Origin of the sequence: Streptomyces sp. HNM0575, assembly GCF_012726265.1 — a bacterium.
GTDB lineage: Bacteria > Actinomycetota > Actinomycetes > Streptomycetales > Streptomycetaceae > Streptomyces.
In genome coordinates this window covers 172,297-287,639 of sequence record NZ_JAASAG010000005.1, presented here as the reverse complement: position 1 = coordinate 287,639, position 115,343 = coordinate 172,297, and the positions used below count along the sequence as shown (strand labels likewise).

Below are 115,343 nucleotides of genomic sequence, written 5' to 3'. Positions count from 1 at the left end.
AGAGCCACACGGCCCGGGTGCTCGCCGGCGGGGACGCGCGCGACGACCTGCTCATGGAGGCGTACGTTCCCGGCCGCATGTGCCACGTCGACGGTCTCGTGGTCGACGGCCGTACGGTGCTGGCCTGGCCGTCGCAGTACCAGTACGACCTGGCGTCGTACGGCACCGACGCCGGTGCCCGCGTCGACCTGACCCTGGACCCGGACGACCCGCTCACCGGCCGGCTCCTCGACGTGACCGAGCGGGCCCTGGCCGCGCTGCGACGGCCGGACGGCAGGATGCGGGAGCACGCCTTCCACGCGGAGATCTTCCACACGCCCGACGACCGCCTCGTGCTGTGCGAGATCGCATGCCGGTCGGGAGGCGCCAAGACCCGCGAGGTGCTGCAAGCCGTCTTCGGCCTCAACATCGGCGAGTACGCGACCCGGGCCGAACTCGGCCTTCCGCTGCCGCTCCTGGAGGAGGCACGGCGCGGCGGCAGCCGCCCGCAGCCGCGGGCCATGGCCGGCCAGGTCCTGATGATGAAGCGGCCCGGGCACGTGCGGGCACTGGCCGCCGTTCCCGACGACCCCTGGGTGGAGCGCTTCTGGCTGTACGGCCGTGTGGGGCAGGTGATCTCGCCCGCCGCGGGCTCGGCGGACTTCCTCACCTGCGCCGTCGCATCGGCGCCTACGCGTACGGAGTGCGAGCGCAGGCTGCGCGCGCTCGGCGCGCGCTTCGAAGCGCAGACGGAGATCGTCCCGGCCGGGAGCACGGGCGCGGACGCCTCGGGCGACGGGAGCACGGGCGCGGACGCCGCGGGCGAGAGGACGGAGACAGCCTGATGGGCCTTTCCCTTCAGACCCGGTACATGCTCGGCATGATCGTCGACGCGACCGGCGCCGGCATGTTCCTGCCGCTGTCGCTGCTGTACTTCCACCACGTCACCGGGATGCCGGTCGCACAGGTCGGCGCGATCATGACGACCGCGGCGCTGCTCGCCCTGGTCGGCAACCCCGTCACGGGCCTGCTCATCGACCGTTACGGCGCCCGTACGGTCGTGGTCGGCGGATACGTGCTGCGCGCGGCGGGGTTCGCGACGTACTCGCTCGTGGACTCGGCCGTGCCCATGGTCCTCGTCGTCACGGTGGTCTCGTTCGGCGACGTGTCGTTCCAGCCCTCGATCCAGTCGTTCATCGCGGAGATCGTGCAGGGCACCGCCAGGGACAAACTCCTCGCGGCACAGCGCAGCCTGCGCAACGCCGGCCTCGGCGGCGGCGGCCTGATCGCCGGCGGCGCGCTCGCCCTCGACTCCGACGTCGCCTACCAGGCGATCGTCCTCGGCACGGCCGCCACATATCTCGGCGCGGCCGCGCTCATCCGCTCGATCCCGGTGCGGCAGGACCCGGAAGCCCCGGCACCCGTCCGGCCCAAGCGCGGATACCGGCTGGTCGCGGCGAACCGCCCGTTCATGTGGCTGACGCTCCTGAACGTGCCCACCGCGTTCGGCTACATGGTGCTCTCGGTGAGCCTCCCGGTGTATCTCACCCAGGAGTTGCACTCGCCCAGCTCTCTGGTCGGCGTCCTGTACGCCACCAACACCGTGGGCATCGCGCTGCTCCAGATCCCCGTGACGAGGGTCCTCACCCGGTACCGGCGCACCCGCGTCGCAGCGCTCGGCGGCGGGGTGTTCTGTCTGGCGTTCCTGTCCTTCGCCGCCCTGGGCCTGGTTTCGGCGGGCACACCCGTACTCGTCGGCGTCTTCTCGGCGACGCTGCTGTTCACGCTGGGCGAGCTGATGCACGGGGCGACCGCGTCGGCGCTGGTGGCCAGCACCGCGCCGGAGGCCACGCGCGGCCGTCACCTCGCGGTCTACCAGCTGTCCTGGGCGGTGCCGACGGCCCTCGCCCCGGCGGTGCTCACCGCACTGCTCACGCTGAGCCCGGCCGGCATGTGGCTGCTGCTCGCGGCGGGCGTCGCGGTCTCGGCGCTCTCCCTCGTCCGACTCGAGCCGAGGCTCCCGGCCCAGGCCGTACGGGCGGACGCCGTACCGGCCACGGACACGGAGACGCAGACGGAGACGGAGACGGAAGAGTCCACGACGGCGCGGGAGGAGCCGGACCTCAGCACCCCGCAGTCCCGTCAGGCGTGAGAGGAGCACCGGCTGTGGGGGCGAGAATGGAACCCATGGGAGAGTTCATCGAAGCGGAGATCTACGCTCAGCTCGCCCGCATCGGCAAGGCCCTGGCCAGCCCGGTGCGGCTGCGGCTCCTCGACCTGCTCGAGAAGGGCGAGAGCGATGTGGATGGACTCGTCCACGCCTCCGGAATCAACCTCAAGAACACCTCGGCCCAGCTTCAGCAGCTGCGCAGCGCCAACCTGGTCGCCACCCGGCGCCAAGGCAACCGCGTCTTCTACCGGTTGGCAGGGCCCGAGGTCTCCCGGCTCCTGGGGTCGATGCAGTACTGCGCGGAGCTCAGGCTCGCTGACCTGCGGCTGGCCGTCGGGGAACTGCTCGGCAGCGCCGACGAGTTGCGGCCGGTCACCGCCGACGAGCTGCGCGCGCACATGGACGATCCGCACACCATGATCATCGACGTGCGTTCGGAGGCCGACTACGCCAACGGCCATGTGCCGGGGGCCATCTCGCTGCCCGCGGCGGAGCTCAGGGAGAAGATCGACAGCATCCCGCGGGACGTGGAGGTCATCGCCTACTGCCAGGGCCCCTACTGCGTCCTCTCCCCCGACCTGGTCCGGCTGCTTCGCCGGCACGAGATCCCGGCGCGTCCGTTGCAGGGCGGGATCACTCAGTGGCAGCGCGAGGGCGGCCCGCTCCACTCCGACTCCGGCACCGAATACTCGGATTCGGGCACGGAATGAAGGGAGAATCCTCCGGGTCGCCGAACGGCTTCTTCACCGGCTACCGCCGTGGGATCCGCGGGACCGCGAAGTGCCCCTGCATTGTGGCTCGTTCTCGTTCTCGTACTCGACTCGTCGACCGGCCGTCGTGGTGCGCCGGGTGTCGTAGGCGGCCACCGGAAAACCGCATCCCCGGCCGGTTTCAGTGACCGAGTCCGGCCTGTCTGGCGCGCACCGCGGCTTCGGCTCGGTCGACCAGGTGCAGCTTGGCGAATATGCGGGATAAGTAGTTGCGCACGGTCTTGACGGACAGGCCGAGCTGTTTGGCCATCGCGGCCGTGCCGAGACCGTCGGCGACGAGTTCGAGCACCTCCAGCTCCCGGTCCGTCAACTCGGGGAAAGGCTTGGCCACTCCGACCGGCTGGGCCAGGTGATCGGTGACCCAGCCCGAGGTGCTGGAGTCGAAGACCAGGCCGCCGGACCGTACGATCCCGATGGCCAGCAGGAGATCCTCCGAGGGCGCGCCCCGGGAGAGATAGCCGCGGGCACCTGCGCGCATGGCCGCGAGAAAAGCCTCCCGGTCGTCGGCGATGCTGACGATCAGGACGGCCGTATCCGGACAGCGTTGGGTGATGGGGGTGATCACCTCGACGAGGGGGACGCTCGGCGGATTGACGTGCAGCAGCACCACGTCCGGACGCAGCCGCTGGACCACGGTCACGGCATCCGGTCCGGTGCAGACGTCCCCGACCACTTCCAGTGCGTCCACATCGTCGAGGAGAATCCTCAAACTCGACCTGTACACCGGACGGTCTCCTGCGATCAGCACGGTGACCGAATCCGCTCTTGCAGAATTCATAGCCACTTGTTCGAGCACGTTGTTCCTCCCCCGGAAGCCCGAGCACAGCTCATTCGGCAGTCAGTCATATTACCAAAAACGGCATGTCCGGCACGTCTTTTAAGAGGAACCTCGGATACCGCTTACCCCGTGCCATATGTGTCCGCAGCGCACTCCGACGGAACTCCACATCAGGGGATTCCCAGCGCCTTGTCCAGGCACTTCACTTCGAACTCAAGATGAACTGTCGGTACCGGATATTCATTCGCGAATGCCCGCGGAATCCATACACATGCGGCATATGCACCGTTTAGGGTGCTGCCGTAAAGATTCCCCGAGTTCGCTACGCGATGGACCTTTTCCACCCCTCCCGATACCGTCCGCCGCCGTTCCGGATCACCAGGGCCGGCGTCCCGCGGGTGCGCGGCGAACTCATTTCAGCCGCTGCCCGGCGGCGGCCGGTCAGGCGTCCCCCAGCTCGGCCACCAGCGTCCTGGGGGCGATCAACCGGTAGGCGTCGACGACCAGTTCGCGGACCTCCGTCCAGTCGACCGGCACGTCCACGTAGACACCGACCCAGTTGCGCCCGCCGTAGGGCGGGGAGAAGAAGCGCTCGGGCTCGGTGGCGATCATCGCTTCCTTGGCGCCCGCGGGGGCCGGGACCCAGAAGCTGCGACGGCCCGACGGATGGCGCTCCGAGATCTGGACCAGCGTCCGCCGCCGGATCCGCCATGACGGCTCACCGTGATGGTTGGTCCCCTCGACCACCTCGGGCAGGCTCAGGCACAGTTCGCGCAGTCGCGGCACCACGTCGTCCTCGGTCATGGCCCGATCGTCTCATCCCGGCCGGCGGGACGGGCCGCCGTCGGGGACCGTCCGGCCGGCCCGCGCCTCACATCGGCTCCTCCCAACTCACACGCACGGAAAGGTCGTTGTCGAGGGTGTAGTACGGCCTGACCGAGCAGCGGGACCCGTCGGGCGCGGTCACGTGCTGGGGCGGATAGGTGAAGATCCGCTTCTTGTCCGGGACGTCGTCGAGTATGCGCGCGAGGCGGACCGGTTCCTCGTCCGCGGACGGGCGCAGCCACAGGTTCCAGGTCCGCTGCCCGGGCAGCAGGGCCTCCAGGGGCAGCCGGGCCGTGAAGCCGTGGGCGGGGCGCCGCGCGGTGGTCTCGTCGCCGGTGCCGCCGGTGCCGCCCGTGCCTCCCGCAGGCGAGGCGGAAGGGACCTCCCGTCCGGCGGCCGATTCCCCGTCCGGGCACGCGGGCACGCGCACCGGCGCCACCGCCGCGCCTCGTGGGTGCGCCTCCAGGGACGCGGTGGCCGAGAGCCGCGCGCCGTAGAGCCTGCCCCGCAGGGACATGACCCCGCCGGCGACGCACAGCGGTCCTGCCTCCGCGTGCGGCCGGCGCAGCCACGAACGGACCGTGAGATTCCCGTACTTGGTGGCGTAGGGGATGCGGACGCCGAGCCACTCGCATGCTCCGGCGGGCTCACGGTGTACGAGGGAGCGCAGGTCGTGGATGCCGGGCAGCAGCCGCCGCGGCTCCTCACCGTCCACGGCCAGACAGGCGTCCCAGCGCCCCTCCGGAAGCCACAGCGTGCTCGGCAGAACGGCCCGCAGGGTTCCCGGCCCCTCCACCGGGACGAGCGGCAGCCGCACGTTGTCCGCCGGGCCGCTTCCGCCCCGCAGGCGCAGCAGCATGGCCGCCCCGGCCGGAGGTCCGTGCGTCCCGTGCCGTTCGGCCGTGCCGCCGCCCGTGCGCACGTCGAAGGTGAGCCCTCCGGCGCTGTCGGCCGTGCAGTCGGCACGCGGGCGCTCGGTGCCGGTGCCGGTGCCTGTACCGGAGCCGGTGCCGGTGCCGGTGCCGGTGCCGGTGCGGGGAGAGGAACCGTCACGCGGGGCGTGCGCCACCACCGTGGGGTGCGGCGACACGTCCCGCGGCGGCGTGCCGATGGTGGGCCCGGTCATCTCCGCGCTCCCCCGAGGACGTGCGCCATGCCCAGCCGCACGGTCTCCTTGGCCGCGTAGGCTCCGCCGAGCAGGGTTCCGCGTGCCCGGTGCAGCGTGCCGCCGCGGCGCTTCGTCAGCGACGTCATCAAGTCCTCGTACCGGGCGGCCACATCGGCCGGATCGAAGCGGGCCGACGCCGTGAGCGCGGCACTTCCCATCCGCAGCCGCAGCGCGTCGTCGTCGATGAGGCGGAGCAGCGCGCCGGAGATCGCGCCCACGTCGCCCGTGGGCACCAGCAGTCCGTCCTCGCCGTCGCGGATGATCTCCTTGGGTCCGTGCGGGCAGTCGGTGGCGACCACCGGCAGACCGCACCGCATGGCCTCGACGATGGTCATCCCGAAGGACTCCAGGCTCGAAGTGACCGCGCAGATCGCTCCCTTGGCCCACTCGGCCTCGATGGGGTTCGCGGGGCCCATCAGGAACACGTGGTTGTAGAGGCCGAGTTCGTCGATGAGCGACCGCAACTTCTCCCGCTCGCGGCCGTGGCCGTAGATCCGCAGGCCCCAGTCGGGACGCTCGGCGACGACCCGGGCGAAGGCGCGTATCAGCACGTCGTAGCGCTTGGCCGGGGCGAGCCTGCCCGCGGCGACGACCCACCTGCCGGTACCGTCCGACGGCCTTACGGCGGGCGCGGGCACGCTGTTGGGAAGGGCCTGCACCCGCACGCCCGGCAGGCGCATGATCCTGCGGTAGTCGCGGGCGTCGGCCTCGGTGACCGTGGTGACCGCGTCCAGGCGTGGATAGGTGCGTCGCAGCAGGAGCTTCAGCCGCGGGGAGTGGGTGGCGAGGGTGAGGTGCTCCTGCCCCAGCCGGGCGGGGCCGCGGCGGGTCTGCCGGGCCACGTGCACGTTGAGCCCGGGGCGTGTGCCCACGACGACGTCCGCCCCGGTGCTGCCGAGGTGGTCGCCGATACGGCGGTCGGTGAGGGCGCTGTACTGGCGGTACTGGCCGTCGGCCACCGGGAAGACCCGTGCGGCGTCCGCCCGTCGGGGATCGTCGCCGTCGTAGGAGGGGCTGTGCCGGCGCATGTCGACCAGCCCTCTCAGCAGTACGCCCTCACCGGGGTCGAAGAACGGCGTGTCCCGGTAGCGGAATACGGAGACGACCTCCACGTCGTGCTGTTCGGCGAGCGTGCGCGCCAGGTTGAAGGTCGTACGGATGGTTCCCCCCATGCCGTACGCGCTGTTGATGAGAAACGAGATGTGCATTTCCCCCATCCCCCCTGAGTCTCGGTCCAGTTCGGAGCTTTCCGGTGGCGCCCCCGCGCCGCGGTCTGACCGCCCGCCCGCCGCGGGCCCGCGCTAACAGGCCCTCGGGCTCGGGGAACCGCACGCTGACCGTGGTGCCTCCGTACGGCTGCTCCCGGGTCTCCGTCACGGCACCGTGGGCCCGCGCGATCGACACGACGGAGGCGAGATCCGGGGCCCGGCCTGCCTCGCCGGGCTCCGCTCCGTGCCGCCGGCCCGGCGCCAGCAGCGACGCGACGACGCTGTGCGGCGGAGGCGACCCGGTGTGGCTCACCCGCAGGGTCCGCTCGTGGACGTGGATCGTGATGCGGCCTTCTTCGCGGTCGTGGAGCACGGCGTGCTCGATGAGGCCGGACACCAGGCGCCCCAGCAGTACGGGGTCGCCCTCGACCGTCGTCGCGCGGGTGCGGACGGCCAGGGTGCATCCGCGGCGCCACACCTCGTCGGCACGCTCCGCCGCCACGGCGGCCGTGAGCCGGTCGAGTCCGACGGGCTCGCGGCGCGTCAGCGCCTCCCCGTACGGGCCCCCGGATCCGCTCGCCGCATGCGGCGGGAGCGCCGGGCCCTCCCCCGGTCCGTGCCCCGTTGTGGCGGAGCGGCCCGGGAAGGCGGCCATACCTCCGTGCACGGCCGATCCCCCCTCTTCTCCGATTCCTGTGCGGGCAGCGCGGCGTGCTTCCCCGAGTGCGGACGGCCGTGGGTCACGCGGCGTCCACGGATGGCCGGGGGCGGAAAACCGGTCCTTGTGGGAGCCCCGGGAGATGTCCGGGACCGGCGGTGGGTGGCCGGCCTCGGCCGCCGGTCCGGGTGTCCGTGCTGCGCAGGGCGCTCGAGCGCCTTCCTCGTCAGCCTGGATCAGGTGAAGAACAGGGACATGAGTATCGGACGCTCAATTCCGCCGTATTCGACTTATTCGGCTGATCGCCGGTTTCGTCATGGGATCGCGTCCGACATCGGATTCCGTCGTTGCGCCGCTTTCGCTCAGGATCCTGCGGGCGGGCCGTGCCCGTGCCTCATCCGCGGGGCGGCCGGGAGGGTGCGGAGGACGCGGAGGGTCCGGAGGACGCGGACGGCCCGGCGACGGCCCAGTCCGAGCACTTCTCCTTCAGGGTGCGCCTGCTGCGCACCCCCAACTTCCGGTAGATGTTCTGGAGATGGTTGTCGACGGTGCGCTTGGAGACGGTGAGCGCGTCGGCGGCCTCGGCGTTGCTGAGCCCGGCGCACACGAGCCCGGCGATCTCCGCTTCCCTCCGCGTCAGGTGCTTGGCCGCCCCCAGTACGGCCAGACCGGGGCTCGAAGCGCCCTGGCACCGCTGTTGCAGCGAGAAGGACAGGGTCTCGGCCGCCGCGGCCTCCCGGCGGTCGCCACGGTTGCTCCAGTGCATGGCCGCCGACGCGGCGGCCTCGGCCGCCACCAGCAGGCAGCCCGCGTCCTCAAGTGACCTCGCGCTCTCCAGCAGTCGGGCCGGGTCCGCATCGGCGAGGGCGCTCACATAGGAGAGCCGCGCTGCGAACAGGGCACCGTCCATCTCCCCGGCCATGTCCCGCAGACCGGGCAGCGCCTCCTTGGCGTAGCCGATCCGTGCGAGGTCGGTGAGGAGCCTGGACTCGCCCGCCCGGTGACCGGCGGACCGCGCGGAGCGGGCCGCCTCCCAGAGCACGTCGCGGCCCTCGTGGACCTTGCCCTGCGCGACGGCCGACCACGCCCGCCCGGTGGGGAGTTCACAGCGGAACGCACCCCACTGCGGAAGTCCGCGGCATTCGCCCAGCGCCCGCCGCGCGGTCTCGTGGTCCCCTCTCAGCGCGGCGGCCTCGGCCTTGCGTGCCAGGGCCATGTGGAGCGTGCCCGGCAGCGAGTTCCGTCCGGCGACGGAGACCGCCTGCGAGGCCCAGCGTCCGGCGTCGGCGGGGCGGCCGGCCATGAGCGAACAGCGCGCCAGCGCCGCGGCGATCCACGCCTCGGCCCCCGCCGCGTCGTCGGCCAGCGCCTCGCCCCATCCCCGGTGGCCGACGCGGTAGGCCTCTTCGAGCCTGCCGGCCTCCTCCAGCGCGAACATCAGCGTGTTGAGGTACTGCACGGGATGCGGGACAGCCGAGGGGTCGTCCTCCAGCCGTACGCGGTCCTCGTACGCCGCACGGGCCAGCTCCAGACCGTCGCCCACGCGTCCCGTGGCCACCAGCGCGGCGGCCTTCGGCCCCTTGCCGATGATGCCGGTCCGCGGATCCTCGGTGAAGCCGATGCCGCGCAGCGCCTCCAGGGCCGCCGCCGGACGCCCGAAGGCCATGAGCACGGCTCCGCGCGCCGCCTTCAGCACGGCCCGGCCGCGCGGTTCGCCGATCTCGCGCATCGCCGACGCCACGACCTCCAGCGCCCGTTCGCAGTCGATGACCGCCCACGCCTGGAGGCGGCACCTGCCGAGGGCGACGAGCAGCCGGTCGCGGTCGTCCGCGGTCCTCTTCGCCGCCTCGTCGAACGCCTCGCCGGCTGCGGCGTGGTCGCCGATCTCCAGCAGCGCCTCCGCGAGCAGCAGGCGCGGCCGGAAGTCCTCGCCGAGCCGGCACGCGGCTTCCGCGAACTCGGCAACGTCCTGGAACTTCTGGTCCCGGCGGGCCAGTTCGGCGGCGCGCAGGAGCGTCTCCGGGTCCGCCGATCCCGTCGCCGCCAGCTGCCACGAGGCGATGCGCATCTTGTCGGTGATGCGTCTGGCTCCGCGGGCCCGCACCTGGGCGGCCTCTTCCTGGAGGATCCGCCGCCGCTCCGACGACGTGATCGCCAGCCGCAGCACGACCTCATGTGCCGGGTGCAGCAGGCTCACCGTCTCGCGCCGTCCGTCCCTGCTCGTACGGATCAGGCCCAGGGACTCCAGTTCGTCCGTGGCCTCGGCGGGGAGGCCGGAGGCGTCCACGGGCTGGCAGAGCGCGATCCGGTTCAAGGCGCCGCGCGCCGCGGGGGTGATGCCGTGCAGGCGTCTCTCCAGCAGGGCCAGCAGGAACGGCGACGAGCCCACGCGGGAGACGAGGGCCCACGACTCCCCGTCGTCCACCAGGGCGCCCGTCGAGAGAGAGCACACGACGAACTCACGGAGAAAGCGCGGATTCCCCCCGCTGACCCGGTGCATCATGCTGACCGTGCGGGGCTCCACGGGCCCGTCGAGCGCGGCGCGCATCGCCTCGCCCACCTCGGCCTCGCTCAGCCCGCCCAGGTCGACGCGGCGTGCCGTCTGCGCCGACTGGAGCGCGAAGGCGACCGGTCCCACCTCCCGCAGGCAGCCGGCCACCGCGACGAGGAAGACCGCTCCGGCTTCCATCAGCTGGCCCGCCAGGCCCGCCGAGGCTTCGTCCAGCCCGTCGAGATCGTCGGCCAGGAGCACGAACCTCCCGCCCCCGCCCTGACGTTCGCCCCTCCCTTGACGCCCGCCGCTGCCCTCACGCCCGCCGCCCCGTGGTTCCGCGCTGGAGGCGCACTCCCGAAGGGCGTCGCGCGTCCTGCGGAACAGGGCCACCGGGTCGTCGGCGCTCACGTCCTCCGGAAGGAGATGCGCGAGCGAGGCCAGGCGGGCGGAAGTCCCGGACGTCCCGGACACCGCGACCGCCCTGCCCGTCGCGTGGCCGGCCCGCTCGGCCCTGCGCCTGCACGCGTGCGCGAGACGGGACTTGCCGGCACCGGCCGGGCCGTGGAGGACGAACGCGTGGCACCCCTCGTCGGCGAGCGCCGCGTCGAACGCCGAGAGCTCGCTCTCCCGCCCGATGAACGGCCAGCTCATAGGGTCACTCATGCTTCCCCCTCCACGGAGCCGGTCCGCCGCCACGCCCCGCGCGTGACGGCCGGTCCCGCCGGCTCCGACTGTTCCCGGCCCCCTGTGTGGCTTGTTTCCTACGGTCGGCCCCGTGCCAGCGTACGCATCCCGCGGGACGGGTTCAGCCGGTGCGTCGCCGCAGCCGCCAGAACGCGGCTGCCGCGACGAGCACCACGAGGAGCAGCACGAAGCCCGTCTCGGTCAGCTGAACCGGCCAGTAGTGCGAGGCGGGCCGGGCGCCGAGGCACGCGTCGACCGAGTACTTGAACTCGGACTGGTCGTACTGGCAGCGCGTCACCCCGTGGCCGAAGGGCCCCTCGCCACGGGCCGTACGGGAGACCGTGGGCCACAGCTGGGTGCGCCAGGGGCCGATGACCCACGCGGCGGCCCAGGTGGCGAGCGCCCCGGCGGGGAGCGCCAGCAGCGGGGCCCGCAGGAGGAGCGCCGCCAGGAAGCCGAAGGCCAGGCCGAGCAGGGCGTAGATCACGACGGCGGGTCCCATGGCGAAGAAGACGTCATTGGTCTCGTATCCCGCCGTCAGCAGGCGCCGGGCGCCGGCCGAGTCGAGCAGATTGCGGCACAGGACCACGAGGACTCCGGTGCCCGCGGCGAGGAAGACCGCCAGCAGGAGAAGCTTCTCCGCGAGCCACCTGGCGGGAGTGACGGACTGCGTCCACGCCAACTCCGCGGTGCCGTTGGCCAGTTCACGCGCCACCACCGCGGCGCCGGCGAGGGCGGCCGTGATCGGCAGCACGTCGCGCAGCGCCCACACCATGTCGGATATCTGGCTCTCGTACTGGTAGTGCGCCTCCTGGGCCATCCACATGCAGGCGGGCTCGCCCGAGGTGTCGCACTGGGCCTCGAGTTGCGCGACGGCCGAGGCCTCGGGACCGAAGCGGAGCCAGAGCAGCCAGGCGACGGCGAGGATCACGAGGAGCACCCAGGCCGCCAGGCCGGCGCGGTGCATGAGCAGGTTCACCCGCAGCCGGCGCCGGGCGGAGCCGGTGCGGTGCTGCGAGGCCCGGCCGGGACGGGCGGCGGTGCCGCTGGTCGTGGTGCCGGTGGTCGTGACGGCGGGGGTCATGCGGCGTCCTCCTGCGCTCGAGCGTGTGACGGGCGCCCGGGCGCCTCGGGTACGGCGCTCGCCGTGAGCAGCGGCGGAGCCTGGGAGTTGCGGATGTGGGCGAGCACGACCTCCTCGGTCGTGGGCCTCTCGGCGAACCGGTCGCCCGCGGGCCGTCCGTACGTACGCACCAGGGCGGTGCTGCCGCGCCCGGAGGAATAGCGCTCGATCACGGTGTGCCCGTCCGCCTCCGGGTCCTGGGTGCCGGTGAGCAGGGTGTGCGCCGCGACGAGGTCCTCGGTCTCGCCGCCGAGCCTGAGCCGGCCGCCGGCGAGCAGGAACAGGAAGTCGCACGATTCCTCCAGCTCGGAGAGGATGTGCGAGGCCATCACGATCGTCGTCCCGTACTCGGCGGAGGCGGCCAGCAGCGCACCCGTCAGCTGCCGTCTGGCAAGGGCGTCGATGTCCGCCATCGGCTCGTCCAGCAGCATCAGTTCGGGGCGCTTGCCGAAGGCGAGGGCGAGGGCCACGCGGGAGCGCTGTCCCCCGGAGAGCGACCGGACCTTCGCGCCCGGTTCGAGCGCCCCGTCGCCGTAGGCGATCCGTTCCGCGGCCTCCTGGTCCCAGCGCCCGGGGCCGTTGAACTCCGCCCCGTAGCGCAGCGTGCCGGCGACGGTGAAGTGCGAGTGCAGCGGCTTGCGTTGGGCGAGATAGGCGATGCCGGGGCGGGCTTCGGCGGGCGTACGCCCCAGCACGCTCAGGTTGCCCGACGCGGGCCGGAGCAGACCGGCCGCGAGCCTGAGCAGCGTGGACTTGCCGGCACCGTTCGGGCCGATCAGGCCGCACACACGGCCCCTGGGAAGCCGGAACGAGCAGTCGGTGAAGACGGGCGGTCTCCGGCGCGAGTGCGAAAAGCTCACTCCGGTCGCCTCCAGCGCCGCGTCGGCGTTCTTCATGTCGTCTCCTGCGGGAGGTGTTCGTCGAGTACGGAGTCGAAGAGCGCCGCCATGTCCTCGCGGTCCAGGCCCGCCGCGTGTGCGCGGGCCACCCAGTCCTTCAACTCGCCCCGGTACGGGGTGTCGAGGGCGTCGGCGGCGCCCAGCGACTGGCGGATGAAGGTGCCGAGGCCACGGTGTGCCTCGACCAGGCCCTCCCGCTCCAGTTCGCGGTAGGCCTTCAGGACGGTGTTCGGATTGACGGCCGTCTCCTCGACGACTTCACGGGCGGTGGGCAGTTTGTCCCCGGGCTGGAGCAGACCGAGCCGCAGCGCCTGCTTCACCTGCCGGGCGATCTGCCAGTAGGTGGCGAGTCCGCTGCCGCGGTCGATACGGAACTTGATCCCTCCAGCCGTGGACACCCATACATCCTTTCACTAATCGATTAGTGAAAGGATGTATGGGTGGGGCGAGGGTGTCAACCTCCGTGTCTTCTCCGGGGGTTCGCCGGGTTCGCCACCGCCGCGCGGACGTCGTCGGGAGACGAGCGCCGGATCGGCGGGCCGGGCGTCAGCCGCAGTCGACCGGCTCCGCCTTCTCGCGGATGCGGCCCGCGTCGGTCGGGCCGACGGCGCTGTAGTCGTCGACGCGCTGCACGACCCCGAAAGGCGTGTCGTCGTCGTTCATCACGTAGAACGCCCTGAGCGTCCCGACCTGCTCGACCAGCTGCTGCTTCAAGGAGAACGAGCCGGCCGTCCCGGGCTTGAGCCTGATGACGCTCTCCTCCAGGTCCTCACGGGAGTAGCTCTTCTCCGTGACGGTGGTGTGCTCGTCCTTCCGCTCGGTCGAGGCGCCGACGCCGAAGAGCGAACCTCCGCCTCCGGCCCCGTCGGGCCCGGTGACGGAGATGTCCGGGGCCAGGGACCATTCGCTGCGCTCGGTCTTCCCCCAGGTGTGGCCCGTGCTGTCCTTCGTGCCGACCACGATCTTCTTGCTGATCTTCTCCTCCGAGACGCCGTCGGTGCAGTTCTCCTTCCGCGTACCGAGCTTGAACCTCTCGGTGAACGTCTCGGGCTCTCGGGTGGGAGTGAACTCGCAGACCGCCCGGCCCGTACGGCAGTCCTCCAGGACCGCGTCCACGGGGCGCTGATTCGCGAAGTTCTCCGGTGCGTACTCCTCCCCCTGGTATTCGGTGCACGCGTGGGAGTCCTCGAACGAGTTCTCCTTGATCCGGTTCCTGGCGGTCTTCGGATCGGTCACGCCGGCGTCCTCGCCGAACTCGCCGCATGTCTCAGCCACGGCTTCCCCGTTGACCCCGGACGGCTCCAACTCGGCCCTGGGCAGCAGCCCTCCCTCGGAGGAGGCCTCACCGCCCGCGGCGGTCCAGCCGAACACCCCCGCTCCCGCGAGCAGTGCCGCGGTGAAGGCCGCCACGACGCCTCTTCGGATCCTCCTGCTCGGTCTGGTCTCCATTCCAGCCTCCGTTCTTCCCGGTCGAGGAGCTCCCCGGGGCGCGCGAACCGCGCCGCCCACAGCGGGACCGGCTCGTCTCGCGCGCCTCCGCGGGAGGTCTGCGTCGGTGGTCGAAGGCTGCCGGAACGCGTTCCCCCCTCCGCCAGCCGGGCCGAGCAGACATCGCCCAAGATCTCCCCGCGGCGGGGTCCGGAACAGAGCATCCGATGCTCAAAGCGGCGCCGGCCGGGCTCCACGAAGCGCCGCGGGCCGGGCCGCGGCGTGCCGGGCGCTGTGGGCCGGGCGCTGCGTGCCGCGCACGGGGCCCGCCGTGCGCGAAGTCCCTTATCGTCCAAGGCCGTTTCGTACACACCGGCCGTGCCCGTACTCCACACCGGCGGGTGCCGGGATGCCGGGGCGGGGCGACAGCCTGCTGCGGGTACAGACAGTCCCCGCGCGAGGAACACCCATGTCCGACACGCCCCGCCGCCCGGGCGTCACCGAGGTCGAGCACCACGGCGTCGCACCCATCCCCGTCGAGGAGCAGATCTCGACGCCCCTCGATCTCTTCCGGCTCGCCTTCGGCGGCGCCAACACCTTCGCCACGATCATCCTGGGCACGCTGCCCGTCGCGTACGGGCTGAGCTTCTGGGCCGCGGCGACCGCCACGGTCACCGGCGTGCTCGCCGGTGCGCTGATCCTGATGCCGATGGCGCTGTTCGGTCCCCGCAACCGTACGAACAACGCGGTCTCCTCCGGCGCGCACTTCGGCGTCGTGGGCAGGTGCGTGGGGTCTTTCCTGTCGCTGCTGACCGCGATCGCCTTCTTCTCGATCTCGGTCTGGGTCAGCGGAGACGCGATCGTGGGGGCGGCGAACCGGCTCTTCGGGTTCGACGGCGGCGACGCGCTGCGGGCCGTCTCCTACGGGCTGATCGCGACGGCGGTCGTCGTGGTGTGCGTCTACGGCTTCCAGTTCATGCTGCTCATCAACAAGATCGCGGTGATCGCCGGTTCGCTGATCATGCTGCTGGGGATCCTCGCCTTCGCGGGCGACTTCGACGCCTCGTACCCGGGCACGGGCCACTACGCGCTCGGCGGCTTCTGGCCCACGTGGACGCTGGCGCTGCTGGCGGCGCTCGCCAACCCGGTCTCCTTCGGCGCCTTCCTCGGCGACTGGTCGCGCTACATACCCGACCGCCACCGCGCCCGGCGGCTGCTGGCGGCGCCGTTCCTGGCGCAGGCGGCGAGCCTGCTGCCGTTCCTCTTCGGGGTCGCGACGGCGACCCTCGTGGCCGACCCGAACGACTACGTCGCCGGGCTCTCCCGCGTCGCGCCGCTCTGGTACGCGCTGCCGCTGATCGCCATCGCCCTGGTGGGCGGGCTGTCCACGGGCACGACCGCCCTGTACGGGACGGGCCTGGACTTCTCCTCGATCTTCACGAGCCTCAGCCGGGTCCAGTCCACCGTGCTCATCGGGACGCTCTCCGTGGCTTTCATCTTCATCGGCAACTTCGTCTTCGACATCGTCTCCAGCATCAACGCCTTCGCGACCCTGATCGTGCTGTGCACCTCGCCCTGGATGGCGATCATGATGATCGGCTACTTCGTGCGGCGCGGTCATTACCTCCCGGACCACATCCAGGTCTTCAACAGGGGCGAGCAGGGCGGTGCGTACTGGTTCACGCGCGGCGTCAACTGGCGCGGCATGGGCGCGTGGCTGCCGGCCACCGTGACGGGCCTGATGTTCGCCAACACACCGCTGATCGCCGGGCCTTGGCGCAACACGGCAGGCGGCGTGGACATCAGCCTGGTCGTGACGCTGGCCGTCGCCGCGGTGCTGTACGTGGTGCTGCTCTTCGTCTTCCCGGAGCCGCGCGCCGTCTTCGGACCGGGCGGTCCACGGCTGGTGCCCTCGAAGGACGCGCCCACGGCGCCGGTCACGGCGGCACGGACGGGCCGGGCGACCCGGGGAACGGGAACGGCGCCCGCAGCGGACGGAACCCGCTCCCGGGCCGGTGCGCAAGCCGCCCCCGGCACCGGGACGGAGACCGGTGCCGTGCATCCCGGTGGATCCGGGGTACACGGCCCGCATGAGTCGAATACGACATAACAGACTTCTCAGGCCGGCCCTCGTTCTCGTGGCCGCCTTCCTTCTGCCGATGTCCGTCATGGCTCCCGGCGCCGCCGCGGCGGACACCGCGGACAGGGCCGACAGCGTCGGCGAGGTGGCGGCCGCGCTGCGCGAGGGCCCCGTCTACGTCGACCCGCGCGCCTCGGGCCGGCTCTCGGGCGCCGACGCCAGGGACCTCACCCGGAAGATCAAGAAGGCGGACAAGCCGGTCTTCGTGGCCGTGCTGCCGAAGGCGAAGGAGTTCCCGCCGTCGACGCTGCTGCGGGACCTGCGCGCCCAGGTCGGCGAGAGGGGCGTCTACGGGGTCACGCTCGGCGGCGGCTTCGCCGCGGGAGCCGACCGATCCGTGATGTCCCGCAGCGCAGTGAACGGCCTGCGCCACTCCTCCGAGGCGCCGGGCGGCGACACCGAGGCGAAACTCGACCGCTTCGTGGACGGCGCGACGGCCAACGCCCGCGGCGACGCACCGGCTTCCTGGGACGGCGGCCAGGGACGCGGCACGGGCGGCGGCTTCGTACTGCTGGTGCTGCTCGCGCTGCTGATCCTGGGCCTGGGCGGCGGTCTCCTCGTACGCAACCGGGCGCGCAGGCGCGAGGCCGAGCGGCAGCGGGAGCAGCTGGAGAAGCTGCGTCCCGTGGTGGACGAGGACATCACGGCCTTCGGCGAGGAGCTGGACCGGATCGGCTTCGATCCGCAGGACCGCGGTTCGGACGACGCCATGCGCGGTGACTACACCCGTGCCATCGACTCCTACGACGAGGCCAAGCGGAAGATGGACGCCGCCCGCGGGCCCGGCGACGTACGCCCCGTCACGGAGTCCCTGGAGGACGGGCGCTTCGCGCTGGCCACCCTGGAGGCCAGACGGAACGGCGAGGCGCTTCCGGAACGCCGCGTGCCGTGCTTCTTCGACCCGCGCCACGGGCCGTCCGTCGAGGACGTGCGCTGGGCGCCGCCCGGCGGCACCGAGCGGACCGTGCCGGTCTGCGCGGCGGACGCGGCACGGCTGCGGGACGGCGCGGAGCCCATGGCCCGCAACGTGGACACCCCGGAGGGCCGGCGTCCGTACTGGGAGGCCGGCGGCGTCTACGGACCGTGGGCGGGCGGCTACTTCGGCGGCGGCATACTGCCGGGTCTGCTGGTCGGAACGCTGCTCGGCAACGCGATGGGGCCCTGGGGGTACGGCGACGGCTTCGGGGACTACGGCGGCGATTACGGCGGGGACTTCGGAGACGGTTTCGGGGACGGCGGAGGATTCGGCGACGGGGGCGGCTTCGACGGCGGCGGGTTCGGCGGCGGTGACTTCGGCGGAGGCGGCTTCTGACGCCGCGGGCGGCCCGTCCTCCTTCGTTTGGCACACGGAAGCCGCCCTGCTGTTGCCGGTTGTCCCCCGCCCCCTTTGACTCGGTTGTGCGGACGCCGTACGGAGGTGGCACTGATGCTCTCGTCCCGAAATCTGCTCCGGGAGATTCTGGAGAACGACCGCTCCTTCCAGCTCTTCTGCTCCATCGCCGCCAGCGGGGAGGCGCAGGGCGGCTGGGAGAACGCACGGATCGCCGCGCTGGTCCCGGAGAGCATGCAGGACCTGGCGCCGAAGATCACCAGGCATGGGACGGACGAGGACAAGCACGGCCGGATCTTCAACGCGCTGCTGAAGAAGCGCGGACTGGAACCCGTCCCGGTGCCGCTGGAGACCGACTACACGATGCTGCTGGAGCGCCGCGGCATCGGGCTGATGCACGAGAAGCTGCGCCGCGACGAGCCGCTCACCGAGCACGACATCATCGTCTATCTGACGCACAGCCGGGTCACCGAGCAGCGTGCCTCGGACCAGATGGCCATGCTGCTGGCCTGCTGCGAGGACGACTCCGAGACCGCCCGCGCAGTGCGGATGATCAGCCACGACGAGGACGCCCATCTCGCGTACTGCCACGAGGAGTTGCTGCGGCTGGCCGCGCGCGGGCACGAGCCGGCGATCCGGCGCAGTCTGCGGCGCACCGCCCTGGCCGAGATCGTCGTGCACCGTGAGGTCTCCCTCTCGGTGATGTCCCACATGGGGCGGCTGCTGGACTGGCCCGCGGTGCGGACCGTGCCGATCGCCGCGGGCATCCATGTGATGTACGCGTACGAACGCTTCGGCGCCTGGCGCCGGATGGTGAACCTGACGATGCCGGAGCAGCTGAACGCCCTCGGGCAGCCGGCGCGCAGCACCGCCCCCGTGGTGTGAGTCAGGCCCGGCCGGCGCGCACGACCCGCACCGGCAGGGAACTCAGGGCACGCAGCGTGTTGTTGTGGTGGCGTACGACGGGGCCGGCGATCTCGATGCGCTCCACGCGCTCGGCCAGCGCCGTCAGCAGCGCCTCGGACTCCAGGCGTGCCACATGCTGTCCCACGCACTGATGGATGCCCATGCCGAAGCCCACGTGCCCCGAGGGGTCACGCGACAGGTCGAATTCGCCGGGACGCTCCCACCTGCGCGGGTCGCGGTTGGCGGCGCCGAGGAACATCAGGATCTTCCGGCCGCCCGGGATCACGGCGCCACCGATCCGCACATCGGTGACGGCCGTACGGAAGAACGTCTGCACGGGTGACTCCAGGCGCACCGCCTCGTCGAAGGCGACGCGCGCCAGGCCCGGGTTCCGCCTGAAGCGGCGCCACTGGCCGGGGTGGGTCGCGAACGCGTGCAGCACGGCGGCGAGTCCGTGCACGGTCGTGTCGACTCCCGCGGACAGCAGCGAGCGTACGACCAGGGGCGCCTGCTCCGGTGTGATGTCGCCGCGCCCGGCCGCCTCCCAGATCCGGGCGCCGAAGCCGTCCTCGTCCAGCACGGCGGGACGGCACTGGGCGTCGACCCACTCGGAGAGCTCCGCGATGCGCGAAGTCCCCTTCTCCACCAGGTCGTTGGGCGGTCCGAACGCGTTGAACAAGTGGTCGCCGTAGGGCAGGAGGTTCTCGCGGCCCTCCTTCGGGATTCCGACGGCGTCCGGGAAGACCCGGAGGGGGAACTCCTCGGCCAGCGCGGTGACCGCGTCGAACTCCGGTGTGCGCAGCACCCGTTCGACCAGTGCCGCGGCGTCGGCGAACCAGGCGTCGCGGAGCCTGCGCAGGGCACGCGGCCCGAGGATCCGCGTGAGCACGGCACGCGGGGCGTCGTGCCGTGGAGGGTCCGCCTCCAGCAGCAGGCTCGGCGGGCGCCAGGGCTTCGCGTGCCGGAAGTTGCTCAGTCCCACCCCTGCCCCGGATTCGAGGCTCTGCCAGTCGCTGAGCGCCGCGTGCACCTGCTCGTGACGGCCGAGCGCGTAGACGTCCTGCGCGGTGAGGTGGACGACGGGGCCCGCGTCGCGCAGCTCCGCGTGGAACTGGTGCGGATCTTCGAGGACTTCATGGCCGAACGGGTCGACGTGGCTCACCGGCACCACGGTGTGTGTAGCGGAGGTCGTCATGGCGGCTCCTTGCCGTGTGGCGTCACAGGTCGAGGATGAGAGTGGGGCCGCACGAGCGGGACACGCAGATGAACATGCAGTCACCGGCGGCCCGTTCGCCGTCGTCGAGGATGGAGTCGCGCTGGTCGGGACGTCCGGCGAGCACTCCGGTCTCGCAGGTGCCGCACGTGCCCTGCTCGCAGGACGACAGCACGTTCACCCCCGCGGTGCGCACGGCTTCGAGCACGGTGACCCCGGGCTCGACGGTGACCGAGGTCGCCTGCCGCGCGAGTTCCACCTCGAAGGCCTCGTCGCGCACGGGGGCGCGCGGGACGCTCGGCACGAACCGCTCCGTGCGCAGCAGGCCCGCGGGCCAGTGGGCGCAGCGCGCCCCGACCGCTTCGAGGAGGCGGCCGGGCCCGCATGCGTACACCTTCGTGCGCGGCCGGGGCGGCCCGTCGAGCCACGCCGGGAGGGCGAGCAGACCGCACTCGTCCTGCGGGGCGAGGGTGACGCGGCCTTCGTGCGCGCCGAGTTCGTCCGTGAACGCCATCGAGTCGCGGGTGCGCCCTCCGTAGAGCAACGTCCAGTCGACACCGAGCAGTTCGGCCTGGCGGATCATCGGCAGCAGCGGCGTGACGCCGATGCCGCCCGCGATGAACAGGTACTCCTCGGACGGTACGAGCGGGAAGTTGTTGCGCGGCCCGCCCACGTCCACCAGGTCCCCCTGCTCCAACTCGTCGTGGACGTAAGCGGAGCCGCCGCGCCCGCCCGGCTCGCGCAGCACGGCGATGCGGTACGAGTACGCGTCCCAGCGGTCCCCGCACAGCGAGTACTGGCGCGTGACGCCGGACGGCAGGATCAGGTCGATGTGCGCGCCGGGCGCCCAGTCGGGCAGCCGTCTGCCGCCCGGGTGCACCAGCGTGAGGCCGACGACGCCGTCGGCGGCTTTGCTCTTGCGCTCGACGCGGAGCGTGTTGCGCGAGCTGCCGCCCGGTTCCGGCGGTGGGTCTGGAGAGGCGGTGAGAGACATCCTCGGCTCCTCGTGCTCCGGCAGCAGCCCGAGGATGTGGCACAAGGAGGCCCCGCCACCATGGTGTTCTCACTCAGTGAGAGGGAACCTCCGCGCGTTCAGGTCCCGTTGGCCTCGCGACCGGCCATGGCCCGGGAGATGCCGCGCGCTGCCGCCCGCAGAGCGGGGATCTGCGCGCGTGCGTTCTCGTCGTTGGGCACGATCGCCGCGAGCGCCGCCACCACCCGGCGTCGCGCGTCGTGCAGCGGTACGGCGATGCCGGCGGCGTCGGGGTGGATGTGGCCCTGGCAGAACGCGTAGCCCTGGCGCCGTACTTGGGCCAGGAAGCTGCGCAACCGCCGCGGCGTGCCGATGGTGTGCTCCGTGTAGGTCCGCAGCGGTCCCGCGATGACGCGCTCCTGGACGTCCGCCGGGGCGTGTGCGCACAGGACCAGGCCGGAGGAGGAGGCGTGCAGCGGCAGCCGCCCGGCGACGCGGGTGTAGTTGATCACGGCCCCCGGCGCCGCCAGGCGCTCGACGAACAGCACCTCGTCGCCCTCACGGACCCCCAGCTGGATGTGGTGCCCGACGACCGCGTGCAGATCCTCCATGAACGGCATGGCGGCCTCCCGCAGGCCGACGGTCGGCGAGGCGCGCGAGCCGAGCTCCCACATCCGTACACCGATGCGGACGCTGCGGCCGTCGCGCTGGAGCAGCCCCAGGCGCGTCATCTGCTCTACGAGCCGGGAGACCGTGGCCACGTGCAGGCCGGAGCGGCGGGCGATCTGCGAGACCGACAGGACGGTGACATCGCTGCCGAACGTCTCGAGGATCCGTATCACCCGCGACAGCACCGATTCGCCCGCGGCGGCCCGCAATTCCGGTCGTCTCAGATCCTGCTGCCCGACGCCGTGTCGGACGACATCCGCTGCGCCAGATAGATCGGGATGACGGAGAGCAGCACGAGCACCGCGGCGACGACGTTGACCACCGGGGCCTGCTGGGGCCGCGCCATGTTGGAGAAGATCCAGATGGGGAGCGTCTGGGTGTCGGGGCCCGCGGTGAAGGTCGTCACGATGATCTCGTCGAAGGAGAGCGCGAACGCCAGCAGACCGCCCGCCACCAGCGCCGAACGCACCAGCGGGAACGTGATGTCGGCGAAGGACCGGAAGGTGTCCGCGCCCAGGTCCATCGCCGCCTCCTCGTAGCTGCCGGGCATCCGCCGCAGCCGCGCGATGACGTTGTTGTAGACGACCACGACGCAGAAGGTCGCGTGGCCCACGACGACCGTGAACAGGCCGAGCCCGACGCCGAGGGGTTCGAGCACCGTGCGGAAGGCGGTGTTGAGAGCGACGCCGGTGACGATGCCGGGCAGGGCGATGGGCAGTACGACGGCGAAGGACAGCGCCTCCCGGCCGAAGAACCGGAAGCGCTGGATGGCGAAGGCGATCAGCGTGCCGAGCACGAGCGCGGCGGCGGTCGCGCCCACGCCCGCCTGGAGCGAGGTGACCAGGGCGTGCCGTGCGCCCGCGCTGCCCCAGGCGTCCGCCCACCAGTGGAAGGTGACGCCCGGCGGCGGCCAGCTCGAACTCCGGTCGGGATTGAGGGAGTTGATGAGGACGAGGAAGAGCGGTATGTAGATCACCGCGAAGCCGAGCGCTGCGGCGGTGCCCATTGCGATGCGTGCGGGCCGGGAGAGTTTCATCGTCGTATGCCTCGTGGTGTGTCCGGTCGGGTGCCGTCGTCGCCCCTCGTCACTTCGTCCCCTCTCCCCCCGTCAGAGGCTGCTCAGGGCGCCGGTGCGCCGCACCGCGAGCAGGTAGATCACGATGACCACCACGGGAACGGTGCCGAGCGCGGCCGCCAGCGGCAGATCCAGGGTGATGTTGGAGTAGATGAGGTTGCCGATCAGCTGTGTCTTGCCGCCGACGATCTGCACGGCGATGTAGTCGCCGAGGCTGAGGGAGAAGGTGAAGACGGACCCGGCGGCGATGGACGGCAGCAGCATCGGCAGCACCACGGAGCGGAAGGTGCGTCCCGTACGGGCGCCGAGGTCGGATGACGCGTCGAGGAGGCTGTCCGGTATCTGCTCCAGCCCGGTGTGTATCGGAAGGATCATGTACGGCAGCCACAGGTACGCCAGTGCGAGCACGGTCGCGGTCAGCCCGTATCCCGGGCCGTCGAGGCCGAAGGGCGACAGCAGCCACTCCAGCAGCCCGCCCTCGGCGAGGATGAGCCGCCACGCGTACGCCTTGACCAGGTAACTCGCCCACAGCGGCGTGAGGATGGCGACCACGAGCAGGGGCCGCCAGCGCCGCGGTGCGATGCGCGCGGTGAAGAAGGCCACGGGGAAGGCGATCACCACGCAGATCGCGGTGACCGCGAGGGCGACGCCGACGCTGCGCAGCGCGACCTGCTGATAGGCGCCGCCGGTGAGGATGGTCGTGAAGTTGTCCAGCGACCAGACCTTCACGACGTTCGAGGTGAAGGTGTCCGTCGTCCAGAACGCGGACATGAACAGCGCGGTGAGCGAGCCGAGATAGGCCAGTATCAGCCACGTCAGCGGCGCGGAGAGCAGCAGGGAGAGTTGCAGCCGGGGGCGGCGGTGCAGCAGGCCCGCCAGGGTCCCGGCCGGCCGCCGGGCGCTGTGCCCGGCGGCCCGCTCGGTATTGCTCATCGGTGTACGTCCCGTCCTAGCTCTTGATCTCGGTCCAGGCCTGGACCCACTTCGCGTACGGAACGCACTTGGCGTCCTTGCGCCCGTCGAGGCACTGCTGAGTGGGCGTGGTCCAGTAGTGGACCTTCTTCCAGTAGGGCTCGTCGTCCGCGTGGTAGGTGCGGCAGTGGTTCTTGTCGGCGGTCAGCTTGCAGGCCTTGGAGTTGGCCGGCGCCTCGCCGAAGTACTCGGCGACCTGGGCGTTCGCCTTCGGCGAGACGATGTGGTTCAGCCACTTGTAGGCGCAGTTGGGGTGCTTGGCCTTGGAGGAGACCATCCAGGTGTCGGACCAGCCCGTCGAACCCTCCTTGGGCAGCACGGCCTTGACCTTGGCGCCCTCGTCCTGCGCGGTGTTGAGGATGACCTGCCAGGAGGTGCCGACCACGGAGTCGCCGCTCTTGAACGCGGAGATCTCCTTGAGGTAGTCGCTCCAGTACTCGCCGATGTCGGCGTTCTGCTTCTTCAGCAGGTCGACGGAGGCGTCGAACTGCTTCTGGTCCAGGGCGTAGGGGTTCTTGATGCCCAGCGACGGCTTGTGCTTCATCAGGTACAGGGCGGCGTCCGCGATGTAGATCGGCGAGTCGTACGCCGTGACCTTGCCCTTGTGCTTGCCGGCGTCGTCGAAGACGGCCTTCCAGGAGTCGGGGGCGGGCTTGACCTTCTCGGTGTTGTACATGAGGAGGTTGGCGCCGCGGCCGTGCGGAATGCCGTACGGCTTGCCGTCGACGGAGTTCCAGTCCCGGTTCTTCAGCCCCTTGAAGATGTCCTTGTAGTTGGGGACGAGCTTGGTGTTGACGGGCTCGGCGTCACCGGAGGCGATCAGCCGCAGCGAGGCGTCGCCGGACGCCGAGACGGCGTCGTACTGGCCCGTCTTCATCAGGCTGACCATCTCGTCGGAGGAGGCGGCGGTCTTCGTGTTGACCTTGCAGCCCGTCTGCTTCTCGAACGGCGTGACCCAGTCGGCCTTCGGGTCGTTGCTGCCGTCCTCGGCGTAGCCGGCCCACGCGATGAGGTTCACCGACTTCTCGCTCTTGCCGAGCTTCTTCTGCGGCTTGAGGTCGGGCGGGTCGACGGCGCCGGTCGAGGACGACGAGGAGCCGGAGGAGCCGCATGCGGCGGCCAGGAGCATGGCGCCGGATGCGGCGAGCACTTTGAGGGTTCGGGACATGCGCACGGAGATCTCCACGGGATGAAGGGGCGGCGAGTCGTGGGTGCGGCCGGTGGGTCGGTGCGGACGTGGTCGGTCGGTGCGGACGAGGTCGGTCGGTGTCGCTGCGGGCGCGGTCGTGGGTCGGAGCGGTACGGGACGTGGTGGTGGGTCGGTGTCGGTACGGGCCGTCTCGGCGCTCAACGCGCCTCGGCGACGGGGAAGTTGTGCCGGTGGTGCCACTGGAGCCTCACCCGCGAGCCGCGGTACGCGGCGACGTCCTCGGAGGAGGTCTCCAGGTTCTGCTGGACGGCGGTGAGCCGTCCCCCGGCGTCGAGGTCGACGAGGAAACGGGTGGCGTCTCCCAGATAGACGACCTCGGCGACGGTGCCTGTGGCGGCGGTGTGCTCCGGCTCGTCGGCGCCGGCCGCCGGCTCCCTGACCACCCGGATCTTCTCCGGGCGGACGCTGAACGTGCCTGGTTTGCCGACGACTTGCTCGGCGGTCTCGCCGGTGAGCAGGTTGGAGGTGCCGACGAAGCCCGCGACGAAGGGTGTCGCCGGGCGCTCGTATATCTCGGCGGGCGTGCCGGTCTGCTCGATGCGGCCGTCCTGGAAGACGGCCATCCGGTCGCTCAGGGTGAGCGCCTCGTCCTGGTCGTGGGTGACGAAGACGAAGGTGATGCCCACCTCGCGCTGGATCTCCTTGAGTTCGATCTGCATCTGCTCGCGCAGCTTGAGATCGAGCGCGCCGAGCGGCTCGTCGAGCAGCAGCACGCGGGGGCGGCTGACGAGCGCGCGGGCAAGGGCCACCCGCTGCCGCTGGCCTCCGGAGAGCTGGGTGGGCCGCCGCTTGCCGAAGCCTTCGAGGCGTACGCTCTCCAGCGCCTCGGCGGCCCGGCGCAGCCGTTCGTCCTTGGGCACCTTGCGCACCTTCAGGCCGTAGGCGACGTTCTGCTCGACCGTCATGTGCGGGAAGAGCGCGTAGTCCTGGAAGACGGTGTGCACGTCGCGCTCGAAGGGCGCGAGCCGTGTGACGTCCTTGCCGTCCAGTTCGACGGTGCCGCTCGTGGGCGTCTCGAAGCCGGCGATCATGCGGAGCACCGTGGTCTTGCCCGAGCCCGACGGTCCGAGCATGGAGAAGAACTCGCCGTCGGATATGCCCAGGTCGATGCCCGCGACGGCCTCGGTCCTGCCGAACACCTTGCGCAGGCTCCGCAGCCGGACGGCTTTCCCCTCGATCCCCTCCATGTTCCGGGAACCTTTCTGATGCTGTGGACGTTGGGCGGCGGTAAATATATGAAGTCATAGTTCAACCTTCAAGACCGTCCAAGGCCCTCTTCAGGTAAAGCCTGAGCCAAGTGACAAGGTGGTGGCCGTGAGGAGAGATCACGACGGCGCCCGAAGAACCGTCTTCACGCCCATCGGCGCGCAGGCCCGCGTCGAAGCGGTCGTACGGCGGCTCGGCGACGCCATCGAGCTCGGACTGCTCAGCGACGGCGAGCAGTTGCCCGGCGAACCCGAACTCGCCGCCCAGCTCGGGGTCTCGACGGTCACCTTGCGCGAGGCGCTCATGGCGCTGCGCCAGCGCGGTCTGGTCACCACCCGAAGGGGGCGCGGCGGCGGCAGCTTCGTCACCGTGCCCGAAGGGCCCGTGGAGGAGCGGCTGCTGAGCCATCTCGGCGGCTGGAGCCTTGAGGAGCTGCGCGACCTCGGCGACCACTGGACCGCCGTCTCCGGCGCGGCGGCCCGGCTCGCCGCACAGCGCACCGAGCCCGGCGATCTGCATCAGCTGCACCGTTCCGTCGAGGAGTTGACCGACGCGGCGGACCCTCCCGGGCGCAGCCGGCTGCACGGACGCTTCCATGTGGAGCTGGCCGCGGCGGCGCAGTCGGCACGGTTGACGCGCGAGCTGGTAGGTATCCACGCGGAGGCCGGCGCGCTCGTATGTCTCGTACTCGGGGACGAGAGGCATCTCAAAGACGTCTGCGATCGTCACCGCGCCGTGATCTGTGCGGTGCACGATGGTGCGGCGGAGCATGCAAGAGCCCTTGCCGAGCAGTGCGTCCAGGTCTCCATGGAGCGCCTGGTCGACCTCCGCCTCGGCATCCCCGGTCAGTCCGGCGGTCCGCACACCAAGGAGGGCACCCGTGGGCAGCAGTCCTCGTCCCGCAGGAGGCGGAACACACGTACTTGACGGCGCGGCCTGCGCGGACGCGCGTGAAGCGCGAGCGCGCGGCGCGGCGGCGTCCGCGAACGCGAACGCGAACGAAACGTCCGCGCAACACGCGTCCGCTGCGTCCGCGGCCGGCGCGGCGGCATACGGTCCGCCCGAGGCGGCGGCCGGCGTCCGCGACGCCCTGGAGTGCGTCTTCGACGCCGTGGCCGAGACCCGTACGGACTGCGCACGGCTCCTGGCCGGCGTCGCCGCCGAGGGCAGACGCCCCACCACCGCCGACCTCGCCGACCTCCGGCCCGGACTGCACGAGCGGCTGGCGCAACTCGACTTGATGTCCGGGGCGGGTTTCGTGGCCGCGCCCGGGCTGCTCGACGACGCAGAGGCGTGGCTGGAGTGGTGGCAGACGGGCCCGGGCGGCGACGTACGGCCGCTGCTGCTGGACCTCGACCCGGAGCACTCGGCGTACTCGGACTACACGCACTGGGAGTGGTACGCGCTGGCGCGGGACACGGGGCGGCGTGCCGTCGCCGGGCCCTACGTGGACTACCTGTGCTCCGACGAGTACAGCCTGACGCTGTCCGCGCCGGTGAACGTCGACGGGCGCTTCACGGGCGTCGCCGCGGCCGACGTGTATCTGCCGGACTTCGAGGCCGCCGTGATGCCGGTGCTGCAACGGCTCCCGGGACCCGCGTGCCTGGTCAACTCCCGTGGGCGCGTGGCGGTTTCGACGTACGCCCGGCATCTTGCGGGCTCGCTGCTGAAGGGGCCGGACTTCGCGTCGGCGGCCGGGGCGGCGGGGGCCGGGGACGCGGACCGGACCGGAACGGATGCGCGGGGCGCACAGGGTGCGCAGGACGCACGGGATTTGCAGGGTGCGCAGGACGCGCGACCGCAGGACGCCGGGTTGGCCGGGGCCGGGGCCGGGGCCGGGGCCGCCGATGCGACCGCCGAAGTGGCGGAGGTCGCGGGGGACACGGGGGTCGCGGAGGTCCCGGAGGTCGCGGCGGGCGCCGAGTACGACGGTCTGAGTCTGTGGCCCTGCGGTGACATCCCGCTGATCCTGGTGACGGCCGCCGGCGGAGGCGCCTCGGCCGAGGACTGACCGGGCCCGCCCGGCCCCCGCGTCACTTCGGCGCCCGTCGAAGTGTCACGGGCGCACCATGTCCGTATGGAGCGACCACGACGTACGGGACGATCACGAGAGCCCGAGCGCAGCGGGCAGCGGCTGGCGGAGCTGGCCGGGCTGCTCGCCGATCCCACGCGCGCCTCGGTCTGCCTCGCGTTGCAGGACGGCCGCGCCTGGACCGCGGGCGAGCTGGCGCGTGCGGCCGGAGTGACTGCGGCGACCGTGAGCACCCACCTGGACAAGCTCGTGGCGGGCGGGCTGCTCGCCGAGGCACGGCAGGGCCGGCACCGGTACGTACATATCGCGGGGCCGCAGATCTCCCAGCTCATCGAGGATCTCGCCGCACACGCCGGGCCTCCGCCCGCACCCCGGGGGCTGCGCGCCGCCTCGGCGGGCGCGGCCATGGCGCGGGCGCGTACCTGCTACGACCACCTCGCGGGCTCCCTCGGCGTCGGCGTCACCGATGCGCTGCTGCGGCGCGGCCTGCTCCAGCAGTCCACTGGCTTCTCGGTGACGGACGAGGGCATGGAGTGGTTCGCGCGGCTGGGCATCGATCTGGCGCAGCGCCCGGGGAGCCGCCGCCCGATGGCCCGCTCCTGCGTGGACTGGACGGAACGCCGCCCGCACCTGGCGGGACGCGCCGGCGCGGCTCTGTGTACGTACGCACTCGACGAGCGCTGGTGTGAACGCATCGGCAGCGCAAGGGCGTTGAGGGTCACGGCCAAGGGCCGGGACGCGCTGGCGGAGCTGCTGGACCTGCGGACGGAGGCACCCGCGTGAGCAGGTACGAGGACGGCACGGACACGGCGACGGACCACGGAACGCGTGCGGGAACGCGTGCCGGAACACGCGAGGGAACGCACGGAGGAAAGTGCGGGGCGACGCACGAGGGAACGCACGAAGAGGCCCCCGGCGGTGATGCCCGGTTCGAGGCGTTCAGGGCGCTGCATCACGGCGAGCGCCCGCTGCTGCTGCCCAACGCGTGGGACCACGCCTCGGCGGCGGCCCTGCACCGGCGGGGCTTCCCCGCGATCGGCACGACGAGTCTCGGTGTCGCGGCCGCGGCGGGGCTGCCGGACGGCACGGGCGACACGCGCGAGGAGACGCTCGCGCTGGGGCGCGGACTGGCACGGCTGCCGGTGCCGGTGAGCGTCGACATCGAGGACGGCTTCAGCGACGATCCGGCCGAAGTGGGCGCGCTGGGCGCGGAGTTGGCACGGGCGGGTGTCACGGGCGTCAATATCGAGGACGGGCGTGCCGACGGCGTACTCACAGATCCGGGACTGCACAGGGCGAAGATCGCCGCCCTGAAGGAGGCGGCGCCGGGCCGCCTCTTCGTCAACGCCCGCACCGACACGCACTGGCTCGGCACCGACGCCACGGTCACCGCGGCGCTGCGGCGATGCACCGCGTACGCGGAGGCGGGCGCGGACTGCGTCTTCGTGCCCGGTCTGGTGGACGGTGCGGAAATCGCCGCGCTCGCCGACGGGTTGGGGCCGACGCCGCTGAACGTCCTGTACTCGCCCGCACACCTGTCACGCGACGAACTGGCGGAGCGCGGCGCCGCCCGCATCAGCCTGGGATCACTGCTCTTCCGCGCGGCACTGCAACGAGCCGTCGACCTGGCCTGCTCCATCGCGGAGCCGTCCGGGCACCCCGCCGCCCCCTCGCCGGTACCGGGCTACGGCGAAGTGCAGGGACTGCACGGGGAGTTCGGGCACTCCGCCGGTGTCTGACCGTTCGACTCGTCTCAGGCCGCCCCGCCCCGCCCCGCGCCCGGCCGCCGTCGGGTGGCACAGGCTCACTCGTCACGCCTCACCCGTGACGCGTCACCCGTCGCTCGCCAGCGTCACGCGAGCGCCCGGGCGAGCAGCCGGGCCGTCTTCGCGATCAGCGGATAGTCCGGCTCGGCGTCCGCGGACCTCTTGGTGGTGAAGACCGCGAGCACGACCGGCGTACGGTCGCGCGGGGTCCAGGCGATGCCCACGTCGTTGTTGGTGCCGAACGCGCCGGAGCCGGTCTTCTCCGCCGCCGTCCAGCCGTCGGGGAGCCCCGCGCGCAGACTCTTGCCGCCGGTCGTGTTGTGCTTCAGCCAGTCCGTCAACTGCCGCCGCCCGGACCGGTCGAGGGCGTCGCCGAGCGTGAGCCGCATGTACGTCCTCGCGAGGGCCCGGGGCGAGGTCGTGTCCGTCTTCCGCCACGGCTCCGCGGAGTTCAGCTCGGTCTCCGTCCGGTCGAGGCGTGTGACCTCGTCGCCGAGGGAGCGGCAGAACCGGGTGATCGCGCCGGGGCCGCCGAGTTCGCGCAGCAGCAGATTCGCGGCGGCGTTGTCGCTGTACCGCACGGCGGCGTCGCACAGCTGCCGGACGGTCATGCCGTGGTCGAGGTGTTCGCGGGTGCCGGTGACCGGCGAATACTCCTCCAGGTCGGACTTCGAGTAGTGCACGCGCTTCGCGAGGACGTCGCCGCCGCCGTCGTGGTGCCGGTCGTGGTGCCGGCCGCTCAGCAGCGCCGCCGCGGCGAGCGGCTTCCAGGTGGAGCAGAGCGGGAAGCGCTCGTCCGCGCGGTGCAGCAGGGTCCTGCCGCTGCCCGTGTGGTACGCGAACGCCCCTACGCGTGCCGCGTGTTCACGCTCCAGCCTCCGCACCGGACCGGTGACGTCCACGCCGTGCACCGCGTCACCGTGGGACTCCCCCGCTGTGCCGGGACCTGACGTACAAGCGGACGTGCAGAGGCCCGTCAGCACGCTCCCCGCTCCGGCGGCCAGCAGCGAACGGCGCGACGGGCTGTCCATGGGCACGCTCAAGTCGCCGCCTCTCTCGGGTCGTTGGCTCTCCGTACAGTGGATCAGATCACGAAGTACACCGGACACGGACGGTTTCGGCCAACCGGCACGGGCCCCGAAGGGAACGGCGGCAGCCGCTCCATGGGCGGCCGGGACGACGTCGAGTGGGCCGAGTCCCCCAGCGCCCGGCGAGCAAGGTGCCGACGGCTGGGGAACAGCCCGGCGGCTGGTCCGGCATCATGCCGGGCGGTCACCACGGTGGAGCCCCGCATCCCGGCCTGCGCCGATGTTCGGACCGCCCTCCCAGGGACGAAACCCGGTGACAGTCGGAGCCCGGGAGGCCATGCGGTCGCGAGGCGCAGCAACCATGCGTGGTCAGGTGGAATCAGATACTCTGACTCCATGAAGACGATGACGGCGACCGAGGTGTCACGAAACTTCGCCTCAGTCCTCGACCGTGCCGAGCACGGAGAGACCATTGTGATCACGAGAGGTGGGCGGCGGCTCGCCACACTCGCCCCGACCACGACGGGGAACGGCGGCGCGCTCATGGATTTCCTCGCCGCACACCCAGTCGACGAGGACTTCGAAAGGGACGTCGCCTCTGCGCGCGACAGTGTTACGGACGAAATGAACGCGACATGGCCCGACGACTGATTCTGGACACCGGGATCATCATCCGGGCAGAGCGGGAACGTACAGGCCTGGCGGATCTGCTGGAGCCCGACGACGACGTCACCATCTCGGCCATGACACTGGCCGAGTTGCAACTGGGAGTCGAACTCAGCGACGGTGACCGCCGCATCCGGCGCCAGGAATACGTCGACGGTGTACACGCACTCGTGCCTGTGGAGGACTACACCTCCGACGTCGCACGCGTACACGCCCGGCTTCTGGCACACGTGCGGCGGACAGGGAAGCCCAGGGGCGCCCATGATCTCATCATCGCCGCCACGGCCGCCGCTACCGCTCGCACTCTGGTCACTCTCGACGAGAAGGCGGGGTTCGGGGATCTTCCCGGAGTCCACGTGATCACCGGGTCCTGATAAGCGCGTCACCCCCGGGGGTCTGCGGCACCCGGACCGCTCACTTCAGGACCGCGATGCCGTCGAGTTCGACCAGTGCCTCCTCGTCCCACAGGCGGGTCACGCCGATGACCGCCATCGCCGGGTAGTCGCGGCCCGCGTGGCGGCGCCATGCGGCGCCCAGGGCGCGGGCCTCGGCACGGTAGGCGGCGACGTCGGTGGCGTAGACGGTGACGCGGGTGAGGTCCGCCGGGGTGCCGCCCGAAGCGGCAAGCGCCGTCAGCAAGTTGGTGAGCGCCTGCTCGAACTGTGCGGTGAGCGTGGCGCCGACGACCTTGCCCTCGGCGTCCAGAGCCGTCTGGCCCGCGAGGAAGACGATGCGCGAGCCGGTGGCGGTCACGGCGTGCGAGAAGCCGGTGGGCGGCGAGAGTCCGGGCGGGTTGGTGCGCCGCAGTGCGGGCTCCTGCCCGCCGGGGTGTGCGTCGGTCACTTGTAGAGCTCCTTCGCGATGATCGAGCGCTGCACTTCGCTCGCTCCCTCGTAGATGCGGGGCGCGCGGACCTCCCGGTAGAGGTGTTCGAGGAGGTGGCCGCGCTGTAGGGCGGCGGCGCCGTGGATCTGCACCGCGGTGTCCACGGCCTGCTGTGCGGTCTCCGTGGCAAGCAGCTTCGCCATGGCCGCACGGCGCGCGATGTCCGGCTCGCCGCGGTCGTACGCCGCTGCCGCCGCGTGTACGAGGAGCCGCGCCGCCTCGATCCGGGTCGCCGTCTCCGCCAACTGGTGGGAGACCGCCTGGAGATCGCGCAGCACACCGCCGAACGCGCCGCGCGTGCCCGCGTGTTGTACGGCCGCGTCCAGCGCGGCCTGTGCCATGCCCGTCGCGAACGCGCCGACGCTGGGCCGGAAGAGGTTCAGCGTGCGCATCGCGACGCCGAATCCGCCGTCGACCTCGCCGAGCACGTCGTCCCGCGAGACGTGGACGCCGTCGAAGGTGACCGTGCCGATCGGATGCGGGGAGAGCATCTCCAGCGGCTCGCCGCCGAGTCCGGGCCGCCCGGCCGGCACGAGGAAGGCCGTCACGCCACGCGGGCCCGCGTCCTGAGTCGTACGGGCGAAGACGGTGAAGACGTCGGCATGCGGGGCGTTGGAGATCCACGTCTTGGTGCCGGTCAGCCGCCAGCCGTCGCCGTCTCCCTCGGGGTCGGCGCGCAGGGCGAGGGCCGCAGCGTCGCTGCCGGCGCCCGGCTCGCTCAGCGCGAACGCGGCCGCGGCGCGGCCCGAGGTGACCTCGCCGAGCCAGCGTGCGCGCTGGGCGTCCGTACCGGCGAGGGCGACGGGGCCGGCGCCGAGACCCTGGAGGGCGAGCGCTGTCTCGGCCTCGGTGCAGGAGTACGCGAGGGATTCGCGCAGCAGGCACAGGTCGAGGGCGCTCGCGGGGCGCCCGTCAGGTGCGAACAGCCGCCCGAGCAGGCCGTGTCGGCCGAGGGCGGCCAGGAGGGGGCGGTTGATGCGGCCCTCCTCGCCGGCCTCGGCGAGCGGACGCAGCTCACGGGCCCCCAACTCCCGTAGCTCCTCGCACCACTTGTACTGCTCGGGTTCGAGTGCGAACGCGGGCATCGACGGGCCTCCTCCTGGTGCTGATCCGGCTGGTCCTGCCGGTCCTGCCGGTCCTGCCGGTTCTGCCGGTCCTGCTGGTTCTGCCGGTCGCTTCTGGTCCTGCTGGTCGCTTCTGCCGGCCGCCCGGCCGTGCTGCCGCTCGTGGCGGCGGCCTACGGCGGTCGCGCACCTCCGCCCGCTGCTGAGCAGCCGCCTCCTCTATCGCGGACCGTTGACTGTCGTCACCAACACGTTACGCTCAACGGCACACCGGCGACACCGGCACGACACCGGCCCACGGCACATCCCCGAGGGGGCCCGCGATGCAACTGAGCCCGTCCGCACACGTCGACACCTTCGCCCGGGACCGTCTGCCCCCGCCCGAGGAGTGGCCGCGGCTCGTCTTCGACCGCCCGGAGCTGCGCTACCCGGACCGGCTCAACTGCGGCGTGGAGCTGCTGGACGTCTCCGCCGGACGGTACGGCGAGGGGCGGCCCGCCCTGCGCGGGGACGACGGCGAGTGCTGGAGCTACGGCGAACTGCGTGCCCGGGTCGACCGGATCGCCCACGTCCTCACCGGTGTGCTGGGCGTCGTGCCCGGCAACCGCGTGCTGCTGCGCGGCCCCAACTCCCTGCATTTGGCGGCCTGTTGGCTCGCCGTGATGAAGGCGGGCGCGGTCGCGGTGACCGTACTCGCGGCGCAGCGCGCGCACGAGCTGCGCAAGGTGTGCGACATGGGCCGGATCGGCCACGCGCTGTGCGACGCGGACTCGCTGGAGGAACTGGAGAAGGCGGAGATACCGGGGCTGTCGGTGACGCCCTTCGGCGGGAGCCGTCCGGACGATCTGCTGGCGCTGTGCGAGTCGCAGCCGGAGCGCTATGAGGCGGTGCCGACGGCCGCCGACGACGTCGCCATGATCGCGTTCACCTCGGGGACGACGGGACAGCCCAAGGGGTGCGTCCACTTCCACCGCGACGTGCTCGCCGTCGCGGACACCTTCTCCGCGCACGTACTGCGCCCGACGCCCGACGACCTCTTCGCGGGCAGCCCGCCGCTGGGGTTCACCTTCGGACTCGGCGGGCTGGTGATCTTCCCGCTGCGGGCCGGTGCGGCGGCGTTGCTGGGTCAGTGGAGCGGGCCCGAGCAGATGCTCGCGGCGGTCGAACGGCACCGGGTGACCGTGCTGTTCACCGCCCCCACCGCCTACCGCGGGATGCTCGCCAAGCTCGGTGCCGCCGCCTCCCCTTCGGATTCGCTCTCCGGCTCGTCTCGGGCCAGGGCCGGGGCCGGGGACACCCGGGACCGTACGGGCCGTACGTACGACATCTCCTCGCTGCGCCGCTGTGTGTCCGCCGGCGAGAACCTGCCCGCCGCCACCTACGAGGCGTGGCTGCGGGCCACCGGGCTGCGGATGATCAACGGCATCGGTGCGACGGAGATGCTGCACATATTCGTCTCCGCCGCCGACGAGGCGGCCAGGCCGGGCTCGACCGGAGTCGCCGTGCCGGGGTTCGAGGCCCGGGTGGTGCGCAGGGGCCAGGACGGGCACCTCGCGCCGGTGCCGGACGGCGAGCCGGGGCTGCTGGCGGTCCGCGGCCCCGTGGGCTGCCGCTACCTCGCGGACCCACGGCAGCGCGAGTACGTGTGCGACGGCTGGAACCTCACCGGCGACACCTACATACGCGACCCCGACGGCTACTTCGGTTACGTGGCACGCGCCGACGACATGATCGTCTCGGCGGGCTACAACATCGCCGGGCCCGAGGTCGAGGAGGCCCTGCTGCGCCACCCCGATGTGGCCGAGGCCGCCGTCGTGGGACGGTCCGACGAGCGGCGCGGCCAGGTCGTCGTCGCACACGTGGTGCTGCGGGAAGGCGCGCGTGCGGCGGCGGGAGCGGGGACGGACACGGGACCGGGAGCGGACACGGAACCGGGAGCGGAGACAGGGGCGGGAGCGGACACAGGGGCGGGATCGGACATGGCGGCCGGTGCGGTGACTGCCGACGCGCTGCGGGAGTTCGTCACCGCGCTGCTCACCCCGTACAAGTGCCCGCGCGAGTTCGTCTTCGCCGACTCGCTGCCGCGCACGCCGACCGGCAAGCTCCAGCGGTATCTGCTGCGGGAGGCCGACGGGACGCGTACTCCGGCGGCCGGGCCCGCACCGGAGCCCGCGCCGCAGACCCCGGACGGACAGCCCGCCCAGCCCGCCTAGAGTGACCGCGTGAATCAGCCCCAGCCCGCCGCCACCAGCACCGGAGCCGTCCGGGCCGCCGACGGCGCCCGTGCCCCGGTCGCCTCCCGGCCCTCGCCGGGTTCGCTCATCCTCACCTTCTACGGCGCGTACGGGCGTGCCTTCCCCGGCAGTACGGTGCCGGTCGCCGCGCTGATCCGGCTGCTCGGTGCGGTCGGCGTGGACGCACCGTCCGTACGGTCCGCCGTGTCACGGCTCAAGCGGCGCGGCCTGCTCGTCGCGGACCGGCCCGGCAGCAAGGCGGCCGGATACGCGCCCTCGGAGGCCGGACGGCAGTTGCTCGACGACGGCGACCGCCGTGTCTACGCCCGTCCCGTGCCGGACGGCCGCTGGCTGCTGGCCGTCTTCTCGGTGCCGGAGAGCGAGCGGGGCCGCCGGCACATACTCCGCTCCCGCCTCGCCAGGCTCGGCTTCGGCAACGCGGCACCGGGCATCTGGATCGCCCCGTCACATCTGGAGGAGGAGACGCGTCACAGCCTGGGGCGGCTCGGTCTCAGCCCGTACGTGGACCTGTTCGCCGGCACGCACGAGGGCTTCGAGCCGACGGCGGACGCGGTGGCGCGCTGGTGGGACCTGCCGTCGCTGGCGGCGCTGCACCGGGGGTTCCTTGACGTGCACGAGCCGGTGCTGCGTTCCTGGTCGCGGCGGCGCGGGGCGTCGCCGGAGGAGGCGTACCGGGACTATCTGCCGGCGCTCGACGCATGGCGGCGGCTGCCGTACGCCGACCCGGGACTGCCCCCGTCGCTGCTGCCGTCCGACTGGCCGGGCGAACGCTCGGCGAAGGTCTTCTTCGCGCTCCACGAGCGCCTGCGCGAGCCAGGCCGCGAGTACGCGGTGCGCTTCGCGCAGGGGTGAGCCGGGGACGCGGCCCGGCGCCCGAGGCCGGCCGGAGGTCCGTCGTCGCACGGCTCCCGCGAACCCCGTGACCGCAATACCCTTGAGATATGTACGCACAACGGCGCAAGCGTTACTTCGTGCTGATGGCGACATGCCTGGTGCTCTTCGTCAGTGCGTGGAGTTTCGTGCGCCTGATCTCCGTGCCCGCCGCCGTCGGGCTGTGCGTGGTGGCGCTGGTGATCCCGCCGATCGCGGCGATCGTCGGCAACCGCCGCGGGCCGGACGACCGCTGGTTCGACGAGGACCGGAACCCGGACCGGGACACCTACCGCCGATGACGGGGACGTGCGGCCGAGAGGGCGGACGCACGCCCCGCGGCGGCAGCGCGCCCGGTCACGGCGCCTAGAGCGAAAGCCTCGGTTTGGGCGCGTCCGTACGACCCGTCGGCGGTCTGCGGCTGCCCGCGCGGTACGGCAGGGGCCAGGGCGCTCCCGGCCCCTGGTAACCCTGCTCGGCCGCGGCGTGCAGCGTCCAGTGCGGGTCGTACAGATGCGGGCGGCCCAGCGCGCACAGGTCGGCGCGGCCGGCGAGCAGCAGCGAATTGACGTCGTCCCAGGAGGAGATGGCGCCGACCGCGATGACGGGCGCGCCCAGTGCGTTGCGGATCCGGTCGGCGTAGGGGGTCTGGTAGGAGCGTCCGAAGTCGGGCCGCTCGTCCGCGACGACCTGGCCGGTGGAGACGTCGATCGCGTCGGCGCCGTGGTCGCGGAAGGCGGCCGCCACGCGCAGCGACTCCTCCGGGGTGAGGCCGCCCTGCGCCCAGTCGGTCGCCGACACCCGTACGGTCATCGGCCGCTGCCGCGGCCACACTTCGCGTACCGCGTCGAAGACCTCAAGCGGGAAGCGGAGGCGCGCGTCGATGCCGCCGCCGTAGGCGTCGGCGCGGCGGTTGGTCAGCGGCGAGAGGAAGCTGGAGAGCAAGTAGCCGTGGGCGCAGTGGAGTTCGAGGAGGTCGAATCCGGCGCGCGCGGCCCGGCGGGCCGATTCGGTGAACTCCTCGCGTATGGCGGCCATTTCACCGGCGGTCAGGGCGTGCGGGACCTGGTTGACGCCTTCGCGGTAGGGCAGCGGCGAGGGAGCCACCACCGGCCAGTTGCCCTCCGGGAGCGGCTCGTCGATGCCCTCCCACATCAGCCGTGTGGAGCCCTTGCGCCCTGAGTGCCCCAGTTGCACGCCGATCGCCGTGCCGGGCGACTGCGCGTGCACGAAGCCGGTGACGCGGCTCCACGCCGCCTCCTGCCCGTCCGTCCAAAGGCCCGTGCAGCCGGGCGTGATACGGCCGCCGGGCGAGACGCACACCATCTCGGTCATGACGAGACCGGCACCGCCCAGCGCGCGGGCGCCCAGGTGTACGAGGTGGAAGTCGCCGGGAGTTCCGAGGCCGCCGGCTCCGGGCCCGGCCCCAGGCCCGGTCTCGGCCCCAGGCCCAGGCTCAGGCCCGGTTCCGGGCCAGGCTCCCGAGCCTCCCGTGCCGTCCTCGGCCGAGTACATGTCCATCGCGGAGACCACGACCCGGTTGCGCAGGGTCAGTTCACGCAGCCGGAACGGCGTGAACATCGGCGGAGTGCCCTCGGGTACGCCCGCTTCGGCCTCGACTCCGGCGACGAAGCCGGGGTCGCGCAGCCGCAGATTGTCGTGGGTGACGCGGCGGCTGCGGGTGAGCAGGTTGAACGCGAACTGCCGCGGCGGCTGGCCGGTGTAGGTGGCCAGGTCCTCGAACCACTCCAGGCTTCCGCGTGCGGCGCGCTGCGTGGAGAGCACGACGGGGCGGCGCTCCTCCTCGTACGCCGCCAACGCAGCGGGCAGATCGGGCTGTTCGGCCACGCAGGCCGCGAGCGCCAGCGCGTCCTCGACGGCGAGCTTCGTGCCGGAGCCGATGGAGAAGTGCGCGGTGTGCGCGGCGTCGCCCAGCAGCACCACGTTCCCGTGCGACCAGCGCTCGTTGACGACCGTACGGAAGGCGATCCACTGCGAGTTGTTGCCGCGCAGGGGGCCGCCGCCGAGCGTCTCGGGGAAGAGCTTGGCGCACTGCTCGGCCGAGGCGCGCTCGTCCGTCCCCTCGAACCCGGCGGCACGCCAGACCTCTTCGCGGGCCTCGACGATGACAGTCGAGGCGCCGGGCCCGGACTCTCCGGCCGACTCGTAGGGATAGGCGTGGAGTTGGAGCACGCCGTGCTCCGTCTCGGCGATCTCGAAGCGGAACGCGTCGAGCGCGAAGTCGGCGGCGAGCCAGATGTAGCGGCAGCGGTGCGTGGTCACCTTCGGCCGGAAGGCGCTCGCGAAGGCGTCCCTGGTCGCGCTGTGCACCCCGTCGGCGGCCACCATCAGGTCGTGTGTGGCGGCCAGTTGGGCCGCGGGCGGCGCCTCGCTGCGGAAGCGCAGCACGACGCCCAGCTCACGGCAGCGTTCGTGCAGCACGCCGAGCAGCCTGCGGCGCCCCAGGGCGGCGAAGCCGTGGCCGCCGGAGGTGAGCGTACGGCCGCGGTGCACGATGTCGATGTCGTCCCAGCGCACGAACTCCCGCTTGAGCGCGGCGTATACGGCCGGGTCGGCGTGCTCGATGCCGCCGAGGGTCTCGTCGGAGAGGACGACGCCGAAGCCGAACGTGTCCTCGGGGGCGTTGCGTTCGTGGACGGTGACGCTGCGGGAGGGGTCGAGGCGCTTGAGCAGCGCGGCGGCGTACAGACCGCCGGGTCCGCCCCCGATCACGGCGACGCGCATCCCGTCACCGCCGGTCCTCGTGCCGCCTGCGGTGCCGGTGCGGGTGCTGGTCCCGGTGCCGGTGCCGCTCCCGGTCGGGGCACCGGTGCCCGGGACGGCGGCGCCCGCCGGGCCGCCGGGCCGCCCGCTCACCTCACTTCCCCCGCCACTTCGGCGACCGCTTCTCGGTGAAGGAAGCGTGGAACTCGGCGTAGTCCTCGCTGTGCATCAGCAGCGCCTGCGTCGACGCGTCCATCTCGACTGCGGCCGACAGCGGCAGATCCAGCTCCGCCGTGAGCAGCGCCTTGGTCTGCGCGTGGGCGAGGGCGGGGCCGTCGGCGAGGGTGCGCGCGAGCCCGGCGGCCTCCTCGTGCGCCCGGCCCTCCTCGGTCAACTTGCTGATCAGGCCGATGCGTTCGGCCTCCGGCGCCCGTACGGGCTCGCCCAGCATCAGGATGCGGGTGGCGTGCCCGAGGCCGACGACGCGGGGCAGCAGATACGCGGCGCCCATGTCGCCCCCGGAGAGGCCGACCTTGGTGAAGAGGAACGAGAAGCGCGCCGTGGGGTCCGCGACCCGGAAGTCGGAGGCCAGGGCGAGCACGGCGCCCGCGCCCGCGGCGACACCGTGCACGGCCGCGACGACGGGGAACGGCGCCTCGCGCAGCGCCCGTACGACCTGGCCCGTCATGCGGTTGAAGTCCAGGAGCGTGGCGGTGTCCGCGTCGAGGGTCGCGCCGATGATGTCCTCGACGTCGCCGCCCGAGCAGAAGCCGCGCCCCTCCCCCGCGAGCACCAGGGCACGGGCCCGCCGCTCGCGCGCCAACTCGGCGAGCAGATCCCGCAGATCGGCGTACGCGCCGAAGGTCAGCGCGTTCAGCCGCTCGGGGCGGGCCAGGGTGACGGTGACGACGCCGTCGTCCTCCGTGACCCTGATGTGCTGCCACTCCGGCGTGGGCCGGGCCGATCCGGTGTACGGGCTCATGGGTGCGGCCTCCTTCGACGGCCTTCACGGCGGCGTTCGTCACGGGCACTGGCGGCACCGCGAAAGTATCACCGTTTCGTGACTGCCGTCACGGGTGCGCGATAGACAGCGGGATGTACGAGGGCGCGTGCGGGGCGGTCCCGGCGGTGCGCGACGAGCGCGGCCGTCGCGCGGAAAGCGACCGGATAGCGACCGGATAGCCTGGTCGGCCGGTCGCGGGAGGGACGCGGCGGTCGCGGAAGGGACGGGCCGGTCGCGGAAGGGACGGGCCGGTCGCGGAAGGGACGGGCCGGTCGCGGGAGGGACGCAAATGACGGAGCTGGATCCGCTGGTACTCGCACTGCTGGCGCTCTTCGGGCTGCTCGGCGGCATCGGCATCACCGCGGTGGGCCCGGGCGGCGTGCTGCCCACCATCGGCATGTTCCTGCTGACGGGCCTCTCCCCCGCCGGGGTCGCCGGTACGGCCATCGCCACGCACATCGCGACCGGCGCCCTCGGCACGGTCGCGTACACGCGCTCGGGTCAGCTGCGCGAGGCGCGCACGCGCCGGATCGCGCTGATCCTCTCGGCCACCGCGCTCGTGGGCGCACCGCTGGGCGTGCTCTTCAACACCCTTGTCGGCGGGCGGGGTTTCGCGGTCCTGCTCGCCGCCGCCGTCGCCACGACCGGCATCCTGGTGTGGGTGCGCGAGCGCCGTACCGCCGCGCGCGAGGACGGCCCGGGGACGACGGACCTGCGCCCGGTGGTCACGGGCGCCGTGGGGCTCCTGGTCTCGGTCGCCGCGGGGCTGTTCGGGCTCGGCGGCCCGATGCTGAGCGTGCCGCTGCTGGTCGTCTGCGGACTGCCGCTGCTGCCCGCGCTGGCCGCCGCGCAGGCGCAGTCCGTCGTCATCGCGAGCGTCGGCACGGTCGGTTACGTGGTGCACGGCTCCGTCGACTGGGCGCTCGCGGCGCTGGTCGGCGTCCCCGAACTGGCGGGCGTGATGATCGGCTGGAAGATCGCCCACGCCGTCCCCACCCGCAAGCTGAAGTACGCCCTCGCGGGCACGCTGCTCGCGCTCGCGCCCTATCTGGCACTGCACGGTTAGGCCGGGCCGTGAGCGGCCGGTACGGGCCGACGTTCGGAGCGGGGCCGTCGCGATGCCGCCGGACCCCGGCGTGGTGGCGCACCGTGCGGTGCCGTCACGGCCGAAGTCGTAGCCGGGGAGCGGAACATGCGGGCCCAAGCCGTCGCCGGGCCGCCGGACTCCGGCCAAAGCGGGCGGGCGCCGTTGCCGCGGAACGTGTGCCGCAGTGGCCCGAGCCGTACGTGCGGCCCGACCCTGTCGCAGCCGTCGCGGCCGTCGCGACGTCGGAGCCGCCCGCGTCCAACGGGCCGCCACGGAGCGCACCGGGCGGCACCCGTCGGCGTCCCGCCCATGGGGCACCATGCTCCGCATGGGCAACTCTCAACACACCGACGGCCCCCGCGAGGGCGGACTCGCACACCGCCTCGTTCCGGTGCGGGGCCGTGACCCGGAGGAGAGCGGACGGGCCGCCACGCCCCTGGAGCTGCTGTTCGACCTGACCTTCGTGGTCGCCGTCAACACCGCGGCGAACCACTTCGCGGAGATGCTCGCCGAGGGGCACCCCGCGCAGGCCGTCGCGGCGTTCGCGCTGGCGATGTTCGCCATCAGCGTCGCGTGGATCAACTTCAGCTGGTTCGCGTCCGCGTTCGGCACGGACGACTGGCTGCACCGGGCACTGACGATGTTGCAGATGGTCGGGGTCGTCGTGCTCGCTCTCGGGCTTCCGGCGATGTTCCACTCCGTCGACGAGGGCGAACAGCTCGATCTGCGGATCATGGTGCTCGGCTACGTGGTGATGCGCATCGCGATGGTGGCGCAGTGGTGGCGAGTGGCCAGGGGGTCACGTTCGTACCGGACGGTCGGGCTGGCGAACATCCGCTGGACCGCGATCGCGCAGTTCGGGTGGGTCGCGATCGGATTCACGGAGCCGCCGCTCCAGGTCGTGATCGTCGCCATCGCCGTCCTCGGCGCGCTGGAGCTGCTGCTGCCCGTGTTCACCCAGGGCAGTGCCGGCGGGACGCCCTGGCACCCCCACCATGTCGCCGAGCGCTACAGCCTCTTCGCGATCATCACCCTCGGCGAGGGGGTGGTCGGCACCGTCGCCTCGTCCGGCGACCTACTCGGCGGCGCGACCGGAACTCACTGGAGCGGAAAGGCGATCGCCGTCGTCGTCGCCGGTGTCGGGCTGACCTTCGGCATGTGGTGGACGTACTTCGCGACGCCCTTCGCGGACGTGCTGGTCCACCGCCGGGGCCGCGGATACCTCTTCGGCTACGGCCACATCCCGCTCTTCTTCGGGATCGCCGGCGCCGGTGCCGGGCTGCATGTGGCGGGACTGCATCTGGAGCACCACGCGCACCTGGGCCCGGTTCCAGTGGTGCTGTCCCTGGCGCTGCCGGTCGCCCTCTACCTGCTGATGGTCTACCTGCTGCACACGCTGCTGCTGTCCGCCGACCCCTTCCACCTGCTGCTGATCTCCGCCACGCTCGCGGTGCTGGCCGTCGCGGCGGGACTGGCCGCGGCCGGCGTCTCGATCGCGGTGTGCCTTCTGGTGGTGATGGCCGCCCCCTTCGTCACCGTGGTCGGCTACGAGACGGTCGGCCACCGGCACCAGCGCCGGATGCTCGACGGCATCGCCGCACGCGACGCCGGGAACGGCTGAGACACGGCGAGAACGGCTGAGGCACGGCGAGAACGGCTGAGGCACGGCGGGACCGGCTGAAGACAGCGAAACCGGACCCGGGCTCGGGCTCGGACCCGGGCTCGGGCTCGGGCTCGGACCCGGGCTCGGGCTCGGGCTCGGGCTCGGGCTCGGGCTCGGGCTCGGGCTCGGGCTCGGATGATGTGGAAGCCGCCGCCGCGCGCCGCGGCCTACGCCCCGCCCCCACCCCCGCCCGCGAGCGTCGCGACCAGCACCGCCTTGATGGTGTGCATCCGGTTCTCCGCCTCGTCGAAGACCACGGAGTGCGCGGCCGATTCGAAGACGTCGTCCGCCACCTCCAGGAAGTCCAAGCCGTGCCGCTCGTGGATCTCCCGGCCGACCGCCGTGCCCAGATCGTGGAACGCGGGCAGGCAGTGCAGGAACTTCACGTCCGGATTGCCGGTGGCGCGCAGTACGTCCATGGTCACGGCGTACGGGCGCAGCAGCGCGATCCGCTCGTCCCAGACCTCCTTGGGCTCCCCCATCGACACCCATACGTCGGTGGCGACGAAGTCGGCCGCCACCACGCCCTCTTCGACGTCGTCGGTGAGCGATATGCGCGCCCCGGTACGGGCCGCCACCTCGCGTGCGCGCGAGACGACGGACGGCTCGGGCCACAGCGCGCGCGGGGCGACGACGCGTACGTCCATGCCGAGCAGGGCGCCGGTGACCAGGTAGGAGTTGCCCATGTTGTTGCGGGCGTCGCCGAGGTAGGCGAAGGCGGTGCCGTCGAGCGGCTTGGCGCAGTGCTCGGTCATGGTGAGGACGTCGGCGAGCATCTGCGTGGGGTGCCAGTCGTCGGTCAGCCCGTTGTAGACGGGGACGCCCGCATAGGCGGCGAGCTCCTCGACCACCGCCTGCCCGCTGCCGCGGTACTCGATTCCGTCGTACATACGGCCCAGCACCCGCGCGGTGTCGCGTACGGACTCCTTGTGCCCGAGCTGAGAGCCGCCCGGATCGAGATAGGTGGTGCCCGCGCCCTGGTCGGCGGCGGCGACCTCGAAGGCGCAGCGGGTGCGAGTGGAGGTCTTCTCGAAGACCAGCGCGATGTTGCGGCCCCGCAGTCGCTGCTGCTCGGCGCCCGCGTTCTTGGCCACCTTCAGCTCGGCGGCCAGGTCGATCAAGTGACGGAACTCCTCGGGGGAGAAGTCCAGTTCCTTGAGGAAGTGGCGGCCCGTGAGATCTGTCGCCATGAGGAAGGGCTCCTAGGTCGCTGGCAGGGCTGACTGACTCCGACCATGGAATTCTATACTTCGGCTCGAATCTCTATGCGATGCGGTTGCGCTGCCGCTCCGGCCCCGTCCGGTCCGCGGCTCCGGCCCGTCGGCTCCAATCCGTCGCCTCCGGTCCGGCCGCTCGGACCGGGACCGCTCAGACCGGGACCGCTCAGACCGGGTCCCTCTCCACCGGGCAGCTCATGCACCGGGGACCGCCCCTGCCCCGGCCCAGCTCGCTGCCGGGGATCTCCAGCACCTCGATGCCCTGCTTGCGCAGGTGCGTGTTCGTGGTGACGTTGCGCTCGTAGGCGAGCACGACGCCGGGCTCCAGCGCCAGCACGTTGCACCCGTCGTCCCACTGCTCGCGCTCCGCGGAGTGCACGTCCTGCGTGGGCGTGAGGACCCGGACGTGGTCGAGGCCCAGGGCCGCCGCGACGGCACGGTGCATGTGCTCCGGCGGGTGGTCCGTGACCTTCAGCTCGTTGGCGCTGCCGCCGGGCTCGATGGTGTACGAGCGGAGCATGCCCAGCCCCTCGTACTGCGTGAAGGTGTCGCCGTCGACCATCGTCATCACGGTGTCGAGGTGCATGAACGCCCGCCGCTTCGGCATGTCGAGCGCGACGATCGTACGGGCCGAGCCCGCCGCGAACAGCCCGCGCGCGAGCATCTCCACGGCCTGCGGCGTCGTACGCTCGCTCATCCCGATCAGCACCGCGCCCGAGCCGATGACCAGCACGTCCCCGCCCTCGATGGTGGACGGATAAGCGCCCTGGCCCTCAGACCACACGTTGAACGCGGGGCTCTCCGGCCCGGCGAAGAGCGGGTGATGGTGGTAGATCGCCTCGAAGTGCACGGTCTCGCGCTGTCGGGCGGGCCAGCGCATCGCGTTGATGGAGACGCCGTCGTAGACCCACGCGGAGGTGTCGCGCGTGAAGAGGTGGTTGGGAAGCGGGGCGAGCAGGAAGTCGTCGAGATCCATCACGTGGAAGCGGACGGAGGCGGGCTCCTCGTGCCCCTCCAGGAACTCGCGCTTGGTCATGCCGCCGACCAGCGCCTCGGCCAGCTCCTTCGCCGGCAACCGGTCGAAGGCGGCGCGGAGATGGGCCGTGGCGAGCGGCCCGTACTCGTTCTCGTGGAAGACGCGGTCCAGTACGAGGGCGCGGGCCTCCGGGATCGCGAGGGTCTCGGAGAGCAGATCACCGAAGAGGTGCACCGCGACGCCGCGGTCGCGCAGGGCGTCCGCGAGGGCGTCGTGCTCCTGGCGGGCACGGCGGACCCACAGCACGTCGTCGAAGAGGAGGTCGTCCTTGTTCGTCGGCGTGAGCCGCTTCAGCTCCAGGTCGGGACGGTGCAGGATGACGCGGCGCAGCCGTCCGGCCTCTGAGTCGACATGGAATCCCATCTCTCCATCCTCTCCGAGGTCGACGTGACGCGCGTAGTGTTTGCGCAAGGTCCCGGACAGCAAGGTCCCGGGCAGCGGCCGGAACGGCGGCCGCGCTGCCCGCACTCCCCGCGCCCCCGGCCGCCGCAGTCCGCACCCCCTCGCGCCCCTCGCATCACTCGCGACCGTCGGCCCCCGCCCCCGTGCGGCAGGAGGCGAGCACTTCGTCCACGACCGTCGCCAGTGAGCCGACGACCTCGTCGCGGTCGTCCAGATAACCGCCGACCATGGCCCCGTCCCGGATCATGACGAGCCTGCGGGCCGCCCAGGGCGGGTCCGGGTGGCCGACCGCCTCCAGGAGTTCGAGCAGGGTCGTGTGGAACCACGTGCGGTGAGCGAGAACGGCGCGGTGGACCGGGGTGCCGGGGTCGGGGTACTCGGCCGCCGCGTTGATGAACGGACAGCCGCGGAAGCCGGGTCCGCAGACCGTCTCGGAGATGCCGACGACGAGCGCGCGAAGCAAGTCGGCGGGCTCGTCGATCAGTTGGGCCGCCTTGTCGTACTGGGCGCGCAGCGCACCGTCCTGTGCCTCCAGGTAGGCCGTGACGAGTTCCTCCTTGCCGCCGAAGTGCCGGTAGAAGGTCGCACGGGTCACTCTCGCCTCGGTGATGAGGCGCTCGACGCCGACGGCGTGGATGCCCTCCGCGTAGAACAGTCCGGACGCGGTGGCCAGGAGCCGGTCCCGGGGGGCGGACGGACTGGCTGCTGACTCCGTGTCGGGGAATCCGGGACTCATGCCATCACCGTACTGAACAGCCGATCTTCCTTGCGTTGACAGTGCGTTGACAGTGGCCGGCGGTGCACATAGCGTAAGGAGAAAGACCGATCGTTCTCCCTAGGAGCTGGTACCGCTGAGCACCACCGCGCCCGACACCGTCGTGCTCATACACGGCCTCTGGATGACCCCGCTGAGCTGGCACGACTGGGTCTCGTACCTGGAAGACCGCGGCTACAGGGTCATCGCCCCGACCTGGCCCCGCATGGACCGTCCCATCGAGGAGCTGCGCGCCCATCCGTCACTGGTCGGCGGGCTCGGGGTCACCGAAGTCACCGACCACCACGCCGAGTTGATCAGCAGGCTGGACACGCCGCCCATCGTCATGGGGCACTCCGTGGGCGGCCTGGTGACGCAGCTTCTGCTCGACCGCGGGCTCGGCGCCGCGGGTGTCGCCATCCACCCGGGGCAGACCAAGGGCGTCTTCGGACTGCCGCCCGCGCAACTTCGTGCCGCGCTGCCCGCCGTCGGCAACCCGTTCAACCTGAACCGGGGAGTGCCGCTGACTCCCGCGCAGTTCCACTGGGGCTTCGCCAACGCCCTGAGCGAGGAGGACGCCCGGGAGGCCTGGTCGAACCACCACGTGCCCGCTCCGGCACGTCCGCTGTTCCAGGCGGCGCTGGCCAACTTCACCCCGCGCGCCGCCACTCGGGTCGACTACCGCAAGGCGGACCGCGCCCCGCTGCTGTTCGTCGCGGGCGACGCCGACCGCACGGTCCCCGCGTCCGTGGTCAAGGAGAACCACCGGCGCTACAAGTCCGGCGTCACCCACTACATGGAGTTCCCGGGCAGGTCGCACTTCACCGTCGGGGAGAAGGGCTGGGAAGAGGTCGTGGGCCGTTCGCTCGAATGGGCCGTCGCCCACAGCGCCGGAGCCCGCAGCGGGAGTTGAGACGGGAGCCGGCACCTGGACGTCGTCCGCTGTCGATTGCGGCAGTCCGAATCCATGGGCACATGGCCCGGCCTGCGCTTCCCCCGGACGTCAGGACGCCGACTCCCGTGCCAGCTCCGCGACTTGAGCCGGACCGACACGGCAGCAGCCGCCGATCAGCCGTGCGCCCCGATCCGCCCAGCCTTGGGCCCAGGACCGGGGCGCAGCGGCGTCCTGTGTGTCCGGGCGCCCGGCGGCGAAGGTGTTCGTGCCGTGCCATGCGCGGCCGGACTCACCGCCTTCCGGGGCGCCGGCCGCGGGGGAACCGCCCCAGCGCTCGCCGCTGTTGGGGTAGGCCACGACCGGTTTGCCCGTCGTGGCCGCCGCCAGCTCGACGGCGTGGTCGACGTCTTCCGGGGCGCAGCAGTTGACGCCCACCGCGACGACCTGGTCCGCTCCGGCCGCCAACGCGAAGGCGTCCGCGAGGGGTTGGCCCGCGCGGGTGCGGTCGCCCTCGACGGTGAAGCTCAGCCACACCGGTACGCCGCAGCCGTCCGCGGCCCGCAGCAGCGCCTCCGCCTCGTCGGCGTCGGGGACCGTCTCCAGGGCGAGCACGTCCGGCTCGGCCGCGGCCAGCGCCTCGATCCGCGGGCGGTGGAAGCGGACCAGCTCGCGCACGCTCAGCCCGTACCGGCCGCGGTACTCGCCGCCGTCCGCGCGGACCGCGCCGTACGGCCCCACCGATGCCGCGACCCACACCTCGTGCGGGCCAGCCGCCGTGCGGGCCAGCGCGACGCTGCGGCCGAAGAGCGCCGCCGCCTCGCGCCGCCCCGCGCCCGCTCTCGCGAAGCCCTCGAAGGAGGCCTGATAGCTGGCGGTGATGAGCATCCGCGCGCCCGCACGTACATACGCGGCGTGCGCGGCCTCGATCTGCCCCGGACCGTCGCGCAGCAGCCGCGCCGTCCACAACTCGTCGGACAGATCGCAGCCTTGGGCCTCCAGCTGGTTGGAGAGCCCGCCGTCCAGCACGAGCGGGCCGCGGGCCAGCGCGGTGCTCAGCGGAACGGCGGGACGGGTCACGTCAGCTGCGTCCGTACCTGTTCGGAGATCAGCCGGAGGTGGTCGAGGTCGTGCAGGTCGAGGATCTGGAGGTAGATGCGGGAGGAGCCGGTCTGCGCATAGCGGCCGATCTTGTCGACGACTTCGGCGGGCGAGCCGGCCAGGCCGTTCTCCTTGAGCTCCTCCACGTCCCGTCCGATGGCCGCGGCCCGGCGGGCGGTCTCGGCGTCGTCCTTGCCCACGCACGCCACGAGCGCGTTGGAGAGGACGATGTCCTCCGCCGGACGGCCCGCCTTCTCCGCGGCGGCCCGCACCCGCGCGAACTGCTGCTCGGTGTCCTCGATCGAGGCGAAGGGGATGTTGAACTCGTCGGCGAAGCGGGCGGCGAGAGCGGGCGTACGGACCTTGCCGTAGCCGCCGACGAGCACCGGCACCCTGGGCTGGGCCGGTTTCGGAAGCGCGGGCGAGTCCGTCAGGGCGTAGTACCTGCCGTCGTAGCTGAACTTCTCGCCCTGCGGCGTCGACCACAGCCCGGTGACGATCTCCAGCTGCTCCTCCAGCCGCCCGAACTTCTCCTTCGGGAACGGGATTCCGTACGCCGTGTGCTCCTGCTCGAACCAGCCGGTGCCCAGGCCCAGTTCGACCCGGCCGCCCGACATGGCGTCGACCTGCGCGACCTGGATGGCGAGCGGGCCCGGCAGCCGGAAGGTGGCGGCGGTCATCAGCGTGCCGAGCCTGATGCGGCTGGTCTCACGGGCCAGCCCGGCGAGGGTGATCCAGGCGTCGGTCGGCCCGGGGAGACCGTCCCCGCCCATGGTCAGGTAGTGGTCGGAACGGTAGAAGGCGTCGAAGTCCAGTTCCTCGGCGGCCTTCGCGACGCTCAGCAGCGTCTCGTAGCTCGCCCCCTGCTGTGGTTCGGTGAATACGCGCAGCCTCATGACGTCCATCCTGCCTCACCGGATTCACGTCCCTCCGGGGTCGCGCGGGTGCGTGGAGTTCATGCCGCCGGGCCGTGCTCGTGCGCCTCCAGCCTGCGCAGAATTCCCGAGACGTGGTCCTCCGACTCGTCGGCGGCGTCGATGGCTTCGATGCACTCCCAATACAGGCCTTCCTCGCGGGCGGTGACGGCCACGAGCACGAGGGCGACGCCCGCCTCCGCCAGCAGCCCGCTCAGGTCGGACAGCGCGCTCCTCGGGTCCTGGATCTGGGAGAGCTTGTCGGCACGCACCTCGCGCGTCTCGCCGGTGCGCGCCCCGGATCCCGCGCTCGTGCGGCGCGGTTGCGTGCCGGCCTCGCTCAGGCCGAGCGCCTCCGCATGCACCGACCGCGGGCCGTATGCCGCGAGATGGCTTCCGATCGCCCCCGCGAGCGCTTGCACCTGCCATGATTCGGCGATGATCTCCTCCACGGACTCGCACTCGGCGAGCGCGTGCCGGGTGGCCTTGATGAGATGCGCCGCATCCACCTACGCCACCTCCCTCCACAAGTCACTACGGAGAGTGACTACCAATAGGCATGTAAGCCGGGGTAATTGAGAGGAATCCGGACATACTGCCTGCCGCGAATAACTTCGTCACTTCATAGAGTGACCGCTTCCGGCTACCGGGAAACGCTTCTCGTTGCGCTCGATCTTCGCGGCAAGCGCTTTCAGGACGTCGATGCCCAGCACTTCGCAGAACTGGAGCAGATACGAGAGGACGTCCGCGACTTCGTCCTCCACCCGGTGCGCGGAGTCGGGCCGCTCCATCACGCGGGCCGACTCCTCGGGCGTCAGCCACTGGAAGATCTCCACGAGTTCGGACGCCTCGACGCTCAGCGCGGCGGCCAGATTCTTCGGCGTGTGGTACCGGCCCCAGTCGCGTGCTGCGGCGAACTCCGCGAGCCTGCCTTGCAGTCGGGCCACCGATACGGGCTGCTCGGGCTCCCCCGACGGCGGGACGGGCCGGGACGGATGACCGCCCGGGTACGCGGGGGAAGCGGACGAAGCAGAGGGAGAAGACGGAGAAGAGGGGAATTCACTCACCCCCCAGGTCTACCAGGGACACCTCGGGGTGCCGCGCCGCCTCCTCCCCCGCACGCCCGGCATCGCTCACGGCGGCCAGCAGTCTCACATGTCCCCGCTCTCCCATCCGCACCGCAAGCGCGGTCAGTTCGGCCGTCTGCCGCGCGTCCAGGCCGCGGTCGAAACCGTCCGCCAGCACCGTCAGCGCCTGCCGCGCCGGAAGCACCTCCTGGGCGGGATCCATCGACAGCACGCCCGGGCCCGTCAGCAGCACCATGCACAGCGCGGCGTAGCGCAACTCCCCGTCGCCCAGGCACTCCAGGGGCGTGCGTACGGAAGCGGGAGCAGGGGCGGTGGTGGAAGCGGGGGCGGTGGTGGAAGCGGGGGCGGTGGTGGAAGCGGAGGCGGTGGTGGAAGCGGCTGGGGCCATGGCGCGGCCCGGCTCGCGGGCGGCGTCCCGTACGAGGACCGCGCGCACACGCCCCCTGTCGTCCCGCTCGTGCGAGACGTCGGCGATCAGATCCTCGACCGGACCCGCGCACCCGGCGCGCAACGCCTCCACGAGATAGCCGTGCCGCACCGAGCACTCCGTACGCGTGCGGCGCAGCACGGCAGCCAGGTTGTCGCAGCCGCCGCGCAGCAGGGTGTCCGCCGCGGGCACCGGGTCGCGCATCGTCTCCGGGCGCGGATCGCACGCGAAGACGGAACGGAGCGCCACGACCACCTGCTCGGCGGCGGCCAGCACCCGGCGCTCCTCCTCCGTGCCGCCGGCGACTCGCAGCGGCAGCTGGGCGGTTGCGAGCCGGTCGGCCGGCATACGGGCACGCGTGGTGCGTCCGGCGCCGGCGCTGTGCCACTCGGCGCGGACGGCGGCCCGCACGGGGTCGCGCAGGGCCGTCGTCAGCAGCGTGCGGCCGCCGGGAAGGGACAATCGCTCGCCGGCGACGAGCAGTTGGGGCTCGGCCTGCACGGCGAGGTCGAACCGCACCGCCCCGGCGGGTCCGTCGACGGTGCAGCCGAGGCGGAAGCCGCGCCGTCCCTCGCCGTCCGGCCGGGAGCGGTGGGGAACGTAGGCGCTCGCGCCGCCGGACGCACGGCCGAAGACCTCGCCCAGGGCCTCGCCTCCGCCGAGCCTGGCCAGCGCCTCATAAGCCTCCAGCGCGGCCGACTTGCCGCTGCCGCTCGGGCCGCTCAGCAGCGTGACCGGGGCGAGCGGGACGGTGCGGTCGCGCAGCGTGCGGAACGCCGCCAGATGCAGCGCGGTGACCACGGGTGTGCGTAACGGGCCTGCGGCTGCGGTCTGTTGGGAGTCGGAGTCGGCCGGGGCGTGCGGTGCCGCGTTCGCCGCGCCCCCGGAGCGGTTCTTCGTTACGTGCATGCCGGGAAGGTAAGCGGTGCGGGGGCGGCGAACCGTACTGCGACCCGGCCCTCGCCCGAACGAGCTACGCATGGCGGCCCGTCCCGGGCGCGGGCACCGCTCCGCCGGTTGCGAACGCGAAGCCGTGGAGGGCCTGTTGACGGAGTGACGGGAGAGGGCGGGAGACGTGAGCGGCACGTGAAGGCTCTTCACGGCAGGTCGGCACCGCGGGCGGGGCAACGGCCGGCGACACCCCGCGATCGGAGCCGAAACGGGCCCGCGGTGTTCCGGAAATCGCGTCGGCAATTTTCTCTCCGACTACGCCGGAAATCCTTCAAGAAAGTCGCCCGCATTTGCCGGTATTGCACCTGGCGACGAGCCGGAAATGGATCACCGAAACATGATCCAGAAGCGCTGGCTTTATCGAATCGTGATCCAAAAATTACGCGCCGGTACGTACCCACGCGCGCGAGCCTGCTGCTATTTCTGAGTTGTCCTGTTCTCATCCCCCACCTTCGGAGAAGACAACTTCATGCGCTCGTTGAAGCTGCTGTTCGCCGCATTGCTCGCGACGGTGGCCATAGCCTTCGTCGCTCCGGGATCACAGGCTGCCGCGGGCAAATATGTGGCGCTGGGCGATTCCTACACCGTTGCCGTAGGAACGCGGAGCTACGACGATCCGGACGACGCCTGCCGGCGTGGGCCCGCTTCGTACCCCAGGCTGTGGGCCGCCGCTCACCCTGAGGTCGGTTTCGTGGAGGCGGCCTGTTCCGGCGCGACCACGGCCGACGTCATGAACACGCAGGCCGGTCAGCTGACCCCGGACACGTCCCTGGTGACGATCCAGGTCGGCGGCAACGACGTCGGATTCGTGGACGTGCTGAAGAACTGCATCCTCACCGCGGACGACGCCGACTGCATAGCCGCGGTCGACACGGCGAAGGCCGCTGCGAACAGCACGCTGTCGCCCGCGCTTTCGAAGACGTACGCCGCCGTGCGTGCGGCGGCTCCGTCCGCGAAAGTCATAGTCGTCGGATATCCGCGCCTTTACACAATTGGAGGTGACTGCGGCATTCTCGGCCTGAGCGACAAGGAGCGGTCCGCGCTGAACTCCGCGGCCGACACCCTCGCCGAGGTCACGGCGGCGCGTGCGAAGGAAGCAGGTTTCACGTTCCTGGACGCGCGTCCCGTTTTCGACCCCCACACCATCTGCTCCGGCAACGATGAATGGGTCACCAGCCTGGAGTGGGACAAGCTCAACGAGTCCTACCACCCGAACGTCGAAGGACACCGGGACGGCTACCTCGCCGCGCTCAACCCGCTCATGGGCTGACCGGGCACACGGCCCGGGCACAGCGCCGGGCAGCACGCCGCCGCCGGGCGGGAATGTGAAGGGCGTCCGCCACACCGGCGGGCGCCCTTCACCTGTGCGCTACGGCTCCGACGGCGCCCGAATTCCCCTGCGGGGGGCGGGAGTTGCTGCCGCGATTCCCGCGCGGGCACGGCACGGAAGTCACCCCTCGCGCGGCGAAGGGTTCCGTTCCGGTGTGCGCGCCCGTGCGTCGGGAGGTACGTGCGGCGAGGGGGCGGCTCCCTCGACGGGGTCTTTCGGCCTGGCGGCGAACGCGTCCCAGCCGCCGGGAGGGGTGGGCGTCTGCGCGGAACCGGGCTCGGTTCCGGGCGTCTGCGCGGGACTCGTTCGCCGCGGCAGCCCCTCGGCGGCGCCGCCGTTCACCCCGGCGGGACCGCCGGAACCGTTCGGGCTCTTCGGGCCCGCACCGAAGGCGCCGGTCCCGGCCCCCCGAGGTCCCGGCTCAGGTGCAGGCCCCGGCTCGTGCGCAGGGCCCGGTTCATTCGCAGGGCCCGACTCATGCGCAGGGCCCGGCTGTTGCTGCCATCCGGGGGCGCCGCCCGGCGCCGCGCCGTGGAGTGGCTCCCGTCCGGCACCGCCCGGCGCGGGCGCTCCCCCGTTCCCGGGCCCGGGGGCCGGGCGGCTCTGGCCCGTGCCGTTGCCCGGCGCCTGCGGCCGGTCGCCGGGAGCACCGCCCGCCACACTGTTCGCACCGTTCGTGCCGCCGCCCGCCACGCCGTTCGTGCCACCGCCCGCCACGCCGTTCGTGCCACCGCCCGCCGCGGCGTCCGTGCCCGCGTGGGCCGACCCGTCCGGGGAGCCTGCCCCCGTACGGGCGGATTCCGCCTTCCCCTCTCCCACGAGCATCTGGGACGCGGCGAGTTCGCGATACAGGCCGTCGCGCTCGACCAGCTCCTCGTGGCTGCCGAGCGCGCGGATCTCGCCGTGTTCCATCACCACGATCTGGTCCGCGTGCGTCACCGTGGAGAGCCGGTGCGCGATGAGGATGACCGTGCACCGGCGTGCCGCCTGGTCGACCGCCTCGCGCAGCGCCTGCTCGTTGCGCGCGTCGAGCTGCGCGGTGGCCTCGTCCAGCAGCAGGACCTCCGGTTTGCGCAGCAACGCCCGTGCGATCGCGAGGCGTTGGCGTTCGCCGCCGGAGAGGGAGACGCCCCGGTTGCCGACCTCCGTACGGAGCCCGTCGGGGAGGCGTGCGATCAGCGCGTCGAGCCGCGTCACGCGCAGCGCCTCGGCGATGTCGGCCTCGGAGGCGTTCGTCGCCGAGTACTTGAGGTTGTCCTCCAGCGTGCCCGCCATCACCGGGGAGTCCTGCTCGACGTATGCGATGCGGCGGCGCACCTCCGCCCGGCGCATGCTCTCGATGTCGACGCCGTCGATGATGATCTGGCCCGCCGAGGGGTCGTAGAAGCGCTGGAGCAGCGCGAACATGGTGGTCTTCCCGGCGCCGGAGAGCCCGACCAGCGCGGTCTGTGTGCCGCCGGGGATGGTGTAGGAGATGCCCTTCAACGCCGAGCCGCGGCCCGGATAGGAGAAGCGCACGTCGCGGAATTCGATGGTCGGCGGCCTGCGTATCCCGGCGGCCCGCGCGCCTACGGCTTGCAGCTTCATCGTCGAGGCGGGGCTCCCGGGCGGGCCCGCGCCGCCGTCGGCGGCGTTCGGATGGCCGTTCATGCGGGCGTACGGATGGCCTTGCGCCTGACCGTGCCCGTGCGCCTGTCCGTGGCCGCTCAGCTGACCGTGGCCCTGGCCGTGCGACTGGCCGTGCGCCTGCCCGTCGACGTGTCCGCCCGCGGGCCCGCCCGCCTGCGGATGCCGCGGCATGGCCGCCTGCTCCCCCGGCTCCTCGTCGACGTCGGCCTCGACGGCCATCCGCTTGATCTGCTCGATGCGGCCCACGGCGCCCAGACCCTGCTGGAGCATGCCGAGCCCCGCGACGAGCGAGCCGATGGGGCTCGCCAGATAGAAGACGTACAGCAGGAAGGCGATCAACTGCGGTGTCTTCAGGTCGCCGTTGGCGACGAGCGCACCGCCGACCCCGAGCACCGCCAGGAACGCCGCCTGGATGGAGACACCGGAGAGGATCTTGACCAGCGCCACGTACTTGGCGCCCACGAGGCCCGCCTTGTACGCGCCTTCGATGGCGCGGTCGGCGACCTCCGTCTCGCGGTCCTCCGCGCCGTTGGCCTTCACCGTGCGGGCGGCGCCGAGCGTGCGGTCCAGCGCCGAGCCCACCGCGCCGATCGACTCCTGTGCGCGGGCGACGGCCTTGCGGATGCGCGGGAGGATCCCGCCCATCACCAGGCCCACGGTCACCAGCACGCCCACCGTCACACCGAGCAGCGGCAGGTGCACGATGCCCATCAGCACGCCGGCGCCGACGATGCTCAGGAGGCCGTTGGCGATCATGATCAGGCCCTCGGTGGCGGCGTTCTGAAGCAGCGTGCTGTCCGAGGTGACACGGGCGATGAGGTCGCCGGGCGGACGCCGGTCCAGCTCCGGTACGCGCAGCCTGATCAGCCGGAACACCAGGTCCTGCCGTACGCGCCGCACCACGCGCTCCGAGGTGCGCTGCTGCCACCACGACTGGAGCCCCGTCAGTCCCGCGCCCGCCACCACGAGCGCGCCGAGCAGGATCACCGGACCTTTGACGTCGCCGCCGTCCGCGAGGGAGGAGAGCACGTCCTGTGCCACGAGCGGCTGCATCAGACCGGCCCCGCTGGAGGTGAGCACGAGCATCAGCGTCGCGAGCAGCACGAAGCGGTGGGGACGGGCGTACCCCATCAGCACCCGCAGCGGCGCGCGCTTGCGGTGGTCGATGCGCAGCACGCTGGCCCGCGGGTCTCCGGGCCGGTCGGGCGGCGTCGGATACTGCGGTGGCGGAGCCTGGGGCCGGGAGCCCTGGAGGAACCCGAAGGGCTCGTGGGTTCCGGGAGCCGTCGTCATGTGAGGTCCTACAGGTCGCTGGTCGCTGGTCGGTCGCTGTCGGACGAAGGTCAGCCTGCCGCCCGGCAGTTCGCCGGCCGTGCTGCGATACGGACGAGGTGCTCGGCGGCGGTCCCCGTGCCGCCGGCGTCGCGGAGGGAACGGCCGGCCTTCTCGGCGGCGGCACGGTGGCCCCCGGCCGGATCGAGCACCGCTTCGACCGCGGCTCCCAGCCGCGCCGCGTCCACGCGGTTGAAGCGGACCCGTACTCCGGCGCCCGCGCCGACGACCTGGCCCGCGACGATCGGCTGGTCGTCGCGGATCGGCGCGACGACGAGGGGTACGCCGTGCCACAGCGATTCGCACACGGTGTTGTGGCCGCCGTGGCAGACGACGGCGTCGATGTGGGGAAGCAGTTCGAGCTGCGGCACGTACTCGCGGACCAGCAGCCCGCACTCCTCGCGCAGCCGCGCCGTAAGGCCGCCGTCGAGCAGCCCGCCCGGGTCGGCGACGACGCCCTGCACGGAGTCGCGCATCGCCTCCAGGGCGGTGACCGCCTCGCCGAAGAAGCGTCCGCCGGCGTCGGCGTTGGCCGTGCCCAGGGTCACAAGCACCTTGCGGCGCGCGGGATCCAGCTCCTCGTACGGGAAGTCGCAGCCGGCCTGCCGGGCGGCGATCGCCGGGCCCACCAGCCGCACGCCGTCCCACGGCAGCGGGCTCTCCCCGAGGAGGGCGCGGCCGGTGAAGGCGATGACGCCGTGCGGCGAGAAGCGCGGGTCGTCGCTGCGGCCGGCGTCGCCGAACTCCTCCCGCAGTGAGGCGAAGATGCCCTTGAGCCAGGCGTCCACCTTCGGCATCGAGGACAGCGGATCGACGAGTTCGGCCGAGGTGGTCACCGATGTGACGTACGGGATGCCGTGCCGCTCGGCGACGAGCGCACCGGCGACGGCGTGCTGGTCCGCGACGACCACGTCCGGGCCGAAGGCGCGGACCGCCGCGTCGACGCCGGGCGCCATGAGCCCGGCCAGCGGCGCGAAGAAGTCCTCCCACAGGAAGCGGAAGGCGGCGGGTCCGGTCAGCTGGGGCGGCCTGCGCAGGCCCGCGTCCGGCATCCGCGTCTCGTGTACCTCGGCGCCGTCTCCCGCCAGGCGGCGGATCTGGTCGCCGTACCCGGCCCAGGCCACGTGATGGCCCCGGCGGCCGAGTTCGGCGGCGACCCCGAGCAGCGGGTTGATGTGCCCGACCAGCGGGGGGACGACGAAGAGGAAGCGAGTCACCGTACGGCCTCTGCCAGTTCGTGCTCTGCCAGTCCGTGCGCTGCCGATTCGTGCTCTGCCAGCTCCTGCTCTGCCAGTCCGTGCGCTGCCGGTTCGTGCTCTGCCGCGCGGTCGCCGGGGTGCTCCGCCGGGCGTGCGTCGTGGTGCTCGGGCAGGTCGTGCTCGCTTATCCACTCCAGCAGCAGCTCGCGGGTCTCCTTGGTGCGCTCCACCAGTACGGAGTGCCCCTGGTCCGGGAGCACGACCGTACGGCAGCGCTCCAACGCGCTCTCGAAAAGCGGCACTTGCTCGACGAGCCCGGACTCCTCGCCGAATATCGCCAGCACCGGGCAGGTGATCGCCGACAGGTCGTCGTCTATGACGCGTCCGCTCCAGACCTCGGCGCCCAGCGTGGTGGAGTTGAGGATGCGGCCTGCGATGCGCGAGAGGCGCGCGGTCTGCGCGCCGCGGTTCTCCTTGATCCAGTCGATGACCTCCTCGTGCACCAACTGCTCCTTGGCGAGGGCGAGTCCCTCCGCCATGTGCTGCGTCCACCGCTGGACCGGCGGCTCGGCCTCGATCAGGGTGAGGGTGGCGATCCGCTCCGGATACCAGGCGGCGACGCCGGCGGCGACCGTGCCGCCGAACGAGTTGCCCACCACGTGCACCTGCCGCCGCTCGCCGAGCGCGTCCAGCAGGGCGACCAGGTCGTCGACGAAGCACTCCACCTGGTAGCCGGACGGGGGGCGGTCGCTGCGGCCGTGCCCGCGCAGGTCGTACATGATGACGTCGATGCCCGCCGCCGCGAACGCGGGCCCGAGCGTGAAGTAGTAACTGGCCAGGCTGTCGGTCAGCAGCCCGTGCACGAACACCACGACAGGCGGCTCCCCCTGCCGCCCTTCCCTCGCTGCCGCGGGAAGGTGCTGCACATGCGTGGTGATGTCTCCGGTGCGGATCTTCATCCGGTATCAGCCTGCTTCCGTGGCGCGCAGCGACGCGACGACGTAGTCCACCAGCTGCCCGACGGTGAGCGCGATGATCTGGTCGAGTTCGAGGTCGGCGACGAACTCGGCGAAGTTGACGCGGTCGCCGTAGTGCTCGCGCAGGGAGCCGGACAGCTGCACCAGGTCGATGCTCTCCAGCTCCAGGTCCTCGTGGAAGGTGGTCTCCCGTCCGATCTCGGCCTCGTCGAAGCCGTACTCTTCGAGCAGTTCGCGGAGCATGCCGGCGATGTCCGACAGCACGGCCCCCGGATCGGTTCCGACCCGCGCGGGGTCGTGCCCCGGCTGCGCAGGTGCGACGCCGGTCGCGTCAGTGGTCATCTCGCACTCCTGATTCCTCGTGGGCGGCCGTCCACGCGACCACATACCGCCGCTCGGGCAAGCCCGGCGGATTCGTTGTTTCCCGGACCCGCACCTCGTACGAGTCGCCCCCGTGACGCACCTCGAGCCGGCCGGTGTCCGCCGCTACGACCTCGTAGTCGGACGGACGGCCCCGCAGACCGGTGCCGAGCAGCTTCGCGACGGCCTCCTTCGCCGCCCAGAAACGCGTGAACCAGGCGTCCTCGCCGTCCGGGGCCCCGGACAGACCGCGCAGCAGGGCGAGTTCACGCGTCCCGCAGGACGCCTCGACCGTGGACGACGGCCGGGCGATGACCTCTTCGACGTCGATGCCGCACGGTCCGCGCCGGGCGATGGCGACACCGCACTCGCCGCGGTGGGCGATGGAGACCGTCAGCTCGCCGACGCCGCGCCCGTGCACGCCCCGTACGAAGGGCCTGCCCTCGTCGTCGTTGTGCACCGCCAGCTCCGCCGGATAGACGTCGCCCTCCCCCTCGGCCCACAGCAGTCCGCGCACGGCGTCCTTCGCGGCGATGCGCCCGAGCAGGAACTGCCTTCTGCGCAGGGGAGGAAGCCCGGCGTACCCCTCGCGCTCCGCGCCGCCGAGCATGTTGCGCATGATCAGCTCGCGCGTGGCCAGGTCGGGCCAGCGCTCGTGCACCTGCGACCAGCCCTCGGGGTGCTGCGTGGAGAGCGTGTTGGAGCCGGGGAAGCGGTCGACGGCCCGTATGCCGGGGTCGGTGTCGAAGCGGCGGTCGGTCCAGCCGGTCAACTCCGCCCACACGCAGCCCTCGTGGAGCAGCTGCATGTCAGCGGTGAGCGAGGTCTCGGTGACGCCGGTGATGCGGATCGAGCACGTCAGGCGCTCGCCGACGCCGGGTTCGGGGCCGTGGAAGCGTATCCGGTCGATGCTCACCGGGAAGACCGTCGTACGTTCGGTGAGCGTCGCCATGATCCAGTAGCCCAGCAGCTGGCCGACGTTGTCCAGCAGCGAGCCGGGCGCCTCCGGCGCGGTGAGCACCCCGCGCACATGGCGGTCGCCGATGGCCGTCAGCTCGCTCACGCCCTGGAAGCGCGGCCCGTGGAACATCCACCGCTCCGTGTAGAGCTGCTCGGCGCGCATCTGCGGCACCCGGTCCGCGGACGGGTCCACGGGCCACGGCTCCGGGGGCACCTCCCGGACGGAGTCCGGAGGAGCGTGGCGCGGTGCGACGGCGACGACGGCGCGGGACGAGCCGGTCAGCTCCACCTCGACCTCGCCGGGTGCGATACGGCGCACGGCGACCGGAACATCGTGGGCGGGCACGGCCTCGATCCACTTCAGCAGCCGCACGTCACGCAGCCCGACGGCGCGCATGCCGGGCACGGCCAGCTCGGCGATCTCCATGATGTGCCGGATCACGGTGGTCGCGGGCACGATCGGCCAGCGGTCGGCGACCTCGGGCCAGCCGGGCCGCTGCCGGAAGAAGCAGTGGTCGAGCAGGTACGGCATCTCCTCGACGCCGACGCGCAGCACCGACGGCACGGACGGCGACGGCGGCCCGGCGGCCGGGCCTTCGTGGCGCGGAGGCCCCTCGTGACGCGGAGGCCCCTCGTGGCGCGGGGGTTCGGGCGCGGCGCCGAGCGGCCGCGGGCCGACGGGCGGGTGTGCTTCGTCGGCGGGCCTCCGTGGCCGCGGCACCTGGTGCGCGGGGCGTACGGGACGTCCGCAGCGGCGGGCCCCGGCGTCGAGCACGTCGGCGGCGGCCGACGCCGTGTCGCCGAGCAGCGCGGCGAGTTCGGCCGCGAGCTGGTCGCGGGCGCTCGCCTGCTCCAGCCGGGCGACGGAGGCGGCCGGGGCGGACTCGGCCGGCGCGGCGGGCGAGGCAGGTTCGGCGGGCGAGGCCGGGGCCCCGGGGTCCGGTGCGTGCGGTCCCTGAGGTGCGTTCGCCGTCGCGGGGCCGGCCGCGTCCGAGAGGCTTCCCCGCATCCTCTCCGGCAGCGACAACAGCGCCCCGTCGAGGTCCAGGCGTATCCCGGGCCGTGCCGGCGGCGTACGGCGGGAAGCGCCCTCCCCCGTCGCGGCGCCCGTGTGCCCGTCGCCGAGCAGGGGCACGACGTCCGGTTCGGCGCCCTCGACCCACAGCGCGGTGACGACGCGGCGCAGCTGCGCGAGGCTGTCGCGCGTGCCCGCGTGCGCGGAGACGACCAGCCGGTCGCACCCGGAGAGCGTGTCGTCGATGAGCGAGCCGAGCTGTCCGGCGCCGAGCTGGATGAACGCGCGGTGGCCCGCGTCGTACATGGCGAGGATCAACTGCCGGAAGCGCACGGGCTCCAGCAGATGCCGTACGAACAACTCCCGTACGTCGTCCGGGTCCTCGGGATAGGGCGACGCGGTGGTGGCCGACCAGACGGGCGTGGTCTGCGGATGCAGCCGGTAGGTCTCGGCGGCGCCGCGGATCGGCCCGAGGTAGGGGGCGAGCATCGGCGTGTGGAAGCCGGAGCGGAACGGCAGCACCTGCCCGATCACTCCGCGCGACCGCATGCGCAGCACGATCGCCTCGACGGCCTCCTCGGGGCCGCAGATCATCGACTGGTTGGGGGCGTTGTCGTGGGAGAGCACCACGTCGCCGCGCCCGTGCAGCTCCGCGAGCACCTCCTCGGCGGGCATGCCGAGCACGCCGAAGACGGCACCCGGCACGCGCAGCGCGTCCGGGTCGAACTGCGCGAGGAAAGCGTCGACTTCGTCCGCGGCGTGTATCCCGCCGCACGCCATCGCCGTCCACTCGCCGACGCTGTGGCCCGCGACGGCGTCGGGGACGACGCCGAGCCTGCGCAGCGACGCGTCGAGGATCCTGCCCAGCTGGAAGACGGCCGCTCCGTGCCGGCCGACGTCGCCGACCTCCGCGTCACGGCCGAGGGAGAAGTCCAGCCCGAACCGCTCCGCCAGCCTCTCCGCCCGCGGGTCGAACTCGGCCTCCAGGCCCGGGAACACGAACGCGGTGCGGCCGCCGGCGGCGCCCAGTATCGGGCGCGGGCTGAACCACACGTCGCTGCGGCCCGGCCACGGAAGGCCCTTGGCGACCGCCTTGCGTGCCAGCTTCAGGCGGCGGGCCGTGGGATCGACGATGCCGAGCCGGCAGGGTGCGCTCACGGAGGCGCGCTCGTCGATGCCGGCGGCCAGCACGGAGGCGTCGTCGCGGTCCAGGAGGTCCGCGAGGGCCTGCGGCCCGTCGGCGGCGAGGCGCAGCACGCGCTCGGGCTCGGCGACGGAGGCGGCGGCCACGGGCGCGGACGCCGGCCCGGGCGCGGCGGCGTCAACGGCCGGGGCGGAGGCGGCAGTCGAGACGGCGGACTCCGCGGACTGCGCGGACTGCGCGGACTGCGCGGACTCGGCGGGCCCCGACGCCGCCGGGGCCGCCGCCGTCGCCGCCGGTCGCTGCGCCGGCTGCTCCAGCACGACATGGGCGTTGATGCCGCCGAAGCCGAAGGCGTTGACGCCCGCCCGGCGCGGCCCTCCGCCCGCCGGCTCCTCCCAGGGGTGTGCCCGGTCGAGCGGCGCGAAGCGGGTACGGGCGAGGCCCGGGTGCGGATCGTCGCAGTGCAGCGTCGGCGGCAGCACGCCGTGGTGGACGGCGAGGGCGGCCTTGATCAGCCCGGCGACGCCCGCTGCGGGCATGGTGTGCCCGATCATCGACTTGACGGAGCCGATGGCCGCGCGCGGACCGGCTCCGCTCTCCTCGTACGGGCCGAACACCTCGGCCAGCGTGGTCAGTTCGGCCTCGTCGCCCGCGGGCGTGGCGGTGCCGTGCGCCTCCAGCAGCCCGACCGCCCCGGGGGCCAGCGGATCGAGCCCCGCCGCGTCCCACGCCTGGCGCACGGCCCGCACCTGGCCGCCGGGGTCGGGGTTGAACAGGCTCGCGGAGCGGCCGTCGCTGGCCACTCCCGTACCGCGGATCACGGCGTAGACGCGGTCGCCGTCGCGTTCGGCGTCCTCCAGCCGCTTGAGCACCACGACGCCGGTGCCCTCACCGATCAGCACGCCGTCAGCGCCGCGGTGCAGCGGGCGTATCCGCTCGCTGCGCGAGAGCGCGCCGAGCTGGCTGAAGACGGACCACAGGGTGATGTCGTGGCAGTGGTGGACGCCGCCGGCGAGCATGATGTCGCAGCGGCCCGCGTCAAGTTCGCGCACCGCGTGGTCGACGGCCACGAGCGACGAGGCGCACGCGGCGTCGACGGTGTAGGCGGGGCCGCGCAGATCGAGCCGGTTGGCGACCCGGGAGGCCGCCAGGTTCGGCACGAGCCCGATGGCCGACTCGGGCGCCTCGGGCCCGAGTTGCGCCGCGAACGCCGAACGCACCTCCTCCAGCCTCTCCTCGCCCAGCTCCGGCACGAGTTCGCGGAGTGTGCGCACGACCTGGTTGCTCGTACGCACGCGCTGGTCGAGCCGTACCAGGCCGGGCGTGAGATAGCCGCCCCGGCCCAGCACGACCCCTGCCCGCTGCCGGTCGCCCGGCAGCACACCGTCCCCGCCGGCGTCCTCGATGGAGCGGTGCGCCACATCGAGGGCGATCAGCTGGTCGGGCTCGGTCCCGGGCACCGAGTTGGGCATGATGCCGAACCGCATCAGGTCGAACTCGGCGGTGTCGTCGATGAATCCGCCGCGCCGGCAGTAGACGCGGTCGGCGCGCCGGGGCCCTCCCCCGGACTCCGTCCGGGGGGACCCCCAGGCCGCGTAGAACTCCTCGTCCCAGCGGCCCTCGGGCACCTCGGTGATCGCGTCGACGCCGCCGACGATGTTCTCCCAGTAGCGGTCCAGATCGCCGGCGCCCGGGAACAGAGCGGCCATGCCGACGATCGCGACCGGTGCGCGGGCGGGCGTGGGGGCGGACACCGCCGTCACCATCCGGATGCAGCGGCGACGACCGCGTGCACCGTCGGCGCTCCCCATGCGAGTTCGCGCAGCAGGCTCAGCGGCCCCTCCTCGGGGTCGATGAGCTTGATGCCGCGGGCCGCGTAGGAGCGCATCAGCTCCGGAGTGACCATGCCGCCGCCGGTGGCCGGTCCGTCCGCCGGCGCCCAGGGGCCCCAGTGGACGGTCAGACCGCGGCGGTCCTCGGTGGACCAGCGCCTGGCCAGCTCCTCCAGGGCGTCGTTGGCGGCGGCGTAGTCGGCCTGCCCGCGGTTGCCCAGCGCGCCGGCGATGCTGCCGAACAGCACGGCGAAGCGCGGCGATTCGGGCAGCGCGCCGAGCGCGTCGAGCAGCACACGGGCGCCGTCGGCCTTGGTGGCGAAGACGCGGCGGAAGGACTCGGGCGACTTCTCGGCGATCAGCTTGTCCTCGATGACGCCGGCCGCGTAGACGACTCCGTCGAGCCTGCCGTGCTCCGCGTGCACCTCCTTCACCACGGCCCGTACCGCCTCCTCGTCGAGGGCGTCGACGGAGTGGTAGCGGGCCTGGCTGCCCGACTCCCGCAGGTCCGCGAGGGTTTCGCGGACCTCGCGCTCGGCGAGCACCGCGGAGACCGCGCGCTCGATCTCGGCGGGCGAGGTCATGCCGGAGCCGATGAAGGCGCTGCGCAGCTCGTCGCGTCCGCGGGCGGCGGCCGTCGCCGGGTCCTCGGCCTGCGGGGGCGCGGGGGTGCGGCCCAGCAGTTCGATGCGGCAGCGGCTCGCGGCGGCGACCGTGCGGGCGAAGCGCGCGGTGATGCCGCGGGCGCCGCCGACCAGCAGCAGCACCGAGTCGCGGTCGAGTCCGGCGGCAGCCGCCTCGGCGGCGCCGTCGCCGGCCGGTCCGGCGCCCGCCGCGGCGACGGCGCCCAGATCGGTGGGGGTGAGCCGCAGCGCACGGCGGCGTCCGCCCTCGGCGAGTACGACGGGCTCGCCCTCGGTGGCGCCGAGTTCGGCGACGAGGACGCGGGCGACCGTCTCCGGGTCGTCGTCGGCGCCCACCTCGACGAGGGTCGCGGCGGTCTCCTCGTACTCGCGGGAGACGCTGCGGAAGAAGCCCCGCAGCCCGGACGCGGCGCCCTGGGCTCGGCGGTCGGCCGCGAGCAGCCGCTTCGGGCCCGCGGCGAGGACGCCCTGGAAGAGGGGGAAGGTCTCCGGGAGCGTGGTGTCCGGCGACTCCAGCGAGTGCAGGTGGATGACGATCTCGCCGATGTGCTCGGGGAGCCGCTGCCCCTCGGGCACGGTCTGCGGCAGCGCGCCCGCCTCCCGCAGCCGCTCGGCGACGAGGGTGCCCAGTGCGCCGCCGCCGAGCACGGTGACGGCGGTGCCCTCGGGGATGGCGGGCGCGGGCGGTGCCGGCAGCTCGGTCTCGGTGAACTCCAGCCGCTGCGGGGCCACTACGAGGGGGTCGGCGAGGGGCTCGGCGCCCGGGGCGGCCGTGGCGGAGGCTCCGGGGGCGGGGCTCGGCGCGGTCTGCGGGGGCTGTGCGGTCCGGTCGGTCTGCTCCTGGGCGGAGGAGCCGCCGCCGAGGCGTGCGACGAGGAGTTCCGTGATCCCGGCGGCCGTACGAGCCGAACTCAACTCCTCCACATCCACATCCGAACCCACCGGCAGACCCAACCGCACCGCCAACTCACCGGCGATCTCAGCCCGCTTGATCGAATCCACACTCAGATCCGCCTCCAGATCCAAGCCCGGCTCGATCATCTCCACCGGATAACCCGTACGCTCCGCCACCACCGACAACACCGACTCCAACACCGCATCCGCCGACAACACAGCCGGACCAGAAGCAGAAGCGGAGGCAGCGGCGGTGGGCGGGGGCGCTGTCGTTGTCGCTGCCGTGGAGCCGACGCGTGCGACGAGGAGTTCCGCGATCCCGGCAGCCGTACGAGCCGAACTCAACTCCTCCACATCCACATCCGAACCCACCGGCAGACCCAACCGCACCGCCAACTCACCGGCGATCTCAGCCCGCTTGATCGAATCCACACTCAGATCCGCCTCCAGATCCAAGCCCGGCTCGATCATCTCCACCGGATAACCCGTACGCTCCGCCACCACCGACAACACCGACTCCAACACCGCATCCGCCGACAACACAGCCGGACCAGAAGCAGAAGCAGAAGCGGCAGCCGACGCCGCGGCGGGAGCGGAAGCAGCGGCGGTCGGGGGCGCGGCAGCGGTGGACGGGGCGGCGGCGCCCGTGTTCGCCGGGGTCGCGGCGGAAGCCGCGGCCGGCAGCGTGGGCGTGACGGGGAGCGCGGACGGCGCCGGCGAATCGGCGCCTGGAGCGGGGGGAAGTCCGGCGGCTCCCAGGTATTGCAGCAGCACGTCTCTCTGCGCTGTGACCATTTCCCTGCTGGTGCGCAGGAATTCGGCGATGAGAGCGTCCGGACCGGACAGCGGGGCGCCGTCCTGGGTGGGGGGTTCCGGCACGATCAGCTCCGTGACTGGGCGTGGGGGACGAAGGGCATTGGGCGGAATGGTGCCGTCGGCGAGACGGACGAGTTGACCGTCCACGGTCCAGCCGGCGGGCTTGCCGGGGGTGGTGCTCTCCGGGTCGACGGCGTCCCGCCCCTGGTAGAGCTTTCCGGTTCGCACGTCTGCGCCGGCGACGGCGAGTTGTGCGACACCGGCGAGAAAACCGTACAGTCCTCCGCGCCCGGCGTCCTCAAGTGTGACCGTACTGTGTGGACGATCTCCCAGGATCTCGGAGACGAGCCTGGTGAGGACCTTGCCGGGGCCGACCTCTGTGAAGACCCTGGCTCCCGCCGCGTACATGGCCTCGATCTGCTCGGCGAAGCGGACCGGCGATCCGATCTGCCCGGCGAGACCTGCGCGCACCGCGTGGGGGTCGGTGCCGTAGGGCTCGGCGGTGGAGTTGGCCCAGACGGGAAGCCCGGGGGCGTGGACGTCCATCGACTCCAGCGTCCGCGCGAACTCCTCCCCGGCGCCCGCCACGAGGGGGCTGTGGAAGGCGCAGGCCACCTGGAGCTGCCTGGCCGACAGTCCCGCGTCCCGGAGCCGGCCGACCGCCTTGGTGACGGCGTCCGTGGGTCCGGAGACCACGGTCTGCTTCGGGGAGTTGCGGTTGGCGGTGACGACCTCGCCGTCGAGTCCGGCGAGCGCCAGCACCTCGTCGACCTTTTCGGGTACGGCGGTGACGGCGGCCATGGCGCCCGCGTCGCCCTCGTCCGGTATCTGCCCGAGTATCGCCTCGGCACGAGCGGCGCTCGCGGTCAGCACATCCCGCGGGGAGAGCGCTCCGGCCACGCCGAGGGCGACGAGTTCGCCGTAGCTGTGGCCCGCCGCCATGTCCGGGCGGATGCCGAGCGAGGCGAGCAGGTCCGCGGCGGCGAGTTCGACGATGCCGAGGGCGGGCTGGGCGACGGCGGTGTCGGTGATGCGGGCGAGCTGGGCGTCGGCGGTCGCCTTGTCGTAGGCGGTCGGCGGGTACAGCGCGTCCGCCCAGCGCCTGCCCAGCTGGAGGTGGTGCTGGAGTTCGGGGAAGGCGACGAAGAGGTCCGCGAGCATGCCCGGGCGCTGGCTGCCCTGGCCGGGGAAGAGGAAGGCGACCGCCCCTTCGCCGGGCTCCGTTCCCCCAGCGCCACCGGCCGCGTAGATGCCGGCTGCCGGGTCGTGCACGCCGTCGGCCGCGCGGCGCAGCAGTACGGACAGCTCCTCGGTGCTCCGGGCGAGGAGGGCGATGCGCACCGGCTCGCCGCGCACGGCCGCGGAGTCGCTGACGCGGGCGGCACCGCGCGCGTGGTCCCGCAGCCGCCACACGTCGCCGCGCCCAGCGGCCTGCCCGGCCCGTGCCGTGCTGCCGCCCTGTTCGAGCTTCTCCAGGAGGCGGCGCACGGCACGTTGCGCCGCGGCGCCGTCCTTGCCGCGGAAGGTGAACAGCTCCACCGGCCACTCGTCGCTGGAGTGCACGGGTGGGGCCTGGTCGTAGGCGCGCAGCACGGCGTGGAAGTTGGTGCCGCCGAAGCCGAAGGCGCTCACGCCCGCGACGCGTCCGGCGGGCTCCGTGGCCCACGGCCTGGCCGCCGAGTGGAAGAAGAACGGGCTGCTCTCCTGATCCCAGGCGGCGTTGGGCTGCTCGATGTGCAGGGTCGGCGGCTTGACGCCGTGGTACAGCGCGAGCGTCGCCTTGATCAGCCCGGCGAGACCCGCGGCGCACTTGGTGTGCCCGATCTGCGACTTCACCGACCCGACGGCGCAGCCGCCGGGTGCCGCCCCGGCCTCAGTGAACACCTCGGTGAGCGTGGCCAGTTCCGTACGGTCGCCGACGACGGTGCCCGTGCCGTGCGCCTCGATCAGGCCGATCTGGGCGGGCGAGACGCCCGCGTTGCGGTACGCGCGGGTGAGCGCGGAGCGCTGGCCCTCGGGGCGCGGGGCGGTCAGGCCGAGGGCGCGTCCGTCGCTGGCGCTGCCCATACCGTCGATCACCGCGTAGACGCGGTCGCCGTCGCGTTCGGCGTCCTCCAGCCGCTTGAGCACGACGCAGCCGACGCCCTCGCCGAGCGCGATGCCGTCGGCGGAACCGTCGAACGTGGAGGAGCGGCCGGTCGGCGACAGGGCGTGCACGGAGGAGAAGAGGAGGAAGTCGTTGATGCCGTTGTGCAGGTCGGCGCCGCCGCACAGCACCATGTCGCTGGTGCCGGTGACGAGTTCCTTGCAGGCGACGTCGACAGCCGTCAGCGACGAGGCGCAGGCCGCGTCCACGGTGTAGTTGGCGCCGCCGAGGTTGAGGCGGTTGGCGATGCGGCCGGCGATGACGTTGGCGAGGACGCCGGGGAAGGAGTCCTCGGTCAGCCGCGGCAACTGCTCGTCGAGGGCGTCGGGCAGCTCACCGCCGAGGTAGGAGGGGAGCACGGTGCGCAGCACGCTCGCGTTGGACAGGTCGCTGCCGGCCTCCGCGCCGAAGACGACGGAGGTACGGGCGTGGTCGACGGGCCGCCCCTCGCAGCCCGCGTCGGCCAGCGCGCGCCGTGCCGCCTCCAGCGCCAGCAGCTGTACGGGCTCGATGCTGGCCAGCGAGGCGGGCGGAATGCCGAAGCTCAGCGGGTCGAAGGGGATTTCGGGCAGGAACCCGCCCCAGCGGGACGGGGTGCGCTCCCCCTCGCCGTCGGGCGCGTAGTACAGCTCCGCGTCCCAGCGGTCCTCCGGCACCTCGGTGACGCAGTCCTTGCCTGCGAGGACGTTGGCCCAGAACGCGGAGAGGTCCTCGGCGCCGGGGAACATGCCTGCCATGCCGACGATCGCGACCCGCAGCGGCTCGGCGGCCCCCTCTTCCTCCTGGCCCGGTCCGCCCTGCGGCAGGCCGAGTTCGGCGCGCAGCTCGCGTGCGCGCTCCCGCAGCCGTACGGCGGCACGCTCGCCGACGGACTCGTGCAGGGCCGCGACGGTCGTGACGTCACGGCGCAGCCGGCAGACCTCGCCGGCCATGAACATGCCCTCGTCCACCTGGCGTTGCTCGTCGACGCCGCGCAGCTCGGGCCCGACGCGTTCGATGCCCTTGCTCGCGATGCGCAGCCGGCCGACGTTGAACTTCTCCAGCTGCTCCCAGATCTCCCGCTCGGGCACGCCGGCCTGCCGCAGCCGCTCCTTGAGCGAGGCGAAGTCGGAGGTGAAGGCGCTGTGCGCGCACCGGGTGGCGTGTCCGGGCGCGGTCTCCAGCAGCGCGGTGCGCTCGGCGGCGACGACCTGCTGCTGGAAGCCGGGAAGGATGGCTCCCGCCTCCACGGCCTCTTCCGTGAAGAGGTAGGCGGTCCCCATCAGTACGCCGGTGGCGATCCCGGCCCGGGTGAGCGGCGCGGCCAGGGCGGCGACCATCGACGCGGAACGTTCGTCGTGCACGCCGCCGGCCAAGAGGACGGTCAGCTCACCGGCGACGCCGGGTCTCTCCTTGCCGGTGAACTCCAGCAGGATCTCGGCCTGCGCCTCCCACAGCGGGAAGCTGTTGCGCGGGCCGACGTGGCCGCCGCACTCCGCGCCCTCGAAGACGAACTTGCGGGCGCCCGCGGCGAGGAACTGCCGCAGCAGCCCCGGCGAGGGCACGTGCAGGAAGGCCGATATGCCCTCCGCTTCCAGTGCCGCCGCCTGCGCGGGCCGGCCGCCGGCGACGATCGCGTGCGTAGGCCGTATCTGCCGTACGACCTCCAGCTGCGCCGCGCGTATCTCCTCGTCGGCGAAGCCGAGTATGCCCACGCCCCAAGGGGCCTCGCCCAGCGCGGACCTGGTCTCCTCCAGCATGGTCCTGGTCTGCGCGGGACCGGCGAGCGCCAGCGCGAGGAAGGGCAGCGCACCGTCGGCGGCGACGGCAGCGGCGAACTCCGCCTGGTCGCTGACGCGGGTCATGGGGCCCTGGGCGACGGGCAGCCGGGTGCCGAGCGCGACCGCGCCGGGAGCGCCCGGGCCCAGTGCGGTGGCCGCCTCGTCGTCCTCCACGGCGGCGGCGACGGCTTCGCGAACGCCCCTTACGACGTCGGTCACGGTGGGCCAGCGGCGCGCGAAGGATGCGGCGAGGAAGACGTCCTGGCCCACGGGGAGGAACTGGCGACGCAGATCGCCGCCGCCGATGCGGGCGGCGAACTCCCCGGCGTCCTGGGGCAGTTCGGGAGCGCCGGGGCCGCGGCGGCGCAGCACGCGCATGCCGTGGTGCACCACGGTCTCCGAACCGTCGCACCCGGCCAGCGCCTCGGTGATCTCCAGCGGCAGCCCGGCCTCGTCGAGCAGCGCCAGCTGGGTGTCGAGCACGACGCCCGCCGCGCCGCCGGCGACGGCAGCGGCGGCGGTGTGCGGACCGATGCCGCCGCACGCCCATACGGGGATCCCGGCGGGCAGCGCCCCGGGCTGCTCGCCGCCGCGGTCCGCGAGCACCTGCTGGAGCAGCACGAAGGTGCTCGACTCCCCCGCGCGGCCGCCGCTTTCGGCGCCGCGGACGATCAGCCCGTGTGCGCCCGCGGCGGCGGCACGGCGTGCCTCGTCGAGCCCCGTGGCCTCGACGAGGACGCGCCGTCCGCCGAACTCCCCCGGCGATCGGGCGGGGTCGGCCAGCAGCACGGTATGGGCGGCCGGGGGCAGATCGCCGTCGGTGACGGCGCAGCCCGGCCGTATGCGGACGCCGAACGGACGCGCCGACCAGCGTTCCGTGCGCTCGAGATGCCCGGCGGCCTCGCGCAACGCGGTGTCCCCGGTGGGCAGTTCGAGCACTCCGAGTGCACCCGCCGCGCACGCGGCGGCGGTGAACCGAGGTGACGGGCGGTGCAGAGGGTTGATCGCGATGACCGGATTCGATCGCGAGGACACGTCGGACGCGTCCGTATCCAGCATCCTCATGGGCTCTCCCGACTGCACGATCGAACTTCCGTCAGCTGACCATGCGTAGTAGACGGGACGGTTTTTATGCGGTCAACCGACTGCCGTCCGCCCGATCGTCACTCTCCGTCGACTTCCGGAGAGGACCGAAGAGGCGCGTACGGAGGGGCATTTCGCCCTCCGCGGTACAGCGAGCCGGGCCTTGACGCGCACGTCACACACACGAAACGCAACGGTCTATTACGTTTGTCATGGTCATGTAACCGTCCGCTTACGTACCGCACGGGGACTGTGCGGCAGATCACAGCGTTGGAGCGGGTATTTCCGGAACCGTTCGGCGGCCCGGACGGACCACGCCGGCAGCAGGAGGTCAACCCTGCCCGTGGCCCGGCACAAAGACGCCGGGGCGGCTTCCGGTTGTGGGCGATTGTGCACCAGCCCCGGTGGTCCCTGTCGCGGATTCGTACGAACCCGAGCCAGGTTGCGGGCCTCTCGCGCCCGCACCGGCCGCAGAGCCGGCGCCGGTGCGCGCCGAGGCGGTCGCTCCGGGTGTCACCATCCCGTTCCGGATCGGGGCAAGTGCACTCGAACCCGGCCTCGGATCAGGGGAGTCGGGGGGTGTGTGGGGGTCACGGGGTCCTCCTCGGCGACAGTCCCGGTGGGGGTCGGAAACGTCTACGCGCGGAGAAAGTACGCCTTGATACTCGCGAGTCACAAGAGACGGACTGACAATGGCAAGTAGTCGCCACGAATTCATGTGTACAGGCGAGCACCGGATGCGAATTCAACCGCTCGATGGGGTCGAAAGGTGCGTTTTCGGCCGCCCGCCATCCAACGGGCCACGCTCGCCGACTCGTTCGCGCCTCAACCACCCACTGTTTTCCGCCGCTTCGGGCACCGGGCTCGACAGCGCGGTCCCACGGCGCTACCGCGCCCGGCTCCGCCGTGCGTCCCGATCCGCCGACAGCCTTGTCTAAACCGTTTAAAACGGGCATGGTGCGGTCCCTCCGAACCGGCGCCGAGACAACGAGGACCTGCCGCAGCCATGAGCCAGCCCAGCCCGCCCGACGGGTCCGACCGGTCCGACGCGCACCACGCATCCTCGGCTCCCGATGTGCCCGGGACCTCGCGTACGTCAGGTGCGTACGGCGGTCTGCCCCGCAGAAGACTGCTCGCCCTGGGTGCCGCGGCCGTGCCGGCCTCGTCGGTGCTCGGCCTTCCCGCGCCCGCACGGGCGGCGTCCGCGGACGGCCGCCCGCGTCACGAACCGCTGGCCAACCCGGCCCATCTCCGCTTCCTCGGCGACACGGTGAAGCCGCCGCCGGTCCACGGGCACGACACCTACCGGCTGCGCGAGGAGCCGGCGCTCGGTGCCCTGTGGACATACGCCGAACGGCAGCCGGACGGCTCGTACCGGCGCACCGGCGGCGGGAAGCGGGACCCGGAGACGGGGCATTTCGAGCAGGGCGCCTACAACGCCGACGACATGGCCCGCGCCGCCGTCGCCCACCTGCGGCACTGGCGCCTCACCGGCTCGCCACGCTCGCGCCGCTTCGCGTACCAACTCCTGCGCGGCGTCTGCTACTTGCAGACCACGCGCGGCCCGCACGCGGGCAACGTGGTGCTGTGGCAGCAGGCCGACGGCACCCTCAACCGCAGCGCCTGGCCGCCCGAGACGCCGGACCCCTCCGACTCCGGCCCGTCCTACTGGCTTGCGCGTCTCGTCTGGGCGCTCGGCGAGGGCTTCGAGGCGTTCCGGGACACGGATGCGGCCTTCGCCGCGTTCCTCGGCGAGCGGCTCCGGCTCGCCCTGACCGCGCTGGAACGCGATGTGCTCTCCCGGTACGGGACTTGGGAGACGGCCGACGGCCGGCGCGTCCCCGGCTGGCTCATCACGGGCGCGGCGGACGCCACTTCGGAGGCGGTGCTCGGACTCGCCGCGTACATACGGGCCGTGGGCCACCGCAAGGGCGCCCGTGCCCGCAGGGCGGCCGCGCGGTTCGCGGAGGGGATCGCGGCGCTCGCCTCGGGCGGTCCCGGCCGGTGGCCGTACGGAGCGCTGCCGCCCGGCGCCGCGTCGCTCTCCCAATGGCACGCCTGGGGCGCGCAGATGCCCACCGCGCTGGCCGCCGCCGCGGAGGCGCTCGGGCGTCCCGCGCTGCTGCGTACGGCGCTGGCGGACACGGCGGGCCTTACCCCCGAGCTGCTGACTGCGGGTGGCTGCGACAACGGCTGGGCGCCCGCGCCCGTCGACCGCAGCCAGATCGCCTACGGCGTGGACTCCCGGCTGCGGGCACTGCTCGCCGTGGCGGAGACCGGCCGGGCGCCAGGCCTCTTCCCGCTCGCGGCGCTCACCGCGGCCTGGTACTTCGGGGCGAACGCGGCGGGCGAGGCGGTGTACGACCCCGGCACCGGCGTCACCTTCGACGGGATCTCGCCCGACGGCGTGATCAACCGCAACTCCGGGGCCGAGTCGACGATTCACGGCCTGCTGTCGATGCTGGCCCTGGACTCGCGGGACTGGCCGGACTGGCCGGACTCGCCGGGGCCACTGGGCTCACCGGAGCCGCGGGTCTCGCGGACGGACGGAGCGGTGGGTCCGCGACGCCTCGCCGTCGACCCCTTCGGGCTGGGTGGCACCGTGCGGCGCGACGGTCTGCGCGTGCTGGAGGCCGAGAAGGCCGAGCCGTCGGGAGCGGTGCGCACGGTGCGCCCCTCCTCGCCCGCCACCGGCGAGTCGGAGTACAGCGGCGGCGGCTATGCCGCGCTGCGCGAGGGCGGCGGCCTCGCCTGGACGCTGCCCGGCGACGCGGCCGGGCCGCTGCTCGTGTCGCCCGTGGTGAACCTGGTCGCCGACCGGGACGCGGGATCGACGCTGTGGCGGTCGCGGGCCCGTACCGCCGGCGCGGCCCGCGCCGAACGCGCCGAACGCGTCGACCACGGCACCGGCGGCGAGCAGGGCGTCTCGGCCGTGCCGGGAGCGCTGCTCCCGGTGGCGCTGCCGGGGACGTTCGCGCCGGGCGGGGTGCTGCGGGCACGCGCGGAGGGCGTCGGGGACCGTCCGCTGCGCGTGGACGCCGTGCTCGTACGGCCCGCGGTGGCGCGGCTGTTGCTCAGCGGTCCGGCGGGGAGCCTGGGCCTGCTGCACAACGGCGACGGCACGCCGCACGAGGCCGAGTTGACGGTGCCGGGCACGGGCCCCGTCGCCGTCGAGCTGTACGACGTACGGGCCGGCTCGCTCGGCGGACACCGCACGGAGGGCGGGTCACGCGTCCAAGTGACCGTCCCCGCCCACGGGTTCGCCGTCGTACGCCGCGAGGCCGGAGCCGGGTGAGGGACGGAACGGGCCGGACCGGGTGACAGGGAGGCACGACGAAGGCGCGCCGGGAACTACCGGTCCGCGCTCGCCGCCCTTCGCGCCCGCCGTTTCCGCCCGCGCCCGCGTCGCCGCAGCGTCCGTACCGCGAGGCACAGCGCGGACACCGCGAACAGCGCGGCGGTGACCAGCAGCCATCTGCCCATGAAGACGCCCGAATCGAGGGTCGTGTAGGACGTGTAGTGCCCGACCCGGCCGGAGATCAGCGGATACCAGACGAGCAGCAGCACCAGCGAGACGAACGCGGGCACCCGCACATACGCGATGTCCTCCCGCCGGGCCGCGGCCTCTCCCGTACGGGCCCCGCGCGGCCGTCGCATACGTCCGCCGGCGGTGCGCAGCGCGCGGTCGGCGAGCGAGTACAGCGGCACGAGTACGAAGTCGTGCAGGACGGCCGCGCCGGCGAACCACAGCACGACGCCGAGCACGTGCCCGTCCAGCAGCCGGATGCCCGCGTACGCGGTGAGCGCGAACGAGCAGAGCACCACCACCAGATGGAGCGGCGACGCCCCGTACCGGTTGCGGAAGCGGGTCCGGAGGCGGGTCCGGAGGCGGTTGCGGAAGCGGGTCCGGAAGCGTGCCGTCGGCCCCGGCTCCCCGCGCTTCACGGCCGATCCCCGAAGGTCAGCCGGATGACCCACTTGGTGTTGTTCACGCCGGGGTTGGCCGGGACGATCACGCGTGCGGGATAGCCGTGATCGGGCGACAGATCGGCGCCGTTGACGCGGAGGGCGAGCAGCGAGTGCGGGTCGCGCACCTGGTTGTCGCGCAGGCCCGCCGAGCGGAACGAGCCGCTGCGCTGCGCCGATTCGACGAAGACGCCGGGCGGATCGTCCTCGCTCAGACCCACCAGCCCGGCCAGCGCCGCCAGCCGTACGCCGCTCCACCGCTGGTCCTCGGTGGACCACCCCTCGACGCACGCGATGGGCAACTCCGCGGTGTGCTGCGGCAGTTCGAGCAGCTGCTGCCGGGTGAGCACCTGCTGCCGGCCGCCGGCGCGCACCGTCAGCCGCCAGCCGTCCCCGATGTCGGCGGCGCGGATGCCGCGGGCCCGCGCGGTCTTGTTGATCTGGAAGCCGTTCGGCCCCGTACCGGGATCGGTGTGGCGCGGCGCCAGCACCGCGGTCTCCCGTAGCGAGCCGCCGATGCTCTGCCCGGCGGTGACGACGAACAGCACGAGCGAGCCGGCCCCCACCATGCCCAGGGCGCCGCGCCTCGACATCGTGGCCGGTGCCGGGTCGGGAGAGACGAGTCCGGTCTCGTCGGCCTCTGCCTCGGATTCGGGTCGCGTGCGGCGTGCGGGCGTGCGCAGTTCGGCACGCAGGTCCCGGCTGCGCAGCGCACGCGTCATCACGGGGATACGGAAGGCGATGTGCACGGCGAAGGCGCCGATGAACACCCAGGCGCCGTAGAAGTGGAGGGTGTAGAAGGAGCCGGGGAAGATGTAGTCGAGCTGCACGTCCAGCAGTCCGGTGGCGAACTCGAAGAGCGCGCCGCCCACGAGCAGCAGCAGCGAAAGCCGCTCCAGCGCATGGCCGAGGGAACGCACCGGCGGCCAGGTGAACAGCTTCGGCACGACCGACCACAGCTTCGCCAGCAGCACCGGCACCAGCACCACGCCGAGCGTGACGTGCGTTCCCTGGCTGAGCCGGTAGAGCCACGGCGGATCGGTCGGCCAGGGGAAGAGATAGAAGCCGAGCCAGCCCTTGTCCGGGGTCTTGTCGTTGGGCGGGCCGAGGCCCGGGTTGTATGCGGCGTACGAGAGCAGGCCCGTCACGAACAGCACCGTGATGCCGGCGAGCAGTACCAGCCCGAGCACGGAGGTCAGCCACGGCCCGCGCAGCGGGCTGCGCCAGAAGGCGGGCCGCGTGGGACCCGGCGGCGGTTCGCTCAGGCCGGCGCCGCCGCGCAGGCGCGCCAACCGGCCGCGCCCGCGCGGCTCTTCGGCGGCACGGCGTGTGCCGCGCCCGGACGCCCCGGACGCCCCGGACGACCGGTCCCCGGACGGGCTGTCCCCGGACGACCGCTCCCCGGGCGACCGCTCCCCGGGCGGGCGGGAGTTCCCCGTGTGCTCCTCGGCCTGCATACCGTCCTCCGCGTGCCACTGCCGTACCGCAAGTCGCACCGACGGTATGCCGCACCGCACGCCGGGCCGGGGAAGGCGACGGACACGTCATCGGACCGTTCGATCTTCCGCCCCGTGCCGCCGCGTGCCACCCCGTGCCGCCGAGGGGCCGCGGCCGCCCCGGCCGCCGGACCCGGCTAGCCGGGCTGCCAGGCCCGTACGAGATCCTCCGGCCCCCAGCTCGCCGCGAGCGGCAGGCCGTCCTCCACCCCGCTGCGGGAGACGGACACCAGCGGAGTGTCCTCGGTCACGCCCGGAACGGCTGCCACGTCGCGTACCAGCGCCTCGTACTCCCGGCGCCCGAACGCATGACTCTCCAGCCACTTCACCGAACCGGCGAAGTGCACGTGCGACGCGACGGGTTCGCGGTCCGCTCCGATCAGATCGACCTCGGGATTGTTCCGCCGGTTCCACCAGCCGCCGACCGCCCCGGTGTCGGGCCAGGTGCCGGAGACCACGCGGAGCAGCGACTCGCCGACGAACGGCTCCACCGCCCTGCCGCGCCAGGTGGTCCACGAGCGCTCGACGCGTTCCATCGCCAGATCGCCCCGGCCGCGCTCGATGAGCGGAATGCTGCGTTCGAGGAAGGCCAGCCAGAACCGCAGATACGAATCGGCCACCCGGTAGCGCTTGTTCTTGCTGTCCGGCTTCGCGGAGAGGGGGAGGTCGACGGCCAGGATCCGCTTGCTCTGAAGCGAGTTCAGCAACGGCGCCAGCGTCCCCGACGGAAGCGCGCCGTTCCCCCCTGCCTGTGCGGCGATCGCGCTGAACGTCCGCTCGCCGCTGCCGACGGTCTCCAGCACCACCCTGGAGCGCGACGCCTCGGGGAACTCCCCCAGGAGCGAGAGCTCACCGGCGGCGAGCAGCGGGGACAGCGGGCTGGTGAACGACTCCCGCAGGAAGTCCTCCCGGCTCATCCCGGGCCGCCAGGACTGGACGATCTCCGGGAATCCTCCGGTGATCAGCGCCGCGTCCACGGCGTCCGCCGCCCCGAGCCCGGTCATGGACTGGACGTCGGCCACGTTCAGCGGCTGCACGGTCATCCTCCCCGCCCTGCCGAAGAACGGACGGCCGTAGGACTGGAGCGCCTCCATCACCGACAAGTCGCTGCCGACCAGCAGCAGAAGCACCGGCTTCGCGGAGAGGTGCCGGTCCCAGACGGTCTGGAGCGCGCCCTCGAACTCCCGGTCCTGCTCCACCAGCCACGGCACCTCGTCGATCACGACGATGGCCGGGGTCCCGTCGGGGACGGCCAGGGCCAGGGCACGCAGCGCCTGGTTCCAGTCGCCGGCCTGAAGGCCGGACACCAGCTCGGCTCCCGGCAGTGACGACTGCGCGAGGGCGGAGACGAAGTCGGCCCTCTCCGCCGCGGGACTGCGGCCGCGGGTCGCCTGGAAGTCGACGTACGGCGCACCGGAGCGGTCGCAGAACTCCTGCGCCAGCCTCGACTTCCCGACCCGCCTCCGGCCGCTCATGATCAGGGCCTTGCCCCGTGTGGGACCCGTACCGTCCGCGACCGTCCTGTACTCGCGCTCCAGCAGTTCGAGATCCGCAATCCGGCCGTAGAACTTCACGCGAACCTCCGGCAACAAAGTCAGATCGAATCTTACTTAGATTGCATCTTACTTTGCCTCTTCCTGCTCTGCCCGGCCACCGCTCGGCACCACCCGGCGCCGGGCGGCGCCGCTCGGACTGTGCACGGGCCGGGACGCCCGTGGCCGTGCACGAAGACGACGCCGGCCCGCGCACCCTGGGCTGGGTGCACGGGCCGGCGCCCTGATCTTGCAGGGTCGGTCCCTGCCGTGCGTGTGCCATCTGCGTACGAGCCATGCGCACCTGTGCTGCGTACGCGGATGTGCCGTGCCGCGGCGCGGCGAGCGGCGTCAGATGATGCTCACTCCATACGCGCTCAGCGCCTCGGTGACCGGCTGGAAGAACGTCGTACCGCCGGAGGAGCAGTTGCCGCTGCCGCCGGAGGTCATGCCGAGAGCGGTGCTGCCCGCGAAGAGCGAGCCGCCGCTGTCGCCGGGCTCGGCGCAGACGTTGGTCTGGATGAGGCCGGAGACGATTCCGTCGGCACCGTAGTCGACGGTCGCGTTCAGACCGGTGACCGTGCCGCCGTGCACGCCGGTCGTGCTGCCGCTGCGCTGCACGGACTGGCCTACGGAGGCGTTGCCCGCACCGGTGATCTCCTGGTACGAGCCGTTGTAGAGGTAGACCCGGCCGTCCGCCGCGCTCGGGTCGGAGTGGCGGATGATGCCGTAGTCGTTGCCGGGGAAGCTGCTGCCCGCGGTCGTACCGATCGACCAGGAACTCCCGATGTTGGTGCAGTGACCGGCCGTCAGCGCGAACTTGTTGCCGCTGCCGTCCTGCACGTTGAAGCCGAGCGAGCAGCGCGCGCCGCCCGTGGTGATGGCCTCGCCGCCGGCTATGAGCTTGTTGAACTTGCCGGGGGTGCGCTTGATCTCGTAGGCGCCGGCGTTGACGCCGGCCTCCTTCTTGACCTTGGCGAGGTCGGCCTTGGTGACGGTGCTGTCCGCCGTCACGACGACCTTGTCGGTCTTCTTGTCCGTGTACCAGGCGACGCCGCCGATGTGAGCGGTGCGCAGTGCCTGGCTCGCGTCGCTGAGCGCTGCGGCGCTGAACTGGGTGGGGGCGGGCTCGGACGCGGAGGCGCCGCTCGCCGGAAGGGCGAGCGCCGCGGCGACCGCGAAGCCGGATGTCACTGCGATCAGCCGCGCGCGTCTCGCAAAGGTGCGATGGGGGGTGGTGCGCGTGATCCTCACTGATTCCTCCAGTAGGAGAACGGGGGCCCCTTGGGGTGGTGGGCCCGTTGGAGCGCAGCCAGCAGCGCACGACGGGTGAACGCCGTGTCCCTGACAAGCGCTGAACGGAATGCTTGCCCAGGCCTCCGGTCCACGCAAGACGCTGTTTCAAAGTTAAAAAAGTGAAACATATGAGTGGGGACGAAATGTCAGATTGATCCGCCTGATAACGGGAGAAGCGGACAACTGCCCGTGCCCGCACGGGCGTTGCCGGTGCCGGCGCCTGGTGTGCCGCCGGGCTCAACCTCCGTGCGGCGGGGCTCAGTTGACGGATCTTCCGGTCATGCGGAAGGGGCGGGGTGCGGCGTGCGGGCGCGGGGCGGCGGCCTCACGAACCCGTGGCACACGCACGCCACCGCGGCGCGCGACGCCCCGGTCGGTCGCTACTCTCGCCGACCCCGCTGCCAGGGCTGCTCGATGTGCGCCTGCTCGACCAGTTCGGGATAGTCCTCCGCGACGTCCCCTTCACCGCCCGCGTCCTCGACCGAGCCCGGTCCGGAGCCCCGGAGCGAGACCGACCACGGCACCGGGCAGGGCGGAGCGTGCTCGGGGTCGGGACACAGAAGCCGGCCGATCCGCTCCCGGATCTCCTCCGCCTGCTCACGCGTGCAGTACAGCCCGAGCCGCACCTCCCACACGCCCGCCTCATCGGCCACCGCCGAACACCGGCCTTCCCGTCACGGGCCGCCGACCGCGGCCCCGCCACCACGACGCTGGCAGTTCCCGGCGGCGGCGATCAACACACCACGTGCGGAATCGGGGCGATCTGCGGGAAGGCCCCTAGGGAAGCGCCACTCGCTCCTCGATGTGGCGCCTCACGTCCACGGCCCGCGGATCGTTGTACGTGGCGATCAGGCTCAGGGCCTCGGCCCGCTGCGTACGGGCCGCCTCGGGATCCCTGTGGTGCACGGCCGCGGCCAGATGGCCGAGCTCCAGGGCACGCTGCCAGTCGTCGCCGAGCCCGGCATGCACGACGGCGGCCTGCTGATGGAACGCCGCGGCCTCGTCCGCACGGTCCGTGGCGGCATACGTCAGCCCTGTGCCGCGCCATGCCAGCGCTTCGCGGCTGCGGTCGCCGAGACGGCGGTGGATCCTGGCGGAGCGCTGATAGGAGGCCGAGGCGTCGCCGTACTGCCCGGCGGCGCGCTGGATGTCGCCGAGGGTGAGCAGCCAGAAGCCTTCCAATGTGTGATTGCGCCGGCTCAGCGCGATGTCCAGAGCCTCGTCGATCGCCTCCCGTGCCGCCGTCGACTCGCCCTGCTCGCGCAGGAGTTCAGCCAGGATGGAGAGCGCGTTGCCCACGCTCTCCGCGTTGTTCAGGGCACGGTGAGCCGCGAGTGCCTCCCGGACCGCCGCCCCCGCCTCGGCCAGGTGCCCCGCGTCCAGGTGCGTGCTGGCCGTGTTGGACAGGGCCACCGCCGCCCTCCGGGGGTCATCGCATTCGCGGAAGATCCCGGCGGCGCGGTCGAACTCGCCTGCGGCCTGGCCCAGTCGGCGGAACTCCAGGTGGATCAGCCCGATGAGGTTGTGGGAACGCCCCTCCTCGTAGCGCATTTCCGCCGCACGCGAGATTTCCAGAGCCCGTTCGTGACATCGCAGTCCTTCGTCCAGGCGCCGGCACTGCCGGAAGGCCATGCCGAGGTAGTGCAACAGGCGGACGACGGCGGCCTGTTCACCTGCTCGCTCGGCTGCCGCCAGGCCCGCACGTCCCACGTCGAGCCAGTCGGCGACGGGCGCCGATGGAGGACGGGCGTTCCACAGCGCCTCCGCCGACTGCCACGCCAGGGTGTCGAATCCCTCCGGCACGGCAGCCGGAACCGTACGGAGGAGAGCCGCGCGCTCGCGCTCCGCCCAGTCGACCGCTGCGTCGTAGTCCGCCAGCAGCAGCGGAGGCTCGGGGTCGTTCGGCTCCGGCAGGGGAAGCACCGCGGAGGGCCTGATCCACCGCTGAGCCGTCAGTGCGGTGGTGAGATACCACTCCAGCACCCTGCGCAGCGCCGACCTCCGCTCCTCGGCGGGCTCTTCGCGCTGCGCCTGCTCGGTGGCGTAGGCACGCAGCAGATCGTGAAACTGGAAGTGGTCCGGCGCCGTCTGTTCGAGCAGATGGGCACCGACGAGGTCGTCCAGGAGCTGCCTCGCCCTGCCCAGCGGCAGGTCCGCGAGCGCCGCCGCCGCGTGGAGACTGAACTCCGGCCCGGGATGGACTCCCATCAGGCGGAACAGCCGCGCGGAGTGCGGAGGAAGGGCGCGGTACGACCAGGCGAAGACCGAACGGACCGCTTCCGCCTCTTCGTCGATCCCCGTGCTGAGCGCGTCCCAAAGCGCCGACTCGTCCTGCAAGTCGGCGATCAGGTCGTCGATCCGCATGTGGGGGTGGCTGGCGGCTCGTTCCGCGGCGATACGCAACGCGAGCGGCAACCGGGCGCACAGACGGGCGAGTTCGGTGAGCTTCGCCTCGTCGTCCTCGGGACGGTAGCCGCTGGTGAGCACGCGCAGCAGAGCGATCGCTTCGTCTTCCGGGAGGGTGCCGAGGGTCATTCGGCGGGCCCCGTCACGTATGGCGAGACCGGCGAGGCGATTGCGGCTCGTCACCACGACCAGGCTCTTGCCGATGCCCGGCAGCAGCGGACGCACCTGGCTGACCGTCGCGGCGTTGTCGAGCACGATCAGCACACGACGGTCGGCGAGCAGCGAGCGGTACAGGGCGGCCGCGTCGTCGACGTCCTGAGGTACCTGATCGTCACCGACGCCGAGCGCGCGTAAGAACCTCCGCAGTGCGTGCTCCGCCGGGACGGGCTCGCCGGGGTCGTAGCCACGCAGGTTCACGAAGAACTGCCCGTCGGGAAACCGGTCCTTCACCTGGTGCGCCCAGTGCAGCACGAGCGACGTCTTCCCGGCGCCCGCCGTGCCGGCCACCACGTGGACGGAGACGACCAGTCGTTCGCCGCTCTGGCCGGTCAGGATCGCGTCGAGGCTGCGCAGTTCGTCCGTACGGTTGACGAAGGTGCGGACGTCCGCCGGGAGTTGCCGGGGAGTGGGGCCCGCGTTCGGCAGGGGCGGGCCCGGATGGAAGTGGATGTCGCCGGAGACGTTGCCGGCCTGCACCACGTCACGGGACGACCCCGACAGGTCGTTCCACGACTCCCTGTCCGGTGGACTCCCCGGGCCGCCTCCGTCGTTTCCGGCTGCGTCGTTTCCGGCTCCGTCATTTCCGGGCGCGCCGATGACCCGCTCCTCTCATGCCGCCGGGGGCGGCGGAAGGTGTGCCACCGCGCGGTCGAAGTACGTCCGGATGTCCTCAGCCACATCCGAAGCCTGCTTCACGTAATTCACCCACGGGTCCACGACTTCGGGGGCGGTGAAACGGACGGCGCTTTCGAAGGTCCCCGTTCCGTCATAGAGGAGCTGATACAGGACACGGCCGCCGAGAATGACGATCTCGGGCAGCAGGCCACCGGTCTCGTCGGCGCCGACGTCCTCGGCAGGCAGCACGCGCGTCCGGTGTCCGGCCTCCGCCCGCATTTTGAGCCAGTGGAGTTCCCACTGCATATAGGGAGTCAGCGGCTCTTCCACCACGCGTAACCGCAGGAAGGGCGAATTCCGCCGCCTGTCGTCCTCCGCGGCCCGCTCCGCGGCTTCGCGCCCGTCCTCGACGAGTCGCAGCACCGCGGGCCAGTCGCCCCTGCGGAGCGCGTCACGGGTCGGGCTCTCTTCCTCCTCGAAGTGCTGCAATCGTTCGAGCTTCCAGGACTCAGCGTTGTGGACGGCCCTGCGCCGCTTGCGGAAGTCGCTGACGTAGGCGTCGTCGTCGAGCGGTTCGCCCCGTTCGGACGGGAGGGACGGGACACGGAGATCAAGCATCGGGTATGTCTACCTTTGCGGCGCTGAGCATGTTTCCGGGAATGACGACCAGCCGCTCGTCCGGCCCGAGGGAGACTCCCTCCGGCAGACGTCGACCGTAGTCGGCGGTGAGGTCGCGACCGATGATCGCGATGTCGCCATTGTCCAACTGCCAGATGTCCGGGCACCAGAGCATGCGGAGACCGACCGCGGCGATCGGCGCGCCATCCGAGTCGGAGACGTCCGTTCAGCAGTCGCCGTTCAGCAGTCGCCGTTCAGCAGGGCCCCCGCGTCCGGGACGCGGGTTTCCAGGCCGAGTTCGGCCAGGATGCGGTACGTCGTCGCGGTCGCCGCCGTGAGCACCGGGAGGCCCGAGGCGTCCTCCACGTACTGGACCGCGGACAGCGACGGCATCTGCACGCACGCCGACAGCACGATCGCGTCGGCACGGGTCAGGTCGAGACGCCGCCAGTGGTCGCGGAGTCCGTGCGGGTCGAGGCGGGCGACCGCGAGATTGTCCGGCACTTCGAGGCTCAGGGAGTCGACGACCTCGGTGCCGGCGTCCTCGATGTAGTTCACGACGGTCTCGGTGAGCGGCTTCATGTACGGGGTGATCACGGCGACCCGCTTCGCGCCGAGCGCCCCGATCCCGGCGAGCAGGGCGCCCGCGCTGGAGACGACGGGGGCCGGTGCGCCCTGTCCGTCGAGCACGGCGGTGATCTCGTCCTCGGCGGCGCAGTGGTGACCGGGACCCTGCGCCATGATGGCCACGAGGCAGGCGGTGGCGACGATGTCCGGGCGTGCGTCGGCGAGTTCGAGGGCTGCCCGCTCCGTCTGGGCGTTCATCTCCTTCAGCTGCTCCGGCGTCACCTTCTGCATCCGCATCCGGCTGCTGTGGAAGACGAAACGGTCACCGGGCAGGGCCTCTTCGCGCGCTCGCAGCATGCGCGGCAGTTCGGTCTCCATCGTGAGGTTGGAGCTCGGCACGATCAGGCCTATGTGGTGGTCCGCGCGACCGGGACGGTCTGCCCGGCCCGTGCGTTCGGCGCCTTCCGCGCGTTCAGCCTGTCCTGCGCGTTCAGCCTGTGGTGCGCGTTCCGCCTGTCCTGCGCGCTCGGTCTCGCCTGCGCTTCCTGCGTGGTTCGTCACGGGGCGCCTCCAGTCGTTCCGGCGGTTCCGGCGGTACGGCAGAGGGGCACGAAGGGCACGAGCGGCAGCCGCACACAGAGTTAATCCGAACACGTACTATTTGGTCGCGCAAGGCCCTTGCTTCCCCGGGTTCGCTCCCCCGGGGCGTCCTCCCGTGTCAGGGCCTGCTGCGGTCCGGGTCAGGTGTCCCCGGAGAGTCCTTCCCAGTGGTCCGCGAGCGCCGTCAACTCCCGCATCAGCCGGGCGCGTTCGCCGCCCGACGCGTAGTGCTCCAGCAGGCGCTCGTCCAGGGCCCGCGCGCGGTCGTCGGCCTCCCGAAGAGCGCTCTCGCCCTCGTCGGTGAGGTACAGAAGCTTGCGGCGGCCGTCGTCGGCGGCGGTGCGGCGCACTATGAGCCCGCGCCTCTCCAGGCGTCTCGCGACGTCCGCCATCGTCGAGGTGTCCAGGGCGACCGCCGACGCCATGGCGCTCTGGTCGTGCCCGGGGGCCGCGTCGACCGCGGTGAGCACCGCGAACTGCGGCCCGGTCAGCGTCTGGTCGACGCTGCGCACCCAGGCGGCGAGATACGCCTGGTAGAGACGGCGGACCTGATAGCCGGGAGCGGCGAGCAGCGCGGCGGGAGGGTCGGCCGTGCCCGAGGTCTGTGTGCTTTTGTCAGCTGTGGTCTTGTCAGCCATGGGGCCACTAAAGCACGGCCGTGCCGCGGGTCGTTCCGCGCCTCCCACGGCGCTTCCCGCGGTGCGTCCGGCGCCTGCTCGCGCGCTCGTTGCCGGGCTGTGCCCGGGTCCTGCGCGGGACCGTGCCCCGTGCCCGCCCACTCATCGGGCCTCGCATCGGGTCCCGTTTCGGGCCTCGCATCGGGTCCCGTAACCGCCCCGCGCCCCGCGCCCGCGTTCAAGCGAGCATTGCGCGCAGCGTGCCGCGCAACGCGTCGAGAGCGGCCTCGGGGTTGTCCCAGAAGACCATGTGGCCGCTGTCCGGGACACCGGTCAGCCGTGCCTGCGGATGCTTCCGGGTGGCCTCTTCCACACCGGCGGGTGTGACGACCGGGCTGTCCTCTCCGTAGAGCAGCGCCGTGGGGGTGGGCACCGACGGCCACCAGCCGAAGAAGTCCTCGTGCTCGAAGCCGTGATGGGTCGCGCGCAGCGCCTCCTCGCCGCAGCTGGCGAGCCAGCGTGCGCGCAGCTCCTGCTCGCGGCGGGGCCAGCGCGGCCAGGACCGGGCGACCTCGTCGGCGTCGGTGCCGCGCCGTGCCTGCTGAAGCTGGCCGAGGAAGGCGGGCAGCGTCGTCGGGTACGGGTCCCTGCCGGGGCCGCTCATCGGCGGGTCGACCAGCACCGTGCCGCGCACGGGGACCTTGGCCCGCACCGCGGTGACGGCCGCGATCCGCGCGCCCATCGAATGGCCCGCGATCACGGGCAGTTCGAGGCCGAGGCCGTTGATCCAGGCCTCGGCGTCCTCGGCGTAGGCCTCCAGCGTGTAGCCGTCGCCTGCGCGTGCGGAGTGCGGCCCATCGTCGGCGGTGCCTTCGTTCGCGCCGTCGTGCGCGCCGTCGTGCGTGCCACCGTGCGCGTCGTCGGAGAAGCCCCTGCCGCGGATGTCCGGGACGACGGGGCGTACGAGGTCGGTGAGGCGCCGTGCGACGAAGTCCATGGTGACGGCCGGGCTGGTGATGCCCGGGAGCAGCAGCAACGGGACGCCGTCGCCGCCGTAGTCGAGGGCGTGCAGGCGCAGCGTGCCGGAGCGCACCCAGCGGCTGCGCGCGGGGATGCCGGCGAGGTCGGCGAGGGCGGGCTGGGTGATGAAGCGGTCGGACATGGGTCCTTCCTCGGAGCGGTCGTACGGGATGAGCGGGCGGGGCGGAGGCACGCGGGCCGTCAGCCGCCGGAACGGCCGGGCAGGGCCGCCGCGTCGGTCCGGGCGGCACCCGGGACGGAAGCGGGAACGGAAGCAGAGTCGGACGCGGGGACGGAGGCGGGAGCGGAGGCGGCGGCTGAAGCGGCGGCGGGCAGTCCGCCGAGGTATTCGAGCGCCTCGGAGAGCGGCACGACATCCCCGTACTTGGCCTGGATGTCGAAGAGCGCGGCGTCGTGCGGGCCCTGGGCCCGGTCGCCGGCGCACTCCTGCGGCACCAGCACGGGGAAGCCGTACTGCACCGCGTCCACGACCGTGGCCCGTACGCAGCCGCTGGTGGTGGCGCCGCAGACCAGCACGGTGTCGCAGCCGAGGCCGACGAGGGCGGCCGCGAGGTGCGTGCCGAAGAACGCGGACGCCCCCTTCTTCACGACCAGCCCGTCCTCCCGGCGGCGCGGCAGTCGGGGGTCGAGCGCGACGGCCTGGCTGCCCTCGACGAGGGCGCGCATCCCGGGTGCCTTCTCCAGCCAGGTGACCGAGTGGCCCTCGGCCTCGGCCGGGGTGTAGGCGATCGCGGTCCAGATCACGGGGACGCGGGCGGACCGTGCCGCCTCCACGAGGGTCGCGGTGGCCTCTACGGTCCCGGTCAGATCTGCACCCGAGGGGTAGGCGTCCTCGGTGAATCCGCGGGTGAGGTCGACGACGACGAGCACGGGGCTGCTGCCGCGGCGCACCGAGGCGCCGAACCCGGCGCGCTCATAGGTGCGTTCGGTCTCCTCGCCGTAGCGGCCTCGCGGTGTGTACCCGGCCTGGGCTTCCGAACTCGCGGCGTCCGCACCCGCGGCGTCCGCACTCGCGGCGTCCGCACCGGCGGTGTACGCGCTCGCGGCGTATGCACCCGCGGCTTCCGCGCCCGCCCTGTACGCGCTCTGCCCGTACGGGTCCCCGGTCACCGCTGCCTCCTCGCCGCCGGTGCGGCCACCGATGCGGCCGATGGGCCCGATGGGCAACTGCGGTGCCTGCGCCCGCCGAAGGCCCGGCTGAGCAGCCAGCCCTCGAACAAGCCGAAGGCGAACGCCCCAGCAATCGGGGCGTACTTGGCGACGGCCGGGCCCAGGAGGGCCGAGAGGCCGTCGAGTTCGGAGTCGCCGACCGCGGCGGGCGCCGCGGGCCGCGGCGTGTACGGCGCGGCAGAGGTTCCGTGCGCGGGCCCCGACTCCCCCTCGGGGGCGGGCACTTGCTCGGCTCCGGGCCCGCCGCCCGGGACGTGCCTGGCGGCGGCGGGCGGAGCGGCAGAGGCCGGAGCCGGGACCTGTGTCGAGACCGGTGACGAGACCGGTGAGGGTGACGGGGCAGCGGCGCGGCGTTCCTGCTCCAGCAGACTGCCGAGGTTCCTCGCGAACTGCTGGAGGATCCTGTCCGATACGGCCCCGACTGCGCCCTTGCCGAACTGCGCGATCTTCCCGCGTATGACGAGGTCCGTCGTCAGCCGTAGCTCGGAGCCCTCCGGGGCCTCCGCCACCTCCAGCGCGACCTCCGCCTCGGCGTCGCCGCTGCCGTGGGTGTCGGCGCCGCGGGCCTGCACCCGCAGCCGCCGCTTCTCCTCATCGACCTCCAGGAATCGCACGGTGCCGGCGTATGCGGCGGTGACGGGACCGACCTTGATCTTCACCCGGCCCGACCAGACGCCGCCGCCCCCGTCGTGACTCCCATGACCGTCCCCGCCGTGACCGTCCCCGCCCTGCCTGCCGTCCAGCGTGGCGCCCGGCATGCAGCCGGCCACCCGCTCGACGTCGTTGACCAGCGCGAACACCTCGTCCGGCGACGCGTTCACGGTGACCGCGTTGTCGATCCGCATCGATCCTCCTCGCTCTGTCCACCGGCGTCCGGACGGCCGCCCGGCTCGCGTTCGGGCCCGCCGTGCCGCTCACCGCCGGGTTCGCTTCCCGGCTCGCCTTCCGGATCACCGCCCGGATCGGCGCCCGGATCGCCCTCCAGCCGCTTACGGAGCGCCGCTCGGCGCCGCGTCGCGCAGTCGTCGATCGCCTCGACGACGGTCTGGTACCCGGTGCAGCGGCACAGGTTGGAGGCGACGACCTCGCGTATCTCCTCCTTCGTCGCCTGCGGCCGCTCGGCCAGGAATCCCTCCGCGAGCATCAGGAAACCGGGCGTGCAGAAGCCGCACTGGAGTCCGTGGTGTTCGCTGAACGCCCGCTGGAGGTCGCTGAGTTCGCGCCCGTCGGCGAGCGATTCGACCGTGCGGACCGCACGGCCCTCCGCCTGCGCGGCGAACATCAGGCACGCCCGTACGGGAGCACCGTCCAGCAGCACCGTGCAGGCGCCGCAGACGCCGTGCTCACAGCCGACATGGGTGCCGGTGAGCCGCAGTTCGTGGCGTAGTACGTCGACGAGAGTGCGGCGGGACTCGGTGAGCACCTCGTGCGTGTCACCGTTGACGTGCAGCTCGATCAGCTGCTGATGCTCCGGACCGGCCGGCTGCTGGGCCTCGCCCGGGTGCTGTGCCGTCTCGCTCATGCGGTGTGCTCCAGTGGTCGCGCTGGCCGCGCCGGCCGCGTCTCGAGCGTCTCGAGCGCGTCGGCCACCGTCTCCGGCGTGACGGGTATGTCGTTCAGTTCGACGCCGGTGGGCCGCAGCGCGTCGTTGACGGCGTTGAGCACCGCCGCAGGCGCCCCGATGGTGCCGCCCTCCCCCACGCCCTTCGCGCCGGTCTCGGTGAACTCGCAGGGCGTCTCCAGGTGTTGGATGCCCACCTCGGGGATCTCCAGCGCGGTGGGCACCTTGTACTCCATGAAGCTCACCGCGGACGGTGCGCCGTGCTCGTCGTAGGTGACCTGCTCGAAGAGCGCACCGGCGATGCCCTGCGCGATGCCGCCCCTCGTCTGCCCCTCCACCACCTGGGGGTTGACGGCGACTCCGCAGTCCTCGACGCAGACGTAGCGCAGGATCTCCACCTGGCCCGTGCCCTCGTGGAGTTCGACGACGACGCCGTGAGCGGCGTTGGAGAAGGTGCCGTCGTTGAACACGTCGAAGGAGGCGGTCGCGGTCAGCCCCGGCTCGGTGCCCTTGGGCAGCAGATGGGACTTGAGATACGCGATGTCGGCCAGTTCCCGGTACGTGACCGAGCCGCCGTCGGCGGGCCGTACCACCACGCCCTCGCCGCCCTCACCCGGGCTCCCCAACTCCAGCTCTTCGGCGGGGACTTCGAGCACCGAGGCGGCGATCGTCAGCAGCTTCCCGCCGAGCTTCCGTGCCGCGAGGCGCACCGCGCTGCCGCCGATCGCGATGGAGCGGCTGGCGAACGTGCCCCAGCCGTAGGTGATCCGGTCGGTGTCGCCCTGGTGGATGCGTACGCGCGCGATGTCCAGGCCGAGTTCTTCGGCGGCGATCTGCGCCATCGTGGTCTCGTGGCTCTGGCCGTGGCTCATGGTGCCGGTGGTGACGACCAGCGCACCGCTGGTGTCCATCCGCACCTCGGAGATGTCGAAGCCGGGGACGACCTCCATCTTGCGCTGCGCGAAGGCGGCGGAGCCGTAGCCGGTGCGCTCGCTGAAACAGGAGTAGCCGATGCCGACATGGCGTCCCTCGGCGGCGGCCTTCTCCTTCGCCGCGTACCAGCCCTCCTCCTTCAGCACGCTCTCGCACAGGTTCAGGGACTCCAGATACGAACCCGGGTCGTACGTCACGTTGTTGACGCCGGTGTAGGGGAAGCGCGTGATGAGGTTGCGGCGGCGCAACTCGACCGCGTCCAGGCCGAGTTCGCGTGCCGCGCGCTCGAAGAGCCGCTCCATCGCCAGCACGTACTGCGGGCGGCTCACACCCCGGTACGGCGCGGACGGCGCCTTGTTGGTGGTGACGGCCCGCGCCCGCACCCGGTAGGCGGGGACCTTGTACACGCCGGGCATCTCGGCCGAGGCCATCAGCGGCTCGATGCCGGCGGTGAACGGATAGCAGGAGTAGGCGCCCATATCGCAGACGATCTTCGCGTCGAGGCCCAGGATGCGGCCGTCCGCGTCGAAGGCCGCGCGTACGTCGTAGTGCTGCTCACGCGCGAGGAACGAGGCGGTCAGCGCGTCCTTGCGGTCCTCGATCCACTTCACGGGACGGGCCAGCCGCAACGCGGCCGCCCCCACCGCGATCTCCTCGCGTCCCACCACGCACTTCAGCCCGAAGCCGCCGCCCATGTCGGGCACGACGACCCGCACGGCCCGCTCGTCGAGTCCCAAGCAGCGGGCCGCGGTCGTACGCACCTGGTGCGGCACCTGTGTGGAGGTGCGCAGTAGCAGCTGGTCCTCGCGGTCGTCCCAGGAGGCCAGCACGCCGCGGGTCTCCAGGGGCAGGGCGTTCTGCCGTCCCGTCCTGGAGTCGACATGGACGACGCAGTGAGCGTCGTCGAAGATCCCGTCGATGCCCTCGGTGGCGAACATCGAGACGTCCAGCAGGGTGTTGGCGCTCGCCTCTTCGTGCACAAGCGGCGCGCCCGGGGCGAGCGCGGCCTCCTCGGAGAGCACGGGCGGCAGCGTCTCGTAGGTCGCCCTGGCCGCCTCGACGCCGTCCTCGGCGGCATACGGATCGCGCGCTACGACCACGGCCAGCGGTTCACCGGCGTAGCGCACCTTCTCCCGGGCCAGCACCGGCATGCCCGTGGGGACGAACTCCGTGACCGGCCGCCCCAACCGCGCCGTGATGTCCGCCAGTTGCAGGTCACCCGCGTCGAACGCGGCCACCACGCCCGGGACTCGGCGCACCGCCGACAGATCGAGCGAGGCGACGGTGGCGTGGGCGACGGTGCTGCGCACGAACTGGGCGTGCAGCGTGCCCGGTTCCTCCAGATCGTCGGTGAAGCGGCCGCGCCCGCTGAGCAGCCGGGGGTCCTCGCGGCGCCCGACGGAGGCCCCGATCCAGGGGCGTTCCCTACGGCCTCGGACTCCGTCGGAGTCGCCGCTGCCGCGGGAGCCGTCGCCGTTGGCGTTGCCGTCGCCGTCGCCGTTCGGGCCGTCGCCGTGCCCAACCGGGCCGTCTCCGTACCTCACCGGATCGTCTCCGTGCCTCACCGGATCGTCTCCGTGCCTCATCGGGCCGTCGCCTCCTCGCACGCGCGGGCCACCAGCGTGCGGATGAGCCTGCGGCGGTGGCGTGAGCTGCCGTTCGCGTCCGAGGGGGGATCGGCCGCGGCGGCGGCCGACTCGGCGCATTCCGCGAAGAGTTCGGAGCCGGCCGGCCTTCCGGCGGCGAGCACGGCCTCTGCCTCCGGCACCCGCACCGGCTGCGGCGCGACCCCGCCCAGCGCCACCCGGCCGCCGTGCACGGTCCGTCCGTCCGGCGCGAGCCGCAGGTCCACGGCCGCGGCGACGACCGCGAAGTCCCCGCGCCGCTCGGCGAATTCGGTGAGCGCCGCATGGGGCGCGGGGCGCGGGAAGACCACCTCGACGAGGATCTCCTCGGGTTCGAGTGCCGTCGTGTAGTGGCCGAGGAAGAAGCCGTCCGCCGCGATGCGCCGTTCCCCGTGCGGTCCGCGCGCCACCAGTTCGGCGTCGAGCAGCAGCGCGAGCAGGCACCACTCGGCCGTCGAGTCGGCATGCGCGAGGCTGCCGCCGACGGTTCCGCGGGTACGGATCGGCAGGTGCCCGATCCAGCGCATCGCCTCCCGTACGACGGCGAAGCCGGGGCCCAGCGCCGAGTCGGGCGCCGTCTCCACGGCGTGGTGGGTGGCCAGCGCCCCGATGTGCAGGCCGCGGTCGGCGTGGACGCGTACCTCGTCGAGCCCCGCGAGTCCTCCTATGTCGACAAGGTGACTCGGCCGTGCCAGGCGGAAGTTCATCATCGCCACGAGGCTCTGACCGCCGGCGATGATCTTCGCTTCGTCCCCGAGCCCGGCGAGCAGGCGTGCGGCGCCGTCGACGTCGCGCGCGCGGTGATAGGTGAAGGCGGCGGGCTTCATCTCACTCCTCTCCTGCCGCGGGTCCCGGGCCGGGACGGCGGACGTGCGCGGTGATCCGGGAGAAGCCCCGCGGGCCCGGGCGACGAGGGGCCACGTGCCCCGTGCCCGCGGGACGGCTCAGCCCTGTACGGGCGTCTTCTCAGCGGACCGCGGAACACTCGTCCCGGCGTGCACCGGCCCGTCGCCGGTGCCTTCACCGTCGCCGGTGCCCTGACCGCCGTCGGTGCCCTGACCGCCGTCGGGTTCCTCCAGGTCGTCCAGGTCCCTGCCCTTGGTCTCCGGAGCGCCGACGGCCATCCAGATCACCGCGAGCAGCACCACGACGCCCAGCACGGTGAACGTCAACGGCAGCCCCAGCAGCGGCCACATCAGCGAGCCGAAGAGCATCGGCGCGAACCCCGTGCTGATCCGGCTGACCGACGACGCCCACCCGAATCCGCTGGCACGCAGCGTCGTCGGATACAGCTCGGCGGCGTACGCGTAGAGCACCGGGATCGTCAGCTGGATCAGGAAGCCGAAGACGGCGATCGCGATCATCGCGGCGGTCTCCACCTTCAGCACCGCGGCGAAGGCTACGAGGGCCGCGGTGGAGACCGGGGCGGCCACGCCGATCAGCCACTTGCGCCCGACCACGTCGACCAGCCACGTGGAGACGAGGACGCCGACGATGCCGACGCCGCTCATCAGGGTGGGGCCCATGAAGGACGCGGTGTCGTCGTAGCCCTCGTCCTTGAGGATCGACGGCATCCACGTCAGTGCGGCGTAGTAGACCAGCATGATCGTGACGAACAGCAGCCAGGAGACCGACGTGATGCGCGGGTTGTACTTCCACAGCCGGCGGAACTGCTCGACGCCCGCCCGCACTCCCCTCGGCCGGTCGGCGCCCTCCCCGGCGGCGGGAGACGGGATCACGTACGGCTCGGGCTCGGCCCCCGTACGGGCGGCGAGGCTGTCGATGACCTCCCTGGCCTCGGCCTCGCGGCCGACGCGGGTGAGGTAGATCGGCGACTCGGGGACGCCTCGGCGCACCCAGAACAGCAGCAGCGCGGGCAGCACCATCGTGGCGAGCATCCAGCGCCAGCTGCCCGGCAGCGGCATCATCGTGGTCGCGGCCAGGCCGCACAGCGTGACGCCGACCGGCCACCACAGGTCGAGCGCGGTGAGGACGCGGCCGCGGTGCCTCCTCGGCGAGAACTCGCTGACGAGCGCGTAGTCGACGGGGATACAGCCGCCGAGGCCGACTCCGGCGAGGAAGCGCAGCCCCAGGAAGACCGAGTAGTCGGTGGACAGCGCGCCGAGCACGGAGAACAGCGCGAAGATCAGCAGCGTCGAGCTGAAGGCCCTGCGGCGCCCTATCCGGTCGGCGACGGCGCCCCAGACGACGGCGCCGACCGCCATGCCGACGAGATTGGCAGTGGCGACGAGACCGCTCTCGCCGACGGTGAGGCCGAAGTCCTTGGACAGCAGCGGCATGAGGAAGCCGTTGAGTGCGATGTCCCAAGCGTCGAACAGGTAGCCGAGGCCACCGATGATGAAGGTCCTGCCCTGAACACCCCATTTCCATGGGAGTTCCTGAACGATCTGATCGCCTGTCTTCACGGTTCGCTCCACGGTTCGCTTCAGGTTCGGTATGTGCTCTCATGCGCGTCGTACGGGCGACGACGCCGGCGCCGGTTCGCTCGCTGTCAGCGGGGACGCCGCATCGACGCGCCCGCGCGGCTCACCGGGAGAATTGGTACGAGAAGGCCCCGAGGTCGGGGTCGTTGAGCGGGGTCCCGCTCCACAGCCAGTCGTAGGAGACGTCGGACTCCCCGTCGAAGTGCCGCAGTTTCGCGTCGCGTTCGCGCTGCTCGGGTCCGTCGGGGAAGTGGTAGAAGGTCTTGTTGCGCAGCGAGGCCTGCTGCACCATGCCGGCGTGCCTGGCACGCCGGTCGACATAGCGGCGCAGGGCCGCCCGGATGCCGTCGGCGTTGACGGCGCCCAGTTCCTCCGCGAGCACGGCGGCGTCCTCCATGGCCTGTGAGGCGCCTTGTGCCTGGTAGGGAAGCATCGCGTGGCAGGCGTCGCCCAGCAGCGCCACGTTCTCGTCCATCCACACCGGGTCGGGACGCCGGTGGTAGAGGGCGAAGCAGGACACGTCCTCCTTTGCCTTGGAGAGCATGGCCGGGACCCTGTCGTCCCAGCCGGGGAAGGCGTCGGCCAGTTCCTGCGCGCTGGAGGGCACCACCCACTTCTCGGCGACCTCGTCGGTGCAGGGTACGCAGGCGACGACGTTGAGGTATTCGCCGCGGCGGATCATGTAGTGCACGAGGTGCCGGCCGGGTCCGTACCAGATGGTGCTCTGGTAGCGGTCAACAAGCCATCTCGTGGCCGGGTCCGCGGCGATCAGGTCGCCGGGTACGAGCGCGCGGAAGGCCATCTCGCCGGAGAAGAGCAGGGTGTCGTCGGCGCCCATCTCGTCGCGCACCCGTGAGCGGATGCCGTCCGCGCCGATGAGGGCGTCGCCCTCGTGGCGGCAGCCGTCGGCGGTGAGCGCCGCCGGGCGGCCGGGGTCGCTGCGGTCCAGGCCGGTGACCTGGGTGCCGGTGTGCAGGGTCACCACAGGACCGGGCCCGTCCGGGTCGACGCAGGCGTCCAGGATCACGCGGTGCAGATCGGCGCGGTGGTAGTGCCAGTACGGGGCGTTGTAGTTGTCCTTGCAGAACTGGCCCAGCCTGGTCAGTGCGACCACGCTGCCGTCCTTCCACCTGCGCCGCACCTGGTCCTGCGGCTCGGTGTGTATGGCCTCCAGCTGCGGGCGCAGCCCGAGGGAGAGCAGGACCCGGCTGGCGTTTGGCGCCGTCTGGATGCCGGCTCCCACCTCCCCCAGCTCGGGGGCCTGTTCCAGGACGGTGACCCTGATGCCCCGCTGGCGCAGGGCGAGCGCGGCGGTCACACCGCCCAATCCACCGCCTACGACGGTGACTTCGAAAGACTGGCTGGGCGCCAAGGCTCCTCCTGGGCGAGGGATGGACGAGGGGTGCGGGGGCGGCGGGCGGCCGCTGTCTCCGGGGGCCGGACGGCCGGACGGCTGAGCCTCCTCAGCTGCCGGGCTCGGCTCCGGTCCCGGCTCCGGTCCCGGCCCCGGCCTCGGTTTCGGTCAGCTCGCCGTTCACGACGACGTCGGTGCCGTCCACGGAGACGGTGCAGCCGCGCATGGCGATGTCCACGTGGGCGTAGGACTCGCGGCCCAGCACGGGGTGCGGCCCCGTCGACCAGAGGAAGTTGCCCGCGAAGGCGCGGGCGTCCATGCCCATCAGGTCGCTCTTGCCGTACAGGGCGGTGGCGAACCAGTCGGCGCTCTTCATCAGGCCCCACCCCATGTGGGAGAGGCTGCGGCCCCAGCGGTCGTCGGCGTCGTCGAAGAAGGTGTCGAGGAGCTTCGCCTCAGCGCCTCCGGAGATCTTCTCGATGTGGCCGTCGGCGACGTGCAGGGTGACGGGCTCGCGGACGTACTCCTTGAACGGCAGCAGGATGTCGCCCTCCGCCAGCACCAGCTGCCCGTCGGAGAACTCCGGCCAGCACAGCACCATCGTGCTGGGCCAGTGGTCCCAGCGGCCCGGGTCGTCGGCGAAGCCGACCTGGAACTCCGGGCGGGCGCCCTTGAGCTGCACGGTCAGATCCGTCCCGGCGTCCGAGGTGACCCGCATGACCTCCGAGCGTGCCAGCAGCGCGGAGCCCGCGAGGACCCGGTCCTTGTCGCCCGCCTGCGGCAGGTTGCGCATGAGGACGTCGGGGGCGTCGCAGACGAAGATGATGCGGGTGCCCGCCTTGAGGACCTCCTGCTGTACGGGGGCGTGGATGAAGCCCTCCTGCGTGAGGTCGACGACGAGGTCCGCGGACTTCAGCAGGTCCTGGGCGGCCGTGTCGTCGAGTACCGACGAAAGGCCGGGGCCGGCACCGGTGTGTGTGCTGTCCATGGGGGCGGCGCTGCCGCCGGGGACGGTGGCGGATATGACGCGGGCCCCCAGGGACTTCGCCGCGCCGAAGGCGGCGGCGACGTAATCACCGCGGCTGCCGGGCTCGGAGAGCACGACGACGTGCTCCCCCTCCGTGACCTTGCACAGCTCCAGTTCACGGGTGAACGCGTCGAGCAGGTCGACGGACGACAGATCGAACATGGATGTCCTCCAGGGGTCTTCGCTTCGGCTGCGGGGCTTCGGCTGCGGGGCTGCGTCTGGGGGCCTGGTTTGCGGGACCTGGGTTTCGGAGCCTGTCTTGCGGGGCCTGCGTCTGCGGGGCCGGTTTCGGGGCTCGGTTTCGGGGCCTGGTCTTCAGAGCCTGGGCCGTCGGGCCTTCGGCTCTTGGGCCTGCGTCTGCGGGGCTTCGTCGCCCGCCCGTAAGGGGCTCGTACGGCGCCCCTCACCGGGCTTCACCGCGGCGTTCTGATGTCGGGAGCGCAGGCCGGAACGGCCCGCCGCGCAGGCTCTGACCAGCGGAAACACGGCGGTCCTGCGCACCTGGTGAAACTAATCCGAACACGTACTAACTCTGCTTGGCAAGGGGTGGGCCCATGAGTTAACGCTGATTTTTCGTGGGGCCGCCGACCGGACTCGACCGCTTGCCGACTGCTCCGGATCGTCCGGCGCCAGGGGCTGACACCGCGTGTGAAGGCCTCGCGGCGAGGGGACCCGGCGGGGCGGCCGCGCGCGGTGAGCGCGCCGAGCGCCTGGATCGCCGTGACCGCCGGGAGTCAGGAGAAGCGTGTGGGAGACGACGGGGCCGACCGCGAAGAGCTTCGCGTGCAGCGGGAACTCGCCCGGCAGGACAACCGGCGCCTGCGCACCCTCAAGCTGACGGGCCTCGCGGTGTTCGTCGTGGGCGTCGGCACGCTGGCCGGCATCGCCACGGCCGTCACGGGCGAGGGCGGCAGCGAGACGACCCAGGAGCGGTCGGTCACCACGGGCCCGGAACACGCACGCGCGACCCTCACCGTCTACGAGGACTTCCGCTGCCCCGGCTGCCGCCGGTTCGAGGAGCGCTTCGGCAGGACCGTCGAGGAACTGCAACGCTCCGGCAAGCTCAGGACCGAGCACCACCTCGTCGCACACGTCGACGACACGCGGGGCGGCCACGGCTCCCACCGCGCGGCGGAGGCGGCGCTCTGCGCCCTCGACGAGCACGAGTTCGCGGCGTACCGGAAGGTCCTCTACGGAGATCAGCCGCCGGAGCGCGAGGACTCCTTCGCCTCGCGGGAGCACCTGCTCCGCCTGGCCGCGAAGGTTCAGGGCCTGACGGTCCGGGAGTTCGAGACATGCGTGCGCCACGGCCTCCAGTCGGGCCGGGCCGACCGCATGAACACCGCCTACGCCCACTCGGGCCGACCGGGTCCGCCGGTGGTCCTCCTCGACGGAAAGCGGCTGGCCGTCAGCGGACGGGACGGGCTGACACCCCGGCAGCTGCGCAACTCGGTGGAGGAGAAGGCGGGTTGACGGAGCGCTCCGCGCATTGAACGAGGCGGCGGCCGGTGGCGGCGACCGCCGGCCCGCCCGTCGGCAGGGTGCCCGCCGTCCTTCCCCGGCTCGCGTGCTCCGGGGAAGGGACGGCGGCGTCATGAGCGCCCGTGCACCGCCCCGGGCCCATGGTCGGAAAGGCCCGGGATCAGCACCCCAGGCCCCCGGGCCGGGCGCCGGGCCCGGGCCGGGCGGTCCGGCTCGCTCAGTCCAACTTGCCGTCGTAGTCCGGCAGTTTGAAGGTCTCCTCCGCGTGCCCGCCGACCATGTCGGTCGGGGAGTTGCCGATGTTCGCGATGATCTTGTAGCCCTCGTCCTCGATCTCGGCGCGCTTGGCCGTCTTGTACTTGGCGACCTCTTCGAAGATGTCGGGCAGGTCCCGTACGTACAGACCGGAGATCGGGAAGCCGTCCTTCTCCAGGTTGTCCTTGGTGAGCGAGGAGATGATGCCGGGGCGCGCGGTGACGAAGTAGACGGCCACGCCGCGGGAATCGGCGTAACGGGCCAGGTCCAGGGTCTGCTGGACGGCCGGGGTCGGCAGCTCCCAGATGGGGTGGAAGGCCGTCTCCAGCACGGTGTTGTCGATGTCGAAGACGACCGCCATCTTCTCGCCGGAGCCCTGGGAGATGCGCTTCTCCAGGTACGGGCGGGCCTTGTCCGTCACGGCGCTCACATCGCGCTTCCAGGTGTCGTAGTCGACGTCCGCGAGCACGCCGTGACGGTCGGCCGAGTGCCGGGACGCGACCTTGGGCGCGGCCTCGGAGTCGGCCTTGGAGTCTGCCTTGGAGGCGGCTTCGCGCTCGGCCGGGGCAGCGGCCGAAGTGCCGTGCGCGGGCTGCTCGTCGGCCGTCGGGGCGGACTTGCCGGCGGCCGCGGCCGGCTCCGAGGGGGTGGCGATGGCGGGCACGCCGACCACGGTCACCGTGGCCGCGGTCGCGCCCGCGACGGATACCGCGATCCGCGTCGTCCATTTACGTCCATGCATGGGGGGTAACTCCTGAGTCGCAGAGTCGACATGGGGTGGCTGGGCCGATCACCGGCCGGCGAACGGTCGGTGTCATGTTCGCGTCTCATCATGGACCGCGGGGAAAGTTCCGGCTACCGATCGGTAGTGGCGACATGTTCTACCCGCTCCGAACCGGCCCCGGGCCGCGATCGGTTCACGCGCCGCGGGGTCGTCACCGTCGTGAACCGGCCGACTGCGCGCGGCAGTCCACGACGGTCGCCGCACGGCAGGTCACGAGGGAGCCCGGGAGCGGGAAACGATGGCGGGCACGGCTCTCGCCCGGCCGGTCCCTCAGCCGAGGGCGATGGGAAGTGAGCGCAGCGAGCGGAATTCCAGGTTCGGATTCCATTCCGGTTCGCCCGCGGGCCGGATCCTCGGGAATCGAGCGAGCAACGCCGCGAAGAACCACTTGAGTTCGAGGCTCGCGATCTGCCTCCCGAGACACGAGTGCGGTCCGAGCCCGAACGAGAGATGACGGCCGCTGTTCCGGCGGGCGAGGTCGAATGCGCCGGGCCGCTCGAAGACCTCCGGATCCCGGTTCGCGGCGCCGAGGAAAAGGGCCACGCTCTGCCCCTTCTCGATCCGTACACCGCTCATCTCGACGTCCTCCGAGGCGATGCGCCACGTGAACTGGTTCGACGCGTTGTAACGCACCACTTCGTCGGCGACGTTGCCGGCGCACTCCGGGTCCGAGACGAACCGCCCGGCCTGTTCGGGATTCCTCGCGAAGGACAGCATTCCGCTGCTCGCGGACCCCGGTGTGGTCGGCGCGAACAACGCGATGAGCAGCAGCACGAGTTGGTGCACCGCCTGTTCCGGCGTGCATTCGGCGTCCTGGTCCGGGGCCTCCGCGAGACGTGCGATGACGGTCTCGGGGACGACTTCACCGCGGTCTCCCCGCACCAGTTCCTGCGAGTAGGTGTGCAGCTCCGTCAGCGCCTCCAGCAGACGGTCCAGCTCCAGCGGCTGGTCCAGCGGTCCCGACCAGTACGTCATCAGCATGTCGACCCGCGGCACGACGAAGCCGAGGTCCTCCTCCGGGACCCCGAAGGCGCGCACGGCGGCCCGCACGGGAAGTTCGGCTGCCAGCGCGGGAACGGCGTCGATCTCCGCCGTCCCATCCGGAATCGTCGCGACCAGATCTCGCGCGACCTCTTCGATGACCCGGCTGTAATGCCGGTGCGCCCCGCCGCTGAATGCGGAACGCGTGGCCCTTCTCAGCGCGTCGTGGAGCGGCGGGTCCGTATACATCATCACGTTGCCGGTGAACCGGTGGTAGATGTTCTCGGGAGGCAGCGAGCGTCCCGGAAATCTGATGCCGAGAACCTGCGCCATCCGGTCGGCCATGAGCCTGGGATCGGTGAGAGCGCCCGCACAGTCGGCGTATCTCAGCACGGCCCAGGCGCCCATCTCCTCCCACCAGTGCACCGGCTCGGACTCCACGAGATCCGCGTACACGGGATACGGATCGGAGACGATACGCGGATCCGACAGCGGCGAGACTCCACTCACGCAAACCCCTCAACCACGCGATTGCCATTGACGATTCGTCCGGGGCGATTCGGCCCGGCGGGATTCGCCGGTGCGCCGGCGAATCCGCATGCCGGGTCATGCCGGTCACGCCGGTCATGCCGTCGGAACGACCGCGGCGAATCCCCTGCGGAACGCCTGCAACGCGATCATCAAGGGGCCGTGTCCGGCGATTTTTACTTGGACTTGGACAATCCATGAGGAGCGGCGGGGGCGCATCGGGATATAGCGGCTCCAGATCGGACGGAACGGTTCCGGCTACGTGCCGCGAATGCCCGTTTCCCGGATCCGGGGATGGCTCGAAATCGCCCCAGGCGGTCTTGCGTTCAACCGCATCAGGCGCATCAATTAGGCATCGCGTGACTGACCTGCAAGCCAGACACCGCGGTGCCCCGGAGTGCGGCCTGAGCCGCGGACCGTGCGCGCTCCTGGAGACCGCGGCACGCAACGGCACCCCCACACCGTCCCCCGCGTCAGACGTGACGCGACGACTGCGGTGGTCATGCAACTCCCCCACAACCGGAAGGCACTTCCATGGGACGCAGCAGATCAGCGTTGGGAACAGCTCTGGGCACGGCGGTACTGGCGACGGGCGCGCTGGCGTTCGCCCCGACCGCCAGCGCGGTCGACCCCACGACGGCCACCGTCTCGGCCGACTGCGGCAGCGCCGGCTCCGGCGAGGCGAAGCTCACCGCCACGCAGGACGGCACGGCCGCGACCATCACGCTCTCCTCCTCGGCGGTGAAGGCGCCGATCGACGTGGACGCGGGATCGGTCGAGACCACGCTGACGCTCTCGAAGAACGGCAGCGACACCACGACCTTCACGGGCAAGTCCAACCCGGCCATGTCGGCCGGTGACGACGTCAACTCCGGCCCGCTGGACGGGACCGTCGCCGCGGGCGACGTCCTGGAGGCGAAGTCCGTGAAGATCGTGATCTTCGGAACCATCACGGTGAACTGCACCGCCACCTCGGCCCAGTCGCCGGGCCCGTTCACCTTCTGAGGCACAGGGCGACAGAGCAACTCGGCAACTGAAGCACCGAGCAGCCGGGCACCTGAGTGAGCAGAGGCGCCTGCGTACGAGGACGGGGCGGCCCGGCAGCCGCCCCGTCGGGACGCACGGCACCCGCGTGCCCTGTCCGGAGACCGTCCCGTCCGGAGACCGTCCGGTTCAGAGACCGGAGACCGTCCCTTCGGACAAGTCCGCCTCAGACACAGTCCCTTGGGATCGTCCAGTCCCAATTGCGCGACCGGACCCGGTGGTTGTCCTCGTAGGCGTCCATGGTGGCGTGCACGTAGAAGTTCTCCACGTCGGAGGTCAGCACGGTGTGCGTCGTGGCGTGCACGTTCCAGTCGCCCCGTGCGAAGCCCATGACCCAGTCGATCTCGCCGCGTACGGACCCGAAGTCGTCCCCGGTCCACGTGTAGCGCTCGCAGGCGCGGCGGGTGACCTCCAGGTCGATGTCCTCCATGTGCACGACGCCGAGGTCCTTGACCACTTCGAGGGCCGAGTCGTAGCCGACGAGGTCACGCGAGACCGTCCAGCGCTGCTCACCGGGCTTGACCACGCTGGTGGCGAGCGGCGGTGCGCCCTCCGGCTCCCCGAACAGCGGCGTGGGCAACTCGTCCGGCTCGGAGGTCGACCGGATCGGCAGCTCCAGCTCGCTCTCGCCGGGATGCACGGTCAGCCGCACCGGCTCGGGCGGCGGCCAGGCCAGCGGCCAGTACGAGGTCGACAGCGCCACCCGGATCCGGTGACCTTCCGGAAAGGCCTGCGCGACACCGTTCAACTGGACGCTCACCTGCCGGCGTTCGCCCGGTTCGAGGGGCCGGGGCTCGGCGTGGCCGTCGCGGTGGGTGAGGTTGAGCAGCCCGTACGTCGCACGGGTGGCACGCCCGTCCGGTGCCACGTCGGAGAGGCGCACCGCCAGCATCGCCACGGGCCGGTCCACCTCCAGCGTCGCGTGCAGCACCGGCCCGCCGAGGATCTCGCAGCGCTCGGCCAGCGGCTCGCTCTCGAAGACCAGCGAACCGCCGTCCTCCTCGCGCTGGTCGTACGGCAGGTCCGGAGGCGCGTTGTACGAGCACCACTTCCCGGCGAACTGCCCGACGGACAGCGGGGATTCGACGCTCAGCGGCGGCGAGTCCAGCTCGTCGCCCGGTCGCCCGATCCGGTGCTCGCCCAGCGGGTGGCCGACGCGCCGCACGTGCGGTGAGAGCCAGCCGGGCTCGCCCACCCAGCGTCCGGGCCGTTCGTCGTAGGCGGTGGACGGCGGCATGCTCTCCTGCATCCACGTGCACAGCATCGGCGCGTCCATCACGCCGTTGTCCTCGTCCTTGAGCCAGTGGTCCCACCAGCGCACGAGTTCCTGGAGGAAGCCGATGGCGGGGCCCGGGAGGCCCAGGTGCGGATACTTGTGGGACCACGGGCCGATCAGCCCGCGCCGGGGCACGTCGAGATGCTCCATCAGCCGGAAGACGGCGTTGGAATAGCCGTCGGCCCAGCCGCTGACGGCGAGAACCGGACACCGGATGTCGGAGTAGTCCTCGCAGACGGAGCCGTGCCGCCAGTAATCGTCGCGGCGCTGGTGGCGCAGCCACTCGGCCAGCCAGGGCTCCATCCCGTCGAGCCGCTCGTACCACATCTTCCGCCACTCCGGGCCGACCACCTGCGGGTCCGGCGGGCACGAGGTGTAGGCGAACATCGTGGAGGCCCACGACAGGTTGTCGCTCAGCAGGCATCCGCCCATGTAGTGCACGTCGTCGGCGTAGCGGTCGTCGCTGAAGCTCAGCGCCGCGATCGCGCCGAGGCCCGGCGGGCGCCGGGCGGCGAGCTGGAGGGCGTTGAAGCCGCCCCAGGAGATGCCCATCATCCCGGTGCGGCCGTTGCACCAGGACTGTTCGGCCATCCACTGAAGGACGTCCTCGCCGTCCATGAACTCCTGCTCCAGGTACTCGTCGTCGAGCACGCCGTCGGAGTCGCCGCTGCCGCGCAGGTCGACCCGTACGCACGCGTACCCGTGCCCGGCGATGTACGGATGGTTCACCGAGTCGCGCAGGGCCGTCAGATCACGCTTGCGGTAGGGGATCAGCTCCAGGATCCCCGGCACGGGATCCGTGTCGGAGGAGACGGGCCGCCAGATCCGCCCGGCGAGACGGGCGCCGTCCCGCATCGGGATCCAGACGTGCTCCTCCTCCTTGACGGCCTGCGGCCCGGCGCTGACCTCCTTCATTCCCGGCGACTTCACTCCCTCTCCTCATCGTCGAGTCCGAACGGCAGCAGTTCCACGCACTGCTGGTACTTCTCTTCGAGCCGCTTCTCGTCCTCGGCCCCGATGTACATGGCCGCCAGCTCGTAGCTGTAGCTGTCCTGCATGGGCAGTTCCGACAGCCGCCTGCCCTCCTCGGCGACGACGTCGGTGATGGTGCCGGGCACTTCCTTCTCGACCCGGGCGATGTCGTCCGGGTCCGGGACGTGGCGTACGTACGCGTCGGAGAAGCGCCGCAGGAACCACTTGCCGGCGACCTGGTACGGGCCCTCGCGGTACGGCAGCCCGGGGTCGCGGCCGAGCGCGAGGCTGATCATGCACTGGTGGTTGGGCACCCCGTCGACGTACTCGAAGAGCGGCGCGTGCGACTGGGAGAGCCGGGGGTTGACCTCGACGATGTCGAGCCGGTCCCGGTCGGGGTCCCAGAAGAACTCGATGTTGAACGTCGAGTTGTCCAGGCCGATCTGAAGCACCACGCGCCGCGAGATGCCGGCCAGCCGCTCGGCGACCTCGGACGGCACCGACGACGGGTACTGGTACCGGAGGAAGCTCGACGTGCCCGGATACAGCACCGAGTCGATCACGCCGTAGATGTGGACCGTGCCGTCGAGGCAGTAGCCCTCCACCGTGAGCTCGCGGCCCGAGGCCTCCTCCTCGGCCAGGCAGGCCTGGCCGCCGGCCTCCGCGATCTCGGGCGGGAGGTCGAGGAAGGCCAGCGCCTCGTCGAAGGCCTCACCGAGTCCGGTCAGTCCGTCGCGGATACGTGCGGCCGCGTCGGCCAGCTGCTCGGAGTCCTCGACCCGGAAGGCCAGCTCGGAAGAGCGGGACTTCACCGGCTTGAGCCACATCGGGAAGCTCACCCCGGGCGGCTGCTGGGGGTTCTGGAGATCCACGAGGGCGAACCCGGGGTGCGCGCCGCAGACCTTCTCCTGTTCGAGCCGGCTCCAGTACTTGTGCTCGCACTTGACGACCGACTCCAGCGACGCGGACGGCAGTCCGTACCGGTTGCACAGAATCGGCACCATGGAGCTCACCGGGAAGTCCCAGTAGCCCACGATCGCGTCCACCGGCCCGTCGAACGCGTCCAGTTGGCGCTCGGCCCTGCGCAACAGCTCGCCGAGCGTCAGCGTGTCGACGCTCTGGAGCTCGTCGAGGCCGAGCAGCCCGTGGAAGCGGTACGCGGACAGATGAGGGAGGTCGTGCAGCAGCTCCCGGTTGCGCTCGTCCAGTCCGAGTACGAAGACGTTCTCCTGCCTTGATTCCTGCGTTGGGGACATGGCCTCCGGGTAACCCCGCCCTCGCGGCTTTACTCAGGCCGTGCGGGGACCGTGTGCTGCGGGGACCGTGTGCTGCGGGGACCGTGTGCTGCGCGGGGCGGGCCGGTTCAGGCGCCCGGGCTGCGGGGCGTCAGTATCCGCGCACGTCCGGCCAGGCCAACTCGAGGCCCTGGCGCAGCAGTTCGGCCTGGAAGCCGGCCAGCCGCGCCGGGGTCCCGTGCACCTGGTGCGGCAGCAGACCGTGCGAGAGACAGTGCGCGGCCAGGGCCCCCGCGGCCTCTCCGGCGTTCCACTCCACGGGATGCAGCCGGTAGCACCCGGTCGTGATGTGAGTGGTGCCGATGTTCTTCGCGGCGGGCAGCAGGTTGCGCATCCGTACGGGCAGCAGGGCGCCCAGCGGCAGCTGGAACGGGAGGCAGCCCACATCCACGTAGTTGCGGCCGCCCGTTGAGGGGTGCAGGTCGATGCGGTAGCTGCCGATGCCGACGGAGTCCTCGTAGCGGGTGGCGCCCCGCTCGCCGCGCACCGCGAGCGACACGTCGTTCTCGGTGACGGTGGTGATCGCCTCGATGCGGCGGGATTCGCGTATGTAGGGCGCCATGGCGAGGCCGTCGCGGGTGCCGGTGACGTCGGGGCGCAGCCGCAGTCCGGGAAAGCCGGTGCCGCCGTCGGGGCGCGGTGCCTCCGTCTGCATCCAGTACAGGAGGCTCAGCGAGAGCTGCCGGGCCTGCTCGGTGTGGCGGGCGGCCTCCGCCTCGCCCACCTCGATGACGTTGCCCAGCCAGTAGTCGTTCATCGGCCAGTTGACGAGCGTGACGTCGGAGTCGAAGGCGCCGGGCTGGTGGTTGTTCCGGCTGAGGATGCGGCGGAAGAGCCACAGCGGCTTGTCGCCGGGCTCGTCGCCGCGGTCCGCGGACAGCGGGCCGTCCGGTTCCGCCGGGTTGGGGTCGAAGGTGCGCTCCATGGGGCGGAGGGTGGACGGCTCCGGGGCCGTCCAACCAAGCAGCGGGCCCGGCCAGAAGTCCGGGCGGTAGCCGCGCCAGAAGCCGTAGTCCCGGGGACGGTCGATCACGTGGTGCTCGCCCGCGCGGTGGTCGAGGGCGAAGCAGACGGTGACGCCCTGCATGTCGGCCGGGTCGGCGGTCGCGGGCGCCGAGGGCTCGCCGTGCCGCTCACGGCTCTCGGCACCGGTGACGTACTCGGTGCCCGTCAGCGGCAGCAGGTCCCCGCCCTCGGTGGCGTCGAGGACGTAGCGGGCGGTGACGGTGACGGGGGTGCCGGGGGCGGTGCCGGTGCCGGTGCCGGTGCCGGTGCCGGACGTGCCCCCGCCGGAGGTGCCGGTGCCGGGGGCGACGGTGCCCGGGGCGACGGCACCCGGGGAGCCGGCGCCGGTCTCCCGCAGCTCCACCGCCCGTACGGTGTCGCCGTCCGTGTCCGCCGCCGCGGGCGCGTACCCGAGCAGCACGGTCAGCCTTCCGGACGCCCGGTACGGGGCGAGCATCGCCTCGATGACCGCGAGGGCGACCCTCGGTTCGTGGCAGAGCCCGCTGACGCGTCCGGCCCCCGGGTTGAGCCGGCGGTCGGCGCGGGCCGCGGGCGTCAGCGGGTAGTGGCGCCGGTAGTAGTCGCGGATGCCGTCCCGCCACTGCCGGTACGAGGCGGTGCAGCCGAACTGCTCGATCCACGGGTGCTCGTCCGGCGGCACGGCCTGGCTGGTCGACTGCCCGCCCAGCCAGGCGGTCGGCTCGCTGAGCACGGCGGTGCGGCCGGCCCGGCACACGGCGAGGGCCGCGGCCACGCCGCCCAGCCCGCCGCCGACGATGAGGACGTCGCATTCGGCTTCGGTCACGCTCACTGCCTTTCGGGTCGGTCGCCGGCACCGGGCCGTTCACGTACGTACGCGGGCGGACTGCCGGACGCACGTGGACGCATGGACGTGCACCGGATGCGGGCGGATCGGGATGCGGGCGCCTTGGACGCGGACGGATCGGATGCGGACGGATCGGATGCGGGATCGGGCGCGGACGGCTCGGGCGCGGGCGGAGGGACGGAACCGGCGGGCGGGTCCGCGGGGGCGGCGAGCGGCCGGTGCGCCCGAGGCGAGCGTACGGGCCGTACGGGCGGCCGCGGACGACGGGTTCGCGCAGCGCACGGGACCGCCGCAGCAGCCCCACGCACCGCCTCCGATCTTCGCTGGCCGCCACTCCCGTTCTGCCTGATAATCGAACACGCGGGGCATATGAAGCCGCATGCTTCCCGGACCGGGAGAACCGGGAGAGGAGGTCAGCCGTGGCACGTGCAGTCGGGATCGACCTCGGTACGACGAATTCCGTGGTGTCCGTCCTGGAGGGCGGTGAGCCCGCCGTCATCCCCAACAACGAGGGCTCGCGCACCACCCCGTCGGTGGTGGCGTTCGCCAAGGGCGGCGAGGTGCTGGTCGGCGAGCCGGCCAAGCGGCAGGCGGTCACCAACATCGACCGCACGGCACGGTCGGTCAAGCGTCACATGGGCGACCCGGACTGGCGCTTCCCGGAGAAGAGCGAGGTGGACGGCGCCCGTTACACCGCTCAGGAGATCTCCGCGCGGGTGCTTCAGAAGCTCAAGAGCGACGCCGAGGCGTATCTCAGCGAACCCGTGAGCGACGCCGTGATCACCGTGCCCGCCTACTTCAACGACTCGCAGCGCACCGCCACCAAGGAGGCCGGCGAGATCGCGGGCCTGAACGTGCTGCGGATCATCAACGAGCCCACCTCCGCCGCCCTCGCCTACGGGCTGGACAAGGAGAACGACCAGACCGTGCTGGTCTTCGACCTCGGCGGCGGCACCTTCGACGTGTCCCTGCTGGAGATCGGCGAAGGCGTCGTGGAGGTGAAGGCCACCTCCGGAGACACCGGCCTCGGCGGCGACGACTGGGACCAGCGGATCGTCGACCACCTGGTCAAGCAGTTCAAGAACGGCTACGGCATCGACCTGTCGACGGACAAGATGGCCGTGCAGCGGCTGCGGGAGGCGGCTGAGAAGGCCAAGATCGAGCTGTCCGCCGCGACGGAGACGACGATCAATCTGCCGTATCTCACCGCGACCGACGAGGGCCCGCTGCATCTCGAAGAGAAGCTCACCCGCGCCCAGTTCGAGCGGCTCACCGCCGACCTGCTGGAACGCTGCAAGGGCCCGTTCCATCAGGCCGTCGAGGACGCGGGCATCGCCGTGTCCGACGTGGACCACGTGATCCTGGTCGGCGGCTGCACGCGCATGCCCGCCGTGACCGAACTGGTCAGGGAGCTGACGGACAAGGACCCGCACAAGGGCGTCAACCCGGACGAGGTCGTCGCCATCGGTGCCGCGCTCCAGGCGGGCGTGCTCAAGGGCGAGGTCAAGGACGTACTGCTGCTGGACGTCACCCCGCTGTCCCTCGGCATCGAGACCAAGGGCGGCATCATGACCAAGCTCATCGAGCGCAACACCACGATCCCCACCCGCCGTTCGGAGATCTTCACCACCGCGTCGGACAACCAGCCGTCGGTGACCGTGCAGGCGTTCCAGGGCGAGCGGGAGATGGCGGCCTCCAACAAGAAGCTCGGCATGTTCGAGCTGACCGGACTGCCGCCCGCGCCCCGCGGCATGCCGCAGATCGAGGTCACCTTCGACATCGACGCGAACGGCATCATGCACGTCTCCGCCAAGGACCTCGGTACGAACAAGGAACAGAAGATGACCGTCACCGGCGGCTCGGCGCTCCCGAAGGACGACATCGACCGCATGGTGCGCGAGGCCGAGCAGTACGCGGAGGACGACCACAAGCGCCGTGAGGCGGCGGAGACGCGCAACGAGGCCGAGCAGCTGGTCTACCGGGCCGAGCAGCTCCTGAAGGACAACGCGGACAAGGTCCCGGCCGACGTCAGGGACGAGGTCGAGACGGCCGTGGCCGATGTGAAGGAGAAGCTGAACGGCGACGACACCGGGGCACTGCGCGGCGCGACGGAACACGCGACCGCGGTCAGCCAGAAGCTGGGGCAGGCCATTTACGCGCGGGCGTCGCCGGGCGCGTCCGGCGATGCGGCCGGCGGGGGCGCCGCCGGGAGTGCCGGTGCCGGCGAGGCCGGCGGGACCGCGGGGCCGGCGGGTGCCGGGCCCGGGACGGGCGGCGCCGAGGACGAGGAGGAGGACGTCGTCGACGCCGAGATCGTCGACGAGGACCGCGAGGACGGCGAAGGCGGGGCGGGCCGGGCGGACGGGGACAGGCGCGGCGGGGAGTGAGCACTCCGGGCCAACGGCCCGGTGACGCAAGGGACTTCCCGGGGCCGGGCCACGGGCCCGGTGCCGCCAGGGCTCGGGGCCCAGGCCTCCCGCCGGAAAGATCTCCCACCGGAGGCCTCCCGCCGGAGCCGTGATCACGCGCCAGGGACGCTGTGATCCCGCGGCCGGGAAAAGCATTGGACGGCACGCTGCCCGGGCCCGTAGCTTTCAGGCGACCGTGACACGGCCCCGGGAGGTGAGACCCATGAACGCAGCATCGACGTGGGTGCTCCCCCCTTCCGTCACGGCCGGCGATTCGAAGTAGGTGTCGCCGGGAGCGCCTCCACCACAGGCACTCCCGAAAGGCCACACCTATGCACTCTTTCCAGTTCACCGCCGAGTCGTCGTCGGACGGCGTGCGCGAGCGCGACTTCAGCCTGGGCGACGTCCCCGGAGTCCTCTGGTCGCCTGCCGCCGGCAGCGATCCGGCGCCCCTGGTCCTGATGGGCCACGGCGGCGGCACCCACAAGAAGCACGCGGCGATGACGGGCCGTGCCCGTCTCCTCGTGACCGGCTGCGGCTTCCACGCCGCCGTAATCGACGCGCCCGGTCATGGCGACCGGCCGCGCAGCGCACACGACGAGCAGGAGATCGCCGAGCTGCGCAAGGTCCAGGCGGCGGGCGCCCCGGAAGGCCCGGTCGTCGTCCCCTTCAACGCTCGCCTCGCGGGGCTCGCCCTGCCCGAATACCGGGCGGTCCTCGACGCCCTTCAGGAACTCCCGGAGATCGGTGCCGACGGGCCGGTGGGCTATGTCGGCATCGGCCTGGGCACCGCGATCGGGGTGCCGCTGGTGGCGGCCGAGCCCAGGATCACGGCCGCGGTCTTCGGCATGATGTGGCCGGATGCCCTGGCCGAGGCGGCGAAGCAGATCACCGTACCGATCGAGTTCGCCATGCAGTGGGACAGCGAGCGCATCCCGCGCGAGAGCTGTCTCGCGTTGTTCGACGCCTTCGCCTCGACGGAGAAGACGCTGCACGCCAACGCCGGCAAGCACTTCGCAATGCCGCTGTTCGAGGCCGACAGCGCGACCCGGTTCTTCGCCCGGCACCTGGGCCGGGCGGTGGCCTCAGCGGCCTGAAGGTGAGCGGCGGCGGCGTCCGGTCTGCCAACGGGGCCGACGGGCGCCGCCGCTGCGGCCCGACCGGGGCCCAGGGGCCCACGGGTCCGTGGGCCCCTGGGTCCGGCTCCGCGCAGACACCGGCCGTCGTCCGGCCCCCGGCAGACCGCGCTGATCGCGACTCCGGACCCGCCCTACGGCGCCGGCCAGAGCGCGAGGTGCTCGGGCGGCCAGCCCGTCGGCTGACCGTGCTCGTACCTGCCGGTGCCCCGGGGATCGAGGTCCGGCGCACGGGCACGCAGCCATCGCGCGACGCTCTCCGGCTCGGCGACGGACACGGAGAGCAGGCGGTACGGCGAATCGGGGCCCGCCTCCAGGCACACCACGGGCCCGCCCGGCCGGAAGGCGACGAAGTCCGTCTGCCGGGGAAGGCGGCGGATGCCGACGTACAGCCCTCCCGGTATCCACACACCCCGTCGTGCCACCCCGCGCAGGGCCCGCCACCAGTCGTGCTCGATCACCACGCGCCGTACTGCGGCCAGCGGCACGCGTACGTCGCCGTGCCGGGCCGCCGCCTTCTGCCACCACGGCAGCCGTACGACCAGGTCGTCGCCCTCGGCGAGCAGCCGTGGGAGTCCGAGTCCATGACCGTTCTTCATGGGTGGCGGGTTTCCGCGGGCCCCGGCCTCACTCGTGCCATGTGGAAGCGCCGGGGGCGGCCCTTGCACCGTCCCGCCGGAGCGGAGACGGCCGGGGCGGCCCGTGGCCACGACCCTGCTCGGTCACGACCCCGTGCTCATGACCCCCGGGCTCACGACCCCGTGCTCACGACCTCCGGGCCAGGGCCGCCGCCTCCGACGAGGAGAGCGCCCTCCCGAAGGCCCGTACGTCGTCGACGGTGCCGTCCAGGCCCTCGAAGAACCTGTTGAGCGACAGCCCGCGGCCGACGACGAAGTTCCCCTCCGTCTCGAAGTCGTCCTCGCGGCCTGCCGGTTCACCGAGGTGGCCGCCGACGTACAGGCGGATCTGGTCGTCGGCGTCGTCGTAGACGCCCGTGAGCTGTGTCCACTGGCCGGGTTTGGGCCGGACCGCGAAGACGGACTCCTCCGAGTCCGAGTCCGCGACGTCCGAGTCCTCCTCCGGCATCCGCATCTCCCACCGGGTCTCCTCCGCGTCGTACCGGAGCATGAACCCGCTGGAGTCGTCCCCGTCCTGGCTGAGCACCGTCTGCGAGACGTCCGTACGGTCCAGCCTGACCCGTGCCGATACGGAGAAGCTGCCGCTCGTGTCGACCAGGGCGCCGTCCGACGCCACGAACTGCTCGCCGTCGAACTCCAGCCCTCCCCCGCTGGGCGTCGGGCGGGAAGCGCCGAAGAGCGTGCCGTCCTGGTTGTTGCCCGAGCTGTCCGAGGTCACGCCGTCGCCGTCGACCTTGCCGAAGAGCCACTCGACGGCGGCGCCGGTGACGGACGGCCGCGAGGGCGGAGGCGTGGCAGGCCTCGAAGGGGCGGGCCTCGGCGGCCTGCTCCGGGTGGCGCCGGCGGAGGCCGTCGGGGTCGGCTTCTTCGTACGGGACGGCTTGGCGGTCGGCGACTTCGAAGACGTCGGGGCGTCGGCGGGAGGCGGCGACGCCTGCTCCTTGCTCTGCGGCTCCCCGTCCTTGCCGAAGTCCCCTGAGAAGGCGAAAGCGGCGGCCACGGCACAGACGCCGGCGACCGCCGCTCCCCTTACGACCAGGTCGGCGCGGCGTCTGCCCTTCGCACCGGCGGCACCGGCGGCCGCACCGGCGTGCCGGCCCCGGCCGGCGGCACCGGCGGCCGCGTGACCCGCCGTCGCGTGACCCGCGGTCGCGTGCGGTCCCGGGAAGGGAGCGGCGAAGGGCTCGGCGTACGGAGCCGCGAGCGGTCCCGACGCCGGGGCGAAGTTCGCCGGAAGCGGAGGAGCGGCGGGCGGACCGACGGCCGGTGCCGGGCCGGGCGCGCCCTCCGCCGGCATGAAGCCGTGCCGCGTGACGTCCTCGTCCGTGTCACGCGACGCTGCGTACTCCAGCCCGCCCCACGGCAGCAGGGCCTGTGCCAGCAGGTTGCCGCAGTCGTGGCGTACGCGCGCGAGGTCGGCGACCGCCTGCGAGCAGCGGGGGCACCGGTCCAGATGCGGCGCCAGCTGCGCGGCGATGTCGAGCGCTCCCGCGTCGGAATAGGCCAGCACCAGCACGTGGAAGCGACGGCAGTCGTGCTGCATCCCGTCCCGGAGGATCCGTGCGTAGGAGTTGAACAGCTCCTCCTGCGCGCGGCCGTGCAGCATGGGCACCTCGCCGGGGTGCGCGCCGGCCAGCCTGCCCGTCGGTGCGCTGTCGTCGCGCTCGACCGCCCGGTGCCACAGGACGGTCTGGCTGTGGTGCGGAAGTCCCGCGAAGGCGAGGGCCACCAGCGAGGGGCGGCGGAATCCCGCCGTCGCGGTGTTCCCCAGCATAACGGGGCCGTTCGTCTCGATCCAGGCGGTCAAGTCCCGGTTCAGCGCCGTGCGTTGAGGGCCTCGCGTCCAACCGGACGCGGTACGCAGCACCGAGGAGAGGAGACAGGGGCGCACGGCGCCGTCGGCGCTGCCGTCCACCTGCTCGCGCAACGCCTCCTGCCACGCCTGGTAGGCCAGTTCCCCCGCGGCGTGCGGGTGTTCGCCGCAAGTGCCCGCGAAGGTCCGCACGGCGTGGAAGTGCCGCTGCTCCAGCTCGCTCAGCGCGTGGAAGGAAGCCTCTCCTCCTTCCCGTATGAGACGGAGAAGCACGGCGTCCGAGAGGTGTCTGCAATCCATCCGTTCCCCCGATCAACTCCCGGCGGTTCACGGCTTGGCCGCCGCGAGTCGCAGGGTCGCTGGGTCACGGCGGAACGTTCACGCGCGGGCTCGACACCGGGTCCTGTGCCGAAGTTCATGGGCGGTCGGGCCCAAGTCCAGCGCACTCGTGCTTCGAACGCCATAGTCGGCGCGGACGTCGCGCGAAAGGTCACAAACGGCGAGTGAGTTGGTGCCGAGTGGTGCCGGTTCGTCCCACCGAAGGATCGGCCGCCTCCCGTACCGGCCGGGAGCGGCCGGGGCGGCCGGGCACCGCCGCGGCACCCCCGGCCGCCCGCGAATCCGCGGGTTCCGGCGAACCCGGCGAGGCACCCGAACGCTTCTCCGCGCGCGCACCCCCAGTGAGGGCACGGATACTCTCCGAGGTGCCGCCGCCGCGGACCAAAGAGCCGCCCTTCGCAATCGCACCTTCGCACCCGACCCCGTCAGGCCGTCAGAGGCATTCGCATCGAACGAAGGGGCCAAGAAGATGAAGATGTCGCACGACGTGCACCACCGCACCGCCACCGTCGACGGGCTGGAGGTCTTCTACCGCGAGGCCGGCGACCCGAAGTCGCCCGCACTGGTACTGCTGCACGGATTCCCGACCAGTTCGCACATGTTCCGCAACCTGATCCCCGCCCTGTCCGACCGCTACCGCGTCATCGCGCCCGACTACATCGGCTTCGGACAGTCGGCGATGCCCGCGCCCGGCGAGTTCCCGTACACCTTCGAGGCCCTCACCGACACCGTCTCCGGACTGCTCGACCACGTGGGCGTCGGCCCGTTCGCGATGTACGTGCACGACTACGGCGCTCCCGTCGGATGGCGGCTCGCGCTGGAGGACCCGGAGCGCGTCACGGCGATCGTCACGCAGAACGGCAACGCCTACACCGAAGGCTTCGTCAGGTCCTTCTGGGACGGCCTGTTCGCGTACGCACAGGCGCCGGGACCGGAAACGGAAGGACCGGTGCGCGGTGTGCTGACCGCCCAGGTCACGCGCTGGCAGTACGTGAACGGCGTGCCCGACCCCACTCTCGTCAGCCCGGACAACTGGGTGCACGACCAGGCGCTGCTCGACCGCCCCGGCAACGACGAGATCCAGCTCAAGCTCTTCCGCGACTATCCCGCCAACGTGGACCTGTACCCGTCGGTGCAGCAGTACTTCCGCGACTCCCAGGTTCCGCTGCTGGCCGTGTGGGGCCGCAACGACGAGATCTTCGGCCCGGACGGCGCCCGCGCCTTCCGGCGCGATCTGCCCGACGCCGAGATCCACATGATCGAATCCGGGCACTTCGCCCTGGAGAGTCACCTGGAGGAGATCGCTCACCGGATGCGCGACTTCCTCAGCCGCGGCTTCCTCGCGGGCGTCGCCGCCTGAGGCACGACGCAGGCAACGCCCACCCGGCTCCTCGCGGCCCGGTCCGGCCAGGCCCGTTCCAGGTACGGGCCTGGCCGGGCCCATCCCGTCCTCGTCGAGGATGACGGGCCGGTACGGTGGCGCCGCCGCGTGTCCGAGATCAGCTCAACCGGAGGAAGCGACCGTGCCGTTCGAACGTCTCCCCTCGACTCCGGCCGCCCGTATCGGTCTCGGGCTCGCCGCGCTGGGGCGTCCCGCCTACATCAACCTCGGCCGGGAGTCCGATCTGCCCGCCGAGCGCACCGTCGGGGCGATGGAGGCGCGTGCCCACGAGGTGCTCGACGCGGCGTACGCACACGGGGTGCGGTACTTCGACGTCGCGCGCTCCTACGGGAGTTCGGAGGAGTTTCTCGCGGAGTGGCTGCGAAGGCGCCCGGAGCGCCGCGACGTCGTGATCGGCAGCAAGTGGGGCTATACGTACACGGGCGGCTGGCACATCGACGCCGAGGTGCACGAGGTGAAGGAGCACAGCCGGTCCGCTTTCGAACGCCAACTGTCCGAGACCCGCGGCCTGCTGGGCGACCGGCTCGACCTGTACCAGGTCCACTCGGTGACGCCCGCGAGCCCGGTGCTCACCGACCGCCCGCTTCAGGAGGAGCTGGCCGCTCTCGCCGCCGAGGGTGTCGCCGTCGGGGTGACCACGTCGGGGCCCGAGCAGCCGGCCGCGATCCGCGCCGCGCTCTCCGTCGAGGTCGCGGGAGTTCCGCTCTTCTCCAGCGTCCAGTCCACGTACAACCTGCTGGAGCCCTCGGCGGGCCCCGCTCTGGCGGAGGCGCACGACGCGGGACGCACCGTCATCGTGAAGGAGGCGCTCGCCAACGGGCGCCTCGTGCACGAAGCCGCGGACTCGCCCCTCGGCCGCCTCGCGCGGGAGTCCGGCACCGCCCCGGACGTCCTGGCGCTGGCCGCCGTACTGCGTGAGCCCTGGGCGGACGTCGTACTGTCCGGCGCGGCCACGGTGGACCAACTCGACGCCAACGTCTCGGCGTCGGCGCCGGCCGCGCGCCTCGCCCCGGACGACGCCGGGCGCCTGTCGGCGATGGCGGAACCGGCGGCCGCGTACTGGCGGCACCGGTCCGGGCTGCCCTGGAGCTGAGCCTGAACCGGGCGGCGGCGAACGGGATCTGAACCGGAACCAGCGCACCCGGCCCGACCGGTCACGGAAGCCCGCGCCCGCCTGGCAGGACCTTCAGCGCCCCTTCCCGTTCCCCTTCGCCGTGTCGTACGCCTCCCGCGCCTCCTGCACCTTCT

Annotated in this window: 85 protein-coding genes and 3 pseudogenes (2 of these 88 only partly in view); 26 read left to right on the top strand and 62 right to left on the bottom strand. The window is 72.2% G+C overall.

The genetic code is table 11. The features are described from left to right. The 3 genes in view from HCC61_RS14820 to HCC61_RS14810 are tightly spaced (at most 35 nt apart) and all read left to right on the top strand, a layout consistent with a single transcriptional unit that may run on beyond the window. Nucleotides 1-824: the 3' portion of a hypothetical protein gene (locus tag HCC61_RS14820; RefSeq protein WP_169135901.1), read on the top strand. Its footprint begins 520 nt before the window's first position; 824 of the gene's 1,344 nt are visible here — the last part of the coding sequence; the start codon falls outside the window, past its left edge; it ends in the stop codon at nt 822-824. Next, nucleotides 824-2,131, top strand: a complete 1,308-nt coding sequence (locus HCC61_RS14815; RefSeq protein ID WP_169135900.1) for an MFS transporter — start codon at nt 824-826, stop codon at nt 2,129-2,131. Before HCC61_RS14820 ends, HCC61_RS14815 begins: the two co-directional genes overlap by 1 nt. 35 nt (nt 2,132-2,166) lie before the next feature. Next, nucleotides 2,167-2,859, top strand: a complete 693-nt coding sequence (locus HCC61_RS14810; protein ID WP_169135899.1) for a metalloregulator ArsR/SmtB family transcription factor — start codon at nt 2,167-2,169, stop codon at nt 2,857-2,859. A 181-nt stretch (nt 2,860-3,040) separates the two neighbouring features. Here HCC61_RS14810 and HCC61_RS14805 read toward each other — a convergent pair whose 3' ends face one another. The 9 genes from HCC61_RS14805 to HCC61_RS14765 form a co-directional block, all read right to left on the bottom strand. Next, entirely contained in the window at nt 3,041-3,697 is a 657-nt protein-coding gene (locus HCC61_RS14805; protein ID WP_169135898.1) for a response regulator transcription factor, read from the bottom strand. A gap of 441 nt (nt 3,698-4,138) precedes the next feature. Further along, the gene (locus HCC61_RS14800; RefSeq protein WP_169135897.1) at nt 4,139-4,501 is read right to left on the bottom strand and encodes an MmcQ/YjbR family DNA-binding protein; all 363 of its coding nucleotides are present in this window, start codon (nt 4,499-4,501) and stop codon (nt 4,139-4,141) included. Between the two features lie 67 nt (nt 4,502-4,568). Beyond that, on the bottom strand, nt 4,569-5,648 hold the full coding sequence (locus tag HCC61_RS14795; protein WP_206322498.1) for a hypothetical protein: 1,080 nt from the start codon (nt 5,646-5,648) through the stop codon (nt 4,569-4,571). Next, complete coding sequence (locus tag HCC61_RS14790) at nt 5,645-6,898, bottom strand: glycosyltransferase family 4 protein (RefSeq protein WP_169135896.1); 1,254 nt, start codon at nt 6,896-6,898, stop codon at nt 5,645-5,647. The genes HCC61_RS14795 and HCC61_RS14790 overlap by 4 nt, the downstream gene beginning before the upstream one ends. 1,052 nt (nt 6,899-7,950) lie before the next feature. Further along, entirely contained in the window at nt 7,951-10,713 is a 2,763-nt protein-coding gene (locus tag HCC61_RS14785) for a LuxR family transcriptional regulator (protein ID WP_169135895.1), read from the bottom strand. A 142-nt stretch (nt 10,714-10,855) separates the two neighbouring features. Further along, entirely contained in the window at nt 10,856-11,818 is a 963-nt protein-coding gene (locus HCC61_RS14780) for a hypothetical protein (protein WP_169135894.1), read from the bottom strand. Continuing rightward, a complete protein-coding gene (locus HCC61_RS14775; RefSeq protein WP_169135893.1) occupies nt 11,815-12,753 on the bottom strand; it encodes an ABC transporter ATP-binding protein in 939 nt (312 codons plus the stop codon). Before HCC61_RS14775 ends, HCC61_RS14780 begins: the two co-directional genes overlap by 4 nt. Further along, nucleotides 12,750-13,154 carry a GntR family transcriptional regulator gene (locus HCC61_RS14770; RefSeq protein WP_346777202.1) on the bottom strand — a complete coding sequence of 135 codons (405 nt, stop codon included), beginning with the start codon at nt 13,152-13,154 and terminating at the stop codon, nt 12,750-12,752. Before HCC61_RS14770 ends, HCC61_RS14775 begins: the two co-directional genes overlap by 4 nt. Before the next feature lie 148 nt (nt 13,155-13,302). Continuing rightward, on the bottom strand, nt 13,303-14,205 hold the full coding sequence (locus HCC61_RS14765; RefSeq protein WP_169135892.1) for a hypothetical protein: 903 nt from the start codon (nt 14,203-14,205) through the stop codon (nt 13,303-13,305). 448 nt (nt 14,206-14,653) lie between these two features. On the opposite strand from HCC61_RS14765, the gene HCC61_RS14760 reads away from it, so the two are divergent. The 3 genes from HCC61_RS14760 (at nt 14,654) to HCC61_RS14750 (ending at nt 18,539) form a co-directional block, all read left to right on the top strand. Next, complete coding sequence (locus HCC61_RS14760) at nt 14,654-16,294, top strand: cytosine permease (protein WP_169135891.1); 1,641 nt, start codon at nt 14,654-14,656, stop codon at nt 16,292-16,294. A gap of 58 nt (nt 16,295-16,352) precedes the next feature. Beyond that, a complete protein-coding gene (locus HCC61_RS14755; protein ID WP_240969012.1) occupies nt 16,353-17,636 on the top strand; it encodes a hypothetical protein in 1,284 nt (427 codons plus the stop codon). A 114-nt stretch (nt 17,637-17,750) separates the two neighbouring features. Continuing rightward, nucleotides 17,751-18,539 carry a ferritin-like domain-containing protein gene (locus tag HCC61_RS14750; RefSeq protein ID WP_169135889.1) on the top strand — a complete coding sequence of 263 codons (789 nt, stop codon included), beginning with the start codon at nt 17,751-17,753 and terminating at the stop codon, nt 18,537-18,539. A 1-nt stretch (nt 18,540) separates the two neighbouring features. On the opposite strand, the gene HCC61_RS14745 is transcribed toward HCC61_RS14750, so the two are convergent. The 7 genes from HCC61_RS14745 to HCC61_RS14715 form a co-directional block, all read right to left on the bottom strand. Then, the gene (locus tag HCC61_RS14745; protein ID WP_169135888.1) at nt 18,541-19,755 is read right to left on the bottom strand and encodes a cytochrome P450; all 1,215 of its coding nucleotides are present in this window, start codon (nt 19,753-19,755) and stop codon (nt 18,541-18,543) included. A gap of 22 nt (nt 19,756-19,777) precedes the next feature. Further along, entirely contained in the window at nt 19,778-20,767 is a 990-nt protein-coding gene (locus tag HCC61_RS14740; RefSeq protein WP_169135887.1) for a PDR/VanB family oxidoreductase, read from the bottom strand. 98 nt (nt 20,768-20,865) lie between these two features. Beyond that, nucleotides 20,866-21,624: an IclR family transcriptional regulator gene (locus HCC61_RS14735; RefSeq protein WP_169135886.1), complete on the bottom strand. Its 759-nt coding sequence runs from the start codon at nt 21,622-21,624 to the stop codon at nt 20,866-20,868. Nucleotides 21,625-21,635: 11 nt separating this feature from the next. Then, entirely contained in the window at nt 21,636-22,451 is an 816-nt protein-coding gene (locus HCC61_RS14730; protein ID WP_169135885.1) for an ABC transporter permease, read from the bottom strand. Nucleotides 22,452-22,523: 72 nt separating this feature from the next. Next, a complete protein-coding gene (locus HCC61_RS14725; protein WP_169135884.1) occupies nt 22,524-23,423 on the bottom strand; it encodes an ABC transporter permease in 900 nt (299 codons plus the stop codon). Between the two features lie 16 nt (nt 23,424-23,439). After that, the gene (locus HCC61_RS14720) at nt 23,440-24,630 is read right to left on the bottom strand and encodes an ABC transporter substrate-binding protein (RefSeq protein WP_206322540.1); all 1,191 of its coding nucleotides are present in this window, start codon (nt 24,628-24,630) and stop codon (nt 23,440-23,442) included. Between the two features lie 179 nt (nt 24,631-24,809). Next, entirely contained in the window at nt 24,810-25,850 is a 1,041-nt protein-coding gene (locus HCC61_RS14715) for an ABC transporter ATP-binding protein (RefSeq protein ID WP_169136051.1), read from the bottom strand. Between the two features lie 136 nt (nt 25,851-25,986). Between HCC61_RS14715 and HCC61_RS14710 the strand changes: the two genes are divergently transcribed. The 4 genes and pseudogenes from HCC61_RS14710 (at nt 25,987) to HCC61_RS14695 (ending at nt 29,649) form a co-directional block, all read left to right on the top strand. Continuing rightward, nucleotides 25,987-26,805, top strand: a complete 819-nt coding sequence (locus HCC61_RS14710) for a GntR family transcriptional regulator (RefSeq protein ID WP_346777201.1) — start codon at nt 25,987-25,989, stop codon at nt 26,803-26,805. A 163-nt stretch (nt 26,806-26,968) separates the two neighbouring features. After that, nucleotides 26,969-27,568: pseudogene (locus tag HCC61_RS14705) on the top strand (cache domain-containing protein); the annotation flags it as partial. Between the two features lie 387 nt (nt 27,569-27,955). Then, nucleotides 27,956-28,693, top strand: coding sequence for a winged helix-turn-helix domain-containing protein (locus tag HCC61_RS14700; protein WP_169135881.1), 738 nt, complete (start codon nt 27,956-27,958; stop codon nt 28,691-28,693). Nucleotides 28,694-28,857: 164 nt separating this feature from the next. Next, the gene (locus HCC61_RS14695) at nt 28,858-29,649 is read left to right on the top strand and encodes an isocitrate lyase/phosphoenolpyruvate mutase family protein (protein WP_206322538.1); all 792 of its coding nucleotides are present in this window, start codon (nt 28,858-28,860) and stop codon (nt 29,647-29,649) included. Nucleotides 29,650-29,762: 113 nt separating this feature from the next. On the opposite strand, the gene bla is transcribed toward HCC61_RS14695, so the two are convergent. Then, complete coding sequence (gene bla / locus HCC61_RS14690) at nt 29,763-30,707, bottom strand: class A beta-lactamase (protein ID WP_169136050.1); 945 nt, start codon at nt 30,705-30,707, stop codon at nt 29,763-29,765. Nucleotides 30,708-31,100: 393 nt separating this feature from the next. On the opposite strand from bla, the gene HCC61_RS14685 reads away from it, so the two are divergent. Together HCC61_RS14685 and HCC61_RS14680 are read left to right on the top strand one after the other, a co-directional pair. Beyond that, nucleotides 31,101-31,355 (top strand): type II toxin-antitoxin system prevent-host-death family antitoxin, encoded by a 255-nt coding sequence (locus tag HCC61_RS14685; RefSeq protein ID WP_169135879.1) that lies wholly within the window; start codon nt 31,101-31,103, stop codon nt 31,353-31,355. Next, complete coding sequence (locus tag HCC61_RS14680) at nt 31,340-31,744, top strand: PIN domain-containing protein (protein ID WP_169135878.1); 405 nt, start codon at nt 31,340-31,342, stop codon at nt 31,742-31,744. The genes HCC61_RS14685 and HCC61_RS14680 overlap by 16 nt, the downstream gene beginning before the upstream one ends. Before the next feature lie 40 nt (nt 31,745-31,784). Here HCC61_RS14680 and HCC61_RS14675 read toward each other — a convergent pair whose 3' ends face one another. Together HCC61_RS14675 and HCC61_RS14670 are read right to left on the bottom strand one after the other, a co-directional pair. Continuing rightward, nucleotides 31,785-32,213 carry a RidA family protein gene (locus HCC61_RS14675; RefSeq protein ID WP_346777200.1) on the bottom strand — a complete coding sequence of 143 codons (429 nt, stop codon included), beginning with the start codon at nt 32,211-32,213 and terminating at the stop codon, nt 31,785-31,787. Continuing rightward, a complete protein-coding gene (locus HCC61_RS14670; RefSeq protein ID WP_169135877.1) occupies nt 32,210-33,340 on the bottom strand; it encodes an acyl-CoA dehydrogenase family protein in 1,131 nt (376 codons plus the stop codon). Before HCC61_RS14670 ends, HCC61_RS14675 begins: the two co-directional genes overlap by 4 nt. 302 nt (nt 33,341-33,642) lie before the next feature. Between HCC61_RS14670 and HCC61_RS14665 the strand changes: the two genes are divergently transcribed. The 3 genes from HCC61_RS14665 to HCC61_RS14655 all read left to right on the top strand — a co-directional run bounded on the left by HCC61_RS14665 (nt 33,643) and on the right by HCC61_RS14655 (nt 36,746). Continuing rightward, nucleotides 33,643-35,532, top strand: coding sequence for an AMP-binding protein (locus HCC61_RS14665; RefSeq protein WP_169135876.1), 1,890 nt, complete (start codon nt 33,643-33,645; stop codon nt 35,530-35,532). Between the two features lie 108 nt (nt 35,533-35,640). Beyond that, nucleotides 35,641-36,426, top strand: coding sequence for a PaaX family transcriptional regulator C-terminal domain-containing protein (locus tag HCC61_RS14660; protein ID WP_346777223.1), 786 nt, complete (start codon nt 35,641-35,643; stop codon nt 36,424-36,426). Between the two features lie 89 nt (nt 36,427-36,515). After that, nucleotides 36,516-36,746 carry a DUF3099 domain-containing protein gene (locus HCC61_RS14655; protein WP_169135874.1) on the top strand — a complete coding sequence of 77 codons (231 nt, stop codon included), beginning with the start codon at nt 36,516-36,518 and terminating at the stop codon, nt 36,744-36,746. Between the two features lie 64 nt (nt 36,747-36,810). Here the strand turns inward: HCC61_RS14655 and HCC61_RS14650 are convergent, their stop codons facing one another. Beyond that, on the bottom strand, nt 36,811-39,189 hold the full coding sequence (locus tag HCC61_RS14650; protein WP_169136048.1) for an FAD-dependent monooxygenase: 2,379 nt from the start codon (nt 39,187-39,189) through the stop codon (nt 36,811-36,813). Nucleotides 39,190-39,322: 133 nt separating this feature from the next. Beyond that, nucleotides 39,323-40,150: an enoyl-CoA hydratase family protein gene (locus tag HCC61_RS14645; protein ID WP_169135873.1), complete on the bottom strand. Its 828-nt coding sequence runs from the start codon at nt 40,148-40,150 to the stop codon at nt 39,323-39,325. Between the two features lie 310 nt (nt 40,151-40,460). On the opposite strand from HCC61_RS14645, the gene HCC61_RS14640 reads away from it, so the two are divergent. Together HCC61_RS14640 and HCC61_RS14635 are read left to right on the top strand one after the other, a co-directional pair. Then, entirely contained in the window at nt 40,461-41,237 is a 777-nt protein-coding gene (locus HCC61_RS14640) for a sulfite exporter TauE/SafE family protein (RefSeq protein WP_169135872.1), read from the top strand. Nucleotides 41,238-41,586: 349 nt separating this feature from the next. Beyond that, a complete protein-coding gene (locus tag HCC61_RS14635; RefSeq protein WP_169135871.1) occupies nt 41,587-42,879 on the top strand; it encodes a low temperature requirement protein A in 1,293 nt (430 codons plus the stop codon). Nucleotides 42,880-43,088: 209 nt separating this feature from the next. On the opposite strand, the gene argF is transcribed toward HCC61_RS14635, so the two are convergent. The 3 genes from argF to HCC61_RS14620 form a co-directional block, all read right to left on the bottom strand. Then, the gene (argF, locus tag HCC61_RS14630; RefSeq protein WP_169135870.1) at nt 43,089-44,111 is read right to left on the bottom strand and encodes an ornithine carbamoyltransferase; all 1,023 of its coding nucleotides are present in this window, start codon (nt 44,109-44,111) and stop codon (nt 43,089-43,091) included. Nucleotides 44,112-44,304: 193 nt separating this feature from the next. Further along, the gene (locus HCC61_RS14625) at nt 44,305-45,537 is read right to left on the bottom strand and encodes an arginine deiminase (protein WP_169135869.1); all 1,233 of its coding nucleotides are present in this window, start codon (nt 45,535-45,537) and stop codon (nt 44,305-44,307) included. A gap of 154 nt (nt 45,538-45,691) precedes the next feature. Then, nucleotides 45,692-46,312, bottom strand: a complete 621-nt coding sequence (locus tag HCC61_RS14620; protein WP_169135868.1) for a TetR/AcrR family transcriptional regulator — start codon at nt 46,310-46,312, stop codon at nt 45,692-45,694. Nucleotides 46,313-46,454: 142 nt separating this feature from the next. Between HCC61_RS14620 and HCC61_RS14615 the strand changes: the two genes are divergently transcribed. Beyond that, a complete protein-coding gene (locus tag HCC61_RS14615) occupies nt 46,455-47,243 on the top strand; it encodes an alpha/beta hydrolase (protein ID WP_346777199.1) in 789 nt (262 codons plus the stop codon). A 90-nt stretch (nt 47,244-47,333) separates the two neighbouring features. Here the strand turns inward: HCC61_RS14615 and mmuM are convergent, their stop codons facing one another. The 5 genes from mmuM to HCC61_RS30210 form a co-directional block, all read right to left on the bottom strand. Then, nucleotides 47,334-48,302: a homocysteine S-methyltransferase gene (mmuM, locus tag HCC61_RS14610; RefSeq protein ID WP_169135867.1), complete on the bottom strand. Its 969-nt coding sequence runs from the start codon at nt 48,300-48,302 to the stop codon at nt 47,334-47,336. Continuing rightward, nucleotides 48,299-49,219, bottom strand: a complete 921-nt coding sequence (locus HCC61_RS14605) for an LLM class F420-dependent oxidoreductase (RefSeq protein WP_169135866.1) — start codon at nt 49,217-49,219, stop codon at nt 48,299-48,301. The genes mmuM and HCC61_RS14605 overlap by 4 nt, the downstream gene beginning before the upstream one ends. Before the next feature lie 59 nt (nt 49,220-49,278). Continuing rightward, on the bottom strand, nt 49,279-49,746 hold the full coding sequence (locus tag HCC61_RS14600) for a DUF6099 family protein (protein ID WP_169135865.1): 468 nt from the start codon (nt 49,744-49,746) through the stop codon (nt 49,279-49,281). Nucleotides 49,747-49,854: 108 nt separating this feature from the next. After that, nucleotides 49,855-50,184 carry a nucleotide pyrophosphohydrolase gene (locus tag HCC61_RS14595; protein ID WP_346777198.1) on the bottom strand — a complete coding sequence of 110 codons (330 nt, stop codon included), beginning with the start codon at nt 50,182-50,184 and terminating at the stop codon, nt 49,855-49,857. A 112-nt stretch (nt 50,185-50,296) separates the two neighbouring features. Continuing rightward, nucleotides 50,297-51,661 (bottom strand): ATP-binding protein, encoded by a 1,365-nt coding sequence (locus HCC61_RS30210; protein ID WP_240968985.1) that lies wholly within the window; start codon nt 51,659-51,661, stop codon nt 50,297-50,299. 511 nt (nt 51,662-52,172) lie between these two features. Between HCC61_RS30210 and HCC61_RS14585 the strand changes: the two genes are divergently transcribed. Further along, nucleotides 52,173-52,973 carry an SGNH/GDSL hydrolase family protein gene (locus tag HCC61_RS14585; protein ID WP_169135864.1) on the top strand — a complete coding sequence of 267 codons (801 nt, stop codon included), beginning with the start codon at nt 52,173-52,175 and terminating at the stop codon, nt 52,971-52,973. Between the two features lie 180 nt (nt 52,974-53,153). On the opposite strand, the gene HCC61_RS30705 is transcribed toward HCC61_RS14585, so the two are convergent. From HCC61_RS30705 to HCC61_RS14555, 6 genes are all read right to left on the bottom strand, one after another. Next, nucleotides 53,154-55,955, bottom strand: coding sequence for an ABC transporter transmembrane domain-containing protein (locus HCC61_RS30705; RefSeq protein ID WP_240968984.1), 2,802 nt, complete (start codon nt 55,953-55,955; stop codon nt 53,154-53,156). A 50-nt stretch (nt 55,956-56,005) separates the two neighbouring features. Next, complete coding sequence (locus tag HCC61_RS14575; RefSeq protein WP_169135863.1) at nt 56,006-57,211, bottom strand: glycosyltransferase; 1,206 nt, start codon at nt 57,209-57,211, stop codon at nt 56,006-56,008. Continuing rightward, nucleotides 57,208-58,152, bottom strand: a complete 945-nt coding sequence (locus tag HCC61_RS14570; protein ID WP_169135862.1) for an alpha/beta hydrolase — start codon at nt 58,150-58,152, stop codon at nt 57,208-57,210. Before HCC61_RS14570 ends, HCC61_RS14575 begins: the two co-directional genes overlap by 4 nt. 6 nt (nt 58,153-58,158) lie before the next feature. Further along, the gene (locus HCC61_RS14565; protein WP_240969011.1) at nt 58,159-58,413 is read right to left on the bottom strand and encodes a phosphopantetheine-binding protein; all 255 of its coding nucleotides are present in this window, start codon (nt 58,411-58,413) and stop codon (nt 58,159-58,161) included. Nucleotides 58,414-58,501: 88 nt separating this feature from the next. Next, entirely contained in the window at nt 58,502-63,403 is a 4,902-nt protein-coding gene (locus HCC61_RS14560) for a beta-ketoacyl synthase N-terminal-like domain-containing protein (RefSeq protein ID WP_346777197.1), read from the bottom strand. Nucleotides 63,404-63,408: 5 nt separating this feature from the next. After that, the gene (locus HCC61_RS14555; protein WP_169135859.1) at nt 63,409-70,806 is read right to left on the bottom strand and encodes a type I polyketide synthase; all 7,398 of its coding nucleotides are present in this window, start codon (nt 70,804-70,806) and stop codon (nt 63,409-63,411) included. Nucleotides 70,807-71,830: 1,024 nt separating this feature from the next. Here HCC61_RS14555 and HCC61_RS14550 point away from each other — a divergent pair. Further along, a complete protein-coding gene (locus tag HCC61_RS14550; protein WP_169135858.1) occupies nt 71,831-74,119 on the top strand; it encodes a hypothetical protein in 2,289 nt (762 codons plus the stop codon). A 56-nt stretch (nt 74,120-74,175) separates the two neighbouring features. On the opposite strand, the gene HCC61_RS14545 is transcribed toward HCC61_RS14550, so the two are convergent. The 19 genes and pseudogenes from HCC61_RS14545 to HCC61_RS14455 form a co-directional block, all read right to left on the bottom strand. Continuing rightward, nucleotides 74,176-74,655, bottom strand: a complete 480-nt coding sequence (locus tag HCC61_RS14545; RefSeq protein ID WP_169136044.1) for a hypothetical protein — start codon at nt 74,653-74,655, stop codon at nt 74,176-74,178. A 110-nt stretch (nt 74,656-74,765) separates the two neighbouring features. After that, nucleotides 74,766-76,247, bottom strand: coding sequence for a molybdopterin-dependent oxidoreductase (locus tag HCC61_RS14540; RefSeq protein WP_169135857.1), 1,482 nt, complete (start codon nt 76,245-76,247; stop codon nt 74,766-74,768). Nucleotides 76,248-76,423: 176 nt separating this feature from the next. Then, nucleotides 76,424-77,860, bottom strand: a complete 1,437-nt coding sequence (locus tag HCC61_RS14535; RefSeq protein WP_169135856.1) for an ATP-binding protein — start codon at nt 77,858-77,860, stop codon at nt 76,424-76,426. Between the two features lie 309 nt (nt 77,861-78,169). Then, the gene (locus HCC61_RS14530; protein ID WP_346777222.1) at nt 78,170-79,066 is read right to left on the bottom strand and encodes a S1 family peptidase; all 897 of its coding nucleotides are present in this window, start codon (nt 79,064-79,066) and stop codon (nt 78,170-78,172) included. Between the two features lie 428 nt (nt 79,067-79,494). Next, nucleotides 79,495-79,767 carry a hypothetical protein gene (locus tag HCC61_RS14525; protein ID WP_169135854.1) on the bottom strand — a complete coding sequence of 91 codons (273 nt, stop codon included), beginning with the start codon at nt 79,765-79,767 and terminating at the stop codon, nt 79,495-79,497. 124 nt (nt 79,768-79,891) lie between these two features. Then, nucleotides 79,892-82,216 (bottom strand): NB-ARC domain-containing protein, encoded by a 2,325-nt coding sequence (locus HCC61_RS14520; RefSeq protein WP_346777196.1) that lies wholly within the window; start codon nt 82,214-82,216, stop codon nt 79,892-79,894. A gap of 132 nt (nt 82,217-82,348) precedes the next feature. After that, nucleotides 82,349-82,972 (bottom strand): DUF6879 family protein, encoded by a 624-nt coding sequence (locus tag HCC61_RS14515; RefSeq protein WP_169135852.1) that lies wholly within the window; start codon nt 82,970-82,972, stop codon nt 82,349-82,351. Then, entirely contained in the window at nt 82,965-83,147 is a 183-nt protein-coding gene (locus HCC61_RS14510) for a hypothetical protein (RefSeq protein WP_206322496.1), read from the bottom strand. Before HCC61_RS14510 ends, HCC61_RS14515 begins: the two co-directional genes overlap by 8 nt. 65 nt (nt 83,148-83,212) lie before the next feature. Further along, nucleotides 83,213-83,917 carry an Asp/Glu racemase gene (locus HCC61_RS14505; protein WP_169136043.1) on the bottom strand — a complete coding sequence of 235 codons (705 nt, stop codon included), beginning with the start codon at nt 83,915-83,917 and terminating at the stop codon, nt 83,213-83,215. A 362-nt stretch (nt 83,918-84,279) separates the two neighbouring features. Then, on the bottom strand, nt 84,280-84,777 hold the full coding sequence (locus HCC61_RS14500; protein ID WP_169135851.1) for a MarR family transcriptional regulator: 498 nt from the start codon (nt 84,775-84,777) through the stop codon (nt 84,280-84,282). A 217-nt stretch (nt 84,778-84,994) separates the two neighbouring features. Further along, the gene (locus tag HCC61_RS14495; RefSeq protein WP_169135850.1) at nt 84,995-85,918 is read right to left on the bottom strand and encodes an alpha/beta hydrolase; all 924 of its coding nucleotides are present in this window, start codon (nt 85,916-85,918) and stop codon (nt 84,995-84,997) included. A gap of 179 nt (nt 85,919-86,097) precedes the next feature. Then, a pseudogene (locus HCC61_RS14490) lies at nt 86,098-86,688 on the bottom strand (isochorismatase family protein); the annotation flags it as partial. A 215-nt stretch (nt 86,689-86,903) separates the two neighbouring features. Further along, nucleotides 86,904-87,812: an SRPBCC family protein gene (locus tag HCC61_RS14485; RefSeq protein ID WP_169135849.1), complete on the bottom strand. Its 909-nt coding sequence runs from the start codon at nt 87,810-87,812 to the stop codon at nt 86,904-86,906. Between the two features lie 158 nt (nt 87,813-87,970). Continuing rightward, a pseudogene (locus HCC61_RS14480) lies at nt 87,971-88,489 on the bottom strand ((2Fe-2S)-binding protein); the annotation flags it as partial. Further along, nucleotides 88,486-90,873 (bottom strand): xanthine dehydrogenase family protein molybdopterin-binding subunit, encoded by a 2,388-nt coding sequence (locus HCC61_RS14475; RefSeq protein ID WP_346777221.1) that lies wholly within the window; start codon nt 90,871-90,873, stop codon nt 88,486-88,488. The pseudogene HCC61_RS14480 and the gene HCC61_RS14475, both read right to left, overlap by 4 nt. Nucleotides 90,874-91,043: 170 nt before the next feature. After that, the gene (locus HCC61_RS14470; RefSeq protein ID WP_169135846.1) at nt 91,044-91,913 is read right to left on the bottom strand and encodes an FAD binding domain-containing protein; all 870 of its coding nucleotides are present in this window, start codon (nt 91,911-91,913) and stop codon (nt 91,044-91,046) included. A gap of 117 nt (nt 91,914-92,030) precedes the next feature. Continuing rightward, nucleotides 92,031-93,512, bottom strand: a complete 1,482-nt coding sequence (locus tag HCC61_RS14465) for an MFS transporter (protein WP_169135845.1) — start codon at nt 93,510-93,512, stop codon at nt 92,031-92,033. Nucleotides 93,513-93,633: 121 nt separating this feature from the next. After that, nucleotides 93,634-94,902 carry an FAD-dependent monooxygenase gene (locus HCC61_RS14460; protein ID WP_169135844.1) on the bottom strand — a complete coding sequence of 423 codons (1,269 nt, stop codon included), beginning with the start codon at nt 94,900-94,902 and terminating at the stop codon, nt 93,634-93,636. 91 nt (nt 94,903-94,993) lie between these two features. Continuing rightward, on the bottom strand, nt 94,994-96,073 hold the full coding sequence (locus HCC61_RS14455; protein WP_169135843.1) for a hypothetical protein: 1,080 nt from the start codon (nt 96,071-96,073) through the stop codon (nt 94,994-94,996). A gap of 585 nt (nt 96,074-96,658) precedes the next feature. Between HCC61_RS14455 and HCC61_RS14450 the strand changes: the two genes are divergently transcribed. Beyond that, on the top strand, nt 96,659-97,384 hold the full coding sequence (locus tag HCC61_RS14450; protein ID WP_169135842.1) for a thioredoxin domain-containing protein: 726 nt from the start codon (nt 96,659-96,661) through the stop codon (nt 97,382-97,384). Nucleotides 97,385-97,610: 226 nt separating this feature from the next. Here the strand turns inward: HCC61_RS14450 and HCC61_RS14445 are convergent, their stop codons facing one another. Both HCC61_RS14445 and txtE read right to left on the bottom strand, forming a co-directional pair. Then, nucleotides 97,611-98,390 (bottom strand): HAD family acid phosphatase, encoded by a 780-nt coding sequence (locus HCC61_RS14445; RefSeq protein ID WP_169135841.1) that lies wholly within the window; start codon nt 98,388-98,390, stop codon nt 97,611-97,613. Between the two features lie 312 nt (nt 98,391-98,702). Then, nucleotides 98,703-99,923, bottom strand: a complete 1,221-nt coding sequence (gene txtE, locus HCC61_RS14440) for a 4-nitrotryptophan synthase (RefSeq protein WP_169135840.1) — start codon at nt 99,921-99,923, stop codon at nt 98,703-98,705. A 552-nt stretch (nt 99,924-100,475) separates the two neighbouring features. Here txtE and HCC61_RS14435 point away from each other — a divergent pair. Next, on the top strand, nt 100,476-100,946 hold the full coding sequence (locus HCC61_RS14435) for a hypothetical protein (protein WP_169135839.1): 471 nt from the start codon (nt 100,476-100,478) through the stop codon (nt 100,944-100,946). 205 nt (nt 100,947-101,151) lie between these two features. Here the strand turns inward: HCC61_RS14435 and HCC61_RS14430 are convergent, their stop codons facing one another. The 3 genes from HCC61_RS14430 to HCC61_RS14420 all read right to left on the bottom strand — a co-directional run bounded on the left by HCC61_RS14430 (nt 101,152) and on the right by HCC61_RS14420 (nt 106,338). Further along, entirely contained in the window at nt 101,152-103,176 is a 2,025-nt protein-coding gene (locus HCC61_RS14430; RefSeq protein WP_169136041.1) for a CocE/NonD family hydrolase, read from the bottom strand. A gap of 11 nt (nt 103,177-103,187) precedes the next feature. After that, nucleotides 103,188-104,489, bottom strand: a complete 1,302-nt coding sequence (locus HCC61_RS14425) for an ATP-grasp domain-containing protein (RefSeq protein ID WP_169135838.1) — start codon at nt 104,487-104,489, stop codon at nt 103,188-103,190. 130 nt (nt 104,490-104,619) lie between these two features. Next, nucleotides 104,620-106,338, bottom strand: a complete 1,719-nt coding sequence (locus HCC61_RS14420; RefSeq protein WP_169135837.1) for an FAD-dependent oxidoreductase — start codon at nt 106,336-106,338, stop codon at nt 104,620-104,622. A 440-nt stretch (nt 106,339-106,778) separates the two neighbouring features. Between HCC61_RS14420 and dnaK the strand changes: the two genes are divergently transcribed. Continuing rightward, on the top strand, nt 106,779-108,746 hold the full coding sequence (gene dnaK / locus HCC61_RS14415; RefSeq protein WP_169135836.1) for a molecular chaperone DnaK: 1,968 nt from the start codon (nt 106,779-106,781) through the stop codon (nt 108,744-108,746). Nucleotides 108,747-109,099: 353 nt separating this feature from the next. Continuing rightward, a complete protein-coding gene (locus HCC61_RS14410; RefSeq protein ID WP_169135835.1) occupies nt 109,100-109,864 on the top strand; it encodes an alpha/beta hydrolase in 765 nt (254 codons plus the stop codon). 173 nt (nt 109,865-110,037) lie between these two features. Here the strand turns inward: HCC61_RS14410 and HCC61_RS14405 are convergent, their stop codons facing one another. Both HCC61_RS14405 and HCC61_RS14400 read right to left on the bottom strand, forming a co-directional pair. Beyond that, nucleotides 110,038-110,502, bottom strand: coding sequence for a hypothetical protein (locus HCC61_RS14405; RefSeq protein WP_169135834.1), 465 nt, complete (start codon nt 110,500-110,502; stop codon nt 110,038-110,040). 166 nt (nt 110,503-110,668) lie between these two features. Continuing rightward, nucleotides 110,669-112,654: a LamG domain-containing protein gene (locus HCC61_RS14400; protein WP_169135833.1), complete on the bottom strand. Its 1,986-nt coding sequence runs from the start codon at nt 112,652-112,654 to the stop codon at nt 110,669-110,671. Nucleotides 112,655-113,168: 514 nt separating this feature from the next. Between HCC61_RS14400 and HCC61_RS14395 the strand changes: the two genes are divergently transcribed. Beyond that, complete coding sequence (locus HCC61_RS14395; RefSeq protein ID WP_169136040.1) at nt 113,169-114,053, top strand: alpha/beta hydrolase; 885 nt, start codon at nt 113,169-113,171, stop codon at nt 114,051-114,053. Nucleotides 114,054-114,216: 163 nt separating this feature from the next. Further along, nucleotides 114,217-115,188, top strand: a complete 972-nt coding sequence (locus HCC61_RS14390; RefSeq protein WP_169135832.1) for an aldo/keto reductase — start codon at nt 114,217-114,219, stop codon at nt 115,186-115,188. 93 nt (nt 115,189-115,281) lie between these two features. Here HCC61_RS14390 and HCC61_RS14385 read toward each other — a convergent pair whose 3' ends face one another. Further along, nucleotides 115,282-115,343, bottom strand: partial view of a helix-turn-helix domain-containing protein gene (locus tag HCC61_RS14385; RefSeq protein ID WP_240969005.1) — the final stretch only. It continues 289 nt past the right edge of the window; 62 of the gene's 351 nt are visible here — the last part of the coding sequence; the start codon falls outside the window, past its right edge; its stop codon occupies nt 115,282-115,284.

What these genes read in the sequence shown, in the direction of transcription:
- HCC61_RS14765 (WP_169135892.1), bottom strand. Translation starts at nt 14,205, where the DNA reads ATGGAGACCAGACCGAGCAGGAGGATCCGAAGAGGCGTCGTGGCGGCC.
- HCC61_RS14570 (WP_169135862.1), bottom strand. Translation starts at nt 58,152, where the DNA reads ATGAAGATCCGCACCGGAGACATCACCACGCATGTGCAGCACCTTCCC.
- HCC61_RS14395 (WP_169136040.1), top strand. Translation starts at nt 113,169, where the DNA reads ATGTCGCACGACGTGCACCACCGCACCGCCACCGTCGACGGGCTGGAG.
- HCC61_RS14605 (WP_169135866.1), bottom strand. Translation starts at nt 49,219, where the DNA reads ATGAGGCTGCGCGTATTCACCGAACCACAGCAGGGGGCGAGCTACGAG.
- HCC61_RS14790 (WP_169135896.1), bottom strand. Translation starts at nt 6,898, where the DNA reads ATGCACATCTCGTTTCTCATCAACAGCGCGTACGGCATGGGGGGAACC.
- bla (WP_169136050.1), bottom strand. Translation starts at nt 30,707, where the DNA reads ATGGACAGCCCGTCGCGCCGTTCGCTGCTGGCCGCCGGAGCGGGGAGC.
- HCC61_RS30705 (WP_240968984.1), bottom strand. Translation starts at nt 55,955, where the DNA reads ATGACGACGGCTCCCGGAACCCACGAGCCCTTCGGGTTCCTCCAGGGC.
- HCC61_RS14435 (WP_169135839.1), top strand. Translation starts at nt 100,476, where the DNA reads ATGGGACGCAGCAGATCAGCGTTGGGAACAGCTCTGGGCACGGCGGTA.
- HCC61_RS14495 (WP_169135850.1), bottom strand. Translation starts at nt 85,918, where the DNA reads ATGTCCGACCGCTTCATCACCCAGCCCGCCCTCGCCGACCTCGCCGGC.
- HCC61_RS14640 (WP_169135872.1), top strand. Translation starts at nt 40,461, where the DNA reads ATGACGGAGCTGGATCCGCTGGTACTCGCACTGCTGGCGCTCTTCGGG.
- HCC61_RS14805 (WP_169135898.1), bottom strand. Translation starts at nt 3,697, where the DNA reads ATGAATTCTGCAAGAGCGGATTCGGTCACCGTGCTGATCGCAGGAGAC.
- HCC61_RS14650 (WP_169136048.1), bottom strand. Translation starts at nt 39,189, where the DNA reads ATGCGCGTCGCCGTGATCGGGGGCGGACCCGGCGGTCTGTACGCCGCC.
- HCC61_RS14585 (WP_169135864.1), top strand. Translation starts at nt 52,173, where the DNA reads ATGCGCTCGTTGAAGCTGCTGTTCGCCGCATTGCTCGCGACGGTGGCC.
- HCC61_RS14725 (WP_169135884.1), bottom strand. Translation starts at nt 23,423, where the DNA reads ATGAGCAATACCGAGCGGGCCGCCGGGCACAGCGCCCGGCGGCCGGCC.
- HCC61_RS14670 (WP_169135877.1), bottom strand. Translation starts at nt 33,340, where the DNA reads ATGCCCGCGTTCGCACTCGAACCCGAGCAGTACAAGTGGTGCGAGGAG.
- HCC61_RS14785 (WP_169135895.1), bottom strand. Translation starts at nt 10,713, where the DNA reads ATGAGTGACCCTATGAGCTGGCCGTTCATCGGGCGGGAGAGCGAGCTC.
- HCC61_RS14425 (WP_169135838.1), bottom strand. Translation starts at nt 104,489, where the DNA reads ATGTCCCCAACGCAGGAATCAAGGCAGGAGAACGTCTTCGTACTCGGA.
- HCC61_RS14740 (WP_169135887.1), bottom strand. Translation starts at nt 20,767, where the DNA reads ATGTCTCTCACCGCCTCTCCAGACCCACCGCCGGAACCGGGCGGCAGC.
- HCC61_RS14620 (WP_169135868.1), bottom strand. Translation starts at nt 46,312, where the DNA reads ATGAGTCCCGGATTCCCCGACACGGAGTCAGCAGCCAGTCCGTCCGCC.
- HCC61_RS30210 (WP_240968985.1), bottom strand. Translation starts at nt 51,661, where the DNA reads ATGCACGTAACGAAGAACCGCTCCGGGGGCGCGGCGAACGCGGCACCG.
- HCC61_RS14565 (WP_240969011.1), bottom strand. Translation starts at nt 58,413, where the DNA reads ATGCTCCGCGAACTGCTCGAAGAGTACGGCTTCGACGAGGCCGAGATC.
- HCC61_RS14810 (WP_169135899.1), top strand. Translation starts at nt 2,167, where the DNA reads ATGGGAGAGTTCATCGAAGCGGAGATCTACGCTCAGCTCGCCCGCATC.
- HCC61_RS14645 (WP_169135873.1), bottom strand. Translation starts at nt 40,150, where the DNA reads ATGAGCCCGTACACCGGATCGGCCCGGCCCACGCCGGAGTGGCAGCAC.
- HCC61_RS14745 (WP_169135888.1), bottom strand. Translation starts at nt 19,755, where the DNA reads ATGACGACCTCCGCTACACACACCGTGGTGCCGGTGAGCCACGTCGAC.
- HCC61_RS14780 (WP_169135894.1), bottom strand. Translation starts at nt 11,818, where the DNA reads ATGACCCCCGCCGTCACGACCACCGGCACCACGACCAGCGGCACCGCC.
- HCC61_RS14755 (WP_240969012.1), top strand. Translation starts at nt 16,353, where the DNA reads ATGGCTCCCGGCGCCGCCGCGGCGGACACCGCGGACAGGGCCGACAGC.
- HCC61_RS14815 (WP_169135900.1), top strand. Translation starts at nt 824, where the DNA reads ATGGGCCTTTCCCTTCAGACCCGGTACATGCTCGGCATGATCGTCGAC.
- HCC61_RS14665 (WP_169135876.1), top strand. Translation starts at nt 33,643, where the DNA reads ATGCAACTGAGCCCGTCCGCACACGTCGACACCTTCGCCCGGGACCGT.
- HCC61_RS14700 (WP_169135881.1), top strand. Translation starts at nt 27,956, where the DNA reads ATGGAGCGACCACGACGTACGGGACGATCACGAGAGCCCGAGCGCAGC.
- HCC61_RS14485 (WP_169135849.1), bottom strand. Translation starts at nt 87,812, where the DNA reads ATGCGGATCGACAACGCGGTCACCGTGAACGCGTCGCCGGACGAGGTG.
- HCC61_RS14730 (WP_169135885.1), bottom strand. Translation starts at nt 22,451, where the DNA reads ATGAAACTCTCCCGGCCCGCACGCATCGCAATGGGCACCGCCGCAGCG.
- HCC61_RS14760 (WP_169135891.1), top strand. Translation starts at nt 14,654, where the DNA reads ATGTCCGACACGCCCCGCCGCCCGGGCGTCACCGAGGTCGAGCACCAC.
- HCC61_RS14550 (WP_169135858.1), top strand. Translation starts at nt 71,831, where the DNA reads ATGAGCCAGCCCAGCCCGCCCGACGGGTCCGACCGGTCCGACGCGCAC.
- HCC61_RS14750 (WP_169135889.1), top strand. Translation starts at nt 17,751, where the DNA reads ATGCTCTCGTCCCGAAATCTGCTCCGGGAGATTCTGGAGAACGACCGC.
- HCC61_RS14555 (WP_169135859.1), bottom strand. Translation starts at nt 70,806, where the DNA reads ATGAGGATGCTGGATACGGACGCGTCCGACGTGTCCTCGCGATCGAAT.
- HCC61_RS14505 (WP_169136043.1), bottom strand. Translation starts at nt 83,917, where the DNA reads ATGGAGACCGAACTGCCGCGCATGCTGCGAGCGCGCGAAGAGGCCCTG.
- HCC61_RS14470 (WP_169135846.1), bottom strand. Translation starts at nt 91,913, where the DNA reads ATGAAGCCCGCCGCCTTCACCTATCACCGCGCGCGCGACGTCGACGGC.
- HCC61_RS14795 (WP_206322498.1), bottom strand. Translation starts at nt 5,648, where the DNA reads ATGACCGGGCCCACCATCGGCACGCCGCCGCGGGACGTGTCGCCGCAC.
- HCC61_RS14635 (WP_169135871.1), top strand. Translation starts at nt 41,587, where the DNA reads ATGGGCAACTCTCAACACACCGACGGCCCCCGCGAGGGCGGACTCGCA.
- HCC61_RS14680 (WP_169135878.1), top strand. Translation starts at nt 31,340, where the DNA reads ATGGCCCGACGACTGATTCTGGACACCGGGATCATCATCCGGGCAGAG.
- HCC61_RS14430 (WP_169136041.1), bottom strand. Translation starts at nt 103,176, where the DNA reads ATGAAGGAGGTCAGCGCCGGGCCGCAGGCCGTCAAGGAGGAGGAGCAC.
- HCC61_RS14720 (WP_206322540.1), bottom strand. Translation starts at nt 24,630, where the DNA reads ATGTCCCGAACCCTCAAAGTGCTCGCCGCATCCGGCGCCATGCTCCTG.
- HCC61_RS14500 (WP_169135851.1), bottom strand. Translation starts at nt 84,777, where the DNA reads ATGGCTGACAAGACCACAGCTGACAAAAGCACACAGACCTCGGGCACG.
- argF (WP_169135870.1), bottom strand. Translation starts at nt 44,111, where the DNA reads ATGGCGACAGATCTCACGGGCCGCCACTTCCTCAAGGAACTGGACTTC.
- HCC61_RS14800 (WP_169135897.1), bottom strand. Translation starts at nt 4,501, where the DNA reads ATGACCGAGGACGACGTGGTGCCGCGACTGCGCGAACTGTGCCTGAGC.
- HCC61_RS14400 (WP_169135833.1), bottom strand. Translation starts at nt 112,654, where the DNA reads ATGGATTGCAGACACCTCTCGGACGCCGTGCTTCTCCGTCTCATACGG.
- HCC61_RS14445 (WP_169135841.1), bottom strand. Translation starts at nt 98,390, where the DNA reads ATGCATGGACGTAAATGGACGACGCGGATCGCGGTATCCGTCGCGGGC.
- HCC61_RS14405 (WP_169135834.1), bottom strand. Translation starts at nt 110,502, where the DNA reads ATGAAGAACGGTCATGGACTCGGACTCCCACGGCTGCTCGCCGAGGGC.
- HCC61_RS14625 (WP_169135869.1), bottom strand. Translation starts at nt 45,537, where the DNA reads ATGGGATTCCATGTCGACTCAGAGGCCGGACGGCTGCGCCGCGTCATC.
- HCC61_RS14510 (WP_206322496.1), bottom strand. Translation starts at nt 83,147, where the DNA reads ATGCTCTGGTGCCCGGACATCTGGCAGTTGGACAATGGCGACATCGCG.
- HCC61_RS14410 (WP_169135835.1), top strand. Translation starts at nt 109,100, where the DNA reads ATGCACTCTTTCCAGTTCACCGCCGAGTCGTCGTCGGACGGCGTGCGC.
- HCC61_RS14515 (WP_169135852.1), bottom strand. Translation starts at nt 82,972, where the DNA reads ATGCTTGATCTCCGTGTCCCGTCCCTCCCGTCCGAACGGGGCGAACCG.
- HCC61_RS14685 (WP_169135879.1), top strand. Translation starts at nt 31,101, where the DNA reads ATGAAGACGATGACGGCGACCGAGGTGTCACGAAACTTCGCCTCAGTC.
- HCC61_RS14540 (WP_169135857.1), bottom strand. Translation starts at nt 76,247, where the DNA reads ATGCAGGCCGAGGAGCACACGGGGAACTCCCGCCCGCCCGGGGAGCGG.
- HCC61_RS14655 (WP_169135874.1), top strand. Translation starts at nt 36,516, where the DNA reads ATGTACGCACAACGGCGCAAGCGTTACTTCGTGCTGATGGCGACATGC.
- HCC61_RS14775 (WP_169135893.1), bottom strand. Translation starts at nt 12,753, where the DNA reads ATGAAGAACGCCGACGCGGCGCTGGAGGCGACCGGAGTGAGCTTTTCG.
- HCC61_RS14455 (WP_169135843.1), bottom strand. Translation starts at nt 96,073, where the DNA reads ATGTTCGATCTGTCGTCCGTCGACCTGCTCGACGCGTTCACCCGTGAA.